This window comes from Gemmobacter caeni (assembly GCF_003054195.1).
Lineage (GTDB): Bacteria > Pseudomonadota > Alphaproteobacteria > Rhodobacterales > Rhodobacteraceae > Gemmobacter > Gemmobacter caeni.
Genome location: NZ_QBKP01000008.1, coordinates 55125 through 166198 on the forward strand (window position 1 = coordinate 55125; position 111074 = coordinate 166198).

The 111074-nt window shown below is 65.0% G+C and carries 109 protein-coding genes and 4 tRNA genes (2 of these 113 cut by a window edge); 66 read left to right on the forward strand and 47 right to left on the reverse strand.

Going from position 1 to position 111074, the window contains the following annotated elements; genetic code table 11:
• Positions 1 to 66: the end of an inositol 2-dehydrogenase gene (gene iolG / locus C8N34_RS13400; RefSeq protein WP_108129258.1), read on the forward strand. 936 nt of this gene lie to the left of the window's left edge; 66 of the gene's 1002 nt are visible here — the last part of the coding sequence; its start codon lies off the left edge, out of view; the stop codon is at positions 64 to 66.
• Between the two features lie 17 nt (positions 67 to 83).
• On the opposite strand, the gene C8N34_RS13405 is transcribed toward iolG, so the two are convergent.
• Positions 84 to 701 (reverse strand): hypothetical protein, encoded by a 618-nt coding sequence (locus C8N34_RS13405; protein ID WP_108129259.1) that lies wholly within the window; start codon positions 699 to 701, stop codon positions 84 to 86.
• Positions 702 to 812: 111 nt separating this feature from the next.
• On the opposite strand from C8N34_RS13405, the gene argE reads away from it, so the two are divergent.
• The 4 genes from argE to C8N34_RS13425 all read left to right on the forward strand — a co-directional run bounded on the left by argE (position 813) and on the right by C8N34_RS13425 (position 5661).
• Positions 813 to 1991 carry an acetylornithine deacetylase gene (argE, locus tag C8N34_RS13410; protein ID WP_277878237.1) on the forward strand — a complete coding sequence of 393 codons (1179 nt, stop codon included), beginning with the start codon at positions 813 to 815 and terminating at the stop codon, positions 1989 to 1991.
• A 42-nt stretch (positions 1992 to 2033) separates the two neighbouring features.
• The gene (mnmH, locus tag C8N34_RS13415) at positions 2034 to 3083 is read left to right on the forward strand and encodes a tRNA 2-selenouridine(34) synthase MnmH (protein WP_108129261.1); all 1050 of its coding nucleotides are present in this window, start codon (positions 2034 to 2036) and stop codon (positions 3081 to 3083) included.
• 134 nt (positions 3084 to 3217) lie between these two features.
• A complete protein-coding gene (locus C8N34_RS13420; RefSeq protein ID WP_108129262.1) occupies positions 3218 to 4591 on the forward strand; it encodes an L-serine ammonia-lyase in 1374 nt (457 codons plus the stop codon).
• A gap of 143 nt (positions 4592 to 4734) precedes the next feature.
• Positions 4735 to 5661 carry a DMT family transporter gene (locus tag C8N34_RS13425; protein WP_229825647.1) on the forward strand — a complete coding sequence of 309 codons (927 nt, stop codon included), beginning with the start codon at positions 4735 to 4737 and terminating at the stop codon, positions 5659 to 5661.
• Positions 5662 to 5703: 42 nt separating this feature from the next.
• Here the strand turns inward: C8N34_RS13425 and meaB are convergent, their stop codons facing one another.
• Positions 5704 to 6678 (reverse strand): methylmalonyl Co-A mutase-associated GTPase MeaB, encoded by a 975-nt coding sequence (meaB, locus tag C8N34_RS13430; RefSeq protein ID WP_108129263.1) that lies wholly within the window; start codon positions 6676 to 6678, stop codon positions 5704 to 5706.
• A gap of 181 nt (positions 6679 to 6859) precedes the next feature.
• Here meaB and C8N34_RS13435 point away from each other — a divergent pair, with 181 nt between their 5' ends.
• From C8N34_RS13435 to C8N34_RS13475, 9 genes are all read left to right on the forward strand, one after another.
• On the forward strand, positions 6860 to 7588 hold the full coding sequence (locus C8N34_RS13435; RefSeq protein ID WP_242013809.1) for a DUF3108 domain-containing protein: 729 nt from the start codon (positions 6860 to 6862) through the stop codon (positions 7586 to 7588).
• Positions 7589 to 7725: 137 nt separating this feature from the next.
• Positions 7726 to 10053, forward strand: a complete 2328-nt coding sequence (locus C8N34_RS13440; protein ID WP_108129265.1) for a calcium-binding protein — start codon at positions 7726 to 7728, stop codon at positions 10051 to 10053.
• A 90-nt stretch (positions 10054 to 10143) separates the two neighbouring features.
• The gene (rpiA, locus tag C8N34_RS13445) at positions 10144 to 10932 is read left to right on the forward strand and encodes a ribose-5-phosphate isomerase RpiA (protein ID WP_108129266.1); all 789 of its coding nucleotides are present in this window, start codon (positions 10144 to 10146) and stop codon (positions 10930 to 10932) included.
• 1 nt (position 10933) lies between these two features.
• Positions 10934 to 12292 carry a glutathione-disulfide reductase gene (gene gor, locus C8N34_RS13450; protein ID WP_108129267.1) on the forward strand — a complete coding sequence of 453 codons (1359 nt, stop codon included), beginning with the start codon at positions 10934 to 10936 and terminating at the stop codon, positions 12290 to 12292.
• A gap of 103 nt (positions 12293 to 12395) precedes the next feature.
• Entirely contained in the window at positions 12396 to 13562 is a 1167-nt protein-coding gene (hflK, locus tag C8N34_RS13455; RefSeq protein WP_054302268.1) for an FtsH protease activity modulator HflK, read from the forward strand.
• Between the two features lies 1 nt (position 13563).
• Positions 13564 to 14439, forward strand: a complete 876-nt coding sequence (gene hflC / locus C8N34_RS13460; protein WP_054302267.1) for a protease modulator HflC — start codon at positions 13564 to 13566, stop codon at positions 14437 to 14439.
• Between the two features lie 5 nt (positions 14440 to 14444).
• Positions 14445 to 14654 (forward strand): DUF2065 family protein, encoded by a 210-nt coding sequence (locus C8N34_RS13465; protein ID WP_108129268.1) that lies wholly within the window; start codon positions 14445 to 14447, stop codon positions 14652 to 14654.
• A gap of 143 nt (positions 14655 to 14797) precedes the next feature.
• On the forward strand, positions 14798 to 16267 hold the full coding sequence (locus C8N34_RS13470) for a DegQ family serine endoprotease (protein WP_422387666.1): 1470 nt from the start codon (positions 14798 to 14800) through the stop codon (positions 16265 to 16267).
• Between the two features lie 128 nt (positions 16268 to 16395).
• Positions 16396 to 16803, forward strand: a complete 408-nt coding sequence (locus C8N34_RS13475; RefSeq protein WP_108129270.1) for an acyl-CoA thioesterase — start codon at positions 16396 to 16398, stop codon at positions 16801 to 16803.
• Here C8N34_RS13475 and C8N34_RS13480 read toward each other — a convergent pair.
• From C8N34_RS13480 to C8N34_RS13490, 3 genes are read right to left on the reverse strand one after another with little or no spacing between them, the layout of a single operon-like run.
• Entirely contained in the window at positions 16800 to 17345 is a 546-nt protein-coding gene (locus C8N34_RS13480; RefSeq protein ID WP_108129271.1) for a L,D-transpeptidase family protein, read from the reverse strand. The genes C8N34_RS13475 and C8N34_RS13480 overlap by 4 nt on opposite strands.
• 5 nt (positions 17346 to 17350) lie before the next feature.
• Positions 17351 to 17992 carry an HD domain-containing protein gene (locus C8N34_RS13485; RefSeq protein ID WP_054302262.1) on the reverse strand — a complete coding sequence of 214 codons (642 nt, stop codon included), beginning with the start codon at positions 17990 to 17992 and terminating at the stop codon, positions 17351 to 17353.
• Positions 17989 to 18558: a peptidoglycan-binding domain-containing protein gene (locus tag C8N34_RS13490; RefSeq protein ID WP_108129272.1), complete on the reverse strand. Its 570-nt coding sequence runs from the start codon at positions 18556 to 18558 to the stop codon at positions 17989 to 17991. Before C8N34_RS13490 ends, C8N34_RS13485 begins: the two co-directional genes overlap by 4 nt.
• A 158-nt stretch (positions 18559 to 18716) precedes the next feature.
• Between C8N34_RS13490 and C8N34_RS13495 the strand changes: the two genes are divergently transcribed.
• Positions 18717 to 19040 (forward strand): 2Fe-2S iron-sulfur cluster-binding protein, encoded by a 324-nt coding sequence (locus tag C8N34_RS13495; protein WP_054302260.1) that lies wholly within the window; start codon positions 18717 to 18719, stop codon positions 19038 to 19040.
• A 42-nt stretch (positions 19041 to 19082) separates the two neighbouring features.
• On the opposite strand, the gene C8N34_RS13500 is transcribed toward C8N34_RS13495, so the two are convergent.
• From C8N34_RS13500 to C8N34_RS13510, 3 genes are read right to left on the reverse strand one after another with little or no spacing between them, the layout of a single operon-like run.
• Positions 19083 to 19739, reverse strand: coding sequence for an SDR family NAD(P)-dependent oxidoreductase (locus C8N34_RS13500; protein ID WP_108129273.1), 657 nt, complete (start codon positions 19737 to 19739; stop codon positions 19083 to 19085).
• Positions 19739 to 20167 (reverse strand): DUF1178 family protein, encoded by a 429-nt coding sequence (locus C8N34_RS13505; RefSeq protein ID WP_108129274.1) that lies wholly within the window; start codon positions 20165 to 20167, stop codon positions 19739 to 19741. The genes C8N34_RS13500 and C8N34_RS13505 overlap by 1 nt, the downstream gene beginning before the upstream one ends.
• A 53-nt stretch (positions 20168 to 20220) precedes the next feature.
• Positions 20221 to 20697 carry an NUDIX hydrolase gene (locus C8N34_RS13510; RefSeq protein ID WP_229825642.1) on the reverse strand — a complete coding sequence of 159 codons (477 nt, stop codon included), beginning with the start codon at positions 20695 to 20697 and terminating at the stop codon, positions 20221 to 20223.
• A 273-nt stretch (positions 20698 to 20970) separates the two neighbouring features.
• Here C8N34_RS13510 and C8N34_RS13515 point away from each other — a divergent pair, with 273 nt between their 5' ends.
• Genes C8N34_RS13515 through thpR form a run of 3 tightly spaced genes read left to right on the forward strand, consistent with a single transcriptional unit; the run spans position 20971 to position 23259 of the window.
• Positions 20971 to 21510, forward strand: coding sequence for a glutathione peroxidase (locus C8N34_RS13515; RefSeq protein WP_161806002.1), 540 nt, complete (start codon positions 20971 to 20973; stop codon positions 21508 to 21510).
• A complete protein-coding gene (locus tag C8N34_RS13520) occupies positions 21507 to 22640 on the forward strand; it encodes an acetoin utilization protein AcuC (RefSeq protein ID WP_242013808.1) in 1134 nt (377 codons plus the stop codon). Before C8N34_RS13515 ends, C8N34_RS13520 begins: the two co-directional genes overlap by 4 nt.
• A 55-nt stretch (positions 22641 to 22695) precedes the next feature.
• Positions 22696 to 23259, forward strand: coding sequence for an RNA 2',3'-cyclic phosphodiesterase (thpR, locus tag C8N34_RS13525; protein ID WP_054302255.1), 564 nt, complete (start codon positions 22696 to 22698; stop codon positions 23257 to 23259).
• Here the strand turns inward: thpR and C8N34_RS13530 are convergent.
• Positions 23226 to 24467, reverse strand: a complete 1242-nt coding sequence (locus C8N34_RS13530) for a 3-deoxy-D-manno-octulosonic acid transferase (protein WP_108129276.1) — start codon at positions 24465 to 24467, stop codon at positions 23226 to 23228. The genes thpR and C8N34_RS13530 overlap by 34 nt on opposite strands.
• 172 nt (positions 24468 to 24639) lie before the next feature.
• Between C8N34_RS13530 and C8N34_RS13535 the strand changes: the two genes are divergently transcribed.
• From C8N34_RS13535 to C8N34_RS13545, 3 genes are all read left to right on the forward strand, one after another.
• On the forward strand, positions 24640 to 25677 hold the full coding sequence (locus tag C8N34_RS13535) for a cytochrome-c peroxidase (protein ID WP_108129277.1): 1038 nt from the start codon (positions 24640 to 24642) through the stop codon (positions 25675 to 25677).
• 134 nt (positions 25678 to 25811) lie between these two features.
• Positions 25812 to 26300 carry a hypothetical protein gene (locus C8N34_RS13540; RefSeq protein ID WP_108129278.1) on the forward strand — a complete coding sequence of 163 codons (489 nt, stop codon included), beginning with the start codon at positions 25812 to 25814 and terminating at the stop codon, positions 26298 to 26300.
• The gene (locus C8N34_RS13545; RefSeq protein WP_054302251.1) at positions 26284 to 26544 is read left to right on the forward strand and encodes a hypothetical protein; all 261 of its coding nucleotides are present in this window, start codon (positions 26284 to 26286) and stop codon (positions 26542 to 26544) included. Before C8N34_RS13540 ends, C8N34_RS13545 begins: the two co-directional genes overlap by 17 nt.
• On the opposite strand, the gene C8N34_RS13550 is transcribed toward C8N34_RS13545, so the two are convergent.
• The 7 genes from C8N34_RS13550 to C8N34_RS13580 form a co-directional block, all read right to left on the reverse strand.
• Positions 26526 to 27950, reverse strand: coding sequence for an amidase (locus C8N34_RS13550; protein ID WP_242013807.1), 1425 nt, complete (start codon positions 27948 to 27950; stop codon positions 26526 to 26528). The genes C8N34_RS13545 and C8N34_RS13550 overlap by 19 nt on opposite strands.
• Before the next feature lie 66 nt (positions 27951 to 28016).
• Positions 28017 to 29042 (reverse strand): ABC transporter substrate-binding protein, encoded by a 1026-nt coding sequence (locus C8N34_RS13555; protein WP_108129279.1) that lies wholly within the window; start codon positions 29040 to 29042, stop codon positions 28017 to 28019.
• A gap of 39 nt (positions 29043 to 29081) precedes the next feature.
• Positions 29082 to 29885, reverse strand: a complete 804-nt coding sequence (locus C8N34_RS13560; RefSeq protein WP_054302249.1) for an ABC transporter permease — start codon at positions 29883 to 29885, stop codon at positions 29082 to 29084.
• On the reverse strand, positions 29878 to 30786 hold the full coding sequence (locus C8N34_RS13565) for an ABC transporter permease (RefSeq protein WP_054302248.1): 909 nt from the start codon (positions 30784 to 30786) through the stop codon (positions 29878 to 29880). The genes C8N34_RS13560 and C8N34_RS13565 overlap by 8 nt, the downstream gene beginning before the upstream one ends.
• Positions 30787 to 30789: 3 nt before the next feature.
• Positions 30790 to 31854 (reverse strand): ABC transporter ATP-binding protein, encoded by a 1065-nt coding sequence (locus C8N34_RS13570; RefSeq protein ID WP_054302247.1) that lies wholly within the window; start codon positions 31852 to 31854, stop codon positions 30790 to 30792.
• A 71-nt stretch (positions 31855 to 31925) separates the two neighbouring features.
• Positions 31926 to 33377 (reverse strand): amidase, encoded by a 1452-nt coding sequence (locus C8N34_RS13575; RefSeq protein ID WP_108129280.1) that lies wholly within the window; start codon positions 33375 to 33377, stop codon positions 31926 to 31928.
• 87 nt (positions 33378 to 33464) lie between these two features.
• Positions 33465 to 33770 (reverse strand): DUF6476 family protein, encoded by a 306-nt coding sequence (locus C8N34_RS13580; RefSeq protein ID WP_054302245.1) that lies wholly within the window; start codon positions 33768 to 33770, stop codon positions 33465 to 33467.
• Between C8N34_RS13580 and C8N34_RS13585 the strand changes: the two genes are divergently transcribed.
• On the forward strand, positions 33769 to 34836 hold the full coding sequence (locus C8N34_RS13585) for an RluA family pseudouridine synthase (protein ID WP_054302244.1): 1068 nt from the start codon (positions 33769 to 33771) through the stop codon (positions 34834 to 34836). The genes C8N34_RS13580 and C8N34_RS13585 overlap by 2 nt on opposite strands.
• Positions 34837 to 34840: 4 nt before the next feature.
• On the opposite strand, the gene C8N34_RS13590 is transcribed toward C8N34_RS13585, so the two are convergent.
• The 3 genes from C8N34_RS13590 to hisA all read right to left on the reverse strand — a co-directional run bounded on the left by C8N34_RS13590 (position 34841) and on the right by hisA (position 36731).
• Positions 34841 to 35152 (reverse strand): phosphoribosyl-ATP diphosphatase, encoded by a 312-nt coding sequence (locus C8N34_RS13590; protein WP_054302243.1) that lies wholly within the window; start codon positions 35150 to 35152, stop codon positions 34841 to 34843.
• A complete protein-coding gene (gene hisF, locus C8N34_RS13595) occupies positions 35149 to 35910 on the reverse strand; it encodes an imidazole glycerol phosphate synthase subunit HisF (RefSeq protein ID WP_108129281.1) in 762 nt (253 codons plus the stop codon). Before hisF ends, C8N34_RS13590 begins: the two co-directional genes overlap by 4 nt.
• A gap of 101 nt (positions 35911 to 36011) precedes the next feature.
• A complete protein-coding gene (hisA, locus tag C8N34_RS13600; RefSeq protein ID WP_108129282.1) occupies positions 36012 to 36731 on the reverse strand; it encodes a 1-(5-phosphoribosyl)-5-[(5-phosphoribosylamino)methylideneamino]imidazole-4-carboxamide isomerase in 720 nt (239 codons plus the stop codon).
• Positions 36732 to 36879: 148 nt separating this feature from the next.
• On the opposite strand from hisA, the gene C8N34_RS13605 reads away from it, so the two are divergent.
• Entirely contained in the window at positions 36880 to 37263 is a 384-nt protein-coding gene (locus tag C8N34_RS13605) for a DUF2147 domain-containing protein (protein ID WP_054302240.1), read from the forward strand.
• A 64-nt stretch (positions 37264 to 37327) separates the two neighbouring features.
• Positions 37328 to 38179, forward strand: coding sequence for a DMT family transporter (locus tag C8N34_RS13610; protein ID WP_108129408.1), 852 nt, complete (start codon positions 37328 to 37330; stop codon positions 38177 to 38179).
• Here the strand turns inward: C8N34_RS13610 and C8N34_RS13615 are convergent.
• The 5 genes from C8N34_RS13615 to C8N34_RS13635 all read right to left on the reverse strand — a co-directional run bounded on the left by C8N34_RS13615 (position 38176) and on the right by C8N34_RS13635 (position 40709).
• A complete protein-coding gene (locus C8N34_RS13615) occupies positions 38176 to 39090 on the reverse strand; it encodes a glutaminase (RefSeq protein WP_108129407.1) in 915 nt (304 codons plus the stop codon). The two genes, C8N34_RS13610 and C8N34_RS13615, sit on opposite strands and share 4 nt — an antisense overlap.
• Entirely contained in the window at positions 39087 to 39725 is a 639-nt protein-coding gene (gene hisH, locus C8N34_RS13620; RefSeq protein WP_108129283.1) for an imidazole glycerol phosphate synthase subunit HisH, read from the reverse strand. The genes C8N34_RS13615 and hisH overlap by 4 nt, the downstream gene beginning before the upstream one ends.
• Before the next feature lie 97 nt (positions 39726 to 39822).
• Positions 39823 to 40410, reverse strand: coding sequence for an imidazoleglycerol-phosphate dehydratase HisB (hisB, locus tag C8N34_RS13625; protein WP_054302237.1), 588 nt, complete (start codon positions 40408 to 40410; stop codon positions 39823 to 39825).
• Positions 40411 to 40541: 131 nt separating this feature from the next.
• Positions 40542 to 40616, reverse strand: a tRNA-Gly gene (locus C8N34_RS13630).
• 18 nt (positions 40617 to 40634) lie between these two features.
• Positions 40635 to 40709: transfer RNA gene (locus tag C8N34_RS13635), tRNA-Gly, on the reverse strand.
• Between the two features lie 213 nt (positions 40710 to 40922).
• Here C8N34_RS13635 and C8N34_RS13640 point away from each other — a divergent pair.
• Complete coding sequence (locus C8N34_RS13640) at positions 40923 to 41123, forward strand: CsbD family protein (RefSeq protein ID WP_054302236.1); 201 nt, start codon at positions 40923 to 40925, stop codon at positions 41121 to 41123.
• 63 nt (positions 41124 to 41186) lie between these two features.
• On the opposite strand, the gene C8N34_RS13645 is transcribed toward C8N34_RS13640, so the two are convergent.
• Entirely contained in the window at positions 41187 to 44627 is a 3441-nt protein-coding gene (locus C8N34_RS13645; RefSeq protein WP_054302235.1) for a pyruvate carboxylase, read from the reverse strand.
• A 219-nt stretch (positions 44628 to 44846) separates the two neighbouring features.
• On the opposite strand from C8N34_RS13645, the gene C8N34_RS13650 reads away from it, so the two are divergent.
• A complete protein-coding gene (locus tag C8N34_RS13650; RefSeq protein WP_054302283.1) occupies positions 44847 to 47267 on the forward strand; it encodes an ATP-dependent helicase in 2421 nt (806 codons plus the stop codon).
• Positions 47268 to 47336: 69 nt separating this feature from the next.
• On the opposite strand, the gene C8N34_RS13655 is transcribed toward C8N34_RS13650, so the two are convergent.
• Both C8N34_RS13655 and C8N34_RS13660 read right to left on the reverse strand, forming a co-directional pair.
• A complete protein-coding gene (locus tag C8N34_RS13655) occupies positions 47337 to 48482 on the reverse strand; it encodes a benzoate/H(+) symporter BenE family transporter (protein ID WP_108129284.1) in 1146 nt (381 codons plus the stop codon).
• A 557-nt stretch (positions 48483 to 49039) separates the two neighbouring features.
• Entirely contained in the window at positions 49040 to 49255 is a 216-nt protein-coding gene (locus tag C8N34_RS13660; protein ID WP_054302233.1) for a YjiS-like domain-containing protein, read from the reverse strand.
• A 266-nt stretch (positions 49256 to 49521) separates the two neighbouring features.
• Between C8N34_RS13660 and C8N34_RS13665 the strand changes: the two genes are divergently transcribed.
• The 9 genes from C8N34_RS13665 (at position 49522) to C8N34_RS13705 (ending at position 59753) form a co-directional block, all read left to right on the forward strand.
• Complete coding sequence (locus tag C8N34_RS13665; protein ID WP_108129285.1) at positions 49522 to 50598, forward strand: Mrp/NBP35 family ATP-binding protein; 1077 nt, start codon at positions 49522 to 49524, stop codon at positions 50596 to 50598.
• 800 nt (positions 50599 to 51398) lie between these two features.
• Positions 51399 to 51926 (forward strand): division/cell wall cluster transcriptional repressor MraZ, encoded by a 528-nt coding sequence (gene mraZ, locus C8N34_RS13670; RefSeq protein WP_054302231.1) that lies wholly within the window; start codon positions 51399 to 51401, stop codon positions 51924 to 51926.
• A 3-nt stretch (positions 51927 to 51929) separates the two neighbouring features.
• A complete protein-coding gene (gene rsmH / locus C8N34_RS13675; protein ID WP_108129286.1) occupies positions 51930 to 52910 on the forward strand; it encodes a 16S rRNA (cytosine(1402)-N(4))-methyltransferase RsmH in 981 nt (326 codons plus the stop codon).
• Positions 52910 to 53263: a cell division protein FtsL gene (gene ftsL / locus C8N34_RS13680; RefSeq protein ID WP_108129287.1), complete on the forward strand. Its 354-nt coding sequence runs from the start codon at positions 52910 to 52912 to the stop codon at positions 53261 to 53263. The genes rsmH and ftsL overlap by 1 nt, the downstream gene beginning before the upstream one ends.
• Positions 53260 to 55050, forward strand: coding sequence for a peptidoglycan D,D-transpeptidase FtsI family protein (locus C8N34_RS13685; protein ID WP_054302228.1), 1791 nt, complete (start codon positions 53260 to 53262; stop codon positions 55048 to 55050). Before ftsL ends, C8N34_RS13685 begins: the two co-directional genes overlap by 4 nt.
• Positions 55051 to 55065: 15 nt before the next feature.
• Positions 55066 to 56547 carry a UDP-N-acetylmuramoyl-L-alanyl-D-glutamate--2,6-diaminopimelate ligase gene (locus C8N34_RS13690; protein ID WP_108129288.1) on the forward strand — a complete coding sequence of 494 codons (1482 nt, stop codon included), beginning with the start codon at positions 55066 to 55068 and terminating at the stop codon, positions 56545 to 56547.
• Complete coding sequence (locus C8N34_RS13695) at positions 56547 to 57989, forward strand: UDP-N-acetylmuramoyl-tripeptide--D-alanyl-D-alanine ligase (protein WP_108129289.1); 1443 nt, start codon at positions 56547 to 56549, stop codon at positions 57987 to 57989. Before C8N34_RS13690 ends, C8N34_RS13695 begins: the two co-directional genes overlap by 1 nt.
• Positions 57989 to 59071 carry a phospho-N-acetylmuramoyl-pentapeptide-transferase gene (mraY, locus tag C8N34_RS13700; RefSeq protein ID WP_054302225.1) on the forward strand — a complete coding sequence of 361 codons (1083 nt, stop codon included), beginning with the start codon at positions 57989 to 57991 and terminating at the stop codon, positions 59069 to 59071. The genes C8N34_RS13695 and mraY overlap by 1 nt, the downstream gene beginning before the upstream one ends.
• Positions 59072 to 59075: 4 nt before the next feature.
• Positions 59076 to 59753, forward strand: a complete 678-nt coding sequence (locus C8N34_RS13705; RefSeq protein ID WP_108129290.1) for a DUF2161 family putative PD-(D/E)XK-type phosphodiesterase — start codon at positions 59076 to 59078, stop codon at positions 59751 to 59753.
• Between the two features lie 137 nt (positions 59754 to 59890).
• Here C8N34_RS13705 and murD read toward each other — a convergent pair whose 3' ends face one another.
• Entirely contained in the window at positions 59891 to 61297 is a 1407-nt protein-coding gene (gene murD, locus C8N34_RS13710; protein ID WP_108129409.1) for a UDP-N-acetylmuramoyl-L-alanine--D-glutamate ligase, read from the reverse strand.
• 235 nt (positions 61298 to 61532) lie between these two features.
• Between murD and C8N34_RS13715 the strand changes: the two genes are divergently transcribed.
• From C8N34_RS13715 to C8N34_RS13730, 4 genes are read left to right on the forward strand one after another with little or no spacing between them, the layout of a single operon-like run.
• On the forward strand, positions 61533 to 62699 hold the full coding sequence (locus C8N34_RS13715; RefSeq protein ID WP_054302222.1) for a peptidoglycan glycosyltransferase FtsW: 1167 nt from the start codon (positions 61533 to 61535) through the stop codon (positions 62697 to 62699).
• A gap of 1 nt (position 62700) precedes the next feature.
• Positions 62701 to 63798 carry a UDP-N-acetylglucosamine--N-acetylmuramyl-(pentapeptide) pyrophosphoryl-undecaprenol N-acetylglucosamine transferase gene (locus C8N34_RS13720; protein ID WP_108129291.1) on the forward strand — a complete coding sequence of 366 codons (1098 nt, stop codon included), beginning with the start codon at positions 62701 to 62703 and terminating at the stop codon, positions 63796 to 63798.
• Positions 63799 to 63801: 3 nt separating this feature from the next.
• Positions 63802 to 65214: a UDP-N-acetylmuramate--L-alanine ligase gene (murC, locus tag C8N34_RS13725; RefSeq protein ID WP_054302221.1), complete on the forward strand. Its 1413-nt coding sequence runs from the start codon at positions 63802 to 63804 to the stop codon at positions 65212 to 65214.
• Positions 65211 to 65456 carry a DUF2484 family protein gene (locus tag C8N34_RS13730; RefSeq protein ID WP_108129292.1) on the forward strand — a complete coding sequence of 82 codons (246 nt, stop codon included), beginning with the start codon at positions 65211 to 65213 and terminating at the stop codon, positions 65454 to 65456. Before murC ends, C8N34_RS13730 begins: the two co-directional genes overlap by 4 nt.
• On the opposite strand, the gene C8N34_RS13735 is transcribed toward C8N34_RS13730, so the two are convergent.
• The gene (locus C8N34_RS13735) at positions 65453 to 65929 is read right to left on the reverse strand and encodes an Lrp/AsnC family transcriptional regulator (protein WP_422387665.1); all 477 of its coding nucleotides are present in this window, start codon (positions 65927 to 65929) and stop codon (positions 65453 to 65455) included. The genes C8N34_RS13730 and C8N34_RS13735 overlap by 4 nt on opposite strands.
• Before the next feature lie 106 nt (positions 65930 to 66035).
• Here C8N34_RS13735 and putA point away from each other — a divergent pair, with 106 nt between their 5' ends.
• Positions 66036 to 69476, forward strand: a complete 3441-nt coding sequence (gene putA / locus C8N34_RS13740) for a bifunctional proline dehydrogenase/L-glutamate gamma-semialdehyde dehydrogenase PutA (protein ID WP_242013806.1) — start codon at positions 66036 to 66038, stop codon at positions 69474 to 69476.
• A gap of 48 nt (positions 69477 to 69524) precedes the next feature.
• Here putA and nanR read toward each other — a convergent pair whose 3' ends face one another.
• A complete protein-coding gene (gene nanR, locus C8N34_RS13745; protein ID WP_108129293.1) occupies positions 69525 to 70268 on the reverse strand; it encodes a transcriptional regulator NanR in 744 nt (247 codons plus the stop codon).
• 226 nt (positions 70269 to 70494) lie between these two features.
• Here nanR and oiaX point away from each other — a divergent pair, with 226 nt between their 5' ends.
• Positions 70495 to 71775 (forward strand): 3-oxo-isoapionate-4-phosphate decarboxylase OiaX, encoded by a 1281-nt coding sequence (gene oiaX, locus C8N34_RS13750; protein WP_108129294.1) that lies wholly within the window; start codon positions 70495 to 70497, stop codon positions 71773 to 71775.
• 3 nt (positions 71776 to 71778) lie between these two features.
• On the opposite strand, the gene C8N34_RS13755 is transcribed toward oiaX, so the two are convergent.
• Together C8N34_RS13755 and C8N34_RS13760 are read right to left on the reverse strand one after the other, a co-directional pair.
• Positions 71779 to 72951, reverse strand: a complete 1173-nt coding sequence (locus C8N34_RS13755; protein WP_158640702.1) for an MFS transporter — start codon at positions 72949 to 72951, stop codon at positions 71779 to 71781.
• A gap of 13 nt (positions 72952 to 72964) precedes the next feature.
• Positions 72965 to 74344 carry a four-carbon acid sugar kinase family protein gene (locus tag C8N34_RS13760; protein ID WP_108129296.1) on the reverse strand — a complete coding sequence of 460 codons (1380 nt, stop codon included), beginning with the start codon at positions 74342 to 74344 and terminating at the stop codon, positions 72965 to 72967.
• Between the two features lie 121 nt (positions 74345 to 74465).
• On the opposite strand from C8N34_RS13760, the gene C8N34_RS13765 reads away from it, so the two are divergent.
• The 4 genes from C8N34_RS13765 to C8N34_RS13780 all read left to right on the forward strand — a co-directional run bounded on the left by C8N34_RS13765 (position 74466) and on the right by C8N34_RS13780 (position 78195).
• Positions 74466 to 75293, forward strand: coding sequence for a phosphogluconate dehydrogenase C-terminal domain-containing protein (locus tag C8N34_RS13765; protein WP_108129297.1), 828 nt, complete (start codon positions 74466 to 74468; stop codon positions 75291 to 75293).
• 68 nt (positions 75294 to 75361) lie between these two features.
• On the forward strand, positions 75362 to 76336 hold the full coding sequence (locus C8N34_RS13770) for a TRAP transporter substrate-binding protein (RefSeq protein WP_108129298.1): 975 nt from the start codon (positions 75362 to 75364) through the stop codon (positions 76334 to 76336).
• Between the two features lie 87 nt (positions 76337 to 76423).
• Positions 76424 to 76924 carry a TRAP transporter small permease gene (locus C8N34_RS13775; RefSeq protein WP_108129299.1) on the forward strand — a complete coding sequence of 167 codons (501 nt, stop codon included), beginning with the start codon at positions 76424 to 76426 and terminating at the stop codon, positions 76922 to 76924.
• Positions 76921 to 78195: a TRAP transporter large permease gene (locus C8N34_RS13780; RefSeq protein ID WP_108129300.1), complete on the forward strand. Its 1275-nt coding sequence runs from the start codon at positions 76921 to 76923 to the stop codon at positions 78193 to 78195. The genes C8N34_RS13775 and C8N34_RS13780 overlap by 4 nt, the downstream gene beginning before the upstream one ends.
• 74 nt (positions 78196 to 78269) lie before the next feature.
• On the opposite strand, the gene hypE is transcribed toward C8N34_RS13780, so the two are convergent.
• The 12 genes from hypE to C8N34_RS13840 are packed head-to-tail and all read right to left on the reverse strand — an operon-like array spanning position 78270 to position 87220.
• Entirely contained in the window at positions 78270 to 79292 is a 1023-nt protein-coding gene (hypE, locus tag C8N34_RS13785; RefSeq protein WP_108129301.1) for a hydrogenase expression/formation protein HypE, read from the reverse strand.
• Entirely contained in the window at positions 79292 to 80425 is a 1134-nt protein-coding gene (hypD, locus tag C8N34_RS13790) for a hydrogenase formation protein HypD (RefSeq protein WP_054304689.1), read from the reverse strand. The genes hypE and hypD overlap by 1 nt, the downstream gene beginning before the upstream one ends.
• Positions 80422 to 80703, reverse strand: a complete 282-nt coding sequence (locus tag C8N34_RS13795; protein ID WP_054304688.1) for a HypC/HybG/HupF family hydrogenase formation chaperone — start codon at positions 80701 to 80703, stop codon at positions 80422 to 80424. The genes hypD and C8N34_RS13795 overlap by 4 nt, the downstream gene beginning before the upstream one ends.
• 3 nt (positions 80704 to 80706) lie before the next feature.
• On the reverse strand, positions 80707 to 82185 hold the full coding sequence (locus tag C8N34_RS13800; protein WP_054304687.1) for a sigma-54-dependent transcriptional regulator: 1479 nt from the start codon (positions 82183 to 82185) through the stop codon (positions 80707 to 80709).
• Positions 82182 to 83081, reverse strand: coding sequence for a hydrogenase nickel incorporation protein HypB (gene hypB, locus C8N34_RS13805; RefSeq protein ID WP_054304686.1), 900 nt, complete (start codon positions 83079 to 83081; stop codon positions 82182 to 82184). The genes C8N34_RS13800 and hypB overlap by 4 nt, the downstream gene beginning before the upstream one ends.
• Positions 83081 to 83422: a hydrogenase maturation nickel metallochaperone HypA gene (gene hypA / locus C8N34_RS13810; RefSeq protein ID WP_054304685.1), complete on the reverse strand. Its 342-nt coding sequence runs from the start codon at positions 83420 to 83422 to the stop codon at positions 83081 to 83083. The genes hypB and hypA overlap by 1 nt, the downstream gene beginning before the upstream one ends.
• Positions 83415 to 84266, reverse strand: coding sequence for a HupK protein (locus C8N34_RS13815; RefSeq protein ID WP_108129302.1), 852 nt, complete (start codon positions 84264 to 84266; stop codon positions 83415 to 83417). The genes hypA and C8N34_RS13815 overlap by 8 nt, the downstream gene beginning before the upstream one ends.
• Positions 84263 to 85030: a [NiFe]-hydrogenase assembly chaperone HybE gene (gene hybE / locus C8N34_RS13820; protein WP_108129303.1), complete on the reverse strand. Its 768-nt coding sequence runs from the start codon at positions 85028 to 85030 to the stop codon at positions 84263 to 84265. Before hybE ends, C8N34_RS13815 begins: the two co-directional genes overlap by 4 nt.
• Positions 85027 to 85860 carry a hydrogenase expression/formation protein gene (locus tag C8N34_RS13825; protein ID WP_108129304.1) on the reverse strand — a complete coding sequence of 278 codons (834 nt, stop codon included), beginning with the start codon at positions 85858 to 85860 and terminating at the stop codon, positions 85027 to 85029. The genes hybE and C8N34_RS13825 overlap by 4 nt, the downstream gene beginning before the upstream one ends.
• 7 nt (positions 85861 to 85867) lie before the next feature.
• A complete protein-coding gene (locus tag C8N34_RS13830; protein ID WP_108129305.1) occupies positions 85868 to 86287 on the reverse strand; it encodes a thioredoxin domain-containing protein in 420 nt (139 codons plus the stop codon).
• Positions 86288 to 86291: 4 nt separating this feature from the next.
• Positions 86292 to 86612 (reverse strand): HypC/HybG/HupF family hydrogenase formation chaperone, encoded by a 321-nt coding sequence (locus tag C8N34_RS13835; RefSeq protein WP_108129306.1) that lies wholly within the window; start codon positions 86610 to 86612, stop codon positions 86292 to 86294.
• Entirely contained in the window at positions 86612 to 87220 is a 609-nt protein-coding gene (locus C8N34_RS13840; protein ID WP_425320670.1) for a HyaD/HybD family hydrogenase maturation endopeptidase, read from the reverse strand. Before C8N34_RS13840 ends, C8N34_RS13835 begins: the two co-directional genes overlap by 1 nt.
• A gap of 292 nt (positions 87221 to 87512) precedes the next feature.
• Between C8N34_RS13840 and C8N34_RS13845 the strand changes: the two genes are divergently transcribed.
• The 8 genes from C8N34_RS13845 to cybH all read left to right on the forward strand — a co-directional run bounded on the left by C8N34_RS13845 (position 87513) and on the right by cybH (position 97945).
• A complete protein-coding gene (locus C8N34_RS13845) occupies positions 87513 to 88844 on the forward strand; it encodes a sensor histidine kinase (protein WP_108129308.1) in 1332 nt (443 codons plus the stop codon).
• Positions 88841 to 89827, forward strand: coding sequence for an NADH-quinone oxidoreductase subunit B family protein (locus tag C8N34_RS13850; RefSeq protein WP_108129309.1), 987 nt, complete (start codon positions 88841 to 88843; stop codon positions 89825 to 89827). Before C8N34_RS13845 ends, C8N34_RS13850 begins: the two co-directional genes overlap by 4 nt.
• Complete coding sequence (locus C8N34_RS13855) at positions 89824 to 91236, forward strand: nickel-dependent hydrogenase large subunit (protein WP_108129310.1); 1413 nt, start codon at positions 89824 to 89826, stop codon at positions 91234 to 91236. The genes C8N34_RS13850 and C8N34_RS13855 overlap by 4 nt, the downstream gene beginning before the upstream one ends.
• A 50-nt stretch (positions 91237 to 91286) precedes the next feature.
• Positions 91287 to 93527 (forward strand): carbamoyltransferase HypF, encoded by a 2241-nt coding sequence (gene hypF, locus C8N34_RS13860; protein WP_108129311.1) that lies wholly within the window; start codon positions 91287 to 91289, stop codon positions 93525 to 93527.
• 199 nt (positions 93528 to 93726) lie between these two features.
• A complete protein-coding gene (locus tag C8N34_RS13865; protein ID WP_054304675.1) occupies positions 93727 to 94812 on the forward strand; it encodes a hydrogenase small subunit in 1086 nt (361 codons plus the stop codon).
• Positions 94813 to 94815: 3 nt separating this feature from the next.
• Complete coding sequence (locus C8N34_RS13870) at positions 94816 to 96615, forward strand: nickel-dependent hydrogenase large subunit (RefSeq protein WP_054304674.1); 1800 nt, start codon at positions 94816 to 94818, stop codon at positions 96613 to 96615.
• Between the two features lie 13 nt (positions 96616 to 96628).
• Positions 96629 to 97201 carry a HupE/UreJ family protein gene (locus C8N34_RS13875; protein WP_054304673.1) on the forward strand — a complete coding sequence of 191 codons (573 nt, stop codon included), beginning with the start codon at positions 96629 to 96631 and terminating at the stop codon, positions 97199 to 97201.
• Between the two features lie 3 nt (positions 97202 to 97204).
• Positions 97205 to 97945, forward strand: coding sequence for a Ni/Fe-hydrogenase, b-type cytochrome subunit (gene cybH, locus C8N34_RS13880; protein WP_108129312.1), 741 nt, complete (start codon positions 97205 to 97207; stop codon positions 97943 to 97945).
• Between the two features lie 64 nt (positions 97946 to 98009).
• Here the strand turns inward: cybH and purN are convergent, their stop codons facing one another.
• Together purN and purM are read right to left on the reverse strand one after the other, a co-directional pair.
• Positions 98010 to 98600, reverse strand: coding sequence for a phosphoribosylglycinamide formyltransferase (gene purN / locus C8N34_RS13885; protein WP_108129313.1), 591 nt, complete (start codon positions 98598 to 98600; stop codon positions 98010 to 98012).
• The gene (purM, locus tag C8N34_RS13890; protein ID WP_054304698.1) at positions 98597 to 99643 is read right to left on the reverse strand and encodes a phosphoribosylformylglycinamidine cyclo-ligase; all 1047 of its coding nucleotides are present in this window, start codon (positions 99641 to 99643) and stop codon (positions 98597 to 98599) included. The genes purN and purM overlap by 4 nt, the downstream gene beginning before the upstream one ends.
• Before the next feature lie 130 nt (positions 99644 to 99773).
• Here purM and C8N34_RS13895 point away from each other — a divergent pair.
• Both C8N34_RS13895 and C8N34_RS13900 read left to right on the forward strand, forming a co-directional pair.
• Positions 99774 to 99849, forward strand: a tRNA-Ile gene (locus C8N34_RS13895).
• A gap of 152 nt (positions 99850 to 100001) precedes the next feature.
• Complete coding sequence (locus C8N34_RS13900) at positions 100002 to 101150, forward strand: tyrosine-type recombinase/integrase (protein WP_108129314.1); 1149 nt, start codon at positions 100002 to 100004, stop codon at positions 101148 to 101150.
• A 299-nt stretch (positions 101151 to 101449) separates the two neighbouring features.
• Here the strand turns inward: C8N34_RS13900 and C8N34_RS26380 are convergent.
• Positions 101450 to 101526: transfer RNA gene (locus C8N34_RS26380), tRNA-Gly, on the reverse strand.
• Between the two features lie 609 nt (positions 101527 to 102135).
• Here C8N34_RS26380 and C8N34_RS13905 point away from each other — a divergent pair.
• The 11 genes from C8N34_RS13905 to C8N34_RS13955 all read left to right on the forward strand — a co-directional run.
• Positions 102136 to 102306, forward strand: a complete 171-nt coding sequence (locus C8N34_RS13905; protein WP_199750684.1) for a helix-turn-helix transcriptional regulator — start codon at positions 102136 to 102138, stop codon at positions 102304 to 102306.
• A 3-nt stretch (positions 102307 to 102309) separates the two neighbouring features.
• Positions 102310 to 102945, forward strand: coding sequence for a hypothetical protein (locus C8N34_RS13910; protein ID WP_145693621.1), 636 nt, complete (start codon positions 102310 to 102312; stop codon positions 102943 to 102945).
• Entirely contained in the window at positions 102942 to 105131 is a 2190-nt protein-coding gene (locus C8N34_RS13915) for a terminase gpA endonuclease subunit (RefSeq protein ID WP_108129317.1), read from the forward strand. The genes C8N34_RS13910 and C8N34_RS13915 overlap by 4 nt, the downstream gene beginning before the upstream one ends.
• Before the next feature lie 120 nt (positions 105132 to 105251).
• Positions 105252 to 105482: a gpW family head-tail joining protein gene (gene gpW / locus C8N34_RS27305; protein WP_425320671.1), complete on the forward strand. Its 231-nt coding sequence runs from the start codon at positions 105252 to 105254 to the stop codon at positions 105480 to 105482.
• A gap of 3 nt (positions 105483 to 105485) precedes the next feature.
• Entirely contained in the window at positions 105486 to 107189 is a 1704-nt protein-coding gene (locus C8N34_RS13925; RefSeq protein ID WP_108129319.1) for a phage portal protein, read from the forward strand.
• Positions 107186 to 108514: a S49 family peptidase gene (locus C8N34_RS13930; RefSeq protein ID WP_108129320.1), complete on the forward strand. Its 1329-nt coding sequence runs from the start codon at positions 107186 to 107188 to the stop codon at positions 108512 to 108514. Before C8N34_RS13925 ends, C8N34_RS13930 begins: the two co-directional genes overlap by 4 nt.
• 12 nt (positions 108515 to 108526) lie before the next feature.
• Positions 108527 to 108943 (forward strand): head decoration protein, encoded by a 417-nt coding sequence (locus C8N34_RS13935; protein WP_108129321.1) that lies wholly within the window; start codon positions 108527 to 108529, stop codon positions 108941 to 108943.
• A 12-nt stretch (positions 108944 to 108955) separates the two neighbouring features.
• Complete coding sequence (locus C8N34_RS13940; protein WP_108129322.1) at positions 108956 to 110056, forward strand: major capsid protein; 1101 nt, start codon at positions 108956 to 108958, stop codon at positions 110054 to 110056.
• Positions 110057 to 110113: 57 nt separating this feature from the next.
• Positions 110114 to 110464 carry a hypothetical protein gene (locus C8N34_RS13945; RefSeq protein ID WP_108129323.1) on the forward strand — a complete coding sequence of 117 codons (351 nt, stop codon included), beginning with the start codon at positions 110114 to 110116 and terminating at the stop codon, positions 110462 to 110464.
• Complete coding sequence (locus C8N34_RS13950) at positions 110464 to 110874, forward strand: hypothetical protein (protein ID WP_108129324.1); 411 nt, start codon at positions 110464 to 110466, stop codon at positions 110872 to 110874. Before C8N34_RS13945 ends, C8N34_RS13950 begins: the two co-directional genes overlap by 1 nt.
• Positions 110874 to 111074, forward strand: partial view of a hypothetical protein gene (locus C8N34_RS13955; protein ID WP_108129325.1) — the beginning only. It continues 426 nt past the right edge of the window; only the first 201 of its 627 coding nucleotides appear in the window; it begins with the start codon at positions 110874 to 110876; its stop codon lies beyond the right edge, outside the window. Before C8N34_RS13950 ends, C8N34_RS13955 begins: the two co-directional genes overlap by 1 nt.

Below are 111074 nucleotides of genomic sequence, written 5' to 3' on the forward strand. Positions count from 1 at the left end.
CTGGCCGATGCGGCGCTGAAATCGGTGGCCGAGAAACGCACCGTTCTGGTCAGCGAAGTGATCTGATCCGGCAGGGGTGGGGGCTATTCGGTCAACAGCCAGTAGCCGCTCACCCCTTCGCCGAGGTTGCGCAAGGTCACGGTGACAAACCCGCTTTCGGGCAGGCTGACCGCACATGTGGCGGATATGCCGCTTTGCAGGCACAGCGGCCCCGCCTCTGTGCCGATCTCCAGCGACAGGCGACTGTCACCGTCGCCGATCACCCCGATCTCGGTCGGGGTGCCGCCATCCAGCGGCAGGCGATAGCTGTGCACCTCGCCCGTCCGCAGCATGGCCGCGCTTTGCCGCAGCGTAACCTTGGGCAGCAGGTCCGCCATCGCGGCGGTTTCCTGCAACAGGATGGCCAGTGTCTCGTCCGCCTCGACCGCGACACGGGCGAGTTCCATCAGTGCGGCCGGGTCGCGCGGCGCCGGGCGGCTGTCAGTACCGCCATCCTTGCCGCCCGTGGCCTCCGGCTTGCGATCAACCACCTGCATCTCGACCCCCGCGGCCAGCCGCGCTGCCGCGATCTGGCTGAGGCCATCCTGCGCCGCCTCGCCCAGATCGAACAGCCGGTAAGCGGTCACCATCTGGGCCACAGCATCGGCGGCGGCAGGTGTGGCCAGCAGGCTCAGCAGGGCAGGGGCAAGGAACAGGCGCATCGGAACCTCGGGAAAGCGACCCGCGCGACACTGCCAGCAAGCCCCGGCGAAGAAAAGCCCGAAGCGGCGCTTCGCTGATCCGGGCTTTCGCACCGCCGCCGGGCCGGTTATTTGTGCATACAAAATGAAAGGGAGCCCGCGATGCGTGACATCTTTGCCCGGCTGATGGGATTCGACACCACAAGCGCCAAGCCGAATATCGCGCTGATGCATTATGTGCGCGATCTGCTGGCGGGCGCGGGGATCGAGGCGACGCTGATCCCCGACGCGGGCGGCGGCAAGGCCAACCTCTTTGCCACGGTCGGGCCTGCGGGCATGGGCGGCGTGATGCTGTCGGGGCACACGGATGTCGTGCCGGTGGACGGGCAGGCCTGGACCAAGCCGCCTTTTCACCTGACCGAGGAGGACGGCCGTTTCTACGGTCGGGGCGCCGCGGATATGAAGGGTTTCTGCGCGCTGGCCATCGAGGCGATGCTGAAAGCGGCGCGACGCCCCCTGAAGGTGCCGCTGCATCTGGCGCTGTCCTATGACGAGGAAATCGGCTGCATGGGCGTGCGATCCATGGTCGAGATGCTGGCGCAGGCGCCGGTGAAGCCACGTTTCTGCATCGTGGGCGAGCCGACGGCGATGCAGGTGGCCACCGGCCACAAGGGCAAGGTGGCATTGCGCGCGACCTGCACGGGGCGCGAGGGGCATTCGGCGCTGGCACCGCTGGCGCTGAATGCCCTGCATCTGGCGGCAGATTTTCTGGGTGAGGTGCGCGCACTTCAGGCCCGCGTTGCGGCCAGCGGGTTGCGCGACGGTGATTATGACGTGCCTTATACCACGCTCCATGTCGGCAAGATGCAGGGCGGCGTGCAGGTCAATATCGTGCCCAACCGCGCCACGCTGGACTTCGAAATCCGCAGCCTTGCGGGCGACGACCCGGAAACGCTGATCGCCGAATTGCGCACGGGCGCCGAACGTATCGTGGCGCCCTTGCGAGCCGAGTTTCCCGAAGCTGCGATAACGGTGGAGCGGCTGTGGGATTATCCGGGCCTTGGCACGCCCTCCGATGCGGAGGTGGTGAATTTCGTCAAGGGCCTGACCGGGGCAAACGGCACGATCAAGGTGGCCTTCGGCACAGAAGGCGGGCTGTTCTCGCGCGATGTAGGGGTGCCGACAGTGATCTGCGGCCCTGGCTCGATGGCGCAGGGCCACAAGCCCGACGAGTTCGTTACGGTGGAACAGATGGAACGTGGGCAAGCGATGCTGGAGGCGCTGCTGGTGAGGCTGGAAACGGGTTTCTGACCCCCGTTGCGCCGTGCCCCGCGCAGCCCTAGTGTCGCGCCCATGGCCATTACGCTTTCTTCCCTGACCGATGTGGCGGCGCTCGGGTTCGATACGATCATCGACGTGCGCTCGCCTGCCGAATGGGCCGAGGATCACATCCCCGGCGCCATCAGCCTGCCGGTGCTGAGCAATGAGGAACGCGCCATCGTCGGCACGATCTACAAGCAGGAAAGCCCGTTCAGGGCGCGCAGGATCGGCGGCGCGCTGGTGGCGCGCAATGCCGCGGCGCATCTGGAAGGCCCGCTGGCCGACAAGGATGGCGGCTGGCGTCCGCTGGTCTATTGCTGGCGCGGCGGCATGCGGTCAGGCTCTTTCGCCACCATCCTCAAAAGCGTGGGCTGGCGGGCGGATGTGGTGGAGGGCGGCTATCGCAGCTGGCGGCGGCTGGTGGTGGAACAGGTCTATGACCGCCCGGTCGCCAGCCCGGTGGTGCTGCTCGACGGCAATACCGGGTCTGCCAAGACCGAGCTTCTGGCGCTGCTGAAGACGCGGGGCGCGCAGGTGATCGACCTTGAAGGGCTGGCGCGGCATCGCGGCTCGCTGTTCGGCGCCATGCCGGGCGGGCAGCCTTCGCAGAAGGCTTTCGAGGGCGCGCTGGCGCTGGAACTCGCGCGGCTCGACCCTGCGCGCCCGGTGCTGGTGGAGGCCGAAAGCGCCAAAGTCGGTCAATGCCGCCTGCCACCGCGCCTGTGGCGTGCCATGGTGGCAGCCCCCCGGATCGAGATCGCGGCACCGCGCGCCGAACGCGCCGCCTATCTGGCCCGCGCCTATGCCGACCTGAGTGCCGATCCGGCGCGGCTGTCCGCCACGCTGGCGCTGCTGCGGCCGCTGCACGCGGCCGAGCGCGTTGAAAGCTGGCAGGAACTGGCCGCGACCGGCGCGCATGAGGCGCTGGCCCACAGCCTGATGGCACACCATTACGATCCGCGCTATGCCAAGCACCGCGCCCGTATGGAGGTGCCGCGCCAGGTGGTGGAGGCCGAAAGCCTCCGCCCCGGGGCGCTGCCCGATCTGGCCGGGGCGATCCTCGCCCGGCTGGGCACCTTCTGACCCCCACCCCGTCAGGTTTGCAATGCAACCTGTCGCATTTCCGCTCGCCATTGCCTGCCGCCGTGGCATGCTGGCGCGAACAGGGAGACGCAGATGACACCGATGACTTTGCTCCGTATGCGGGCGGCCGACTGATGTTCCTTTCGGTTTTCGACATGTTCAAGGTCGGCATCGGGCCGTCCTCCTCGCATACGATGGGGCCGATGGTCGCTGCCGCGCGGTTCTTGCAAACCCTGCGTAACAGCCCGTTCCATGCCCATGGGCTGCGCGCCTCGCTGCATGGCTCGCTGGCCTTCACAGGCGTCGGTCACGCGACCGACCGTGCCACCATTCTTGGCCTCGCCGGGTTTGAACCCGCCAGCTACGACCATGACAAGGCCGAGGCCACGCTGGCCGCAATCCATGAGACGCGGACCATCTCGCCTCCCGGTCTTGGCACGCTGGTCTTTGACCCGAAAACCGACATGGTGTTTGACTACGGCCCCTCGCTGCCCGGCCATGCCAATGGTATGATCCTGCGCGCGACCGATGCGCAGGGCGATGTGATCCTTGAGGAAACCTATTATTCCATCGGCGGCGGCTTCGTGCTGACCGCTGCGGAACTGACGGCGGGCGAGGCGGCAAAACCGAAGGCAAGCTGCCCTTACCCGTTCGAAAGTGCCGCGCAGATGCTGGAAATGGCGCGCGAGTCGGGCCTCAGCATCGCGCAGATGAAGATGAAGAACGAACTTTGCTTCCGCAGCGAGGCCGAGATCAGGGCTGGCATCGCCCGGCTGTGGGAGGTGATGAACAACTGCATCACCCGCGGCATGGCGGGCGAGGGCATCCTGCCCGGCGGTCTGAAGGTGCGCCGCCGGGCCAAGGGGATCCATGAGGCGCTGGAGGCCGAACGCGGTCTGAACATGACCGCGCCGCATACGATCAACGACTGGATGTCGCTTTATGCCATGGCGGTGAACGAGGAAAACGCCGCTGGTGGTCAGGTGGTGACCGCGCCGACCAACGGGGCGGCCGGCGTGCTGCCCGCCGTGTTGCGCTATTACCTTGACCATGTGCCGGGGGCGACCACGTCGAAGATCCCTGATTTCCTGCTGACGGCTTCGGCCATCGGGGGCTTGTGCAAGCATAATGCCAGCATCTCGGGGGCCGAATGCGGCTGTCAGGCCGAGGTCGGCAGTGCCGCGGCCATGGCGGCGGCGGGGCTTTGCGCCGTGATGGGCGGAACGCCGGAACAGGTGGAAAACGCTGCTGAAATTGCGCTGGAGCATCACCTCGGCATGACCTGCGACCCGGTGAAGGGGCTGGTGCAGGTGCCTTGCATCGAACGGAACGGGCTGGGCGCGATCAAGGCGGTTTCTGCCGCGAGCCTGTCCCTGCGCGGCGATGGCCAGCATCTTGTCAGCCTTGACGTCTGTATCGAGACCATGCGCCAGACCGGCCATGACATGCACGAGAAATACAAGGAAACCTCGCTGGGCGGTCTGGCCGTCAACGTGCCGAACTGCTGATCCCCGCACCGCTGCCGGGGCCGGGCGCAAATTTCTTGCGCAAGAAATTTGCAAATTCGTTTGGAACGAATTTGCCGCGCCTGACCCCTGCGGTGGTCGCTTCCGGCTTGGACCTGCCTGCCGGGCCGGGCTAGACAGGGACCATGACACAAGATCGTATCCTCCCCGGCGTTCTGCTGATGATCGCCTTCTGTGTGCTTGCGCCGCTTCTGGATGTGGCCTCGAAACTGGCGACCGCGACCATCCCGGTGGGGCAGGTGACGCTGGCCCGTTTCGTCGTGCAGGGGGCCCTGATGCTGCCCATCGCACTCGCCCTTGGCAGTGCCTGGCGGATGAGCGCACGGATGGCGGGGCTGGTCATGCTGCGCGCGCTGTTTCTGGTGCTCTCTACCTATTGCTTCATCGCGGCCATTGCGATCATGCCGATTGCCGATGCGCTGGCCATCGTCTTTGTGGAGCCGTTCATCCTGCTGTTCCTTGGCCGTTTGCTGTTCGGCGATGAGGTCGGGCCGCGCCGTATCGCGGCCTCGGTCGTGGGGTTTGGCGGCGCGCTGCTGGTGATCCAGCCTGCCTTCGCCACCTTCGGCGCGGTCACGCTTTATCCGCTGGGTACGGCGTTTCTGTTCGCCTTTTACATGCTGGTGACCAGGGCGATGTCGACGGGGATGCACCCGGTCGCGATGCAGCTTCATACCTCGCTGGCGGGGATCGTCCTGTGCCTGCCGGTGATCCTCTGGGCCGAGGGGACGGGCATCGCCGGCCTTGATCCGGTCTGGCCCGAGGGGCTGGCATGGCTCTGGCTCTTCGGGGTCGGCTTCTGGGCCGGGGTCAGCCATATGTGCATGACCTATGCGCTGAAATTCGCGCCTTCGGCTACGCTGGCGCCGCTGCACTATTTTGAAATCGTGGTGGCGGTGGCGCTGGGCTATCTGGTGTTCGGCGATTTCCCGAATGCGATGACCTGGGCGGGGATCGTGGTCATCACCGGATCGGGGCTTTATGTCATCTGGCGCGAGCGGCTGGGGGCCAAGGCCCGCGCCACCCGCAGCCTGACGGATGCGAGCTTCTAGGCGGGTTAGAGTGCCAATCCTGCGGACGCCAGCCTTGCAGGATCAGGCGCCGAGTTGCCCCAGCAGTTCCGCCGCCGCCTCGTCCGGGGTGCGGCGGCCTTCGGCGACCTGCGCACCCAGCGCGTGCAAAACGCCGCGCATCGGTTCGCGGGTCAGGCGGGCAAGGAGGCCCTGACGCACCTCTTCCTCGAACCAGTGGCGGGCCTGTGCGGCGCGGCGGCTGTCCCAATGGCCATGGTCGCGGCGCCATGCGGCCAGGGTCTGCATCTCCTCCCAGGCCTGCGCCAGCCCATTTTCCTCCAGCGCCGAAACGGTCAGCGCCTTGGGAAAGCCCTCGGGGTCCTGCGGGCGGCGGCGCAACAGGCGCAGGGCGCCTGCGTAATCGGCCTGCGTCCGCATCGCGGCGGGTTTCAGGTCGCCATCGGCCTTGTTCACGAGGATGAGGTCCGCCATTTCCATGATGCCGCGCTTGACGCCCTGCAATTCGTCGCCCCCCGCCGGGGCGAGCAGCAGAAGAAACAGGTCGCACATCTCGGCCACCATGGTTTCGGACTGTCCGACACCGACGGTTTCGATCAGCACCACGTCATAGCCCGCGGCCTCGCACAGGGCGACGGCCTCGCGGGTGCGGCGCGCGACGCCGCCAAGGTGGGTCTGGCTGGGGGAGGGGCGGATGAAGGCCATGGGATCGCGGCTCAGCCGTTCCATCCGGGTCTTGTCGCCAAGGATCGACCCGCCTGAGCGGGCAGAGGACGGATCGACCGCCAGAACCGCGACGCGCAAGCCTTGCGCGGTCAGGAAACAGCCGAAACTTTCGATGAAGGTCGATTTGCCGACGCCGGGCGTGCCCGACAGCCCGATGCGCAGCGCCTGCCGTCCGGCACGGGCGACCTCGGCCACCAGCGCGCGGGCCTGCGCGCGGTGATCCTCGCGCGCGCTTTCCACCAGTGTGATGGCACGGGCAAGGGTGCGGCGGTCGCCGGATTTCACGGCTTCGGCAAGAATTGTTACATCCATCGTCTGTTCCGGGCGTCTGAAGGCGATCAGGGGCGGTCGGGGCGCCGGTCTCGGCAAGGAGGGGCCGATCACGGGCTTGTCGGGATGTAATGCCCGTTTGATCCGATATATTCCAGTGCCGAAGGCGACGGATTGGCGGCGGCAGCCGCCCCGGCGCCGTGCGCAGGAATGGAGTGGTAGGGTGAAAGCAGGAATTTCGCGGGCGCTGTGCGCCGGGCTCATGGCCGCCGCTGTGATGGCGGCCCCGGCACGGGCTGAGCAGGCGCAGTTCGACTTCGTGTTGAAAGGCATTACCGCAGGCAGCCTGACCTGGAGCGGTGAGGGCCTGCCCGGTGGCGGCTATGCGGTGGCGGGGCGGTTGCAGACCACCGGCCTCGCGGCGCTGCTGAAGAAGGTGCGCTATGACGCGAAATCGCGTGGCCGCATCACCGCCAAGGGCAGCTATCAGCCGCAATCCTATACCGAGGATGCTGATACCGGACGGCGCCAGTCGCAGGTTGTGATGACCTGGGCCAGCGGTATCCCGACCATCAAGACCTACAACCCGCCGCGCAATCCGCGCCCCTATGACATCGACCCGGCGGCGCAGAAGGGGTCTGTCGATCCGCTGACGGCGATGTTCGCCACGCTGCGCGATGTTAAGGCGGGCGAGGAATGCCGCGTCAGCGTCAACATGTTTGACGGGCGCCGCGCCAGCCGGCTGAGCCTTTCGGCCCCGAAAGCCAATGGCGACAAGGTGACCTGCGCGGGCGAATACCGCCGTGTCGCCGGTTTCTCGCCGGAGGATATGGCAGAAAAGACCCGTTTCCCCTTTACCCTGACCTATGAACCGGCGGGTAACGGGATGATGCGGGTCGTGGAGGTGGCGACAGACACGCTTTACGGCAAGGCCCGTCTGGTGCGCCGCTGATCCCCCGTTCAGGGGAGGCGGCGGGATTTTCCGTCCCGCCGCCACTCCGAATCACGCTACCCTCGGGTCGTTGATGCCCGGATCGCATTTTGGGTCGGGCCAAAGTCATTTGACCAGACAGCCTGCGGGGGCATGCAATGGTGTTGATCAGGGGAACTTCCGGCAACGACAATCTTGGTGATAGCGATCCCGATTATACCCGTCGGGAAACGGCAAACCGGATCGAAGGGCTGGCGGGTAACGACACGCTGGAAAACAGCAGCGACAACGATACGATCTTCGGCGGCGCCGGCGACGATGTGATCACGCGCAGCATCTTCGGCGAGACCGAGGAATTCAATTTCACCGCCGAGAATTACACGGGGCCCTATACCGAGAAAATCATTCCAGCGGGCACGGACATCATCAATGCAGGCTCTGGCAACGACGCCATTCAGGCCAGCGGCGGCAATGACAGTTACGTCGGCGGGTCGGGTTATGACCTGCTGGATTACAGCTCGTGGTCTATCGGGTCCGGCACGGGCGTGGTCTATTACATGGCACGCCGTATCACCACCTCGTTTCCGAAAGGCGTGACTGTCGACCTCGGGCTGGGGCTGGCCACGTTTGACGGCGGCACGGTGAAGGTGGAGCATTACAGCTCCTCTACCGGGCATGTATATGGTTCGGGCACCGCCTCGGGTGTCGGGCGGTTTTCGCACAGCCTCGTGGGGTTTGAGGCGGTTATCGGCTCGATCTATGCTGACCGCCTGACCGGAACTGACCGCAAGGATGTAACAGAGTTTTTCGATACCGGCGGCGGCACGGGGCCGGGCAACGACCGGATCAACGGTGGCAAGGGCCAGGACATCGCCAGCTTCGCCACCAATTATAACGGTGTGGTCGCCGACCTTTCGGCCCGCAAGGCCGAGATCAACCTGAAGGTCTATGAGGACGGCAGCCAGAGCGGCGGGGGTACAACGATCCTGATCGGGATCGAGGGGCTCTATGGCTCAACCGCCGCAGACGTGCTGCGGGGCGACGGGCGTGCCAATACCTTCAACGGCCGTGCAGGCGATGACACGATCGAGGGCGGCGGCGGGGTCGATACCGTCGTCTATAACATGGATGTCTTGCCAAATGCAGGGCGTGCGCTGGGTCTGAGCTTCCGTCCGGTCACAGGGGTGAACGTCGATCTGGACGACGGCAGCGCCACCGATGAATGGGGCAATACCGACAGCCTGAGCGGGGTCGAGAATGTTCAGGGCAGCCATAATGACGATACCCTGGCCGGGGACGATGGTCGCAACAGGCTGGAAGGGCTTGGCGGGGCAGACGTCATCTATGGTGGCGCCGGGCTGGACGCGCTTTATGGCGGGGCTGGTGCCGACAGTGTGGAAGGCGGGGCCGAGGGCGACAAGATCTGGGGCGGCGCCGATGACGACGATCTGTCGGGCGATGCCGGCGATGATCTGCTCGACGGCGAGGACGGCAATGACCGGCTGGATGGCGGGGCTGACAATGACCGCCTGCGTGGTCACGCGGGGGACGATACGCTGCTGGGCGGGAAGGGCGAGGATACGCTGGAGGGTGGCGACGACAATGACAGCCTTGATGGCTCAAAGGGCGATGACACGCTGGAAGGCGGCGCCGGGGCCGATACGCTCATCGGTGGGGCGGGCGACGACAGCCTGACCGGGGGCGATGGCGCTGATGTGGTCAAGGCGGGTGGCGGAAGTGACCGCATTGTCGCGGGTGACGGGGCTGACAGCTATGATGGCGGCAGCGGCAAGGATTACCTCAATACTGCGGAGGCGACGGGCGGGCTGCGGCTTGACCTGGGTGCAGGGACGCTCAGCGCTAAGGGGCTGGGGGCCAATACGCTGAAAGCCATCGAGAATGTCTTTGGCACCGATTTTGCGGATCGTATGGTGGGCGATGCCAAGGGCAACCGCCTTTATGGCTTCGACAGGAAAGACCTGATCGACGGCGGGGGCGGCAATGATACGCTGCTGGGCGGCGCCGGGCATGACAAGATCGAGGGCGGTGCGGGGAACGACCGGATCGACGGTGATGCCGAATTTGAAACCACCGGCAAGTCGGTCGGCACCGGGCGCGATACGCTGTTCGGGGACGAGGGCGACGATCTCATCCTCGGGGGCGGTGGCGCGGACAACCTGTTCGGTGGTGCCGGGGCCGATACGCTGAACGGCGGCGACGGCAATGATATCCTGAACGGCGGCGGCGGCGCGGATCTGTTCATCTTCTCGAAGGGGCGCGACACGATCCGCAACTTCAATCTGAAAGAGGATGTGATCGACGTCGCGGGCGGCGACAGCCTTGCCCGCTTCCGCAATCTGGAGGATCTGGGGGCGGCGGTCTCTGAAAGCCGGGGCAATCTGACGATCACTGTCGGGGGCAGCAGCCTGACCCTGCAGGGCATCAGTTTCGAGCAGCTGAAGCCGCATAACTTCGACTTCCTGTGACCGGGCCGTGATCGGGGCGGCGGCGATGGCCTCTCGCACTATGGGCGGTAACATCCTATAAGGCTGCGCAGCAAAAGCCGAGGAGTTGCCATGCCCGCCGATCTTTCGCCCATCGACAAGGCCAAGTTCGTCGCCGCCAAACGCGCGGTGGATTATGTGGAATCGGGCATGAAGCTGGGCCTTGGCACCGGCTCCACCGCTGCATGGATGGTGCGCTGTCTGGCAGAACGCATCCGCGAGGAGGGGCTGAAGGTCAAGGGCGTGCCAACCTCCAGCCGCACCGCCGAACTGGCCCGCAGCCTCGGCGTGCCGGTTGTGTCGCTGGATGATGCGAAATGGCTGGATCTCACCATTGACGGCGCCGATGAAATCGACAGCCAGCTGAACCTTATCAAGGGCGGCGGCGCGGCGCTGTTGCAGGAAAAGATCGTGGCGACGGCCAGCGACCAGATGATCGTCATTGCTGATGCCGCGAAAGAGGTGGCGCAGCTTGGCGCCTTCCCGCTGCCGGTCGAGGTGATCCCCTTCGGATGGCAGACCACCAAGGCGCTGATCGAGGAAACGCTGGTCAGCCTTGATGTGCTGAGCCGCGACTGCACTTTGCGCATGAATGGCGACGCGCCTCTGGTGACGGACGAGGCGAATTACATCGTTGACCTGCATCTGAAACGCATCGGCAATCCGCGTCAGCTTTCGCTGGTGCTGAACCAGATCCCGGGTGTGGTGGAAAACGGGCTGTTCATCGACATCTGCGATATCGTGGTGGTGGGCCATGGCGACGGCCGTGTGACGGTGCGTGACATCAACTCGGGCGAGGTCGAGGACGGCCATATTGATCTGGCGCCGAGCGACAACATCTTCACCGATGCGGACGACTGAGATGGCATACGACTACGATCTGTTCGTTATCGGTGGCGGTTCTGGTGGCGTGCGCGCGGCGCGGATCGCCGCCTCCGAAGGCGGGGCCAAGGTCGCGCTGGCCGAAGAATATCGCATGGGCGGCACCTGTGTCATTCGTGGCTGCGTGCCCAAGAAGCTGATGGTCTATGCCAGTGAATATCCGGGCCTGATCGAGGATGCCCGCGCCTACGGCTGGAAGGTCGAGGCGGGCGCCTTCAACTGGGGCCATTTCCGCGTGCAGCTTGAGGCAGAGCTGAACCGGCTGGAGGCGGCCTATCGGGGCGGCCTGACCGGCGCGGGGGTGCAAATCTTCGACCAGCGTGCCACGGTGGTTGATGCGCATACGGTAGAACTGGCCGAGGGCCAGCGTCTCACCGCGAAACATATCCTGATCGCCACCGGCGGGCGTCCCTTCGTGCCGGATGTGCCCGGCGCCGAACTGGCCGTTACCTCGAACGAGATGTTCCGTCTGGAAAAGCTGCCCAAGCGGGCGCTGGTGGTGGGCGGCGGCTTTATTGCGTCAGAGTTTGCCTGCATCCTCAACGGTCTGGGCGTCAATGTCTGCCAGTATTATCGCGGGGCGCAAATTCTGCGCGGCTTCGATGACGAGGCGCGGGGTCATGTGGCAACCGCCATGCAGGCGTCAGGTGTCACCATCCATTGCGGCACTGATGTGCTGCGGCTGGAGAAGACGCATGGCGGCATCCGCGCTGTGGCAACGGATGGCACCGAGCGCGAATTCGATCTGGTGCTTTATGCCACTGGCCGCAAACCTAATACCTCCGGTCTGGGGCTGGAGACTCTGGGCGTCGAACTGGGTCGCAATGGCGAGGTGAAGGTGGATGACTGGAGCCAGAGTTCCGTGCCCTCGATCTATGCTGTTGGCGATGTCACCAACCGGATCAACCTGACCCCGGTCGCGATCCGCGAGGGCCATGCCTTTGCGGATACGGTGTTCGGGGGCAAACCGCGCAAGGCAGATCACGAACTGGTCGCCTCTGCCGTCTTTACCCAGCCGGAGCTTGGCACTGTCGGGATGACCGAAGAGGCGGCCCGCGATCAGGAGCCGGTCGAGGTCTATGCGGCCAGCTTCCGTCCGATGCAGTCGCTGTTCGCAGGGCGGCAGGACCGCGTGCTGATGAAGCTGGTGGTCAGCCAGTCCAGCCGCAAGGTGCTCGGCTGCCATATCGTCGGCCCCGGCGCGGGCGAGATGATCCAGCTTGCCGCCATCGCGGTGAAAATGGGGGCGACGAAGGAAGATTTCGACCGTACCGTGGCCGTGCATCCGACCATTTCCGAGGAATTGGTGACGATGCGCAATCCGGTGCGCCGGGGGTAGGGCGCCAGTCTGCGACCAAAGCTCTCAACCGCGGGGATTCAGGGTTGATTTTCACGCCGGAATGACCAGTTAGCTGGAAACGAAAACAGTTAGGGAAAAGTCGATGTCGAATGGAGGACCGTGGGGCGGTGGCGGCGGTGGAGGCGGTGACGACCGCGACGGCCGCGACAACGGGCGTGGCGGGCCGCGCAGGCCCGGAAACGATGGACCCCAGATTCCCGAGATCGACGAGATCGTGAAAAAGGGACAGGAACAGCTTCGCGTGCTGATGGGGGGGCGTGGGCGCCCCGGCGGTTCGGGTGGCGGCGGTGGCAATGGCGGCTCACCCGTTGGGCCGATCCTGTCGAAGCCCGGCATCGCGCTGGCCGCGCTGGTGCTGGCGGGCCTGTGGTCTTATGCCTCGTTCTATACAGTGAAGCCCGAGGAACGCTCGGTTGAACTGTTTCTGGGCAAGTTCAGCGCGGTGGGGAACCCCGGCCTGAACTTCGCGCCCTGGCCCTTTGTCACCGCCGAAGTGGTGCAGGTGACCGGCGAACGGACGACCGATATCGGCACTGGCCGCAACGGCGAGATGGATGGCGGGCTGATGCTGACCCGTGACCAGAACATCGTGGACATTGACTTCCAGGTGGTCTGGAACGTGTCGAACCCGGCCGACTATCTGTTCAATCTGGCGGACCCCGCCGATACGATCCGCGCGGTTTCGGCCTCGGCCATGCGCGACATCATTGCCAGGTCCGAACTGATCCCGGTGCTGAACACCGGCCGTGGCCCGATTGCCGCCGAGCTGCGTGAGGCGGTGCAGAACACGCTTAACAGCTATCAGGCCGGCATCAATGTCGTGCGGGTGAACTTCAACCGCGCCGATCCGCCGGATGAGGTGCGCGATGCCTTCCGTGAGGTGCAGGCCGCGCAGCAGGAACGCGACCGGCTGGAGAAAGAGGCCGATGCCTATGCCAACCGCGTGACCGCGGGTGCACGGGGGGAAGCCGCGCGCATCACCCAGGACGCCGAGGCCTATCGCGCCCAGGTGACCAACGCCGCAGAGGGCGAGGCGAGCCGCTTCGGCGCCGTCTATCAGGAATATGTCAAGGCGCCGGATGTGACGCGCAAGCGGATGTATCTGGAAACCATGGAAAATGTTCTTGGTGGCATGAACAAGGTCATTCTGGACGAGAAGGATCAGGGCAGTTCGGGCGTCGTGCCGTATCTGCCGCTGAACGAACTGGTCCGTCCGGCCGAACAGCCCAAGCCGCAGGGGAGCAACTGACATGTCGAAAGCCCCCTTCTTCCTTGGCGCCGCTTTCATCGCCGTCGTCACCGGCCTGTCCTCGATCTTCATCGTCGATGAGCGCGATCAGGTGCTGATCCTGCAATTCGGTCAGGTCAAGCAAGAGGTGACCGAGCCGGGCCTGGGCTTCAAACTGCCGTTCATTCAGGACGTCGTCAGCTATGAGGACCGGATTCTGGGTCTGCAAACGCAGCCGCTGGAGGTCACGCTCAGCGACAACCGTCGCCTGATTGTCGATGCCTTCGCCCGCTGGCGCATCGACAACCTGATCGACTTCCGCGAGGCCGTCGGCCCCGGTGGTGTCGAGGCGGCGCAGGCACGGCTTGGCCCGGTGGTTTCCGCCGCGATCCGCGAGGTTCTGGGCTCGGTGCCGCTGAATGCCGTGACCTCGAACGACCGGACAGCGCTGATGAACCGCATCCGCGATATCGCCAAGCGCGAGGCGCAGAGCCTCGGTGTCGAGGTGATCGACCTGCGGCTGACCCGCACGGACCTGCCGGATCAGAACCTTGCCGCGACCTTCGCCCGGATGCGGGCCGAACGGCAGCGTGAGGCGGCAGACGAGATCGCGCGTGGTAACGAGGCCGCAAGCCGCGTACGCGCCGCCGCTGACCGCAGTGTGGTCGAGGTGACCTCGGACGCACGACGCCAGGCCGAGGTGATCCGTGGTGAGGCCGATGCCAAGCGGAACGCAATCTATGCCGAGGCTTTCGGGCGCGACCCGGAGTTCTTTGCCTTCACCCGCTCGCTGACTGCCTATGAACGGGCGCTGAAATCTGGAAATTCGTCGATCGTGCTGACGCCCGACAGCGAATTCTTCGATTACCTGCGGGATGCGCAGGGCAGGCAGCAGTAACGGGCATGGCGCTGATCCTCTGGCTGATCGGCGCTGCCTGCGTGATCGAGGGGCTGGTGCTTGCGCTGGCCCCTTCGCGTATTCCGCAGCTTCTGGCGCTGATTGCGGCGATGACCGTGTCACAGCGCCGCATGGCGGGTCTGGCGGCGCTGGCAGCAGGTGTGGCGCTGCTGTGGCTGGCCCGCAGCCTCGGCTTCGGGCCTTCCTCCGGCTGAAGCCGGCGGGTTGAAACAGTATCTCACACCCAGTTGACGCGGCGCGACTTGGTTTGCATTGCGTCGAAACCGGCTTACTGTTGTCTATAGCGCCATACCCGGACAGGTTCCGGGACGGAACTTGCAACCGAAAGGAGAGAGCGGTGCAATCCAGAGCCATTTCCATGGAAATCGCATCGGCCCCGCCCCGCGTCGGCTTGATCCGCCTGGCGGGCGCGATACTTCTGGGCCTCGCGGTGGCCATGGGGCCGATCACGCGCGCCGAAGCGCGCGGCGCCCCCGAAAGCTTTGCCGATCTGGCGCAACAGATCAGCCCTGCGGTGGTGAACATCACCACTTCTGCCGTGGTCGAAACCTCGACCGAGGACATGCCGCAACTGCCCGACGGCTCGCCCTTCAAGGATTTCTTCGACCAGTTCCAGAACCCGAACGGCGAGCCGCGCCGGTCCGAGGCGCTGGGTTCGGGCTTCGTGATTTCCGAGGACGGTTATATCGTCACCAATAACCACGTCATCGAAGGCGCCGACCAGATCGAGATCGAGTTCTTCTCGGGGGACCGTCTGCCCGCGAAACTGGTGGGAACCGACCCCAAGACCGATATCGCGCTGCTGAAAGTGGAAAGCGACAAGCCGCTGCCCTTCGTCAACTTCGGTGACAGCGATCTGATGCGCGTGGGCGATTGGGTGGTGGCCATGGGCAACCCGCTGGGTCAGGGCTTCTCGGTTTCGGCGGGCATCGTTTCGGCCCGGAACCGTGCGCTGACCGGCACCTATGACGATTATCTGCAAACCGATGCCGCCATCAACAAAGGCAACTCGGGTGGCCCTCTGTTCAACATGGACGGGCAGGTGATCGGCGTGAATACCGCGATCCTGTCGCCCAACGGCGGCTCCATCGGCATCGGCTTCTCGATGGCGTCGAATGTGGTCAACAAGGTCGTGGATCAGCTGCGCCAGTTCGGTGAAACCCGCCGTGGCTGGCTGGGCGTGCGCATTCAGGACGTAACCCCGGACGTGGCCGAGGCGATGGGCCTTGCCAAGGGTTCCAAGGGGGCGCTGGTCACGGATGTGCCGGATGGCCCGGCCAAGGATGGCGGCATTCTGGCGGGCGACGTGATCGTCAGCTTCGCGGGCAATGAAATCCGGGATGTGCGTGATCTGACTCGTCGTGTGGCCGATGCCCCGGTTGGCGAGGCGGTAAAGGTTCTGGTTCTGCGCGAAGGCAAGTCCGAAACGCTGAGCGTGACGCTGGGCCGCCGGGAAGATGCCGAGAAGGTTGAAAACACCGCTGCCAAGAAAGGCGACACCGCGCCCGCCCGGCAAGAGCTTCTGGGTCTGACCCTGTCGCCGGTGACCGAGGAACTGGCGGCGCAGATGAACCTGCCCGACGGCACCGAAGGCCTGGTGGTCACCAAGGTCGACGGCACGTCGGAAGCCTTCACCAAGGGCCTGCGCGAAGGCGATCTGGTCACCGAGGCTGGCCAGCAGAAGGTCAGCCGTATCGAGGATCTGAAAGACCGCCTGACGGAAGCCAAGGATGCGGGCCGCAAATCCATCCTGCTGCTGATCCGCCGCGATGGAGACCCGCGTTTCGTGGCACTGTCGGTCGAGTAAGCGAGGCGCAAATACAGGAAAGGGCGGCGGGGCAACCCGCCGCCCTTTTTGTTTGTCCGGAGCGCAGCCGGGGCTTCCCCCCTGTGCCGCATCGCGGCATTCTTGCCTTGTAAACAGGAGCCGCCGCCATGCCAGACACAACTGCAACCCCGCCCGACCACGAGCCGGTGATCCGCACTATTGCCATGCCCGCCGATACGAACCCGGCGGGTGACATCTTTGGCGGCTGGCTGATGGCGCAGATGGACCTTGCCGCAGGCAACCTTGCCGCCCGTATCGCCCGTGGCCGGTCGGTCACCATCGCGGTGGAAGGGATGACCTTCCTCAAGCCAGTGAAGGTGGGGGATGTGGTTTCGATCTACGCCGATCTGGAAAGCACCGGCCGCAGTTCCATGCGCATCCATGTCGAGGCCTGGCGCCGCCATCGCTATGACACCGAAAACATCAAGGTGACCGATGCGACCTTCACCTTTGTCGCCATCGACGAAACCGGCCACTCCCGGCCAATCCCGAAAGAGCAGCTGTCGCAGGGCTAGGGGCGGATCTCGATGGGTGTGCCATCGGGGACCAGGGCCCAGATCTCATGCATCTCGGCATTGGTGACGCCGATGCAGCCATCGGTCCAGTCACGCAGCCGGTGCAGCGGTGCAAGCCAGCCCCAGCCGTTCGGCAGGCCGTGGATCATGATATTACCACCGGGGTCCTGGCCTGCGGCATGGGCCGCCGCGCGGTCGCTGGCGTCGGGATAGGAAATGTGCAGGCTCAGATAGGCCGAGGACCGGGGGTTGCGCCAGTCGATGACATAGCGGCCCTCGGGCGTGCGCTCGTCGCCTTCGTGACGCTTGTGGCCGTCATCTGCCGCCGCGCCCAGCACGATGGCATAGCTGCGCAGCAACCTTTCGCCCTGCCAAAGCTCCATCTTCCGGTCGGCCTTGTCCACTCGGATCAGATCGGCCTGTTCTGCCGGGGCAGCCATAACCGGCGGATCACCGGGCGCAAGGCGCGCCATGGCCTTGGTATAAACCCAGGCGCCGGGCAGGGCGACGATAAGCGCCGCAAGGATCAACCGCCGCTGCATCCGGTTCAGCCGATCTCGCGCAGCAGGCGTGACCGGAAGGACATGAGCCAGTCGGCGCCTTCCTCGGCCATGCGGCGGCCCTCGGTGGTCTGCATGGCGTGCACCAGCGGCAGCAGCTTTACCTCGATATGGTCCAGCGCGAAGGCCCGGTCATCCAGCGGGCGGTGGCTGGCCAAAGGGTCGTCGGCATCGAACAGCGCGCCGCCCATCGCACCTGCGACATAGAACATCCGGGCTATCCCCAGCGCGCCCAGCGCCTCCAGCCGGTCGGCATCCTGAAGGATGCGCGCCTCTGTCGTTTCGGGTGGGATGGCGGCGGAAAAGCTGTGGGCCGCGATGGCATGTTCGACAGCGGGCAGTTTTTCCGCCGGAAACCCCTGTGTTGCCAGCCAGTCGACCGCCGCGCGTGCGGAAAGGCGCGACGCCTGTGCCCGTTCGGGGTGGTTCTTCGGCAGATTGACCAGATCGTGAAAGAAGGCGGCGGCCAGCAGAACCTCGGTATCGGCGCCGCCCTCGGCCAGTGCGATGGTCTGGCAGTTGCGCCAGACCCGGCGCAGGTGGCCCAGATCATGCGCGCCATCGCTCTGGTCCTGCCAGCGGCGCAGCACTTCAGCCTCGTAGGCAGCCTGTCTTTGGGTCAGGGTCATTGTATCTCGTCCAGATCTGTTGTGACGATCCCCAGCGCCCGCGCCGCGCGCAGGGACAGCGTGGGGCTGTCAAGGCCCAGCGGCTCCTGAAAGCGACGGATCGATTCCGCCGTGGCGGCATCCATCGTGCCGCTGACCGGCGCCATGTAATAGCCCCGCGCCTTCAGCGCCCGTTGAAGCGTTGCCACGAAAGCCACGGTCATCTGGTCGGGGCAGGGGGTGCGGAAATGTACCGCTTCGCGTTCCTTCACCACACGCTGATGCGCCTCGCTGCTGTAGACCGGCGGGGCGATCAGGTTTCCGGCGGCATCGCGCTGCGCTTCGGTCACCAGCACCTGTTCGGTCACCGTCTCGAACACGGCGGGGGTGACATCGGCGGCCCAGCATTCACCGGGGCCACCCTTGGGCAGCGGGTCAAAGGGCGAGGGCGGGCGGATCACGTCTGCGGCCAGATCGGCGGTCGCCGGGCCCTGCGTTCCGGTGCCGGGCTGGCAGCCTGCCAGAGCGATCAGCGCAAGGAAAAGGGCGACCGGCGCGGGGCGCAGGAGGGCGCGGGATCGGATCATCGGGTCTCTGTTGCTGCTCGTTCTGCCTTCAGGCCGGGGCAGAGTAACGGCAAAATCCGTGCGGCGAAAGGGGGGCAAGACCTGTCGCCGCCGGGCTGGAAGCCCGCGCCGATTTCGCCTATGTCTTTGCCGCAACCTGTGAACAAAGGCCCGGCGAAATGGCGAAGATCACCTATGTGGAGCATAACGGAACCCAGCATGTCATCGAGGTCGCGACCGGCCTGACGGTGATGGAAGGCGCGCGCGACAATGGCGTGCCGGGGATCGAGGCCGATTGTGGCGGCGCTTGTGCCTGTTCCACCTGCCACGTCTATGTCGCGACGGAATGGGTGGACCGCCTGCCCAAGAAGGACGCGATGGAAGAGGATATGCTGGATTTCGCGTGGCAGCCCGATCCGGTACGCTCGCGTCTGACCTGCCAGCTGAAGGTCAGCGATGCGCTGGACGGTCTGGTGGTCAATCTGCCGGAGAAACAGATCTGATCTGACGGCAGGCCCGGTCCGTCAGGGCCGGGTCGGCCGGGGTCAGAACGGATGGGCACGGCCGTCCCAGGTTTCAAACCTGCCGGTCGTGGCAACGTCCAGCGCGTCCAGCCGGTCCAGAATGCCTTCGGCGGCGGCCTCGGGCGTGATTTCGGCGCCACTTCCGCCCATGTCGGTCTGCACCCAGCCGGGATGCAGGATCGAGACGGCAATGCCTTCGGGTGCCAGATCGGTGGCGAGATTGCGCCCGAGATTCAACACCGCCGCCTTGGAGGCCCGATAGGCATAGCTGCCGCCCGGCGCACGCTGGGTAGAGCCCATCTGCGATGACAGGATGACGATGCGCCCGCGACTGGCCCGCAACAGGGGCAGCACGGCCTGCACCGTCAGAAAGACGCCTGTGACGTTGGTGGCAAAGCTTTCGGCCCAAAGCTCCGGCGCATAGCCATCCTCCAGCCGCTGCCCGCGATCCAGCAGCACCCCTGCATTGCAGATCACCGCATCCAGCGGACCCAGCTGCGCGGCGAGGGCTGTCTGCGACGCCGGATCGGTCACATCCAGCCGCTCCCAGCGGATTGCAGGCGTCTCGGGCGGGGTGCCGCGGGTCGTGCCGGTCACCTGCCAGCCCCGCGCATCCGCAGTGGTGGCCAGCGCGCGGCCGATGCCACGCCCGGCGCCGGTGATCAGGAGATGCTGCATCAGTTGGCCTTTCGTACGGGCAGGAAGGGCAGCGGCGCGACGGGCACGCCTTCCTCGATCAGCTTGCGCGCTTCGTCAGGCCGGGCCTCGCCATGGATTGCGCGTTCGGGGCTGTCGCCCGCATGCATGCGCCGTGCCTCGGAAACGAAGTTCATCCCGACATATTCGGAGTTTGCCTCGACTTCGCGGCGCAGCGCCGCCAGCGCGGTTTCAATTTCAGAGGCAGGCGCTTTCAGATCGGGCCGGGCCGCTGGCTCCGCCGCTTTGGCTGCGACTGCCGGGGCCATCAGTGCCTTCTCCACCCGGTTGCCACCGCAAAGCGCACAGCTCACCAGCCCGCGGGCCTTCAGATCGTCGAAAGCAGTGGCCGAGGCGAACCAGCTTTCAAAATCATGTCCTTCGGCGCAGTGCAGCGAATAGCGGATCATGGCCTTTTCCGGGGTTGGGTATCTGTCACAGATGGCCCGCCCGGCGACGGAAATCAAGCACCGCCAGCGGTCTTGCCCGGAAACACCGCCCGGCTGTCAAGGTTGGCCAGCAGGGCCTGCAACTCGGGCTCGGCCACCTTGCGGGCCGCCTTGCGGGGGCGGAACCACTTGCGGCGGCGCTGTTTTTCCTCGGGGAAGCTGCCAGCAAGGGCCGACACCTGCAGCGGGTAGACTGCCACGACACAGGGGACCGTCTGGCGTTTCGGCCCCTCGCCGCGCCCCAGCCCCTTGTCGTAGGAATAAAGCCCCAGACAATGCGTATCCGCCTGACCTTCCACCCCCGCTTCCTCCCACGCCTCGCGGGCGGCAGAGGCTTCGGGGCTGAGCCCGTCAATCGGCCAGCCCTTCGGGATCACCCAGCGCCCGGTATCGCGACTGGTGATCAACAGCACCTCGATCCCTTCACGACCGGCGCGCCAGCACAGCGCACCGTATTGTGTGCGGGTATCCGCCGGTTCGGGGGGCGGCATCTCGGGCCTCATTTCAATCGTCACGTCATTGCCTGCCTGTTACGGCCCGCTACACAAGAACGGGTATGTTCCTTTGCGGGATTCTCTGTATCTTGGGTCTGTCTGAACCCTGATTATGGAACATAGGTTCGACTGACGGCAAGACCAACCTCTGCTACGGGAGATCCTTCTTGCGGGAACCGGAAGCCAGGTTCAGCGTTGCTTGCGGGGGGCCGCAAACTGGCCATTGCCCGTAACGGCCCCGCGCTGAAGGCGGCCGGAAAGGAACAGGGGATGAAACGCATTCACCGTCGCATGCTGATCGGCGCCGCCCTTGCGGTTGCCGGTTTTGGACCTGCCCTTGCTGCCGCTGCTCCGGCTTTCCGCTTTGATGGCATTGACGGCGGCACGCTGGATACATCGGACTGGCGTGGGCGTCCTGTTCTTGTGGTCAATACTGCCTCCCTTTGTGGGTTCACGCCGCAATATGATGCCCTGCAAGCCTTGCAGGATCGTTACGGCCCGCGCGGGCTGGTGGTTCTGGCGGTGCCTTCCGACGATTTTGCGCAGGAGCTGAAAGACGACGCGGCGGTCAAGGAGTTTTGTGCGCTGACCTTCGATCTGACCCTGCCGATGACCCGCATTACCCATGTGCGCGGGGCGGGGGCGCATCCGTTCTATCGCTGGATGGCAGAGGAGCATGGCTTCACCCCCGGCTGGAATTTCAACAAGGTGCTGCTGGGGCCGGATGGCCTGCCGCGCGGTACCTGGGGCGCGCCGGTTACCCCGCTGTCGGCTGCGATTACCGGGGCGGTGGAGGCTGTCCTGCCGTGACATCCGCGCCGGTCGGGCCGCTGTTTCTGGGCTCCGAAATCTATCGTGGTTCCTCCTATGGCGGGCTGCATCCGTTGCGCGTGCCGCGTGTGCCGGTGGTCATGGATCTGTGCCGCGCACTGGGATGGCTGACGCCGCAGGCCTATCGCACCAGCCCGCGCGCCAAACCCGCCGCACTGACGCTGCTGCACGATCCGGGTTATCTGGAGGCGCTGGTACAGGCCGAAAGCCTGACCCGCGCCGGGCAGCCGCTGCCCGATGACTGGCGCCCGCGCTTCGGTCTCGGCACGCTGACCAACCCCTGTTATCCCGAAATGTTCCGGCGTCCCGCGACCGGGGCGGGAGCGATGCTCTGGGCGGCGGAAACCCTGGCAGCGGTGCCATCCGGCGTGATCCATGTGCCGGGCGCGGGCACGCATCATGGCCTTGCCGGGCGGGCTGCGGGCTTTTGCTATCTGAACGATGTGGCTCTGGGGGTGGCGGCGCTGCGCCGGGCGGGTCTGGCGCGTGTGGCCTATGTCGATCTGGACGCGCATCATGGCGACGGGGTGGAGGCGGCCTTTGCCGGTCAGCCGGAGATCCTGCTGATTTCCGTGCATGAGGAAAACCGCTGGCCCTTCACGGGGCGGCTGGAGGATGATGCTGGTGGCAATGCCTTCAACCTGCCGGTGCCGCGCGGTTTTCACGATGACGAACTGGCGCTGGTGATGGACCGGCTGGTGTTGCCCCGTGTGGCGGCGCACCGGCCCGAGGCCATCGTGCTGCAATGCGGGGTGGACGGTCTGGCCGAAGACCCGCTGGCGCGGCTCGCCTTGTCGAACCGGGCCTATCTGGCGGCGGTTTCGGCGTTGCAGCCGCTGGCGCCCCGGCTGATTGTCACTGGCGGCGGAGGCTACAATCCGTGGACGGTGGGGCGGGCCTGGGCTGCGATCTGGGGGCTTTTGTCGGGGCAGGAGATGCCCGACCGCCTGCCGCCCGGCGCCGAGGCGGTGTTGCGTGCTCTGGGCTGGAACGGCGGCGCGCGCGCCTTGCCGTCAGAACAGATCTACGCCACGCTGCTCGACCCGCCGCGCGGCGGCCCGGTCCGGCCTCAGATCCGTGACCGGCTGGCCGTGCTGGCGCGGCGCTGACGGTTGCAGCGCCGCGCAGGTCGCGGCAGCATGGGCCGAACCCGCAGGAGGCCGCATGACGATCCGTGCTTTCATCGCCATCGGACTTCCCGAAGGTATCCGCCGCGACCTGGCCATGCTACAGGCCCTGTTGCCCTTGCCCCGGCGGCTGGAGCCGGAGGATTTTCACCTGACGCTGGCCTTTCTGGGCGACCACCCCGAGCCGGTGCTGGAGGCGCTGCATGACGGGCTGTCGGGACTTGCGGCGGCTCAGTTCAGCCTGACGCTGGAAGGGGCAGGGCTGTTTGGCGGAGTGCGGCCGCGCGTGATCTGGGCGGGTGTGGCGGAGAGCGGGTCGCTGCGGCACCTGCAGGCGCGTGTGGCGCGGGTGGCGGTGCAGGCGGGCATTCCGGTCGCGACACAGGGGTTCAACCCGCATGTGACGCTGGGCCGGGCCGGGGCGCTGGAGCCGGATCAGCGCGCCCGGCTGGAAGCGGCGGTGGCGGCCGCTCATGGTTTTCGCGCCGGGCCCTGGCAGGTCGAGGCCATCGGCCTTTACGCCTCATACCCGGCACGCAAGGGCGCGCGCTATGATCTTCTGGCGGATTACCCGCTGACGGAACGCGCGTCGGGGAGGTGATTCAGAACTGCGCCCAGCAGCGCGGCTGCGGCATCCTCGCCGGTCAGCAGATCGGCGGCGCGGGCGGCCAGACGCGCCTGTGCTGCCGCATTGCAGCCGGTAAGGGCGCTGGCCAGACTGGTCTCGTCGGTGGCAATCGCGCCGCCACCGCTGTCGAGCGAGGCGAAAACCTCTGTGAAGTTATGCACCGAGGGCCCGTGCAGGATGGCCGAGCCATGGGCCGCAGGCTCAAACGGCGTATGTCCTCCCCTGGCGGCGAAACTGCCGCCGATCACTGTGGCCCCAGCCATCGCATACCAGTTCGGCATCTCGCCCAGCGTATCGGCCAGGTAGACCGCCACCTCCGGCCCCGGCGTCTCGCCTGCCGAGCGTGTGGCATAGGGCAGCCCGCCCGCCGCGATCAGCGTCGCGATGGCGGCGCTGCGGCGTGGGTGGCGCGGGGCGAGGATCAGCAGATCAAAAGTGGCCCGCGCGGTCGCAAAGGCCGCCAGCACCACGGCCTCTTCCCCTTCGTGGGTGGAAGCCGCCAGCAGGATGCGTGCGCGCGGATGCGGCGGAGAGAAGGGGAGGGTGACGGGCGGGGCTGCCGCCGCGCGTGCCTTCAGCATCAGCCGGGGACCGAGGCTGCTGGCGGGCAGGCCAAGCGTGACCAGCCGCGCCTCTGAAGCCGCATCCTGTGCCGAGGCCAGCGTCACCCCGCCCAGAACAGCCCGCAGGATGCCCGGCGCCCGGCGCCCCCAGCGCAGGGCCGAGCGTTCGGACATCCGCGCGCCCAGAAGGATCACCGGGCCGCGTCCGGCCATGCGGGCAATCCGTTCAGGCCAGAGTTCGTTTTCCAGCAGGATCAGCGTGCGCGGTTGCCAGCCTGCAATGAAACGACCGACCGCACCGGGAGTGTCAAAGGGGGCCAGACGGGCTGCCAACCCCGGCAGGTTCCAGCCTGCCACCATCGCCCGCGCGGTTCCGGTATTGCAGGTCACCACCATGCGCAGCCCTGGCCGGGCCGCGATGACCCGCTCCACCAGCCAGCGGGCCGAGGCAAGCTCGCCGTTCGAGGCGCCATGCAGCCACAGGTCCACCGGCTGTCCGCCCAGCCCCATCCGTTCGGCCAGCGCCCCGGCGCCGGTGCGCCGGGTCAGTCGCTGCCACAGTGCCACGCCCAGCAAGGCCGGGAACAGAAACCGCAGGATCAGGCGATAAAGCCACATTCACGCACCACAGGAAGGTCTGCCCCGTGCTTAGGCGGGACAGGCGCGGCTGGCAAGCGCGGGAAGTTCTATCTGAGATACTAGAATTAGAATTGATCTAACTCAAAGTCGGCAGCGACCAGACAGGGCAGTCTGGGCCCGGACGCGCTGCAAGAGACGAGGAGAGACCGGGATGCGCAAGCTGACCATCCTGCTACTGGCCACCACGCTCATGACAGGGGCGGCGCAGGCCGATGCCCTGCGCGACGCCGCACTGGAGGCGTTCAGGCCCTTGCCCTCCACCATTCCGGCGGTGAAGGACAATCCGGTGACGCCGGACAAGATCGCGCTTGGAAAGTCGCTGTTCTTCGATCCGCGACTGTCAGCCTCGGGCGTGTTCTCCTGCTATTCGTGCCACAATCTTGCGACGGGCGGTGACGATAATATGGAGACTTCAGTCGGTCATGGCTGGCAGAAGGGGCCGCGCAACGCGCCGACCGCACTCAATGCCGTGCTGAACGAGGCGCAGTTCTGGGATGGCCGCGCGGATGATCTTAAGGCCCAGGCCAAGGGGCCGGTGCAGGCCGGGGTGGAAATGGCGAACACGCCCGAAAATGTGGTGGTGACGCTGAAATCCATGCCCGCCTATGCCGAGGCCTTCGCCACCGCCTTTCCCGGCGAGGCCGATCCTGTGACATTTGACAACATGGCCAGAGCGATCGAGGCGTTCGAGGCGACACTGATCACCCCCGCACCCTTCGACGCTTGGCTGAATGGCGATGACAACGCCTTGTCGACGGAGGCGCGGGCCGGGTTGCAGCTGTTCATGGACAAGGGCTGTTCGTCCTGCCACTCGGGCGTCAATATCGGCGGCCATGGCTATTACCCCTTCGGTCTGGTCGAAAAGCCCGGCGCCGATGTGCTGCCTGTCGGTGACAAGGGGCGCTTCGCCGTGACCGAGACAGCGGACGACGAATATGTCTTCCGTGCTGCGCCTTTGCGCAACATTGCGCTGACCGCGCCCTATTTCCATTCCGGCAAGGTCTGGGATCTGGATGTCGCGGTGGAAATCATGGCCGAAAGCCAGCTGGGCGAGGCGCTGAAGCCCGAGGAAACCGCACGGCTTGTGGCCTTCCTCGACAGCCTGACAGGCACACTCCCGCAGATCACCGTGCCTGTACTGCCGCCGGAAACCGGCGCGACCCCGCGTCCGACACAGGATATCCGCTGATCCCCAGTCAGCGGTCCGGGCGCCGCCCACAGGCGCCCCACTGCCCCCGCCCCGCAAACGGGTGGGGATTTTTTTCTATCCCCTGCGGCGTGCTTTTGGCAGGATGCGCGCGATTGTTCTGTCGAGGTTTCCCCATGCGCCTGTTCTCTGCCCTGTTGCTGTGTCTGCCTGCCGCCGTCCAGGCCGAAACCTCTGGCCCGCTGGTGGGCTGCGAGGTCGGCGAGACCGTCACTGTTCCGGGCTTCAGCGGGCCGGGTACGATTACGCAGGACATGGGCGCGATCTGCATGATCACCATGGGAGATTGCAACATGACCGCCGCCCCGCCCGATGCACTGTTGCGGCTGGCCGACACCGGCGGCGCGGGTGGCATGCTGACGCCGGGTGCCTATGCCTGCTCTGATCCGGGTGGCGTGGCTGACCCCTTCCCGCTGGAGATCCTCGAAGGCGGTAAACTGCGCGACCACTATGGTGCCGAAAGCATCTGGACCCGGCGGGGCGAGGGGGTGTTCGAGGTCACGCAAGGCACCATGAACGGCGTGACGGGGCGGGTGGAGGGCACGGGCTTTGTGCTGGGCGGTTCGAGCCTGTTCACCGAGATGACCTGTGTTCCGCAGGCTTGATCTCGCCTTCCTGCTGCTGGCGACACCTGCGCAGGCGCTGCCGGTTTGCGAGCCGGGCGCGCTGGTCACCGTGCCGGACCGTCAGGCCTTGGCAGTCGTGACAGGCGACGAAGAAGGCTTGTGCCGCCTGCGTTTTGACAGCGGGGACGAGGCCTTGCGCCATCCGGCTCTGCTGCTGGCTACGCCGGCTGGCGACAGCCCGCCCGAACCTGTCGCGCTGCCGGATCAAACTACCGGCGGCTGACGCCCTGGCCAGTCGGTCGCGCGGTGATATTGCTGGCCGATGGCCAGCACCTTCGCATCTGCCCCGGTCGGACCAAATATCTGCATCCCCATCGGCAGACCCTGCGGCCCGAATCCGCAGGGCACGGCCAGCGATGGCAGGCCGATCAGGCTGACGGGCACCACCACCTCCATCCATCGGTGATAGGTGTCCATCTTCCGCCCCGCGATGTCCTGCGGCCAGCGCCAGTCAGCGGGGAAGGGCCAGACCTGCGCGGTGGGCATCACCAGCGCGTCATACTGCCGGAACAGTCTGGCTGCGCGGGCATACCAGCGTGAACGGATGACGCTCGCCTCATGCACCTCGGCGGCGGTGACGCGCAGACCCTGTTCGATCTCCCATTGCGTCTCGGGCTTGAGCTGGTCCCATTTCGCCGGATCGTCGCGCATTGCGCCTTTGGCTCCGGCATTCAGGAAGGCGCGCAGCGTCAGCCAGGCCTGCCACAGCTTTTCGGCCGGGAAGGGCGGGGCGACGGGCTCGATCCGCGCGCCCTGATCCTCCAGCACCCGCAATCCGGCCTGACACAGGTCCAGAATCCCCGGCTCGCAACCATAGGCGCCGCCCCAGTCGCCCAGCCAGCCGATGCGCAGCCCTCGGAGGTCGATCTCCAGCCGGTCTGCATAGGGTTCCACTGCGCGGCCGAACGGTACTTCGGGGTTCTCGCCTGCCAGCACGCCCAGCAGCCGTGCCACATCCTCGACCGTGCGGCCCATCGGCCCCTCTGTCGCCATCGTCGCCATGAACGTGTCGCCCACCGCATCGGAAGGCACCAGACCCCAGGTCGGGCGGAACCCATAGATGTTGCAGAAGGCGGCCGGATTGCGCAGCGAACCCATCATGTCACTGCCATCCGCCACCGTCACCAGCCGCGCCGCCAGCGCCGCCGCCGCCCCGCCCGATGACCCGCCCGCCGTGCGCGAAAGGTCATAGGGATTGCGCGTGACGCCAAAGACCGGGTTGAAGGAATGGCTGCCGTGGCCCCATTCCGGCGTATTGGTCTTGCCGGTGAAAATCGCCCCGGCGGCCCGCAGCCGTGCCGCCACCAGATCATCAGCCCCCGGCACAAAACCGGCAAACAGCGGCGAGCCGTAAGTGCTGCGCAGCCCCTTCACCGCCACAAGATCCTTCACCGCGTGGGGCATCCCGTGTAGCCAGCCGCGCGGTGCCATCTCATCCGCTGCCCGCGCCTCGGCCATCAGCACATCGGGATCGCGTGCTGATACCACGGCATTCACCGCCCCGTTCACCGCCGCCATGCGGTCAAGATGCGCCGCCATCACCTCAGACGGCTTCACCTCGCGCGCGGCAATCAGCCGCGACAGGTCCGAAGCGCTCAACCCGGAAAGCTCCACGCTTTCCTCCTTCATCTGTTCATAAATATCCTCGCGGGTGCGGGGGGAGACAGCCCCCCGCCCCGACCTCAGAGCCCGCGTTTACTTCTGAAGCTCGGTCCAGATCGCGGTCATGTATTCCTGCGCCTTGGGCGAACAGGTCGGCAGGAAGTGGCCCGACGCCTGAAACTCTTCGGGGGTCACCACTTCCGGCGCGGTCTTCATGTCCTCGGGCATGAATTCCTCGGAACCCGTGATGCCATTGGCGTAGCGGGCAAAGGCCGACAGCATGGCCGCATTTTCCGGCAGCATGATGAAGTCGATGAACTTGTAGGCTTCCTCGACATTCTTGGCGTCAGCCAGCAGACCGACCGAATCCATGAACAGTGGGTAGCCTTCCTTCGGATAGCCGTATTTCACCGCCGGATTGGCCAGACGCGCCCGCATGGTCGAGCCGTTCCAGTTCACACTGGCGGCCCAGTCGTTGTTCGACAGCTTTTCGGTTGCGCCGTAATCCATGCTCAGCCAGTCGGGCTTGGCGGCCAGCAGCGCATCACGCGCCTTTTTCAGTACCTCGGTATCTTCTGTGCAGGGTTCGCCCCCGACATACCAGATCGCGAGGTTCACCACGTCGTTCATCTCGGGGACGACGTTGATCTTGCCCTTCAGCTCTTCCGGCACGTCCAGAAAGACGGCAGAGGTGTTGATGTCACCGCCATAGACCGAGGTATTCACGGCGATGCCGGTCGAGCCCCATTGCCACGGCACAGTATATTTGCGGCCCTTGTCCCAGGCCACGTCGATCCACTGCGGCGCGATATTGCCAAAATGCGGCAATTTGGAACGGTCGAGTTCGGTCAGCAGGCCTTTTTCCACCCAGATCGGAACATAGTTGGCCGAAGGCACCACAAGGTCAAAGCCATGCCCGCCTGCCTCGACCTTGGCGAGCGCGGTGTCGTTGCTGTCGTAGTCGGTGACGGTGACCTTGATGCCGGTCTCTTTCTCGAATTTCTCCAGCAGCTCGGGGCTGGTGTAATTGCCCCAGTTGAAGAGTTGCAATTCGCCCGCAGCATGGCCGAGGCTGGTGCTGGCCAGCAGCAGGGCGCTGGCACCAAGCAGTTTCTTCATATCTTCTCTCCTTGTTGGTGGTGGCTAGGGTTCGGGGCTTCAGCCCTTCTTGCGGGTCAGCAGAAAGAACGCGGTCAGAAGAACCACGGTCAGCGCAAGCAGACCTGTGGAGATTGCATTGACTTCGGGCGTGATGGCGCGGCGCATCTGGCCCAGCATGTAGGTGGGCAGCGTATCCTGCCCGCCCGCCTTGACGAATTCGGTGATGACCACATCGTCAAGGCTGATGACGAAGGCCAGCATCGCGCCCGCGATGATTCCCGGAAACAGCAGGGGCAGGGTGACAAAGCGGAAGGTCTGCCAGTCCGAGGCGTAAAGATCGGCGGCGGCAGTTTCGAGGCTGAGGTCCATCCCTTCCAGCCGGGCGCGGATCGGCAGATAGGCAAAGGGAATGCAGAAGGCCGTATGGGCCAGGATCAGATAGCCGAGGCCCTGATAGCCGGTCGCCTGCTTGATGACCCCGAAGAAGATCAGCAAGGCAACGGCGGTCACGATTTCCGGCACCATCAGCGGCTGGTTGATCATCACATAGATGAAGGTCTGCCCCCGAAAGGCCGGGCGGCGGGTGGTGCCAAGCGCGGCCATGGTGGCCACGCTGGTGGCGATGGCCGAGGCCGAGACCGCGATGATCAGCGAGCGCAGCGTCGCAGATTTCACCGCCTCGTTGGCCCAGGCCTTCGCGAACCAGTGGAACGAGATACCTTCCCACACCGCGATGCTTTGCCCTGCGTTGAAGGCATAGATCACCAGCGTGAAGATCGGCAGGTAAAGCACGACAAAGGCGGCGACGGCGATGGTGGCAAAGCCCGGAATGCGGGTGGCTGAAAAGTTGCGGTCAGCCATGCGGGTTGCTCCCTTTCGTCGCAGCGCGCACATAGACCAGCAGCGCTACCATGACGATCATCAGAAGCGCCATTGACAGTGCCGCACCCAGCGGCCAGTTGCGGCCCTGGCCGAACTGCAGTTCGATGAAGTTGCCGATCATCATGTTCTTGCCGCCGCCCAGCACGCGCGGCGTCACATAGGCCCCCAGCGAGGGCACGAAGACGAGGATCGAGCCCGCCACGATCCCCGGTTTGACGATGGGCAGGATCACCCGGCGCAGCACGGCCATGCGGCTGGCATAAAGATCATAGCCCGCCTCCAGCAGCTTCATGTCGAAACGGTCGATCGCCGCAAACAGCGGCAGCACCATCAGCGGCAGATAGACATAGGCCATGCCCACCAGCACCGCGAAATCGGTGTTGATCATGCGGATTGGAGCATCAATCAGCCCGGCCTTGGTCAGCACGGTGTTGACGATACCTTCGTTGCGCAGAACCTCGTTGATCGCGAAGGTGCGGATCAGCAGGTTGGTCCAGAACGGAATGGTTATGAGAAACAGCCACATGGCCCGCGCTTTCGGCGCCCTTGTGGCGATGAACCATGCCGTCGGAAAGCCCACGACGAAGGTGATGATCGTGGTCAGCAGCGACAGTTTGACCGAGCGCCAGAAGATCGTCAGATGCGCGTCGGCGAGCTTCAGTGACCCGTCGAAGATATCGCGGGAATAAAGGATGCCGCGCCAGCCATCAAGGCTGAAGCCCCATTCCACATTGCCGTATTTGCCCGGCAGCAGGAAGGAATAGACCAGCACGATCAGCAGCGGCCCGGCGGCGGCAAGGAACAGCAGCAGCAGCGCCGGTGTCGAAAGTGCCCAGGCGCGGCGGGTCTGGCGGGAACGGGCCTCGCTTTCCATGCTCATGGCTCAGTCCCCCAGGATCTGAAGCGCGCCATCGGTGAAGCGCAGGCCCACCGCCTCGCCCTTCGTCAGGGCGCTGTCGCCGGTCGCGCCGCTTTGCAGGCGGGCCACCACCTCGGTGCCGTCGCGCAACGCCAGATGCACATGGGTGTCGGTGCCGAAATAGACCCAGCCGGTGATGGTGGCGGGCAGGCTGCCCGGTTCGCCCGCAGGCACCAGCCGCACCTGTTCGGGGCGGACGGCCAAAGTGGCGGGGCCGGTCTTGCCGCCGGTGCTCAGCGCCAGCACATCACCGCTGCCCAGCACCGCCCCGGTGGCACCCAGCACGGCGGGCAGGAAATTCGTCTCGCCGATGAAGCTGGCGACGAAGCGGTTGACCGGCGTCGTATAAATCTCGCGCGGGGCGCCCACCTGTTGCAGCTTGCCTGCGCTCATCACCCCGATGCGGTCGCTCATGGTCAGGGCTTCTTCCTGATCGTGGGTGACGAAGACGAAGGTGATGCCGGTTTCGGTTTGCAGGCGCTTGAGTTCGACCTGCATTTCCTTGCGCAGCTTCAGGTCCAGCGCCGAAAGCGGTTCATCCAGCAGCAGAACCTTCGGCGTGGGCGCCAGCGCGCGGGCCAGTGCGACGCGTTGTTGCTGCCCACCCGAAAGCTGCGAGGTCTTACGTCCGGCCATCGGCTCCAGCTTCACCAGCGCCAGCATGCGTTCGACCGTCCGGTCAACCTCGGCCCTGGGGCGGCCCAGCATCTGAAGCCCGAAGGCCACGTTCTGCGCCACCGTCAGATGCGGGAACAGCGCATAGCTTTGGAACACCGTATTCACCGGGCGGCGGTTCGGGGGCAGGGCGGTGATGTCCTGCCCGTCCAGCAGGATCTGCCCCGAAGTCGGGGTTTCGAACCCCGCGATCAGCCGCAACAACGTGGTTTTGCCACAGCCCGAGGGGCCAAGCAGGGTGAAGAACTCACCCTTTCGGATCTGGATGGAAACGTCGTCCAGCGCCCTGACCGCCACATCGCCCTGCCCGAACGCCTTGACCGCGTTGCGGGCCTCGATTGCATATTCCGTCACTGGCGGACCCCCCGTTGCCGATTCCGTCGTGAGTTTTGATCATATTTTCCGGGTTATCCCCGTGGCGCAAGCTATTTTGCCCGCAGTTTGGGCTTTCTTCCTGTCCAGGGGGCGGCTTTTTCGACTTCTGCACACAAAGCAATCAGTTCTTCATCCGCGCCAAAGCGGGCAGCGAGGTGGATGCCGACCGGCAATCCCCCCTTTGTCATACCCAAGGGGACGGAGACGGCGGGCTGGCCCGAAGCGTTGAACACCGCGCAGAATGGGGAATAGTCGAAGATGCCGCCGGGGCCGGTGCGGTAGCCCACATAATCCTCAGTTGTATGCGCAAAGCGGCCAACCCTGGCGGGCGGTTCTGCCAGCGTGGCCGACAGGATGATGTCATATCCCGGTCCGGTTTCGGGGTCGAAGACCGCTGCCATCTGCCGCCCGAAGGCGTGAATCTGGCCCACCGCCTCCAGATAGCGGGTGGGGTGCAGCGTTTCGGCATGGGCCACCGAGCCGCGTCCGACGCCCTCGACCAGATCGGGGGTCAGGGGGCGGCCTTTCAGCGCCTTGGCGATGCCCAATGCGGTGCCGACGCCCACGATATCGGTCCAGGCGCGCATCATCATCGGCACATCGGCAGCGGGCAGGCCCGGCGTCACCTCATGGCCAAGGCTTTCCAGCAGGCGTGCGGCGGCCAGCACGGCCTCGCGCACCTCGGGGTGAATCGCAGTGCCGGTAAAGGTGGTGTCGACCAGCATCACCCGCAACCGGCGCGGCGGGCGGCTGATCGCATCGGCATGGCTGCGTGCCAGCGGTGGCGCGTGATAGGGCGCACCAAGGTCCGGCCCGGTGCAGGCGTCCAGCATCAGGGCCGTGTCGCGCACCGAATGGGTCAAGAAACCGTCAATCGCCATGCCGGCCCAGCCCTCACCCACATAGGGGCCATCGGGCAGCCGCGCCCGCGTCGGCTTGAACCCGAACAGCCCGCAGGAGGAGGCGGGAATGCGCACCGATCCACCGCCGTCCGACCCATGCGCGAAAGGCACGATCCCGGCCGCCACCGCCGCCCCGGCCCCTCCGGATGATCCGCCCGATGTATGGTCAGGGTTCCACGGGTTCCGCGTCGGTCCGCCATAGACGGCGGATTCGGTCGCCGCGCCCACACCGCCCTCGGGACTGGTAGTGCGGCCCCAGATTACTACGCCTGTCGCGCGGATTCGGGTATAGATCGCGCTGTCGCGATCATAGCGTGTATCGGCCAGCAGGCGCGAGCCGTTGTGCGAGGGAAACTCCACCGCCTCGCAGCCCAGATCCTTCAGAAGGAACGGCACGCCGGTGAAGGGACCACGCGGCAGCCCCCCGGTGATATGGCGTTCCGCCACCTCGATCTGCGGCAGAACCACGGCATTGAGCTTTGGGTTCAGCGCCGCCGAAGCGGCGACCGAGGCATCCAGCAATTCCTGCGGGCTGACCTCGCCCCGCGCCACCAGCGCGGCCAGATCGGTGGCATCCTGTGCGCCAAAGGTTTCCAGCATGTCGACTCCCCATCGTTTTTCATCATGCTGGACCGGCGACAGCCTGCGGGGCAATGCCCCCGGCGACGTGCCTACGTCGGTTTTGCCTTAGCGGCGGATCGTGATTTCCTGTCTCAGCGCCCCGTCGGGCGCAAAGACGAACATCCGCCCGTCGGTGGTGACGACGCCGATCCAGCCGGGTCCCCGGGTGATGGCCTCGGGTTTCGCGCCTGCGGGCAGGGCGAGGCTGGCCGGAAAGTCGGCCACCGGGGTCACGCCCAGCGGCAGGCGGGTGACAAGCAGGCCCACGATGGTTATGACGCCGAGGATCAGGGTAACGGTCAGCGCCGTCACCAGCCATTTCAGCCAGCGCAGGCTGGGCGGCAGTTCCAGCTTATCCGAGGTATCATCCATGTCCCGGCCCCTTGAAGATGACGATGACGCGCCCGAAGGCGGGCTGCTGCGTGTGGTGATCGGGGAAAACCCGCCTGACCGACTGGATAAGGCACTGGCGCGCGAGGTGCCAGAGGAAGCCGCCCTGTCGCGCTCGCGTCTGATGAAGATGATCGCGGCGGGCGATGTCATGCGCGACGGTGTGGCGGTGACCGATCCCAAGACGAAGGTGGCCGAGGGCGAGGCCTATGACCTTGCGGTGGGCCATGTGGCCGAGGCGGATACTCTGGCCGAGGACATCCCGCTGGAGGTCATCTGGGAAGATGCCGACCTGATCGTGATCAACAAACCAGTGGGGATGGTGGTCCACCCCGCGCCGGGGTCTTACAGCGGCACGCTGGTCAATGCGTTGCTGCATCATTGCGGTGACACGCTGTCGGGCGTGGGGGGCGAGCGCCGTCCCGGTATCGTGCACCGGATCGACAAGGATACCTCGGGTCTGCTGGTTGTCGCCAAAAGCGACCGGGCGCATCACGGGCTGGCCGCGCAGTTTGAAAAGCATACGGTGAACCGCCATTACCTCGCCGTGGTCAATGGCGCGCCTTCCGCCGCCGATCCGCGCCTGCGCGGGATGCGGGGCGTAAGCTTCGAATCCGGCGGCATCCTGAAGATTGCCACCCATCTGGCCCGTCACCGCACCGACCGGCAGCGGCAGGCAGTGGTGTGGAACGAGGGCCGCCATGCGGTGACCCGCGTGCGGGTGCTGGAAGCCTATGGCACGCCCGAAGTGGCGAGTTTGGTGGAATGCTGGCTGGAAACCGGGCGGACCCATCAGATCCGCGTGCATATGGCCCATGCCGGGCATGGCCTCATCGGCGACCAGACCTATGGCGGCAAGCGCCGGGTGGCGGCCAAGGCGGTGGGCGAGGCGGCGGCTGATCTGGCCAATGCCTTCCCGCGTCAGGCGCTGCATGCGGCGACGCTGGGCTTCATCCATCCGGTGACGGGCGAGGAATTGCAGTTCGAGGCGCCGCTGCCCGAGGATATGGCTGCATTGGTTACGGCGCTGCGCGGGGCTGGGGCGTAAGCCCTTACCCGCGCGCGGCCTTCTCGGCGAGGCCCGAAGTGCCTTCGCGCCGCGCGAGTTCTGCCTCCACATCCGCCAGCGTCACGTCGCGGGCGGCGAGCATCACCAGCAGGTGATACAGCACATCCGCCGCCTCGGCGGTCAGCCTGGCGCGGTCACCCTTCACCGCCTCGATGATCGCTTCTACCGCCTCCTCGCCGAATTTCTCGGCGCATTTCTCGGGGCCTTTGGCAAGAAGCTTCGCCGTCCACGAGCTTTCGGGGTCGGCCCCCTTGCGGGAGAGGATGGTGGCGGCAAGATCGTGCAGCGTGCTCATGTCAGCCTCACCGGGATACCGGCGGCGGCCATATGGGCCTTGGCCTCGCCAATGGTATATTCGCCGAAGTGGAAGATCGAGGCAGCCAGCACCGCGCTGGCGCCGCCTTTGGTGACGCCCTCGACCAGATGGTCCAAGTTGCCGACGCCGCCCGAGGCGATGACCGGCACGTTCACCGCATCGGCGATGGCGCGGGTCAGCGGCAGGTTGTAGCCGCCCTTGGTGCCGTCGCGGTCCATCGAGGTCAGCAGGATCTCGCCCGCGCCCTTCGCCTCGACCGTGCGGGCAAATTCCACCGCGTCGATGCCGGTGGGTTTGCGCCCGCCATGAGTGAAGATCTCCCACCGGCCCGGCTCGACGGTCTTGGCGTCGATGGCGACGACGATGCACTGGCTGCCGAAACGATCTGCCGCTTCGGCCACCACGTCGGGGTTGGCCACGGCGGCGGAGTTGAATGACACCTTGTCGGCCCCCGCCAGCAGAAGCGCCCGCACATCGGCATGGCTGCGCACGCCGCCGCCTACGGTCAGCGGGATGAAGCATTGCTCGGCCGTGCGGGTGACCAGATCGAACATCGTGCCGCGATTTTCATGCGTGGCGTGGATGTCGAGGAAACAAAGCTCGTCCGCCCCCGCCGCATCATAGGCGCGCGCGGCCTCGACCGGGTCGCCTGCGTCGATCAGGTTGACGAAATTCACGCCTTTCACCACGCGGCCATCGGCCACGTCGAGGCAGGGGATGATGCGGGTTTTCAGCATGGCCGGACCTTAGCGCGGGGCGGGAGATGTGGGAAGGGGGGCTGTCTGCCCCCCTCGGCCTGCGGCCTCACCCCCCGAGGATATTTTCGGACAGAAAATCATCAGGCTTTCAGGGCAAGGAGGGCGGTGGCGAGGTCGATGGCGCCATCATAAAGCGCGCGGCCCGAGATGGCGCCGGCGATGACGCCGGTGTCGCGCAGCGCGATCAGGTCTTCCATGCGCGAGACGCCGCCCGAGGCGATGACGGGAATGGTGACAGCACGCGCGAGGGCTTCGGTCGCTTCGATATTCGGGCCCTGCATGGCGCCGTCGCGGTCGATGTCGGTGTAGATGATGGCGGCGACACCGGCGTCTTCAAAGCTGCGGGCGAGGTCGGTTGCCTGGACGTCAGTCTCTTCAGCCCAGCCTTTGGTGGCGACAAAACCCTTGCGCGCGTCGATGCCGACCGCAACCTTGCCGGGGAAGGCGCGCGCGGCCTCGCGCACCAGCGCCGGATTTTCCACCGCCACGGTGCCGAGGATGACGCGCGACAGGCCCTTTTCCAGCCACATGCCGATGGTTGCCATATCGCGGATGCCGCCGCCGAGCTGTGCGGGCACGGTGCAGCGGGCGAGGATCGCCTCCACCGCCGCGGCATTGACCGGCTGACCGGCGAAGGCGCCGTTCAGATCGACGAGGTGGAGCCATTCGCAGCCCGAGGCCTCGAACTTCGCGGCCTGTGCGGCCGGATCGTCGCCGAACACCGTCGCTGCCGACATCTCGCCGCGCAGGAGGCGCACGCACTGGCCATCTTTCAGGTCGATCGCGGGATAGAGGATCATGGCGGGCTCCGTATGCGGGATGCGGGTCGCGCGCGGTTTGGCATGCGGGCGACGTGACGGCAAGGGCGAAGCGGGGGCCGTAGCGTCACGCTTGCGGGAATCGTGGTGCCGGGCCGATGATCGCGGCATCGAAGGGGAGGAGGAACCCATGCGGACTTATCTTTTGGCGGCGGCCCTTGTCGGGCTGGCCGGTGCGGCATCCGCCGATCCGGTGGAAGGGGTGTGGCAGACGCAGGTGGATGACGGGGCCTATGCCCATGTTACCATCGCGCCTTGTGGCAATGCCTTCTGCGGCAAGATCAGCCGGACCTTCAAGGATGGCGCTGAATACAAATCCGAGAATATCGGCAAGAAGATCGTCATCGACATGGTGCCGGTCGGTGGCGGCAAATACGAGGGCCAGGTCTGGCGGCCGTCGAACAACAAGGTCTATTCGGGCAAGATGAATGTCTCGGGCAATGCGATGAAGCTGGCCGGATGCGTGGCGGGCGGGCTTCTGTGCAAGTCGCAGGACTGGAAGCGCGTGAAATGAGCAGGAACCGGGTCGCCCCTTGCGGCCCGGTGCTGCGACATCGGGCCAGACCATGGAGTTTGGCATGAAATCCGATGACTGGGCCCGCCTGATTGCGCTTTCGGTGCTGTGGGGCGGGTCTTTCTTCTTTGTCGAAATCGCGCTGACCGGGCTGCCGCCGTTTTCGGTGGTCTGGGGCCGGGTGGCGCTGGGCGCGCTGGCGCTGGCGGTGATGCTCCGCGGGCGGTTGCCGCGGGGCTGGGCGGTGTGGCGGGCGCTGGCCGTCATGGGCTTTCTGAACAATGTGGTGCCCTTTTGCCTGTTCGCCTTCGCGCAGGGCGAGATCAGCGGCGCGCTGGCCGCCATCCTGAACGCCACGACCCCGCTGTGGGGTGTCGTGGTCGCCCATTTGGCCGGGGCCGAGCCGCTGACGGCGCGGCGGCTCGGCGGCGTGGCGGCGGGGATTGCGGGGGTGGCGGTGATGGCCGGGGGCGGTGCGGGGGCGCTGCCTGCGATGATCGCCTGTCTGGCGGCGGCGCTGAGCTACGCCTTCGCCGGGCTTTGGGGGCGGCGGTTCCGCGAGATGGGTGTGCCGCCCTTGCAGGCAGCCTTCGGGCAGGTGACGGCGGCGACGGTGATCCTGTTGCCGGTCTGGCTGGCAGTCGATGCGCCCTGGCGGCTGGCGATGCCGCCCGCGCAGGTCTGGGCGGCGGTGGCGGGGATCGGGGTTCTGTCTACCGCGCTGGCCTATGCGCTCTATTTCCGGCTGCTGGTGACGGCCGGGGCGGTGAACCTGATGCTGGTGACCTTCCTCATTCCGGTCAGCGCGGCAGCGTTGGGGGCGCTGGTGCTGGGCACGCGGCTGGGTCCGCAGCATTTCGCCGGATTCGCGCTGATCGCGCTGGGGCTTTGGGCGGTGGCGAAGCGGCCCGCCTAGCCGAAGACCGACCAGCCGGTCGCGCGCGCCAGCCGCTCCACCGCCAGCGTGCCAAGCTGCGAATTTCCTTGCGTGTTCAGCCCCGGAGACCAGACGGCGATCGAGGCGCGGCCGGGTGCCACCACCAGAATCCCGCCGCCCACACCGGATTTGCCGGGCAGGCCCACGCGATAGGCGAATTCGCCTGAGCCGTCGTAATGGCCGCAGGTCATCATCAGCGCGTTGATGCGCCGGGTGCGGCCGGGCGCCAGCATGCGCGGCAGGTCCGGCGCGCCGATCAGGAAGCGTCCGGCGAGGGCAAGCTGCCGTGCAGACATCTCGATGGCGCATTGGTGGAAATAGGTGCCGCAGGTCAGTTCTGGCGCATGCAGCAGATTGCCATGTGCCGCCATGAAATGCGCGAGTGCAAGGTTGCGATGCCCGGTCGCCTGTTCCGAGGCCGCCACGGCCTTGTTGATGTGGATGTCGTCCTCGCCCGCCGCCTCGCGCAGAAAGCGCAGAATTTCGCCCAGCAATTCCCGCGGCTTGTGCCCGGCGAGGATCGCATCGGTCACGACAATGGCGCCCGCGTTGATGAAGGGATTGCGCGGGATGCCGCGTTCATATTCCAACTGGACCATGGAATTGAAGGCGAGCCCCGAAGGCTCGCGCCCGACCCGTGTCCAGAGCTGATCGCCCAGCCGCCCCAGCGCGATGGCAAGGGTGAAGACCTTGCTGACCGACTGGATGGAAAAGGGCGTGTCGGCTTCGCCGGTGGTGAAGGTCTGCCCGTCGGCGGTGCAGACGGCCATGGCGAAGTGGCGGTCCGAGATGCGGGCAAGCTCGGGGATGTAATCGGCGACGCGGCCCCGGTCAGGGGCCGCCGCCATTTCGGCGCCGATCCGGTCGAGGATGGCGCCCAGATCGCTCATGGCGCCCAACGCAGGAAGTTGCCGATGATGCGCAGACCCACGGCCTGCGATTTCTCGGGGTGGAACTGGGTGCCGACCATGGTGCCCGCGCCGATGATGGCGGTGATGTCGCCCGCGTAGTCGACATGCGCCAGCCGTTCCGCCAGGTTGGCCACGCGGAAGGCGTAGCTGTGCACGAAATACGCATGATCGCCGGTGGCGATACCATCGAGCACCGGATGCGGATGGTCGATCACCAGATCGTTCCAGCCCATATGCGGCACTTTCAGATGCGGGTCGGCGGGGGTGATGCGGGTGACCTCGCCGCCGATCCAGTCGAAACCCGGGGTGTCTTCGTATTCGCGGCCCCAGGTCGCCATCATCTGCATGCCGACGCAGATGCCCATGAAGGGACGACCCTTCACGCGCACGGCTTCGGCAATGGCCTCGAAGAGGCCGCCATGATCGCCCAACGCGCGGCGGCAGGCCGGGAAGGCGCCATCCCCCGGCAGGACGATCCGGTCGGCCCGGGCGACGTCCTCGGGGCGCGATGTCACGATGACCTCGCCCGCGCCGGTTTCCGCCGCCATACGCTGAAACGCCTTTTCGGCGGAATGCAGGTTGCCGCTGTCGTAATCGACGAGGACGGTGAGCATGGCGCTTCCTTTCCGGCTGTGGCGCGGGCGGAGGCGGCGGGAGCCTCCGGCGGGGATATTTAGGAACAGATGAAAGCCGAACTCCGGTGAGGCGGGGTTACAGCTTTCCCTTGGTCGAAGGGATTTCGTCGGCCTTGCGCGGATCGGTCTCCACCGCCATGCGCAGGGCGCGGGCCACGGCCTTGAAGGCGGCCTCGGCGATGTGGTGGCTGTTCACGCCGTGGCGCATGTCGATGTGCAGGGTGATGCCGCCATGCGTGGCGAGCGCCTGAAAGAATTCGCGCACCAGTTCGGTATCGAATGTGCCGATCTTCTGGCTGGGGAAGGTGACATTCCAGACGAGGAAGGGGCGGCCGGAGAGATCCAGCGCGCAATGCACCTGCGCGTCATCCATCGGCAGGCTGCATTCGCCATAGCGGCGGATGCCCTTCTTGTCGCCCAGTGCCTGCACCAGCGCCTGACCCAGCGCGATGCCGGTATCCTCAACCGTGTGGTGGTCATCGATATGCAGGTCGCCCCTGGCGCGCAGGGTCATGTCGATCAGCGAATGGCGCGAAAGCTGATCCATCATGTGATCGAAGAACCCGACACCCGACTGCATGTCGTAGCGGCCCGTCCCGTCGAGGTTGATGGACAGCGCGATCTCGGTTTCCGAGGTGCTGCGGGTGACTTCGGCCTTACGCATGGGGCTCTCCGGCATTTGCTTCGGGGGCCTTATAGGACGGGGGCGGGCATGGGGGAAGGGATTCCGGGCCGGGCAGGACGGCTGGGTGTGGAAAACGAAAAAGGCCGCCCGAAGGCGGCCCGTTTTTCGATTGGAGCGGGCGATGAGATTCGAACTCACGACCCTAACCTTGGCAAGGTTATGCTCTACCCCTGAGCTACGCCCGCGCAACAATCGGTCCGAACTGGAGCGGGCGATGAGATTCGAACTCACGACCCTAACCTTGGCAAGGTTATGCTCTACCCCTGAGCTACGCCCGCGCTGCCGGTTCGGTGGAGGCGGATTTAGTCCGGGGGCGCGGAGGGCGCAAGGGGAAAAACGCGGGGGTCAGAAAAATTTCTGCGCGGGCAGCGGGGTGGCGATCCGGTGCCCGCGTATCGGCGCGTCGGCGGGAACCGGATGCGGCGGCTTGCCGTTGTACAGGCACAGCGACGGTAGATGACCTGCCGTACGAAACCCGAAAGGAATGCACCATGAACAGCGATCAGATTGCCGGCAAATGGAAGCAACTGAAGGGCGAGGCCAAGATCATGTGGGGCAAGCTCACCGATGACGAGCTGGACCGCATCGAGGGCCACAAGGACAAGCTCGCCGGGCTTGTGCAGGAGCGCTATGGGCGCTCGAAGGAAGAGGCCGAGAAGGAAGTGAACCGCTTCTTCGATGACAGGGCCTGACACCGGGCCTGATCTGGCCACAGCACGGCCGGAACGGAAAAGGGGGCCTTTCGGCCCCCTTTGTCATTCCAGTTCGATCAGCAGATCCTTGGCGTCGATCTGACTGCCAGGCGTGACGTGGATCGCCTTCACGGTGGCCTCGCGGTCGGCGTGCAGGCCGGTTTCCATCTTCATCGCCTCGATGGTGAGCAGCAGATCACCCGCCCGGACCTTCTGGCCCGGCGTGACGGCAACCGAGGCGATGGAGCCGGGCATCGGCGCACCGATGTGGTTGGCATTAGCGGAATCCGCCTTGGGTTTGGCGGCGGTCTTCGCCTTCACCGCGCGGTTCGGCACCCGGATCACGCGGGGCTGGCCGTTCAGTTCGAAGAACACCTTCGCCTCGCCATCCTCGCCAGTTTCGCCCACGGCTTGCAGGCGGATTTCCAGCGTCTTGCCGGGGTCGATCTCGGCGGTGATCTCGTCTCCGGGTTGCATGCCGTAGAAGAACGTCTGGGTCGGCAGGGTGCGGACCGGGCCGTAAAGCCGGTGGCGGCCCATGTAATCCAGAAAGACCTTCGGATACATCAGATAGCCGTTCAGATCCTCGTCATCGACGGTGAAGCCGTTCAGTTCGGCCGAAAGTTTCGCCCGCGTTTCTTCCAGATCCACGGGCGCCATACCAAGGCCGGGACGCGCGGTCTGCGGCTTTTCGCCCTTCAGAACCTTCTTCTGGATACCCGCAGGCCAGCCGCCATGCGGTTGGCCCAGATTACCCTTCATCATGTCCACGACCGAATCGGGGAACGCCACATCAACGGCCGGGTCTTCGACCTGACCGCGCGACAGGCCCTGTGCCACCATCATCAGCGCCATGTCGCCAACGACCTTTGACGAGGGCGTGACCTTCACGATATCACCGAACATCTGGTTGGCATCAGCATAGGCCTGCGCCACCTCGGGCCAGCGTTCCTCCAGCCCGAGGCTGCGAGCCTGTGCCTTGAGGTTGGTGAACTGCCCGCCGGGCATTTCGTGCAGGTACACCTCGGATGCGGGCGAGGCGAGGCCGCTTTCGAAGGCAGCATATTGCGCGCGCACATGCTCCCAGTAGTTCGAGATGTCGCGGATCGCGCCGATGTCCAGCCCGGTGTCGCGTTCGGTATGGCGTAGCGCCTCGACGATGGACCCGAGGCAGGGCTGCGAGGTGCCGCCCGAGAAGGCGTCCATCGCCGCATCCACCGCATCCACGCCCGCATCGCAGGCGGCGAGGATGGTCGCCGCCGCCGCGCCGCTGGTGTCGTGGGTGTGGAAGTGGATCGGCAGACCGACCTCCTGCTTCAGTGTCTTGACGAGAACGCGGGCGGCAGCGGGCTTCAAAAGACCCGCCATATCCTTCAGGCCCAGCACATGCGCGCCTGCGGCCTTCAGTTCCTTCGCCATGCCGACATAGTATTTCAGGTCATATTTGGCGCGCGCCGGGTCCAGCAGATCGCCGGTATAGCAGATCGTGCCTTCGCAGACCTTGTTCGCCTCGATCACCGCATCCATGGCGACGCGCATGTTTTCGACCCAGTTCAGGCTGTCGAACACGCGGAACACATCCACCCCGGTCTCGGCGGCCTGCCTGACGAAGGCCTGCACCACATTGTCGGGATAGTTGGTGTAGCCCACGCCGTTGGAGGCGCGCAGCAGCATCTGCGTCATCAGGTTGGGCATGGCGGCGCGCAGGTCACGCAGGCGCTGCCACGGGCATTCCTGGAGGAACCGGTAAGCCACGTCGAAGGTGGCGCCGCCCCAGCATTCCACGCTGAACAACTGCGGCAGGTTGGCGGCATAGCTGGGTGCCACGCGGATCATGTCGATGGAGCGCATGCGGGTGGCCAGCAGGCTCTGGTGCCCGTCGCGCATGGTGGTGTCGGTGATCAGCACCTTGGTCTGGGCGCGCATCCAGTCCGCCACGGCCTGCGGGCCCTTTTGTTCCAGCAGGTTGCGGGTGCCCATCGCGGGCTCCGTGCGCGGGGCGGGGGCCTTCGGCGTTTTCACTTCAGCCGCCGGTTTCGGGCGTCCGGCGGTTTCGGGATGCCCGTTCACCGTGATGTCGGCGATATAGGTCAGGATCTTGGTCGCCCGGTCACGGCGTTTGCGGAACTGGAACAGATCCGGCGTTGTGTCGATGAATTTCGTCGTGTAGGTGTCGTTCAGGAACACCGGGTGTTTCAGCAGGTTGATGACGAATTCGATATTCGTGCTGACGCCCCGGATACGGAACTCGCGCAGCGCACGATCCATCCGGTGAATCGCCTTGTCGGGCGTCTGCGCATGCGCCGTCACCTTCACCAGCAGCGAATCGTAATAGCGCGTCACGACCGAGCCGGAATAGGCGGTGCCACCGTCCAGACGGATACCGTTGCCGGTGGCGCTGCGGTAGGCGGTGATCCGGCCATAATCGGGGATGAAGTTGTTCTGCGGGTCTTCGGTGGTCACCCGGCATTGCAGGGCATGGCCGTTCAGCCGCACGCCGTCCTGGCTGGTCACGCCGGTGGCTTCCGCCAGCGTCTTGCCCTCGGCGATCAGGATCTGCGCCTGTACGATGTCGATGCCCGTGACCTCTTCGGTGACGGTGTGTTCCACCTGCACGCGGGGGTTCACCTCGATGAAGTAGAACTTGCCCTCGTCCATATCCATCAGGAATTCGACGGTGCCGGCGCATTCGTAATTCACATGGGCGCAGATCTTGCGGCCGAGTTCGCAGATCTCGGCGCGCTGCTCATCGTTGAGATACGGCGCGGGCGCGCGTTCGACGACCTTCTGGTTGCGGCGCTGCACGGTGCAGTCACGTTCGTAGAGGTGGTAGATCTCGCCATGCTTGTCGCCAAGGATCTGCACCTCGACGTGGCGGGCGCGCTGGATCATCTTTTCCAGATAGCCCTCGCCATTGCCAAAGGCGGCCTCCGCCTCGCGGCGGCCCTCCAGGACCTTGGCCTCCAGTTCCTCGGCGTTCAGGATCGGCCGCATGCCGCGCCCGCCGCCGCCCCAGGAGGCTTTGAGCATCAGCGGAAAGCCGATCTCTGCCGCCTCGGCGCGGATCGCGTCAAAGTCGTTGCCCAGAACCTCGGTCGCAGGGATGACCGGCACACCAGCTGCCACGGCCACGCGCCGGGCACTGGCCTTGTCGCCAAGCGCCCGCATGGTTTCGGCGCGCGGGCCGATGAAGGTGATGCCATTGGCTTCGCAGGCTTCGACGAAATCGGGGTTTTCCGACAGAAGCCCGTAGCCGGGATGGATGGCATCCGCGCCCGCAAGCTTGGCCACGCGGATAATTTCCGGGATGCTCAGGTAGGCGCCCACCGGCGACATGCCCTGACCGATCAGATAGGCCTCATCGGCCTTGAAGCGGTGCAGAGACAGCTTGTCCTCTTCGGCATAGACGGCGACCGTCTTCTTGCCCATCTCGTTCGCGGCGCGCATCACGCGAATAGCGATTTCGCCTCGGTTGGCGATCAGGATCTTGCGAAATTCGGTCATCTGTTCCTCCCCGAAGCTCTGCACGGCGCGGTCACTTTAGGGGTGCTGCGATGCAGCGCAAGGGCAGGAACCGACGTCAATGCAAAGTTTTGCGAAATATTCAGGAGGGCTTTGCAATTGCAAACTTCGGGGCTTAAAGATTCTGGAATATGCAGAATTGGCGGAACATTGGTGGAACACAGGCTTCCCAAGGCCGACCTGCACGTCTATCTTGCGGATATGAGCGGATATGATGATTCAGAGGCTTTCGAAGCCGCCATTCCCCTGTCGCAGCGTGCCATGGCAGCGCGGCCCGCACCCTATCTGGACGATCTGAACCCTGCACAGCGCGCCGCCGTGCTGGCGGTGGATGGCCCTGTCCTGATGCTGGCCGGGGCGGGAACTGGCAAAACCAAGGCGCTGACCTCGCGTATCGTGCATCTGCTGGCCACCGGCAAGGCGCGGCCGAATGAGATTCTGGCCGTGACCTTCACCAACAAGGCTGCGCGCGAGATGAAAGACCGCGTGGGCCGGATGCTGGGGCAGGTGGAGGGCATGCCCTGGATGGGCACTTTCCATTCCGTCAGCGTGAAGATCCTGCGCCGCCATGCCGAACTGGTGGGGCTGAAATCCAACTTCACCATTCTGGATACGGACGACCAGCTTCGCCTGCTCAAGCAATTGATCGTCGCGGCAAATCTGGACGAAAAGCGCTGGCCCGCGCGGCAGCTGGCCGGGTTGATCGACCATTGGAAGAACCGCGCCTGGACGCCGGAAAAGGTGCCCTCGTCCGAAGCCGCCGGGTTCAACAACCGCGGGACCGAGCTTTATGATCAGTATCAGGCGCGCCTGCGCAGCCTGAATGCCTGCGATTTCGGCGATCTGCTGCTGCATTGCGTCACCATCTTTCAGGCCCATGCCGACATCCTGACGCAGTACCAGCGCTGGTTCCGCTATATCCTTGTCGACGAATATCAGGATACCAACGTCGCGCAGTATCTGTGGCTGCGCCTGCTGGCCCAGGGTCATCGCAACATCTGCTGCGTGGGCGATGACGACCAGTCGATCTACGGTTGGCGCGGCGCCGAGGTGGGCAATATCCTGCGGTTTGAAAAGGATTTTCCGGGCGCGCAGGTGATCCGCCTGGAACAGAACTACCGCTCCACCGAACATATTCTCGCCGCCGCCTCGGGTGTGATCGCCTCCAATGCCGGGCGTCTGGGCAAGACACTCTGGACCGAGGCAGAGGGCGGCGAAAAACTGCGCCTCATCGGCCATTGGGACGGGGAGGAAGAGGCGCGCTGGATCGGCGACGAGATCGAGGCGCTGCAACGCGGCACACGCGGGCTCGGGCCTTTCGGGCTGAACGATCAGGCGATTCTCGTCCGCGCCAGCCACCAGATGCGTGCCTTCGAGGATCGTTTCCTCACCATCGGGCTGCCCTATCGCGTCATTGGCGGCCCGCGATTCTATGAACGGCTCGAAATTCGCGACGCCATGGCCTATTTCCGGCTCGCCGTCAGCCCCGACGACGATCTGGCGTTCGAGCGGGTGGTGAACACCCCCAAACGCGGCCTTGGCGACAAGGCGCAGCAGGAAATCCAGCGGGCGGCCCGCGAAAATGGTGTCAGCCTGCTGGAAGGCGCGCGCGAGTTGCTGGCGCGGGGCGGGATCGGCGGCAAGGGCGCCGGGCAGTTGCGTGCCTTCGTCGATGGGGTGGACCGCTGGCACGACACCGTGGTCAACAGCCGCCCCGAGGTTGCAGATGCGGTGCTGGAGCCGCTGCTGCCCGAAACGGCGCCCGCGCGCGATCATTCGCATGTCCGGCTGGCCGAGGTGATTCTTGAAGAATCCGGCTATGTTTCGATGTGGCAGAACGACAAGACGCCCGAGGCACCGGGTCGTCTGGAAAACCTCAAGGAACTGGTGAAGGCGCTGGAACAGTTCGACAGCCTGCAAGGCTTTCTCGAACACGTCGCGCTGATCATGGATAATGAAACTGAAGAGGCGGCCGAGAAGGTCACCATCATGACGCTGCATGCCGCCAAGGGGCTGGAGTTCCCGGTGGTCTATCTGCCCGGATGGGAGGACGGGTTGTTCCCAAGCCAGCGCAGCATGGATGAAAGCGGCCAGAAGGGGCTGGAGGAGGAGCGCCGTCTGGCTTACGTCGGGATCACCCGCGCCGAACGGCTCTGCACCGTCAGCTTTGCCGCCAATCGCAGGGTCTATGGCCAGTGGCAAAGCCAGTTGCCTTCGCGTTTCATCGACGAACTGCCCGGCGCCCATGTCGAGGTGCTGACCCCGCCCGGCCTTTACGGCGGCGGCTTCGGCGCGGCGGCACCCGCCTTCGGTGGCTCGCGGATCGAGGAGCGCGCGACGCGGGCCGATGTCTACAATTCGCCGGGCTGGAAGCGCCTGCAGGATCGCGCGGGTCAGCGCCCGATGTCGCAGCCGCGCGAAAGCCGAAACATGACCATCGACCTTCAGGCAGTTTCGGCCTACGCCCTGCAAGACCGTGTATTCCATCAGAAATTCGGTTACGGCACCGTCATCGGCATAGAGGGCGACAAGCTGGAGGTCGCATTCGACAAGGCTGGCACCAAGAAGGTGGTCGCGGGCTTTATCTCGCCCGCGCACGAGGCTGGCGACCTGCCGTTCTGATGCCTTTCATCCTGGCCTGAATATCCTCAGGGGGGGGGAGGCCGCAGGCCAAGGGGGCACGAGCGCCCCCTAGCGCGGTTTCAGCCGCTCCAGCGCATGAAAGGCCAGCCCTGCCATCAGCCCCCAGAAGGCAGCGCCGATCCCCAGCACCGCCGCACCCGAAGCGGTGACCGCCAGCGTGATCGCGGCGGCGAAGCGGGTTTCGGGCGGTGTGAAGGCATGCGTCGCCGCGCCCATGAGCGGCCCCAGCAACGCCAGCGCCACGATGGCGGTGATCAGCTCGGTCGGCAGTGCCGACAGCAGCGACAGAATCGGCTGGGTCAGCAGTCCCAGCAGCACCCAGAACCCGGCATAGACCAGCCCGACAATCCAGCGGCGATTGCGGTCAGGATGCACGTCGTCGCCCAGACAGATTGCGGCGGTGATTGCGGCCATGGAAATCGTATGCGCGCCAAACAGCCCGATCACGGCGGAGATCCCGCCCGTTGTCACCAGCCCCGCGCGCACCGGCGGCTCGTATCCGGCGGCACGCAGCGTGGCAAAGCCAGGCAGGTTCTGCGAGGCCATCGTGACCAGGTAGAGCGGCAGGCCAAGCCCGATCAAGGTGCCGGGATCGAAGGCGGGGGCGATGAAGGTCAGGCTCGGCAGGGGCAGGCTCAGCGCGGGCAGGCTAGCGATGCCGCTGATGAAGGCCGCACCGATGCCCAGAATCAGCGCCACCAGCACCGCAAGCGCCGGATTGCGCAGCCGCACCAGCGCGAAGACGGCGATCACCGGCAAGACCAGCACAGGCACCGCCTGCGCCGCCGCCGGCAGCTTCATGCAAAAGGGCAGCAGCACGCCCGCCAGCATCCCGCCGGCAATGCCGTCGGGGATGCGCTGCGCCAGCCGGCCAAGCGGCTGGATCAACCCGGTTGCCAGCACCAGAAGCCCGGCCAGCACGAAGGCCCCCGCTGCCTGCGCCATGCCGATGCCCTCGGTCGCGGCGATCAGCGCGGCGCCGGGGGTGGACCAGGCCAGCACGACGGGGATGCGATTCGACCAGCTCAGCCAGGCGGAGCCGACAGCCTTGCCAATGCAGATGGCCAGCACCCAGCTTGCGGTTTGTGCGGGCGTAGCACCAAGTGCCGCCGCGGCCGCCAGAACCAGCGCGATGGTAGAGCCATAGCCAACCAGCGCGGCGACAAGGGCGGCGGAAAAGACGGAAATCGGCAAGGGCGCATCCTCTGGCTGCAATCCGCCGGACCATGAGCGCGGGCGCGGGGCGATGCAAGAGGGCGCAGGGAGGTGGGGCCCGAAAACGGAAACGGCGACACCCAGGGAGGAGGAGGGGTGTCGCCGTCCGTTTTCAACATCCGCCCAGGGAGGAGGAGGGGCGGCTGCTATGGTTGCGACACCCCAGGGAGGAGGAGGGGGCGCCGCATTTTCCATGGCCCAGGGAGGAGGAGGGGCCAGGAACCTGTTGGGCCTTTCGGCCCGAAAGAGTTGCGACAACCCCAGGGAGGAGGAGGGGGCTGTCGCCGATCCCACGGCCAAGGGAGGAGGAGGGGCCAGGGAACCGTTCCGGGCATGTAAGGCCCGTATGGCTTGCGGCAATCCCAGGGAGGAGAGGGGATCGCCGCTCTTGCGACTGGCCCAGGGAGGAGGAGGGGCCGCGCAAACTCTGGAAGCCGTGGCTTCCGGTAGAGAGATGCGGCGACATCTAGGGAGGAGGAGCGATGTCGCCGCTTTTGCATCAGGTTCCGGGAGGAGGTGGAACCCGGCAAAGAAACTTATTTGCCGTAGGCAGCTTCCTGCGCCAGACGGGTGATCATCGAGCGATGGATGCCCAGATCGGCCAGTTCACGGCCCGACAGGGCGTTCAGCTCGCGCAGGGTCTGGCGATAGATCGCCCGCCGCGCCTGCATCTTGCGGAACCCGTCCACCAGACCCATGATGCGGTCGGCAACGCTGATATGTGCGACGCGGGTGGTGTTTACATAAGCCATTTCAGTCAGCCTCAAGTCTCGGTTTAGCGCTCACATCTTCGGGTCTGTCGATCCGTCTTCTGCGCTGTTGAAGCCAAGATGGGGCAAATGCTGCAACTGCACAATCCCGCTTCGCCGCATTGCAGCTATGCGGCTTCCGCATGGCTGACGCGAGGAAAATCTTGATCATTTCCAAGCGCATCGCCAGTTTTTTGAGCAAATGGTAAACGGGTCTTGCACTTTGACGTAACGTGAACAAGGCTCTGCGCGCAAGACAGGAGGTCCGCATGGCGGTTACACGCGAAGAGGTTCAGGCCGTTCTGGCGCGGGTTGCGCTGCCCGGTGGCGGCGATCTGCTGAGCCGGGATTTGATTCGGGCGCTGCGGGTCGATGGCGACAGCGTGGCCTTCGTGATCGAGGCGCCCAGCCCGGCCGAGGCGCAGGCGCTGGCGCCGGTGCAGGCCGCTGCCGAAGCGGCGCTGCGGGCGCTGCCGGGTCTGCGCAATGTTCAGGTCGTGATGACGGCCCATGGCCCCGCAGCCAAGGCGGCCCCGCCGCAGGGGCTCAAGATCGGTGGCCATGCCGCGCCGCATCAGGGCGGGCCGAAGCGGGTCAGCGGGATTGACCGGATCGTGGCCATCGGATCGGGCAAAGGGGGCGTCGGGAAATCCACCGTCTCGTCGAACCTCGCGGTGGCGCTGGCCCGGCAGGGCCGACGGGTTGGTCTGCTGGATGCCGATATATATGGCCCCAGCCAGCCGCGCATGATGGGGGTGAACAAGCGCCCCGCCAGCCCTGACGGCAAAACCATCATCCCGCTTCAGGCGCATGGTGTCACCGTCATGTCCATCGGCTTCATGCTGAAAGAGGACGAGGCGGTGATTTGGCGTGGCCCGATGCTGATGGGGGCGCTGCAACAGTTGATCGAGCAGGTCGCCTGGGGCGATCTGGATATCCTGCTGATCGACCTGCCGCCTGGAACGGGGGATATCCAGCTGACGCTGAGCCAGCGTTTCGCGCTGACCGGAGCGGTCGTGGTCTCTACCCCGCAGGATGTGGCGATGCTGGATGCGCGCAAGGCGCTTGACATGTTCGGCAAGCTGAAAGTGTCGGTGCTGGGTCTGATCGAGAACATGTCCACCTATGTCTGCCCCAATTGCGGGCATGAGGCGCATCTGTTCGGTCATGGCGGCGTGGCGACCGAGGCGGCAAAACTCGGCGTGCCCTTCCTTGGCGAATTGCCGCTTGATCTGGACACGCGGCTGGCGGGAGATGCGGGCAGGCCGATCGCCGCCGGGCAGGGGTCGATGGCCGAGGCCTATGCCCGGCTTGCCCGCCGCCTGATCGACGGCGGCATGGCCTGAGCGCTTTCCCATGTGATCCCGAACGCCCGCCTTTTGGCGGGCGTTTTCGTTTTCGCGGGCTGAGCGGGATTTTCCGGGCCAGCATGGCAGGGCACGGGCGGGAAAGCATGGGGCTGCCGGGAAATCATGGGAATGGTCCTCCTGAAATCATGGAATCCCATGGGATCGAACCGGGACTCACGCGGAATCGCGCATGCTCACGAATCACTGAGGCGTGATTCATCCCCGAGTCGGGGGTGAATGGGGCGATTCCGGGGATGAAATGTGCCTTTCGGGTCATTTGTGGCGGTGCCATGCGATCCCATGAGGCGGAAGATCCCTGTGCGTGGCGAAAAAAACACGCCGCTATATCTAGTGGGCGCTTGTTGCAGGTTTCGCCACAATTAGCCGAAAATCCGCGCTCTTTCCTACCAGATACTGTGCGGCAAGGCGCGCCGTCTCAACATCTTCCGGCTGCATCCCGAAAAATCCCATTGATTACCATGTAGTCCCATGGCATCCCTTGGCTATCGAATGACGGCGGAAATGAAAAAGCACGGGGCAGCAAGACCCCAAAGGCGAAAAGCAGGTTTCATACAGGCACCTCCGTCATTCGACCATACGACCGGCGCGCGGGCGAGCAGACATCTCCCCCAGGTGGCGCGTGCAGCCGGGCCGACCCAGCGATGGGACAGACGGCGGATCGGGCAGTGGCAGCCGCCCGATCCGCCGCTTTCGTTTCTGGGTCTCGACTTTGAATCATGCCGGAGAGGGGATTCCGGCGCAACGAAAATAACAGGACCGGGCAGGGACAGCAGACCGTGTCGGAAAGCTTCAGAGGCGAGTTCAACCAGAAGGTTGACGGAAAGGCGCGGGTCTCGATCCCTGCATCGTTCCGGCGTGTCCTCGAAGCAGGTGATCCTTCCTTCGATGGCAGCCGCCCGAAATTCGTTCTGGTCTATGGCCGCCCCGGCGCGGAATTCATCGAAGGTTACACGATGGCGCAGATGGCGCGGCTTGAAGCCCGCATCCGGCGCATGCAGATCGGCTCCAAGCCCCGCCGCGCGCTGGAGCGTAACTTCATCACCCTCTCGCAGCAGGTTGAAATCGACGACGATGGCCGGATCGTGCTGCCGCCCAAGGCGCGCGACAAGATCGGTCTGGATGCCGATATGCTGAAGGATGGCGCGGAGGCGACCTTTGCGGGCACGCTGGATACCTTCCAGATCTGGCGCCGCGATTCCTACGATGCGCTGAATGCCGCGGCCGAGGAAGACGACGATCTGGACGATCTGATCCCTGAGGGCGCCGACATGCTAGCGCTGCTGTCCGACGAGCCGGAGGAATAGCCGGTGGAGACGCGCGCACCGCATATCCCGGTGCTTCTGCGGCCGCTGCTGGATGCCTGCGCCCCGGTTTCGGGCCGCTGGCTGGATGGCACGTTCGGGGCAGGGGGCTACACGCGCGGTCTGCTGGCCGCCGGGGCCGATCATGTGACGGGGGTCGACCGTGACCCGCTGGCGCTGCAAATGGCCGCTGCCTGGGCCGGTGACTATGGTGACCGGCTGAGCCTCGTGGCCGGAAATTTCTCGCAACTGGATGAATATGCACAGGATCTGGACGGCATCGTGCTGGATCTGGGTGTGTCTTCCATGCAGCTTGATCAGGCCGAGCGCGGCTTTTCCTTCCAGAAGGATGGCCCGCTGGACATGCGGATGAGCCAGGATGGCCTCTCTGCCGCCGATCTGGTGAACGAGGCGGATGAGGCAGTGCTGGCCGACATCCTTTATCATTACGGCGAGGAACGCGCCTCGCGTCGCATCGCGCGCGCCATCAGCGAGGCGCGCAAGGTCGAACCGATCACCCGCACCCTGCAACTGGCCGAAATCGTCGCGCGCTGCCTGCCGCGCCCGAAACCGGGACAAAGCCATCCCGCGACGCGCAGCTTTCAGGCCATCCGCATCGCGGTGAATGCTGAGTTCGACTCGCTGGCCGAGGGGCTGGCGGCGGCGGAACGCGCGCTGCGCCCCGGCGGGCTGCTGGCCGTGGTCACCTTCCACAGCCTTGAGGACCGGATCGTGAAACGGTTCTTCCAGAGCCGCAGCACGGAATCGCAGGGCAACCGCTATGCCCCTGCTGCGCAGACCCTGACACCCAGCTTCGCCATGGTGACCCGCAAGGCGGTGGGGCCGGATGATGTGGAACTGGCGGAAAATCCGCGCGCGCGCTCAGCCCGGCTGCGGGTCGGTCGCCGGACCGCGGCGGCCGCGCACCGGCTTGACCCCGCGGCGATGGATGTGCCGCTGCTGCCCCGCAAAGGAGGACGCCGCTGATGCGTGCCCTTGTCTATCTGCTGACCTTCGCGGCTGTCATCGGGCTGGGTTTCTGGGCCTACAAGGAAAACTACGCAACGCAACAGGCACTGAAGGATGTATCGCGGCTGAACTCGGAAATCGCGGACCTGCGCGAAGCGCTGTCAATCCAGCGTGCCGAATGGGCCTATCTGAACCGCCCCGACCGGCTGCGCGAATTGTCGACCATCAACTTCGACCGGCTGCGCCTTCTGCCGATGGAGCCGGAGCAATTCGGCCTTGCCAGTGAAGTGGCCTATCCGGCGCCCGTTGTGTCGCTGCCCGATGTGAATGCGCCCGTCGATATCTCCGGCGAACAGGAGCAGAACCCATGACCCGCACGCCGCTGCGCCCTCTGGCCCGCATCCTTTCCGCCCGTGCCGCCGGGGAAAACCCCGACAGTATCGAACGCGAGAACCTGCGCGCCCGGCACGAGGTCATGCGTGAGAAATCGCGCAAGCGCTCCGAGGGGCGTTTGCTGATTCTGGGCCTGTCGTTCTTCATGGCGTTCACGGTGGTCGGCGCCCGCATGGGCCTGCTGGCGGCGTCCGAACCGATGGAGCCACGTTCAGCCGCACCCGGCGCCGCGATTCTGGCGCAGCGGGCGGATATTACCGACCGCAATGGCCGGGTGATGGCGACCAATCTGGTAACGCATGCGCTTTATGCTCAGCCCAAGGACATGGTGGACCCGGAACGCGTGGCGCGCGAACTGGCGGTCATCTTCCCCGATCTGAAGGAAGAAGACCTGCACCGCCGCCTGACCGATGGTCGCAGCTTCCTGTGGATCAAGAAAAAGCTCAGCCCCGAACAGATGCAGAAAGTGCACGAGATCGGCGATCCGGGCCTGCTGTTCGGCCCGCGCGAGATGCGGCTTTATCCCAACGGGCGGTTGGCCGCGCATGTGCTGGGCGGCGCGTCCTTCGGCACCGAGGGGGTGAACAGCGCCGAGGTGATCGGGACGGCGGGGCTGGAGAAATTCCTCGACGACCGGCTGCGCGATCCGGCGCAGACGGCAGAGCCGTTGCAACTGTCGCTGGATCTCACGCTGCAATCGGCGGTGACCGAGGTTCTGGACACCGGCATGAAGATGATGAACGCCAAGGGTGCTGCCGCCGTGCTGATGGATGTGCGCACGGGCGAAATCCTCAGCCTCGTCTCGCTGCCCGATTTCGACCCGAACGACCGCCCGAATCCGCTGGTGAAGGGCGATCCGGGCGACAGCCCCCTGTTCAACCGGGCGGTGCAGGGCGTCTACGAGCTTGGCTCTACCTTCAAGATTTTCGCGGTGGCTCAGGCGCTTGAGCTGGGTCTGGTGAAGCCCGACACGCTGGTCGACGCCAATGCGCCGATGGTGTGGGGCAAGTTCCGTATCAAGGAATTCCGTAACCACAACTATGGGCCTTATCTCTCGGTGGCCGATGTCATCGCCAAATCGTCGAACGTCGGCACGGCGCATGTGGCGCTGATGGTGGGGGGGCTGAAACAGCAGGCGTTCCTCAAGACGCTGGGCTTCTTCGAGCCGACCCCGATCGAGATGGTCGAGGCGAAAAGCTCGCGTCCGCTGGTGCAGAAGAACTGGTCCGATATCGTGACGATCACGGTCTCCTACGGGCATGGCCTGTCCGCCAGCCCGATGCATCTTGCCGCCGCCTATTCCGCCATTGCCAATGGTGGAGTCGCGGTGCCGCCGACGCTGCTGCGGCGCAAGACCGTGCCGGAAGGCACGCGCGTGATGTCGGAACGGGTGGCGCGGCAGGCGGTCGACATGCTGGCAGGCGTGGTCGAACACGGCACCGCCTCTTATGCCAAGCTGGAGGGCTATGCAATTGCCGGCAAGACCGGCACGGCCGACAAGCCGAAGCCCACCGGCGGCTATTACAAGGACAAGGTGATCAACACCTTTGCCAGCATGTTCCCGGCGGACAATCCGCGCTATGTGCTGATCGTGACGCTGGACGAGCCGGTGGATACCTCCGGCTCCGAGCCACGCCGCACCGCCGGTTATACCGCCGTGCCGGTGGCAGCCGAGGTGGTGCGTCGCGTCGCACCGCTTCTGGGCATCAGGCCGAAGATTGAACTCCCCCCGGCGAATGCGCTAACAGCCGTCGTCCATAACTGAGACGAGGGCTGTCCCATGACAGAGCGCAGGGCGACACTGGCGGAACTGGGCTTGACCGCCAAGGGCGGGCAGGAGGCGCGGGTGACCGGGCTTGCGGTGGACAGCCGGGCGGTGAAGCCCGGCTTTCTGTTCGCGGCCCTGCCGGGCAGCCGGATGCACGGGGCGGAGTTTGTGGAATACGCGTTGCGCATGGGGGCGGCGGCTGTGCTGACCGATGCCGAGGGCGCGCGGATCGCGGCGCCTGCGCTGGCCGGGGCGAAAGTGGCGCTGGTGGTGGTGGCCGATCCGCGTCAGGCGCTGGCACTGGCGGCGGCGCTGTGGTTCTGCGCGCAGCCGGAAACCATGGTGGCGGTGACCGGCACCAACGGCAAAACCTCGGTCGCGACCTTCACCCGGCAGATCTGGATGGCCCTGGGCCATGCCGCCATCAACATCGGCACCACCGGGGTTGAAGGCGCCTGGGCCGCGCCCTCTGCCCATACCACGCCGGACCCGATTACGCTGCATTCCATGCTGGCTGCGGCGGCGGAAGCAGGTGTGACCCATGCCGCGATGGAAGCATCGAGCCACGGGCTTGACCAGTTCCGCATGGATGGCGTGCGGCTGAAGGCCGGGGGCTTTACCAATTTCACGCAGGACCATCTGGATTATCACGGCACGTTCGACGCCTATTTCGCCGCCAAGGCCGGGTTGTTCGACCGGGTGCTGCCGCCCGATGCGACGGCGGTGATCAACATGAATGACGCCCGCGGCGCCGATATGGCGGCCATTGCGGAGGCCAAGGGCCAGCGGCTCCTGACTGTGGGGCATGATGCCGGATGCGATCTGTGCATCGCCGGGCAGCGGTTCGATGCGACCGGGCAGGATGTGCGCTATCTCTGGCAGGGTCAGCCGCATCAGATCCGCCTGAACCTCATCGGCGGTTTCCAGGCCGAGAATGTGGCGCTGGCCGCCGGTCTGGTGATCGGTGCGGGTGAGGCGCCGGGCGATGTGTTCCGCGTGCTGCCGCACCTGACCGGCGTGCGCGGGCGGATGCAGCTTGCGGCCACGCGGGCCAATGGCGCTTCGGTTTTCGTCGACTACGCCCATACGCCCGATGCGCTGGCGACTGCGCTGAAGGCATTGCGTCCGCATGTCATGGGACGGCTGATCGTTGTTTTCGGTGCCGGCGGCGACCGCGACCGGGGCAAGCGCCCGCTGATGGGTGCTGCGGCGCGCGAGGCGGCAGATGTTCTTTTTGTGACAGACGACAACCCCAGAAGCGAGGAGCCGGCGGATATTCGTGCAGCAATTCTGCAAGCCTGCCCGGAGGCGAACGAGGTCGGTGACCGCGCCGAAGCCATCCTGCGCGGCGTCGATGCGCTTCAACCGGGTGACGCCCTGCTGATCGCGGGGAAGGGGCACGAGACAGGCCAGGTCATCAAGGGTGACGTCTATCCTTTCGATGATGTCGAACAGGCGTCGATCGCCGTCGCCGCGCTGGACGGGATGATCTGATGGCCGCGCTCTGGACCTCTGCTGACGCCATTGCCGCCACCGGGGGCAGCTCGCCCTGCGACTGGGCGGCGAATGGTGTTTCCATCGACACCCGCAGCCTTCAGCCGGGTGATCTGTTCGTGGCGCTGAAGGACGTGCGCGACGGCCATGATTTCGTGGCGCAGGCTTTGGCGCAGGGGGCGGCTGCCGCGCTGGTCAGCCGCATCCCTGACGGGGTGGCGCCGGATGCGCCGCTGCTGCTGGTCCCCGATGTGCTGAAGGGGCTGGAGGCGCTGGGCCGTGCCGCCCGCGCGCGGACGGCGGCGAAGGTTGTGGGCATCACCGGCTCGGTCGGCAAGACCTCCACCAAGGAAATGCTGCGGGCCACGCTGACCGGGCAGGGGCGCGTGCATGCCGCCGAAGCCAGCTACAACAATCACTGGGGCGTGCCGCTGACACTGGCGCGGATGCCCGCAGACACAGATTTTGCCATTATCGAGATCGGGATGAACCACCCCGGCGAAATCGCGCCTCTGGCACGGATGGCCGATCTGGACGTGGCCGTGATCACCACCGTCGCGCCGGCCCATCTGTTTGCCTTCGACGGGCTGGACGGGATCGCGCAGGAAAAGGCCGCGATCCTTGACGGGTTGCGCCCCGGAGGTATCGCGATCCTGCCTGCGGGCCTGAGCGTGTCGGACATTCTCATGTCCAGGGCTGCCGAAACCGGCGCCCGTGCCATCACCTTCGCGGAAACGGCTGCCGACTGGCGGATTGACCGTGCCGACTGGGGCGCGGAGGCCAGCGCCGTGCAGGCCATCACCCCCGCCGGTCCGCGCCTGTTCCGCGTGCAATCGCCGGGGCGCCATTTTGCCGTCAATGCGCTGGCCGTTCTGGCTGCCGCCGAGGCGCTGGGCGCCGATCCCGCATTGTCGGCGCAGGGCCTTGGCCGCTGGTTGCCCCCGGCAGGCCGGGGCCAGCGCGAGCGTATCACCACCGATCCGGTCGCCGATGAAGGGTTCGACCTGATCGATGACGCCTTCAACGCCAACCCGGCCTCGATGGCCGCCAGCCTTGATGTGCTGTCGATCCTGCGCCCCGAGGATAATGTGGGCCGCATCCGTCAGGGCCGCCGCGTCGCCATTCTGGGCGACATGCTGGAACTTGGCCCGACCGAGCTGGCCCTGCATGCCGAAATCGCCAGCCACCCGGCTCTGGCGAGCCTTACCACCGTTCATTGCGTCGGCCCGCGCATGAAGGCGCTGCATGCGGTGCTGCCGCAGGCATTGCGCGGCGAATGCGTTGAAACGGCAGCCGAACTGCTGCCGCGCCTGCGCGCGCTGGTTGATGCCGGTGACATCGTGCTGGTGAAAGGCTCCAAAGGCATCAAGGTCAGCCTGCTGGTCGAGGCGCTGCGCAAACTGGGGCAGCCGCGCCCCCAAGACGACAAGGGAACAGAGTAATGCTGTATCTTCTCACCGAGTTTTCGGACGGGGGCGACCTGTTCAACCTGTTCCGCTACATCACCTTCCGCGCGGGCGCGGCCTTTGCCACGGCGCTGATCTTCGGCTTCCTGTTCGGCCGTCCGCTGATCAACCTGTTGCGACGCAAGCAGGGCAAGGGCCAGCCGATCCGGGATGATGGCCCGGCCTCGCATTTCTCCAAGGCGGGCACGCCGACGATGGGGGGCTTGCTGATCCTGTCGGCGCTGATGGTTTCGACCCTGCTCTGGGCGCGGCTTGACAACCCCTATGTCTGGATCGTGCTTCTGGTGACGCTGGGCTTTGGCCTGATCGGCTTTGCCGACGATTATGCTAAGGTTACCAAGCAGAACACCAAGGGCGTCTCGGGCCGCGTGCGCATGGCGCTGGGTCTGCTGATCGCCGCGCTGGCCGCTTATGCCGCCGCGCGCTTCCACCCGGAGGCGCTGACCAATCAGCTTGCGCTGCCGCTGTTCAAGAACGCGCTTCTGAACCTTGGCTGGTTCTTTGTGCCCTTCGGCATGATCGTGATTGTCGGCGCCGCCAATGCGGTGAACCTGACCGATGGTCTGGACGGCCTTGCCATCATGCCGGTGATGATCGCGGGTGGTGCGCTCGGCGTCATTTCCTACGTCGTCGGCAACTTCAACTTTACCGAATATCTGGGCGTCCACTTCGTGCCGGGCACCGGGGAGCTGCTGATCTTTGCCGCCGCGCTGATCGGCGGAGGGTTGGGTTTCCTGTGGTACAATGCGCCGCCGGCGGCGGTGTTCATGGGCGATACCGGCAGCCTCGCGCTGGGTGGCGCCCTGGGCGCGATTGCTGTCTGCACCAAGCACGAGATCGTGCTGGCCATCGTCGGCGGACTCTTCGTGGTCGAGGCGCTGAGCGTTATCATCCAGGTGCTTTACTTCAAACGCACCGGGCGACGGGTGTTCCTGATGGCGCCGATTCACCACCATTTCGAAAAGAAGGGCTGGGCTGAGCCGCAGATCGTGATCAGGTTCTGGATCATCTCGCTGATCCTCGCGCTGATCGGTCTGGCCACGCTGAAGGTGCGCTGATCCGGTGGCGGCACGCAAGCGCGAGGCCGAGCTGTATCCGGCGCTGAAGCTCTGGCTGGAAGGGCAGGGCTATGAGGTGAAGGCCGAAGTTGGCCATTGCGATATCCTTGCCCGCCGGGGCGAGGAGGCGCCGGTGGTGGTGGAGATGAAGACCGGCTTCACGATGTCTCTGGTGCTGCAAGGCGTGCGACGGCTGAGCCTTTTTGACACCGTTTATCTCGCCGTGCCCGCGCCCGGTCCGCGTGGCTGGCCCGCGCGTTACCGCGACATCCTCGCCCTCTGCCGCCGCCTCGGTCTTGGTCTTCTGGCGGTAGAGCAGATCGGCAAGGTGCAGGCCCATCTCGACCCCGGCCCCTACCGTCCCCGGCCACAGAAGCAACGCGCCGGTCGGTTGTTGCGCGAATTCGACCGACGGGTAGGCGACCCCAATACCGGCGGCACGCCGGGCGGGGCGCGGATGACCGCCTATCGGCAGGATGCCCTGCGCCTTGCCCGCGCGCTGGCGACCGGCCCCGCCGCGCCGAAAGCGCTCGCCACCGCCACCGGCGTTGCCCGCGCGGGCGAGATGCTGCGGGCCGATCACTATGGCTGGTTCGAACGCGCCGCGCGCGGGATCTATGGGCTGACCCCGAAAGGTGCCGCCGCGCTGGAGGACCATGCCGGGGCGCTGGCGGATCTCTAGCAAGGTCAGGGGCGCTGCCCCTCCGGGCCTGCGGCCCGTTCACCCCGGGATATTTATTGCCAAGATGAACGCCCTTGCCATTCATCTTGGTCCAAATATCCCGGGGGAGCGCCAAGGGCGCGGGGGCAGAGCCCCCCTTACGACAGCAGCGCCTGGACCTGAGCGGTGAAATCCTCGCCGCGTTTTTCGAAGTTCGGATACTGGTCAAAGCTGGCGGCAGCGGGGGCAAGCAGCACCACATCGCCCGGCTCGGCCTCTTCTGCCGCGCGGGCGACGGCGCGGGCCATCGTCTCGCAGATCTCATGCGGGGTGTTGCCGATCTGTAGCGCGAAGTCGCGGGCCGAATGGCCGATCAGATAGGCTTTCATCACCGATCCGAGGAAGGGCTCCAGCGCCGCGATGCCGCCATCCTTGCCCATGCCTCCGGCGATCCAGCGGATCTTCGGAAAAGCCTGAAGCGCTTTTGCGGCACTGTCGACATTGGTGGCTTTGCTGTCATTCACGAAGCGGACGCCATTCCTTTCGCCGACCAGCTGGCTGCGATGCGGCAGGCCGCCGAAGGATTGCAGCGCCTGTTCAATCAGCTTGGGTGCGAGCCCCAGCGCACGGCAGGCGGCATAGGCGGCGCAGGCATTCTGGTGGTTATGGGCACCGGGCAGCCCCGAAATCTCGCGCAAGTCGATGGAGGCCATCTGCTTGCCGCGCCGCCATTCGGCAAGGAAACCCTTGCGGGCAAAGACCGACCAGCCAAAGCCTTCGAGCTTCGTGCCGGAGGAGACGCGGATCACCCGGTCATCCTCTGGTCCCTGCGCCATCTGGTTGGCAAGGAAACGCCCCTCGGTCTCATCCACGCCCACGATGCAGCGATCCGGGCCGCCTTCCGCGAACAACCGGCGTTTGGCGGCGAAATAGCCGCCCATGCCGTTGTGACGGTCCAGATGATCGGGCGAGAGGTTGGTGAACACCGCCACATCGGGCGTCAAGGCGCGGGCAAGATCAGTCTGGTAGCTGGACAGTTCCAGAACGATGACCTCGCCATCCTGCGGCGGGTCGATGTCCAGCACGCCGCGGCCGATATTGCCCGCCATCTGCGTCGGCCGGCCGGCGACTTGCAGGATATGGTGGATCAGCGCCGTGGTGGTGGATTTGCCGTTCGATCCGGTAACGCAGACGACGCGCGGGGCAGTATCGAACTTCGCCCAGTCGGCTGCACCGAGGCTTTGGAAGAACAGGCCGATGTCATTGTCGACCGGCACGCCAAGGTCGAGCGCGCGGGCGATCACTTTGTTCGGCTGCGGGTAAAGATGCGGGATGCCGGGCGACGTGATCAGGCAGGCCACGCCATCAAAGGCGCCCTGTTTCATCAGATCGGTGCATGCAAAGCCCTCGGCCTCGGCCTCGGCCTTGGCGCGCGCTTCTGGGCTGTCGTCCCACAGCACGGGCTCGGCCCCGCCTGCCTTCAGCGCGCGCGCGGTGGCAAGGCCGGATCGCCCCAGCCCCAGAACCGCCACCTTGCGACCCGCATAACCCTGAACCGGAATCATCCCGCACCCCGCCGTCATTTCGGCGCGCAGAATGGGCGAGGGGGGCGGCGCCTGCAAGCACTGGAATGGCCAGGCGGGTGCGTCTTTTCCGGCGTCCCGCGCACGGCAGCGTGATGCCGGGACAGCCCCATCTTGCATGCAATTCCACTGGCCTTGCGGGCGGAATCCCGTTAGGCTGATCCTCAAGCCGGGCAAACCGGCAGCTTTAGGCAAGCAGGCAAATCAGGCGGTTCCCATGACTGAGATGGTCTATGGTTCGATGCCCGTACGGGTCACCGAGCCGGTTCTCCCCCGTTGGTGGCGAACGCTCGACAAATGGACATTGGCGGCGGTGCTGATCCTGTTCGGCATCGGCATCCTGCTGGGGCTGGCTGCCTCTGTCCCCCTGGCGACGCGTAACGGGCTGGACCCGTTCCATTATGTGCAGCGGCAGGCGTTCTTTGGCGCGCTGGCGCTGGTGGCCATGCTGGGCACCTCGATGCTGCCGCCCGAGATGGTACGGCGGCTGGGGATCATCGGTTTTGCGCTGTCCTTCGTGGCGCTGGCGCTGCTGCCGGTCTTCGGCACCGATTTTGGCAAAGGCGCCGTGCGCTGGTTCTCGCTGGGCTTCGCTTCGTTCCAGCCCTCTGAGTTTCTGAAGCCGGGGTTCATCATCGTCACCGCCTGGCTGATGGCTGCCAGTCAGGAACTGAACGGCCCGCCGGGCAAGAGCATTTCCTTCGCCATTACCCTGCTGGTCGTGGGCTTTCTGGCGACCCAGCCCGACTTCGGTCAATCCATGCTGGTGCTGTTCGGCTGGGGTGTGGTCTATTTCGTGGCCGGGGCGCCGTTTCTGCTGATCTCGGTCGTCATCGCGCTCATCGCAGGCGGCGGGGTGGTCGCTTATGGCGCATCCGAGCACTTCGCCCGCCGGATCGACGGCTTTCTTGCCGCTGACATCGACCCGCGCTCGCAGTTGGGCTACGCGACCAACGCCATTCAGGAAGGCGGCTTCTTCGGCGTGGGGGTCGGTGGCGGTCAGGTGAAATGGACGCTGCCGGATGCCCATACCGATTTCATCATCGCTGTCGCGGCCGAGGAATATGGCCTGCTGCTGGTGCTGTGCATCCTTGCGCTTTATGGCACGGTCGTCGTGCGGTCGATGTTCCGCCTGATGAAAGAGCGTGATCCCTTCGTGCGGCTGGCCGGCGCCGGTTTGGCCTGCATCTTCGGCGTGCAGGCGATGATCAACATGGGCGTGGCGGTGCGTCTGCTGCCTGCCAAGGGCATGACGCTGCCGTTCGTCAGCTACGGTGGATCATCCGTCATCGCGGCGGGCATCACAGTCGGCATGTTGCTGGCGCTGACCCGGACCCGCCCGCAGAACGAGCTGCACGATCTGCTGTTCCGTCGGGGGCGCTGATATGGCAGGGCAGGCGCCACTTCTGCTGATCGCGGCCGGGGGCACCGGGGGGCATATGTTCCCCGCGCAGGCCCTGGCCGAGGCGATGATCGCGCGGGGCTGGCGGGTGAAGCTTTCGACCGATGCGCGCGGCGCCCGCTATGCTGGCGGCTTCCCGGCCGAGGTGGTGGTGGAGCAGGTAGCATCGGCCACCTTCGCGCGTGGCGGGTTGGCGGCGAAGGCACTGGTGCCCTTCCGCATCGCGGGGGGGATCGGCGCGGCGGTGCTGGCGCTGCTGCGCGACCGGCCTGAGGTCGTAGTGGGCTTCGGTGGCTATCCGTCGATACCGGCGCTGGCGGCGGCCACGCTGCTGCGGTTGCCGCGGATGATCCACGAACAGAATGGTGTGCTGGGCCGCGTCAATCAGGTCTTTGCCCGGCGGGTGAACCTTGTCGCCTGCGGCACCTGGCCCACAGCCCTGCCCGACGGGGTGGAGGGCATTCATACGGGCAATCCGGTGCGGCAGTCGGTGCTGGATCGCGCCGGTGCTCCCTATATTCCGCCCGGGGACTATCCGATGAGCCTTGTGGCCATTGGCGGCAGCCAGGGCGCGCGCATCCTGTCGGATGTGGTGCCCGCCGCCATTGCGGCCCTGCCGGAATCGGTGCTGCGCAATCTGCGGGTCGCCCATCAGGCCCGGGCCGAGGATATGGAGCGGGTGGCCGCAACCTATGAAGCGGCCGGGATCATGGCCGAGGTCGAACCCTTCTTCACCGACATTCCGCGCCGGCTGTCCGAGGCGCAATTGGTGGTATCGCGCTCGGGTGCTTCATCCATCGCCGATATCTCGGTGATCGGGCGGCCCTCCATCCTGATCCCTTTTGCCGCGGCCACCGCAGACCACCAGACCGCCAATGCGCGGGGGCTGGTTTCCGCCGAGGCAGCTATACTTATCCCTGAATCCGCCCTTGACCCCGCCACCCTGACCGCGCAAATGGCCGCCGTGCTGACGCAGCCGCAGGCGGCCGGGCGTATGGCCGCCAATGCCCTTGCGCAGGGCCGACCCGACGCCACCGAACGGCTGGTCGACCTGGTTCTGCGCCTTGCCCGGAAAGAGTGACCCATGAACGCGACCAAACTGCCCCTTGAACTGGGGCCCATCCACTTTATCGGCATCGGCGGCATCGGCATGTCGGGTATTGCCGAGGTGCTGATGACGCTGGGCTACCGCGTGCAGGGATCGGATGCGAAGGCCTCGAAAATCACCGACCGGCTGGTTGGCCTTGGCGCACGTTTCTTCGAAGGTCAGCGGGCCGAGAACATCGGCGATGAGGTCGGGGTGGTGGTGATCTCTTCCGCCATCAAGCCCGGCAATCCCGAGCTGGAAGAAGCCCGCCGCCGCAAGCTGCCGGTGGTTCGCCGGGCCGAGATGCTGGCCGAGCTGATGCGGATGCGGTCGAACATTGCCGTGGCAGGCACGCATGGCAAGACCACGACCACGACCATGGTGGCAACACTGCTGGACAAGGGCGGCTTTGACCCGACCGTCATCAATGGCGGCGTGATCCATGCCTATGGCTCCAACGCCCGCGCGGGCGCCGGGGAATGGATGGTGGTCGAGGCCGATGAAAGCGACGGCAGCTTCAACCGCCTGCCCGCGACCATCGCCATCGTCACCAATATCGACCCCGAGCATATGGAGCACTGGGGCAGCTTCGATGCGCTGCGCAAGGGCTTCCTCGACTTTGTGTCGAACATCCCCTTCTATGGCCTGGCAGTCTGCTGTACCGATCACCCCGAGGTGCAGGCGCTGGTGGGCCGTGTCACTGACCGCCGGGTGGTGACTTTTGGCTTCAACGCGCAGGCGGATGTGCGCGCGGTGAACCTGAAGTTCGATAACGGCAAAGCCTTCTTCGATATCCTGCTTCAGAATGAAGGCGAAGGTTCGAAAATCGAAGGCTGCACCCTGCCCATGCCGGGCGATCACAACGTCTCGAACGCGCTTTCCGCTGTCGCCGTGGCCCGCCATCTGGGGATGAAGAAGGATGAGATCCGCGAGGCGCTGGCCAATTTCGCGGGCGTCAACCGCCGCTTCACCCGCGTGGGCGAAGTGAATGGCGTGACCATCATCGACGATTACGGCCACCACCCGGTCGAGATTGCCGCCGTGCTGCGTGCCGCGCGTCAGGCGACGAAGGGCCGGGTCATCGCCGTGCATCAGCCGCACCGTTTCTCGCGCCTGTCCTCGCTGTTCGATGATTTCTGCACCTGTTTCAACGAAGCCGATGTGGTGGCGATTGCCGAGGTCTATGCTGCGGGGGAAGAGCCCATCCCCGGCGCCAGCCGCGACGATCTGGTCTCCGGCCTGATCGCCCATGGCCACCGCCACGCCCGTGCGCTGATCGACGAATCCGATCTGGCGCGGCTGGTGCGCGAACAGGCGCGGCCGGGTGACATGGTGGTCTGCCTCGGTGCGGGCACCATTTCGGCCTGGGCGAATGCGCTGCCGACCCGCCTGGCGGAGCGCGCGGCATGAGCGTTTCGCTGGCCCTTGCCTGTATCTGGGTGGTGCTGGCCTCGGCCGTGGCCATGGGGCCGCGCCGGTTCCACTGGCCTGCCGCGCTGATGCTGGCGGCCAGCGGCATTCCCCTGCTGGGGTGGGTCACCTGGGAAAACGGCGCCTACTGGGGCCTTGGTTGCCTGATCGGCGGCGCCTCGATCCTGCGCTGGCCGCTGATCCATGTGGCGCGGCGCATCGCCGGGCGCGCCACGCCTTAGACCAGTTCTTTTACCGCCTCCATCGCGACATAGGTGGAGGTCGCCGCGACATGGGGCAGGGCGCTGATCCGTTCCGCCAGAACGCGGCGGTAATCCTGAATATCCGCCGTCCGCACCTTCAGCAGATAATCGAAACGCGACGCGATCATGTGGCACTGCTCCACCTCGGGGATCAGCCGCACCGCCTTGTTGAAGGCTTGCAGTGCCATTTCGCGTGTATCCGACAGCCGCACTTCGACAAAGGCGACATGGGCAAGGCCCATGGCGATCGGGTCCAGCATGGCGCGGTAGCCCGCGATGACGCCGCCTTCCTCCAGTCGTTTCAGCCGCGTCTGCGTCGGGCTTTTCGACAGGCCGATGCGGCGGGCAAGCTCGGTGGCGGTGATCCGGCCTTCCGCCGCCAGAACCCGCAGAATCGCCTTGTCGTAGGAATCCAGCTCCATCAGCGCGTTTGACATCGAAAGACCTTTCATCTTCGGGCGATCCGCCTGCATGTCGCCATATCATCGGGAAAATCGCCTGCGCAATCCACTGTATTCTTCCAGGAACTGACAGCGGATTTCCACGAGGTTTCCCCATATGCCGCGCGACATGGCCGATAGCTGGAGCATCATCGACACCCAAAGCCTGCGCGACGAGGCGGCGCTTCTGCGCAACCTGATCGCCGAGGCTGGGCTGTCGCCCGAGGATCGTGCGCGCATCACTGCCGCCGGGGCCGATCTGGTGCGCCGCATCCGCGCCAGCGTGAAGCCGGGGCTGATGGAGGTGTTTCTGGCCGAATATGGCCTGTCCACCGACGAGGGCATCGCGCTGATGTGTCTGGCCGAGGCGCTGCTGCGCGTGCCGGATGCCGAAACGATGGATGCGCTGATCGAGGACAAGATCGCGCCGTCGGACTGGGGCCGCCATCTGGGCCATTCGGCATCGAGCCTCGTCAATGCCTCGACCTGGGCGCTGATGCTGACCGGCAAGGTTCTGGATGACCGAGAGCCGGGCGTCGTGGGCCATCTGCGCGCTGCTATGAAACGGCTGGGCGAGCCGGTGATCCGCACTGCCGTGGGCCGCGCGATGAAGGAAATGGGCCGCCAGTTCGTGCTGGGCGAAACCATCGAAGGCGCGATGAAGCGTGCGCGCGAACTGGAGGCCAGGGGCTATACCTACAGCTATGACATGCTGGGCGAGGCTGCGCGCACCGAGGCCGATGCCCGTCGTTACCACCTGTCTTATTCCAAGGCGATCACTGCCATCGCCGCCGCCGCGACGACCGGCGATATCCGCAGCAACCCCGGCATCTCGGTCAAGCTGTCGGCACTGCATCCGCGTTACGAGGTGGCCAAGCGCGAGCGGGTGATGGAAGAACTGGTGCCGCGCGTCCGTGCGCTGGCGGGGCTGGCGAAATCGGCGGGCCTTGGCTTCAACATCGACGCGGAAGAGGCGGATCGGCTTGCCCTTTCGCTGCAAGTGATCGAGGAAGTTCTGAAAGATCCGGCCTTGCGCGGCTGGGACGGGTTCGGCGTGGTGGTGCAGGCCTACGGGCGTCGCGCCGGTGCGGTGATCGACTGGCTTTATGCGCTGGCGACGAAGCTTGACCGCCGCATCATGGTGCGGCTGGTGAAAGGCGCCTATTGGGATGCCGAGGTGAAGCGCGCGCAGGTCATGGGCCTTGACAGCTTCCCGGTGTTCACGCGCAAGCAGGCGACCGATGTCAGCTATATCTCCAACGCCCGCAAGCTTCTGGGCATGACAGACCGGATCTATCCGCAATTCGCTACCCATAACGCGCATACGGTGGCGGCGATCCTCGACATGGCGACCGATCCGCGTGCCTTCGAGTTCCAGCGCCTGCATGGCATGGGCGAGCGGCTGCACGATCTGGTGCTGACCGACCGGGGCACCCGTTGCCGCATCTATGCACCAGTGGGCGCGCATCGTGATCTGCTGGCCTATCTGGTGCGGCGCCTGCTGGAAAACGGCGCCAATTCGTCCTTTGTGAACCAGATCGTGAACGAGGACGTGACGCCCGAAACCGTGGCGGCTTGTCCGCTGAGCTTCATGGAAACGGTTGATCCGGTTGCCAATCCGGCCATCACCACCGGCCCGCGTCTGTTTGGCGCGCGGCAGAACTCCAAAGGCTGGGATCTGACCGATACCGCGCATCTGGCGGCGATCGAGGCGGCGCGTGCGCCGCATCTGACCGCGATCTTCGACGCCCGTCCGCGCATCGCCGGGCCAGTGGCGGGCGGGCAGCGGCTGGATGTGGTGAACCCGGCGACGGGCGAACATGTCGGCAATCTGATCCCCGCCGCGCAGCCGGATGCTGAAATGGCGCTGGCCGGCGCGCGGGTCTGGGATGCCACCGCGTCCGAACGGGCCGAGGTGCTGCGTCGCGCCGCCGATCTGTATGAGGCCGAATTTGGCGCCATCTTCGCCCTTCTGGCGCGCGAGGCGGGCAAGAGCCTGCCCGACGCCGTGGCCGAATTGCGCGAGGCGGTGGATTTCCTTCGCTATTACGCCGATCAGGGGCAGGCGCTGACGGCCGCGCCGCGTGGTGTCTTCACCTGCATCAGCCCGTGGAACTTCCCGCTGGCCATCTTCACCGGTCAGATCGCCGCCGCACTGGTGGCCGGGAATGCGGTGCTGGCGAAACCGGCGGAGCAGACGCCGCTGATTGCCACACTGGCGGTGGATCTGCTGCACAAGGCGGGGGTGCCGCAAACCGCGCTGCAACTGCTCCCGGGCGACGGTCGGGTGGGGGCAATGCTGACCTCGGACCCGCGCGTCAATGGCGTGGCCTTCACCGGCTCGACCGAAACCGCGCTGATCATCCGCCGCGCCATGGCCGCCAATCTGGACCCCGCCGCGCCGCTGATTGCCGAGACCGGCGGGCTGAATGCAATGGTCGTCGATTCCACCGCCCTGCCGGAACAGGCGGTGCGCGACATCCTCGCGTCCTCCTTCCAGTCGGCCGGGCAACGCTGTTCGGCGTTGCGCTGCCTTTATGTGCAGGAGGATGTGGCCGAAAACCTGCTGGAAATGCTGTTCGGCGCGATGGATGAACTGCGTCCGGGCAATCCCTGGCATCTGGCGACCGATGTTGGCCCGGTGATCGACGCCGAGGCGCGTGACGCTATCGCGGCCTATGTCGATACGGCCCGTGCCGGGGGGCGGGTGCTGAAGGAAATGACCGTGCCGAACGCCGGCACCTTCATCGCCCCGGCGGTGATCCGCGTCTCCGGCATCGAACAGATGGAGCGCGAGATCTTTGGCCCGATCCTGCATGTCGCCACATTCCGCGCCGCTGATCTGGACAAGGTGATCGGCGCGGTGAATGCCACGGGCTATGGCCTGACCTTCGGCCTGCATACCCGGATCGACGACCGGGTGCAGCGCGTGGTCGACCGGCTGCATGTCGGCAACATCTACGTCAACCGCAACCAGATCGGCGCCGTGGTTGGCAGCCAGCCCTTCGGGGGCGAGGGGCTTTCGGGCACCGGGCCGAAGGCGGGTGGCCCGGACTATCTGGCGCGCTTCACCGCACAACCCGCGCCTGAGGTTGATCCCGGCGCCGCCGGAACTGCGACTGAGGCCGAGGTGAGCCGCGCGCTGAAAGCCGTGCAGGGTCTGGATGAGGTGATGCAGGTGCATGACCTGCCGGGTCCGACCGGCGAGAGCAACCGGCTGTCGGCGCATCGTCGTGCACCGCTGCTGTGCATGGGCCCCGGTGCAGCCGCCGCGCTGGCGCAGGCCGAGGCGGTGCGTCGTCTTGGCGGCGCCGCGGTCGAGGCGGCGGGGCTTGACCCGCAGGCCCTGACCCGGCTTGACGGATTCTCGGGCGTGCTGTGCTGGGGCGAGGGCGCGCGCGCCTGTGCCGAGGCGCTGGCCGCCCGCAAGGGGCCGATCCTGCCGCTGATCGGTGGCCTGCCCGATGCCGCGCATGTGGCGCTGGAGCGCCATGTCTGCATCGACACCACGGCTTCGGGCGGTAATGCACAACTGTTGGCCGAGGTTTCCGGGGCCTGACCCGAAATCGTGCTGATACCCTGATCCGGGCGCCCCTGCGGCGTCCGGTCAGCTTTCGTAGCGATACATTTCGCTCGACCTGTCCAGATGGCGGCGCATGGCATTTACCGCACCCTCCGGGTCTTTCTGGCCGATGAGGGTCAGGATCTCTTCATGCTCCGCCAGGGTCTTGTGCTCGTTTCCTGACCAGTGCAGCAGCGCGGTGTAATAGCGCAGCAGCCAGCGCAGCATCGACGCCGAGACGGCAGCCATGATCGGGTTGCGCGTGGTTTCCGCAATGCGGGCGTGAAAGCGCAGATCGGCTTCGATGAACTGGCGCGGGTCATCCAGATGGCCACGCTGGTCATCCAGGATACGGCGAAGATCGAACAAATCCTGTTCGGTCGCCCGCAAGGCAGCTAACCGCACCATGCCCATTTCGAACATGCGACGCGCCTCCTTGAGGTTTTCCAGCTGATCGGGGGCAGAAGACAGCAGGATCTGCGCCACCTCGTCCACCCGGTCCAGAACGCTGTCAGGCGACAGGGCGTTCACCCGGCTGCGGCCGCCGTGGGAAATGGTGATCAGCCCCATGGTCTGCATGGATTGCAGCGCCTCGCGCACCGCGGGGCGGCCAACGCCGAAGCGCTGCATCAGATCGCGCTCTGACGGCATGGGGTCGCCGGGCCGCAGATCGCCCGAGGTGATCATGGCGCGCAGCCGGTCAAACACCTCGTCCGACAGCTTGCGCCGGACAATCTTGTCCTCCCCGGCAGGGGCGGCCGTCCGGGGGGTATCGCTGGTCGGGGGCATGGGGTGTCTCGTTTCTGCGGGGTGAAATTGTATGATGAGGTGATCATATGCAATATCCGCCCCGCTCGCAACCAGAGCGGTAGCCGTGCGCTGCGTGAGCAAGGTACTGGAAATTCGCAGAAATTACAGTCCGCTGTGCTTTCGTCTGGCGGATGTGGCCGGATAGAAAGTCATTGCTGTCATGTGGTATAATGAGTATACCATAAGGGTAGAGAAGGAGGACGGCATGACCGGAAAGCGCGACGACAGCACCATTCGCGTCACCTATCGGCTGGAAATTCCGGCCCTGCCGGGGGCGAGCCTTGAGAAGATGGCGGAAAAGATCGCCTCCGACCAATCGACCGGCACTTTTACCGAACTTCCGGGCGAGACCGAGGAAGTGCGTGCGCGTTGCGCTGCCCGCGTGGTCGCGGTGCAGCCGCTGGAAAGCACCGATCAGCCCGGCTTCCCGCGCCCCGAAGACCCGCCCGGAACCCATTACCTGCGTGGCGATGTCACCATCGCCTTCCCGCTGGAGGCCGTGGGCACCGATATCGCCGCGCTGATGACGATTACCGTCGGCGGTGTCTATTCGGCGCGCGGGCTTTCCGGGGTCCGGGTGATGGATTTCGACCTGCCGTCTGCATGGGCATGCCATCCGGGGCCGCAGTTCGGCATTGCCGGATCGCGCCGGCTGATGGATGTGGCGCAAGGGCCGATGATCGCCTCGATCATCAAGCCGTCGCTGGGCCTGACGCCTGCTGACACCGCACAGGTGGTGCGGGAACTCTGTGAGGCCGGGGTCGATTTCATCAAGGATGATGAAAAGCTGATGTCGCCCGGCTATTCGCCGCTGGCCGACCGTGTGGCTGCCATCATGCCGGTGATCGAGGATCATCAGCAGAAGACCGGCAAGCGCGTGCTTTATGCCTTTGGCATTTCCTCGGCCGACCCGGATGTGATGATGCGCAATCACGATCTGGTTCATGCGGCGGGCGGCGCGGCGGCGGTGGTCAATATCAACTCGGTCGGTTATGGCGGCATGAGTTTCCTGCGCAAACGCTCGGCCCTTTGCCTGCATGCGCATCGCAACGGCTGGGACATCCTGACCCGGAATCCCGCGCTGGGGATGGAATTTCGCGCCTATCAGAAGATTTGGCGCCTGTTGGGGGTGGATCAGTTTCAGGTCAACGGTATCGCCGCGAAATACTGGGAACCTGACGACAGTTTCGTGCGCAGCTTTGGCGATTGCCTGACGCCGATCTTTTCCGAGGCCGATTGTGCGTTGCCAGTGGTCTGTTCCGGCCAATGGGGCGGGCAGGCGCCCGAGACCTTCCGCCGGACCGGCGGTCGGCTGGATCTGATGTATCTGGGGGGCGGCGGCATCCATGGGCACCCGATGGGGGCTCGTGCCGGGGTCACGGCGATCCGTCAGGCGTGGGAGGCGGCAGAGGCAGGGATCGCGCTGGCCGACTACGCCGGGACCCGCCCCGAACTTGCGGCTTCGCTGGCGAGGTTTGCGCGCTGAGGTTCAGGGCCCCGACCTGCCAAGACGCGGTGCAAGGGGCAGGGCGGCCAGGCAGCCCAGCAGGGTGACGGCCAGCAGAAGGGTCGTCACCGGCACCAGACCGGCCCGCTGGGCCACTGCCCCCGCCAGCAGCACGACCGACGCGGTCACACCGTAGGTGATTGCAGCGTAAAGCGAGGCAAGGCGGCCCTGTGTGGCGGCGCCGGTGCCTTGGGTCAGCAGGATCAGCGACAGCCGGTAGGCCCCGCCTGCGCCTGCACCAATCAGCACAAAGCCTGCGAGGCCGGGCAGATCCTGCCCGGTTGCCGCTGCGATCAGGATAGCGGCCAGACCAAGCGCAATCGACAGCAGGCCCGAGAGCTGCGGCCAAAGCTGCGCCATGCGGGGGCTTGCAAGCTGCACGATCAGGCTGGCCAGCAGCAGCAGCGGAATCCCAAGCGCCTGCACCAACGGCATGCCATGATCCGCGAAATAGCTGGGCAGGAACACGATGGCCGAACTCAGCGCGGACCAAGTGAGACAGCCGGTCAGCAGCGGGCGCCAGTTCACGCGCAGGATCGGGGAAACCGGGTCGAGGTTTGCCGTGCCGGTATGGATGCTCTGCCGGTTCAGCGCACGCCGCCGCATCAGCAGCAGGGCCAGCGGCAGGCTCAGCGCGATGCAGGCAAGGGCGTGGATGTGAAAGCTGAGCGTGATGGCGCGCGTGCCCGTCAGTTGCAGCACCAGTTCCGAAGCCGAGGTGCCAAGGATCGCCCCGGCCAGATTGCCGGTGGCCGACAGTGCCCGTCCGCCTGCGCCGATGGCTGCAACCACAACCGCTGCCGCCGCGCCGGTGCCAAGCCCGCCTGACAGTCCCTGAAGCGCGCGCCCGGCCAGAATACCCGGCGCCTGTCCGGTGCCCAGCAACAGATCTGCCGCGCAGGCCAGACCGAGTGACAGCACCAGCATCAGGGGCGCGCGGCTTGCGATGGCGGGGCTCGCCGCCACGAACAGCACCGCGACCAGCGCCCCGACATAAGAGATATAGGTCAGTGTCATGGTCAGGGGCGAGAAGCCCAGAACCTCGCGGTAGACCGGCAGCAGGGGCGTGGGGGTATTGGTTCCCGCCAGCAGCAGGATGAAGGCGCCACCGCCCAGCAGGGCCTGCAGCTTCTGGCCCGGGGGCGTCGCTTGCATGATTTTGGCCCTCTTATCGCGGCCCGCCACCATCGCGGACCCAGCCGAAGAAATCTTCTGCCCCCATCTGCCCGCCCTTCAGCGCGATTTCCAGCCCGTCATGCTGGGATGTGCCATAGCCCTGGCAGATCGCCGCCCCCGGAATGGTGGGCGCGCGGGCCTCCAGCGCCTGCAACCCCAGCCGACGCATCCCGAAGCCCGAGGTGTCGCCGCCCGAGATCACCGCCCGGCGCAGGCCCGATCCGCGCAGGATGCCATCAAGGATGCGGCCAAGCGCATCGCCGATGCGGGCATTGGCTTCGGTCATTGACAGGGACACGCCGGAAAGAGCTGCGCGGAAATCCGTGACCGCCGGGTCGTCAGGGCCGCGCGCCGAATGAACCAGCGGGCTGGCCCCGCGTGCGGCAGCGGCACAGCCTTCGGCGATCACGCGGGCAATCTGCGCCTCTGCCTCTGCCTCCGGTCCACAGACGCAGGCGGCGGGGAAGGACAGCAGTTCAAAACCTTGCGCCGCTGCGTGATCCAGTTGCCGCGCTGTGGTGGGGGAAACAGAACCGGAAACCGCCGCGATGGCGGAAACCTTTGCCAGCCCCGGCACCGGGGCGGGGCTGGTGATGAGGCCGCTGGCAATCCAGTGCCGGACCAGCGCATACTCGATACCCTGACTGCCGACGGCAAACCCCAGCCGGTCGCGGTTCTCCCAGATCAGTCGCCCGGCGGCGGCCTCCGAATCAGGGGCCATCGCGTCGATGGACAGAACCCGTGCGCCGGTGGCGAGCGCGCGCTCCAGCGCGGTCTGCGGGTCATCGGCCAGCATCTCGAGGTCGATCAGCGCCGCAGGCAGATCGGTCTGCGCCGCCAGATGGCGCAGCAGATCGGCTTCGGCCATCGGGGTGACCGGATGTCGTGCCATTACCGGGTGCCGGTCCAGCCGGAACACCCCGTCCAGCGTGCCCGCGAACAGGTGGCCGAACGCCTGATACCGGCGCATCTGTGGCGCGGCGGTCAGCATGGGCACGGCTGCCGCCGGGCGCACCGACAGCCCGACCCCGATCGCCGCCCCGATCGAGCCGGTCTCGGGCGAAGAATCGAAGGTGGAGCAGGCCTTGTAATGCAGGATCGGCGCACCCAGACGATGAAGCCAGCCCAACGGCGCGGGCAGGTTTTCCTGCATCCATTCCGGGCTTTCCGTTCGCGAGGTCGAGGCGATGCCGATGGCGCGCGCATGCGGAAAGCGGCGTAGTAGCGCTTCTGACGGGATGTCGGAAAACAGCACGGCAGGTACGCCCGCGAAGGCCAGCACCTCCATCACCGCAGCCGAGCCGGTGAAATCGTCGCCATACCAGGTCAGCCAGGGTGCCTGTTGCGCGGTGTCCAGCACGTCTTCCGACATCGGTTTCCTCCCTTGCCGCGGGGTGTGCCGGCTGGCGACAGCGGCTATTGACTTAATCGTCATATTATTATCTCATCATACCAGTTATGCAAGATGCGCTTGGCGCAGCGGGAGGAACATCATGACGACAGTTGCCTTGTTCGGGGCGGGCGGAAAAATGGGCATCCGTCTGGGCCGCAATCTGGCCAGGACCGATTTCGAGGTGCGCAGCGTCGAGGTTTCGGACATCGGCAAAGACCGCCTGCGCTCTGAGATCGGGGCCGAGGCGGTGGCGCCGGAGGTGGCGATCAAAGGCGCCGATGTGGTGATCCTGGCGGTGCCGGATACGGTGATCGGCAAGGTGGCGAAGGATCTGGTGCCGCAGCTTGACCCCGGCACCATGGTCGTGGTGCTGGACGCGGCGGCGCCCTTCGCGGGCGATCTGCCGGAACGCGCCGACATCACCTATTTCGTGACCCACCCCTGCCATCCGGTCATTTTCAACTACGGCAAGACCGATGCTGAACTGCATGACCATTTCGGTGGCATCGCCGCGCCGCAGGGCGTGGTCAATGCGCTGATGCAGGGGCCGGAAGAACATTATGCGCTGGGCGATTCCATCGCGCGCGCCATCTATGCGCCGGTCAACCGCACCCATCGCTGCACGGTCGAACAGATGGCCTATCTGGAGCCGGGCCTGTCGGAAACCGTCTGTGCCTCGCTGCTGGTTGTAATGCGTCAGGCGATGGACGAGGTGGTCAAGACCGGCGTCTCGCAGGAGTGTGCCCGCGACTTCCTGCTGGGCCATATGAACATCCTCGGCGCGGTGATCTTCGACGAGGTGCAGGGCGTGTTCTCGGACGCCTGCAACAAGGCCATCGAATTCGGTATTCCGGTGCTGATGAAAGATGACTGGAAGCGCGTGTTCGAGCCGGAGGAAATTCTGGCCAGCGTGAAGCGCATCACCTGAACCCATTCCGGGCAGGGGCGCGAGGGGCGCCCCGCCGCAATCAACGGTCATTCCAGGGAGGAACCACCATGACCCGACTGACGACGCTTGCCGTGCTGCTGGCCGGTGCCTCGGCCTTTGCGCTGCCGGTAACCGCCAAGACCTTCAATCTCGCTTTCACCCCGCCGCTGGAAAGCCATTACGGCGACGCGGGCAAGGCGTTCAAGACGAAGATCGAGGAGCTTTCGGGCGGCGATATCGAAATCGCGCTGAAACCCGCAGGCGCGCTGGGCGGCGAGCGGGACGTGATCGAAGGCCTGCAAATCGGCACGGTCGAACTGACCATCTCGTCCACGGGGCCGATCGGGAATTTCGTGCCGCAGGTCTATGCGCTGGATTTCCCGTTCCTGTTCAAGGACTACGCTTCGGCCCATGCCGTGCTGGACGGCGAGATCGGGCAGGAAATCCTTGCCGATTTCGAACCCGCAGGTCTGGTGGGACTGGCCTGGGCCGAAAACGGCTTTCGCCACATCACCGATTCCAAGCATCCGATCCGCACCCCGGATGATCTGAAGGGCATCAAGCTGCGCACGATGGAAAACGAGGTGCATATCGCTGCCTTCAAGGCGCTGGGTGCCGCGCCGACCCCGATGAGCTGGACCGAGGTTCTGACCTCCCTGCAACAGGGCACCATCGACGGGCAGGAAAACCCGGTGCCGATCATCACTGCGAATAACATGTGGGAAATCCAGAAATATGCCTCGCTGACCGGGCATGTCTATTCCCCGGCGGCCGTGGTGATTTCCAAGATCACCTGGGACGAGCTGTCGCCCGAAGAGCAGGGCTGGATGAAAGAGGCCGCGAAGGCCGCGGCCGAAGCCTCGCGCGCGACCGTGGCGAAGAACGAGACCGCCGGTGTCGAGAAGATGATCGCCAATGGCATGGAGGTCGTGACCGACATCGACAAGGCGGCGTTTGCCGCTGCGGTGCAGCCGGTCTATGACGAATATGCGCCGAAATATTCGCCCGAGCTGATCCAGCGCATTCGCGACGCGCAAAAGTAAACCGATGGCCGGCGCATTTCCCTGATGCGCCGGCGCACGGTTCGGGGGGAGGGCGGCGCAGGCCGCCGCGCATTCTCGGGAGGAGGAATGTTGAAAGCTTTGACGTCTGCGGGCGAGGCTGCCGTGCGCCTGACCCATAATGCCGCAGCCCTGCTGCTGGCTATTGCCACACTTCTTGTCTTTGTTCAGGTCGTTACCCGCTTCGTCCTGGGCGATGCCGCCGTCTGGTCCGAACTGGTGGCGCGCGGCGCGATCATCTGGTCGACCTTCCTTGTCGCGGGGGCGGCATTCCGGGCCGGGACCATGATTCCGATTGATTTCATCCGTTCGCTGCTGCCCGCACCGATCCAGCTTTGGGTCGTCCGGCTGGTCACGCTGCTGACGCTGATCTTTCTGGGTGTTCTGGTTTGGTATGGCATCCTCATGGCCGGACGGGCGCAGAGCCAGCGGGTCGCGATGCTGGATGTGTCGATGGCGGTCTTTTACGCGGCCATCCCGTTCGGTGCCCTTTGCGCCATTCCAGGTGTCCTGCTGCGGCACCGCGATGCCGAGCGCGGCTCCCTGCATGACGAGGAGATCCACGAATGAACCTTGGTCTTGCCGCGTTCCTGATCCTGTTCTTCGCCCTTTCGGTGCCCGTCGCGGTGTCGATCGGTCTTGCCTCGATCTTCTCGATCCACTTCTTCTCGAACATGCCACTTCTTGTGGTGCCGCAGAAGATGTTCACCGGACTGGACAGCTTTCCGCTGATGGCGGTGCCGTTTTTCATTCTTGCAGGCGTGATCATGACGCATGGTGGCATCTCGGCCCGGCTGGTCGATTTCGTCAAGGCGCTGGTCGGCGGCGTGCAGGGCGGGCTGGCGAGCTCCTGCGTGCTGACCTGCATGATTTTCGCCGCGATTTCCGGCTCGTCGGTGGCGACGACCTTCGCGGTCGGCTCCATCCTGATCCCGGCAATGGTGCGACATCACTATCCGGTGCCGATGGCTGCCTCCATCCAGGCATCCTCAGCGGAGCTCGGGGTGATCATCCCGCCTTCGGTACCGCTGATCCTTTATGCGGTTTCGACCGAAACCTCGGTGACGCGGCTGTTCCTCGCCGGTCTGCTGCCGGGCCTTCTGGTGGCGGCGGGGCTGGTGATCATGGTCCAGGTCTGGTGCCGCCTCAAGGGGTATGGCCGCGAGGATGGCGACAGCCGCGCGCCTCTGGGGCAGGCCACGCGCCGCGCCTTCGGGGCCCTGATGATGCCGGTCATCATTATCGGCGGCATCTACGGCGGGGTCTTCACCCCGACCGAGGCCGCCGCAGTTTCGGTGATCTATGCTTTGGTCCTGTCGATGTTCGTCTATCGTGAGATCGGGCTGGCCGAACTGCCTGCCCTGTTCCGCGATGCGGCCCGATCTTCGGGGGCGGTCATGTTCATCATCGCCGCTGCCTCGCTGTTCAGCTTCCTGATCAGCCGCTCGGGCCTTCCCGCCGCGGTGGGTGACTGGGCGCAGGGAACGTTCTCGTCGGACATCACCTTCCTGCTGGGCATCAACCTGCTGTTGTTCGTGGTCGGCATGTTCATCGAAACCTCGGCGGCCATTCTGGTTCTGGCCCCGATCCTGACGCCAGTCGCGCTGAGCTTCGGTATCGATCCCGTGCATTTCGGTATCGTCATCGTGGTGAACCTCGCGCTTGGCATGTTCACGCCGCCGCTGGGGGTGAACCTGTTCGCCGCCGCGCAGGTGGCGAAAATCCCGGTGCAGCGCATGTTCGGCAGCCTTCTGTGGCCGATCCTTGTGGTGATCGCGGCGCTGATGGTGATTACCTATGTGCCTCTGCTGTCTATCGGGTTTGCCAATTGGGCGATATGAGCGCGCCTGTAGCAAGGTAAAGGAAAAGGGGCGCCTCGGGCGCCCCTTTTGCGGAAGCGGAGGACAGATGAGGATCAGCAGATCCTCGGCAGTTGTTCCCCCACCAGCATGTCGACGATCCGCGCGCCGCCGAAGGCCGTGCGCAAGGTCACGCGCCCGGCCTGTCCCTGGCTGGCGCGGCCGATCACGGTGCTGTCGCGCCCTTCGGGCAGGGAGCGCAGGGCCGCCAGCGCCGCCGTGGCCTCGGCCTCGGGACAGAACAGGACCAGCCGTCCCTCGTTCGCCAGATACAGCGGGTCCAGCCCGAGGATCTCGCAAACGCCGACCACCTCGGGGCGCAGGGGCAGGGCGGTTTCCTGTATCTCGACGGCAAGCCCCGCCTCCGCCGCCATTTCATTCAGCGCCGAAGCCAGCCCGCCGCGCGTGCAGTCACGGGCGGCGGAAATCCCCGGTGCGGCGGCGAGGGCGGCCTGCATCAGATGGCCGAGCCCGGCGCAATCGCTTGCCAGATCGGTGGACAGCGCCAGATCGCCACGCGCGGCAAGGATGGCGGCGCCGTGATCGCCCAGCACACCGTTGACAATGACCACATCGCCCGGACGAATGCGCGCGGCCCCTATATCGCGGCCGGGCGGGATAACGCCCACCCCGGCGGTGGTGATGAACACGCCGTCTGCCTTGCCGCGCTCCACCACCTTGGTGTCGCCGGTCACGATCCGCACCCCGGCCTTGTCCGCCTCGGCGGCCATGGTGGCCACGATCCGGCGCAACAGCGCGATTTCGCAGCCTTCCTCGATGATGAAAGCCGCCGAAAGCCAGAGCGGCCTCGCGCCTCCCACCGCCAGATCATTGACCGTGCCGCAGACCGCCAGCTTGCCGATGTCACCGCCCGGAAATTCCAGCGGCGTGACGACGAAACTGTCGGTGGTGAAAGCCAGCCGCGCGCCGGGTTCCTGCAAGGCTGTCCCGGTCAGCCGGGCCTGATCCTCGGAGCCGGGCGGCTGAAAGACCGAGGTAAACACCTCGTCAATCAGGTCGCGCATGGCCCGACCGCCGCCGCCATGGGCCATGGTCACATGGGTGTCGCGCAGGGCCATTATTCTGCTGCCCTGATACCGGAATATTGCCAGTAGGCGGCACAGGCCCCTTCGGACGAGACCATCAGGGCGCCCAGAGGCATTTCCGGGGAGCAGCCGGTGCCGAATTGCGGGCATTGCGGCGGTTTCATCTTGCCGGTCATCACCGCACCGCAGCAACAGCCCTCGATCTCCGGCACATTGCGGCTGGAGGCGGCATAGCCGATACCGAATTTCTCTTCCGCGTCGAAGGCGGCATATTTCGCCCGGATCCGCAGGCCCGAGGCGTCGATCTCGCCCAGACCGCGCCATTCGAAGCTGGGCCGCCGTTCATAGACATCGGCGATCGCTGCCAGAGATACCGGATTGCCGTGTTCCGGCACCACCCGCGCATACTGGTTTTCAATCGCAGCACGGCCTTCGGCGATCTGGGTCAGCACCATGAGAACCGATTGCAGCAGGTCCGTCGGCTCGAACCCTGCGACGACCAGCGGCTTGCCATAGTCGCGGGCAATGAAATCATAGGGATGGACGCCAATGACCATCGAGACATGCCCCGGCCCGATGAAACCGTCGAGCGTCATGTCCGCATCGTCCAGCAAGGCGCGGATCGGCTCCGGCACGGTGATATGGTTGCAGAAGACGCTGAAATTCGTCAGCCCCTCGCGCGCGGCCTGCTGGATCGACAGCGCGGTCGAAGGCGTCGTTGTCTCGAACCCGAGCCCGAAGAACACCACCTCGCGCCCCGGATTCCGCCGCGCCAGTTCCAGCGCATCAAGGGGGCTATAGACCATGCGGATATCCGCCCCGGCGGATTTCGCCTGCATCAGCGACTTGCGATGCCCCGGCACGCGCATGGCATCGCCGAATGTGGTGAAGATGACACCGGGACGTTCGGCAATCTCAACACATTCATCGACACGCGCCATCGGCAGCACGCAGACAGGGCAGCCGGGGCCATGGATGAACTCGATCCCGTCATGGATCAGCTTGTCCAGCCCGTAGCGGAAAATCGAATGGGTGTGGCCACCGCAGATTTCCATGATGTGTACGGGCCGGTCACGGCTGGCGCCGATGCGGTCGGCCATGCGGGCAATGGCGGAAAGCAGAGCACGGGCTGCCACCGGATCGCGGAATTCAGAGGCGAATTTCATGCCAGCGCCTCCGCCGAAGAGGCCATCTGTTCCAGCGTTTCCTGCGCCTCGCCCAGATCCTGAAGCGCCTGCAAGGTTTTCGCGGCCTCCTCCTCGTCGATCAGGGCCATGGCGAAGCCGACATGGATCAGCGCCCATTGCCCGACCAGCGCCTCAAGGTCATTGCCAGCGACCGGCGCGACATTCACCTCGCGCCGCACGCCCGAAACCTCGGCCATCGCCATCAGACGATCCGCATGCGTGATCGCGACGATCCGCCCAGGAATGCCAAGACACATCGTTCAGTCCTCCTCTTCCTCATGCACGCGGCCCGACGGGTCGGAAATGCCATAGCGGTCCAGCTTGGCCCGCAGGCCGACGCGCGAAAGCCCCAGCTCCACCGCAGCGCGGCTCTTGTTCCAGCGGTGGCGGGTCAGCGTTTCGCGCAGGATGCGCATTTCGATCAGTTCCACCCGATCCTTCAGCGTGCCGTCCGCCATCAGCGCGGCATCGGCGCTGCGGTCGGAGCCAAGATCCGAGGGGGCTGCCTGAAGGATCGCGCGGCTGATGAGTTCAGCCCCCAGCATCGGGCCCTGTGCGAAGATCAGCATGCGTGTGACCTCGTTGTGCAGTTCCTTGAGATTTCCGGGCCAGTCCCAGTTTTCCAGAAACTCCAGCGCATCGGGGGAAAAGCCGTGTGCGGCCTTGCCGTGGCGGGCGGAAAGGTCATCCAGAAACGCCTGTGCGAGGATCGCCACGTCACCGCGCCGCGCCCGCAGCGGCGGGATCACCAGTTCCGCCACCGCAAGCGCATAGTAAAGGTCAGCCCGGAAGGCGCCGTCCGCCACCCGGCGCAACAGATCCGCCCCGGCGCCCAGCAACAGCCGCAGATTGGCAGTCTGCACTTCCTGACCACCGACAGGGGTGAAGCTCCCCTCATCCAGCAGTCGCCACAGCGCCAGTTGCAGGCCGGGCGAGGCATGTTCGACCCCCTCGATGAACAGGGTGCCCCGGTCGCATTTCTGGGCCAGCCCGATCTTGTTGACGCCGCCGGGCAGGATACCCCGCTTGGCACCGAAAAGTTCGATCAGGGCCAGTTCCTCGGTCAATCCGGCAAGGTTCAGGGCATGGAACGGCCGGTCCGAACGGAGCGAGGAAAAATGCATGGCGCGCGCCAGCCGCGCCCGCCCGGTTCCCGGCTCGCCGGTCAGCAGGACGGGCACGTCGAAACTGGCGAAATGCCGGGCCGCCGCCAGCACGCCCTTCATCGGGCTTTGCGGGCTGTGAAGGATGGTTTCAAATCCCAGACCCTCACGCAGGGCCAGACGGCGCTTTTCCAGTTTGGTTTGCGCGGACGAGGCCAGAAAGCGCATCTCCAGCGCCATCCGCTCGTTCTCGCGGGCAAGCTGGAACAGATGCGCCCCGTTGCGCGCCGCCATCAGAAGCTGGTCCGGATGCCACGGCTTTGTCAGGAACTGGTGAATTCCTGCATCATTGATCGCGCTCGCCATCGCGCCCGGATCGGTGTAGCCGGTGATGAGCATGCGGACGGTATCGGGCCAGCGTTCGCGCAATTCGGTCAGCAGGGCGACCCCGGTCTTGCCTGGCATCCGCTGATCGCAGATGACCACCTGCACCCATTCCTCTTCCATCCGCTGCACGGCTTCATCGGCGCTGCCAGCGGCGATGCAATCGAATTCGTCCTCCAGCGCCATGCGCATCGAGGATAGCGAATGTGGCTCGTCGTCGATCAGCAGGACGGTCGGGCGTGGGCTGGTCATGCAGCTTTCTCCGCCAGACGCGCCCGCAGCCAGCCAAGCCATTCCGCCATGCCTGCGCCGGTGCGGGCAGACAGGGCGATGATTTCGATATTCGGGTTCACCCGCCGCAGGTTGGCGGTATAGGCGGCCAGATCAACGTCGCAATGCGGCGCAAGATCCAGCTTGTTGAGGATCGCAAGACGCGCGGCACTGAACATATCAGGGTATTTCAGCGGCTTATCCTCGCCCTCGGTCACCGAAAGGATGGCGACCTTGGCATCTTCGCCGAGATCGAAGCCTGCGGGGCAAACCAGATTTCCGACATTTTCGATAAACAGGAATGACCCGGCGGCGGGGCGCAGCGCGTCGATGGCGGTGCCGACCATATGCGCATCCAGATGGCAGCCCTTGCCGGTGTTGATCTGAAGCGCCCGCGCGCCGGTAGCCCGGATCCTGTCGGCGTCGTTCGAGGTCTGCTGATCCCCCTCGATCACGGCCAGAGGGGCGTCTCCCAGTGCCTCGATGGTCTTGCACAGCAGCGTGGTTTTGCCCGAGCCGGGCGAGGAGACGAGATTGAGCGCCAGAACCCGAAGCGCGTCGAGCACCCGCCGGTTCGAGGCGGCAAAGGCATCGTTCTTGGCAAGGATCGAGGTTTCCACCTCGATCAGCCGCGCCTGCGTCAGCCCCGGAACCGACACCCCGGCCGGGCCGGTGCCGTAATGATGATGGCCTGCTGCCAGGGACGGTGCGGACGCGCGGTCGGCGGTGGCCTGGATATGGGGAAAGGGCAGGGCGGGGGCTGCGGGCCGGAAGACCGGGCCATGCGAATGCGCAAGGCCCAGCCGGTGCGCCTCGTCATGGCTCATTTCCCTGCCATCGACGGTCACCGTGTCACCACATCCGCAAACCGTACACATCACAGCACCTCCATATTCCTGATCCGCATTTCATCGCCACCCTCGGGGATCAGCCGTCCGCCATCGCACAGCGGGCAGGGGGCGAGCCTGTCGGCAATCTCGACCAGCTTCATGCAGTCATAGCAAAGCGCCTGCCCCGGCAAGTCAATGATCTCCAGCCGGGCCCCTTCGGCCGGGCTGCCCTTCATCACCACGTCAAAGGCGAATGCCAGCGCGGGCTTTTCGACCCCGGCAAAGCGGCCGATTTCCAGCCGCAGAAGGGTGACGCGCGAAAAACCATGGGCGCGGGCCTGATCTTCCACGATGGAGCGGATGCCTTCGACAAGGCTCATCTCATGCATCCTGCGGCTCCTCGATCAGCACCGGCACGCAGGGATCATGCAGCGCAATGATGCGCGGCGCGAGATGGCGTTGGTCTGCGGGCAGGCGACCCAGCGCCTGTAGCAGCGCGCCACCGGGGGCGAGCAGATGGTCGGTCGGGGTGCGCCGGGCGATGCCGGTCACGCGACCCTCGCACGAGTTCAGCCGCAGGCCGTAGGCGCCGCGCGCGGCAGGAACACAGGCAAGGCCCTCGGCCGCGACCGGCGCAGGCAGCCGGTCGGCCAGCGCGGCCTCCAGATCGGCCAGCAAGCCGACGAAGCGCCAGAGCGGCCCGCGTCCGTAGCGGCTTTCAACGGCGCGCAGGGTGGGGGCACCTGCCTGCCGACCGGCGGCAGAATTCTCATATGCGCCTTCGGCCAGCGGATGCGGCGGCGGCGGCAAGGGGGCGGTGCAGGCGATGCCCGGGGCGAATTCCTGCGTGATCCGGCAGGCCAGCGGTGTCAGCGGGCTGTCCCAGCGGCACAGATCCCCGTCGGCAGGCAGTCCGTTCCGGCCCAGCAACTCTGCCGGATCTGCGGGCAGGGCGGGCGCTGTCAGCCCGAAGGCCCTTGGAAGGATCACCGTCAGACGGATCACATGATCCCTGATGATTTCGGTCCGCAGATCGCCCGTCGCCGGAAGACCCAGCGCCAGCTGCGCCGCAAGGCCCTGCGCCACCCGGCACAGGTTGAACAACCGGGGCAGAAGTTCGGCCACTTCGGGCACGGGCCTGCCCAGAACCATCGTCTCGACCGGCAGCCGCTGGCCGGTGCGAAGCGCGGGTCCGTCCGGCCCAAAGCCCAAGAGGACCGAAGCCAGCGTCATCCGCCCAGCCCCCCGGTGATGAGCCTCCGGCGCGACGGCCCTTCTGCCGCTGGCAGGCTGTCTACGGGCGGCGCCAGTTCTGCCTCGCGCCGCGCGCGGATATCTGCGGCCCGGTCGGTTTCGGCGCGGTTTTCCGGGCGGAACAGCTCGGCCATCACCGCGCGCGCAACATCCACCGCCTGAAGCTGGCTGGTGAAATCGCCCATGGGCGAAAACAGCGAGCAGGCCAGATAGGGGCCGGTCATTTCACGGGCGTTATGGATGAATTCATATTCGCCTGACGGGAAGACCAGCACCTCCTTGCCGGTTGCGGGCAGCAACGGGTAATCCGCCGGGGGCAGGAACACGAGGTTCATGAACCACGGGGCAACCAGCACACCCAGAAAGCCGCCCTCATATGGCTGAAACTCAACCGCCTGCACATGCAGCGCATGGTTCACCATCGGAACATCGCGCATCTTGCCGTTAAAGACTTCTGTGAAATCGGCGACCAGCGCCTGAGTGCGTCGCTCCATCTCTGCCAGAACCGGGGCCGAGGCGGCGCCGGGGTCTTCGCGCACCAGAAACTGGGCTTTCGGGGCAGAACAACCGGGGCAGGACCAGTCCTCCGGCAGATCGACAAAGGCGGTGCCGGGCATCACCTGCCGCGTATCGTCGCCTTCCGCCGGATCATAGGGGGTCCAGCAGATCTTGCATTCCATGATCGCAAGCGGGCTGATCTTGTCGGTCGCGCCCAGATAGCTGCCCTCGAACCCCGGCGTCATCGGATCGCCTCGATCACGTCGCGGATGCGCAGGGCGCTGTCACGCAGGTCTTCATCGGCCGCCAATGCGACCTCGGGCATCCCGGTCACCTCGAAAGTGTCGAGGATCAGCGTGTCCATCGAATTGAAGAACTGCACCTTCCAGACGGAGGGCATGGCGGTGGCTGTAACCCGGCAATTGCCATAGCCGCGCGACAGCACGGTAACGGCGCCTTCGCCCGTTGCCTCGGCCAGCCAGTCAAGATCCTCGGGTGTATGCGGCAACAGGGAAAGGTTGATCACATGCGCCATCGCTCCGGCCTTGTGGCTGCGCGACTTTTCCACCAGCTCGGTCAGGATCGCAGGGGCGTTGGCGAGGCCCGGCCCCTTCCGCGCGAGGCTTCCGATGGCAGGCCGGTGTGGCATATGGGCCCGCGTCAGTGCCAGAGCGGGCACGGGGGCCACCTCGACCAGATCCATCCCGGCGGCCAGACACATCCAGACCCCGGCAAAGACGCTTTCCTGCACCATGACCGCAGGCAGGCCGCGGATCTTCATGGAAACTTCGCCCTGACCCAGCGCATCAGCCATGACCTTGCGCGCTCCGGGCGAAAGGCTGGCCAGATCGAAACTGACCGGCGCCGCGCCCTGCGCCACCAGTTCGCAGGCGGCGGCCATTTCGGCCAGCATGGCCAGCGCATCGGCCATGGCCTGCTGGTCCTCGGCCTCGGGAATATGCGGCGCATAGGTGCGCATCCCCGAGGGCATGGCCATGTATTGCAGTTCGCCATCCGGGTCGGGCTGCGATCCGGGTCCGAAACCGGCGGGGGGAAGGGTGAAGGGGCTGACCATCGGAACCTCAGGCGGGTTGAAGGGACAGGATATGGGTGATGCGCCCGAGATAGTCGGACCAGTCACGGACCTTCTCGATGGCACCCAGAAAGCCGGATTCGCGGAAGAACAGCAGCCCCGGCGTCTTCAGGGCGCGATACTGTTCCCGCAAGGCGGTTTCGATGGCCTCATCGACAACCGCGCAATCAAAGGCATTCTGGAAGGCAAGCCGCAGCTCGGGCAGGATCACCGCCGCATCCGCCGTTTCCAGATTCCGGCGCGGATCGCCCGGAATGAACAGGCAGTGCTGGCCGGGGCGTGCCAGAAAGCCGGTGACATCCTCTGCCGAGGCGAGGCGGGGATACAGGAACTCCGTCTCCAGCCGGGCAATCAGCGGGTGAAGACCGCTGGACGGGGGCAGATCCTGTAGCGGGGCATGGTCTTGCATGGTGTCAGCCTGTGCTGCGGCCCGCATCCTGCGCGGCCTGAAGATGGGGAGGAAGCCGGGGCAGGCGGTTTTCAAGATCGGCGAAGGCATCGCCCGGGTCCTGGCCCTGCATGAGTGCCGCAAGCCCGGCCAGGGCGGCGCGGATCTTCTGCGCCTCGTCCTCGGGCAGAAGGGCATGGGCGGTGCCCAGAAAGTTCAGCACCCAGTCGCCCGGTCGCGCCTCGGGCAGCAGGGACAGGTCGACCAGCGCGGGCCGCTCGCCGTCCAGCGCATGCCCTGCGATGCCGTCGATTGCGACCAGAAGGACCGGAATGCCCACGCACATCAGGCGACACCGGGAAAGAAACGGGCATCGCCCGTGCGGCAGGCCTCGTCTTCAGAGGGGCGGCCCGCCTCATAAGCGTCGCGGCGGATCGAGGGATCGGCCAGCAGGTTGCTTTTGGTGCGGCCCGGCCCGACCGCGACGCCCCATTCGGCCAGGATCACGCGCGCCATGGCCAGCGCTTCGGGGATGCGTGCCGCGACCAGCGGGCGCAGGCCCCCGCCGTAATCCTCCAGCTCGACCGGCTGGCAGCCGATCAGCGCCATTTCCGGCGGGCGGCATCCCGTCAGGGCCGCCGTGGCGATGACATCCTGAAAGCCGGTCTGGTGCAGGCTCATCTTCTTTGCGCCCATGAAGGCGGGCACTTCATCATTGCGCACCAGTTTCATCGTGCCGGGTGGCAGCCCGTAGTCGATCGCGTCAAACACCAGCAGCGCGTCGACATTTTCAAGAAACGGCAGCAGATACAGCCCCTGCGTGCCACCGTCGAGCAGTTGCACATTCTCCGGCAGGGCGTGGCTGTCGGCCATTTCCTCGACGCAGCGGACACCGAACCCCTCGTCAGCCCACAGAACATTGCCGATCCCGAGGATCAGAATTCGTTTCGGCACCGGCGTCCCCTCCCTGGTGGCTGGTCGAATGGTTTGCATTCCTCCGTCCAAGTGAAAGCATGGCTTTCCGCCTGCCGTGATCAGGAATTTGCCGATAGCCGGGATTTTCTGCAAAGCCTTGAGGCTTAAGTATAAAATGCGGTCTCGGTATGCATCTGTCTACCGAGAATCGAAAAATAATTGTCCGATTTTCTAACTTTGTGGAAGTTAACTTTCCAAATAACCATGGCGACGGCCCGGCAGGACAAGATTCCGGCTTTGCCAGAACCCGCCACCGGCCTAGGATCAGGGCATGACCGCGACGCACGAATCCAGCGACCCCGCCCAGCCGGTGCCCTTCAGCGATGATGCCTGGGGCGAGGTGCTGTCGGCCATGGACCGCACCTATGCCGATCTGGTGGATTATCAGGAGCGGCTGGAGCGTCAGAATGCCGAATTGCAGGAAATGCGCACTTTCCTGAATGCAATCCTGTCCTCCGTCTCGGATGTGCTGATCGTTGCGGGGCGTGGCGGTCAGGTGGAGCAGGTCAGCCGGTCGGTCACGCTGCTGACTGGCGGGCAGGAAAGCCAGGTCGTGACCATGGCGCTGCCCGATATGTTCACCGAAGGGCAGCGGCCGCTGCTGGCGGTCATCCTGCAAAGCGTGCGCGAACAGCGGCGCAGCGCCAGTCTTGAATGCGATCTGCTGACACCTGGCGGGGTGGAGCCTTTGGAACTGTCGGTTGCGCCCCGCCTGGACGACCGGGGCCGGGTGGATGGCTATGTGCTGACCGGACGCCCGCTGGGCGCGCTGCGCAAGGCCTATGCCGAGCTTTCGGCCAGTCTCGACGCGCTCAAGACGGCACAGGCCTTTCTGGTGCGCAACGAAAAGCTCGCCTCTCTGGGGCGGCTTCTGGCCGGGGTGGCGCACGAGCTGAATAACCCGATCAGTTTCGTCTATGCCAATACCCATGCGCTTGAACGCTATGCGGGCAAGTTCGAAACCTATTTCACCAGGGTGCAGGATGGGGCCAGCCGCGAGGAGCTGATCGCGTTGCGTCAGGATCTGCGGCTGGACCGCGAAGTGCAGAATCTGCGCATGGCCATCAGCGGTGCGCGCGATGGTGCGGAACGCGTGCGCGACATCGTGGAGGATCTGCGCCGCCTGTCCTCGGACGGGGCGGGCGAAATGGTTGTATTCGATCTGGCCGAAACCGCGCGGGTCGCTGCGGAATGGGTCATGCGGGGCATGAGCCAGTCGGTCACGCTGGACAGCACAGCGCTGGGCCGGACGATGGTTCTCGGGCGGCCCGGCCATATCCAGCAGGTCGTGATGAACCTGATCCAGAATGCTGTCGACGCGCTGGAAGGCGTGGCCGGCGCGAGGATCAGTCTTTCCGTCCGCACCGAGGCAGGGCAGGCGGTGCTGATCGTGGCCGACAATGGGCCGGGTGTGCCCGAGGCGGTGCGGGCTGCGATCTTCGATCCGTTCTTCACCACCAAGGCGGTGGGGCGGGGTACGGGGCTTGGCCTGTCGATCAGCCACAAGATCGCGGAAGAGCATGGCGGCCTTCTGGCGTTGATGGACGAGGCAGAGGGCGCGGCTTTCCGGCTGGAATTGCCACTGGCAGAGGGGGCCGGATGAAAACGCTTCTATGGCTTCAGGCGGCGGGCTGCGGTGGCTGCACGATGTCCCTGCTCTGCGCCGAAAGCCCGGATGTGATCGAAACGCTTGAGGATGCGGGCATCCGTCTGTTGTGGCATCCGGCGCTTTCGTTGGAAACCGGCGCCGAGGTGCTGACCCTGCTGAATGCAATCACCGAGGGCAGGCAGGTGCTTGATATCCTGTGCGTCGAGGGCGCGATTGCACGGGGGCCGGCAGGCACCGGGCGGTTTCAGATGCTGGCTGGCACCGGGCACAGCCTCATGCACTGGGTCGAAAGGCTGGCGCCGCGCGCGGCCCATGTCGTCGCCGTCGGATCTTGTGCAGCCTTTGGCGGCGTGACGGCGGCGGGGGGCAACCCCTCGGATGCGGTCGGCCTGCAATATGACGGTGGTCACTCCGGTGGCCTGTTCGCCCCGGACTGGCGGGCGGGGGGCGGTGATCCTGTCATCAATATCGCGGGCTGCCCGACGCATCCGGGCTGGGTGACCGAAACCCTGATGTTGCTGGCGGCAGGCGAGGAGATCGCACTGGACGGTTTTTCCCGGCCGCGCTTTTACGCGGATCATCTGGTTCACCACGGCTGTCCGAAGAACGAGTTCTACGAATACAAGGCCAGTGCGCGGGAACTGTCGGAGATCGGCTGCATGATGGAAAATCTGGGCTGTATCGGCACGCAGGCGGTGGGCGATTGCAATATCCGCCCCTGGAACGGCGAAGGGTCCTGCACGCGGGGCGGCTACCCCTGTATCAACTGCACCGCGCCGCGCTTCGAAGACCCTGCCCATGCCTTTGTCGAGACACCCAAGGTCGCGGGCATCCCGGTCGGCCTGCCGACCGATATGCCGAAAGCCTGGTTCATGGCGCTTGCCTCGCTGTCGAAGGCGGCGACACCGGAACGCATCGGCCAGAACGCCAAGGCGGATCGCGTGCTGGTGCCGCCGACGCTGAGGCGGCCGAAATGATGCGCCTGGTGGTCGGCCCCTTCAACCGGGTCGAGGGGGATCTGGAAGTTGCCCTGACCGTCGAGGACGGGCATGTGCGGCGGGCCGAGGTCAATGCCCCGCTGTATCGCGGCTTTGAACAGATGCTGCTGGGGCGCGACCCGCGCGATGCGCTTGTGATCACGCCGCGCATCTGTGGCATCTGCTCGATCAGCCAGTCGGCCGCTGCGGCGCAGGCTCTGGCCGGTGCGATGGGGCTGGAGCCGACACCGCAGGGTGCGGCCATGGCGGCGCTGATCCATGCGGCGGAGAACGTGGCGGATCATCTGACGCATTTTCACCTGTTCTTCATGCCCGATTTCGCGCGCCCGGATTACGCAACCCGCCCCTGGCATCGTCGCGCAGTGGAGCGGTTCACCGCGATGGAAGGCGGTGCGCAGCGGCGTGCGGTGCAGGCGCGGGCCGAGCTTTTGCATGTCATGGGCCTTCTGGCAGGGAAATGGCCGCATACGCTCGCCATCCAGCCCGGCGGGGTCACGCGGGCACCCGGCCTGCGCGAAAAGGCCCGGCTTGGCGCGACGCTGCGTGCCTTCCGCCGCTATCTGGAGGAGGTTCTGTTCGGCGGGTCGCTGGAGGAATTTGCCGCGCTCGACACGCCTGATGCGCTGATGCGCTGGGGGCGGGGCGATGTCGGGCTGTTTCTTGAAATCGCGGCGGACCTTGATCTGCTGACGCTGGGTCGGGGCAGCGGGCGCTATCTGTCTTTCGGGGCCTATCGCCAGGCAGAAGGCCCGGTCTTTGCCGCCGGGGTTTGGGACGGGGTGGCGCGGCAGCTTGATCCTGCGGCGGTCACCGAGGATCTGAGCCACGCCTGGATGGCGGGCGGGGCGCAGCACCCGTTTGAAGGCGTGACGGTGCCGGACGAAAGCATGTCGGCCCCGGCCTACAGCTGGTGCAAGGCCCCGCGTTTGCAGGGCCGGGGGTATGAGGTGGGCGCGCTGGCGCGTCAGGTGGTCGACGGCCATCCGCTTGCACTTGCGCTCGTGGGCGGCGGGGTGCTGGCACGCGTGGCCGGGCGGCTTCTGGAGCTGGCACGCAGCCAGCCGGTGATGGAGGGGCTGGTCGCCGGGATCGTGCCGGGAGAAGCCTTCATGGTGCAGGGCCATCTGCCAAGGTCGGGCCGCGGCGCCGGGCTGGTCGAGGCAGCGCGGGGTGCGCTGGGTCACTGGCTGCGCATCGAGGGGGGCAAGATCGCCGGATACCAGATCATCGCCCCGACCACCTGGAATTTCAGCCCGCGTGACAGCGCCGGTGTGCCCGGCCCGCTGGAGGCGGCGCTGGAAGGGGTGGCGGTGGAAGGGCCGGGGGCGCTGTCCGTGCAGCATGTGGTACGCAGCTTCGACCCCTGCATGGTCTGCACGGTTCACTAGGCCCAGGCCGCGCCAGCCAGGCGTGGATGCAGGCGGGGAGGGCAGGCAATATGAACGCTGTGGTCATACGGGTACGCGGGCAGGTGCAGGGCGTTGGCTTCAGGCCCTTCGTCTGGCAACTCGCGCAGGAATTTGGTCTGACCGGCCGTGTCTGGAATGACGCCGAAGGCGTGGGGATCGAGGCGGCGGGGCCGGGGCTGGATGGATTCGTAGCGGCGCTGACCGCGCGGGCGCCGAAACTGGCGCGCGTCGACGCGGTGGAGGTGGCGACGTTCGGCGGTGCCCTGCCGCCGGGGTTTGAAATCGCGGAAAGCCGGGGCAGGGGCGCGGAAACCCGCGTGACGCCGGATGCAGCGACCTGCGCCGCCTGTGCCACGGAAATTCGCGGGACGGGCCGCAGGCAGGGATATGCCTTCACCAATTGCACGCATTGCGGTCCGCGTTTCACCATTCTGAACGGGCTGCCCTATGATCGGGCGCAGACGACGATGGCGGCCTTTCCAATGTGTCCGGATTGCGCTGCGGAATACCGCGACCCTGCTGACCGGCGCTTCCATGCTCAGCCGGTTGCCTGCCCTGCCTGCGGCCCCCGGCTCTGGCTGGAGGTGGCGGGGCAGGATATGCCGGGCGACGCGGTCGCGCTGGCGGCAGATCTGTTGCGGGCGGGGGCGGTGTTGGCGATCAAGGGGCTTGGGGGCTTCCATCTGGCCTGCGACGCGGCAAATCCGGTGGCGGTGGCGACCCTTCGGCACCGCAAGTACCGGCCGTCGAAACCGCTGGCGCTGATGGCGCAGGAGGCGGCGCTGCAAGGTGTGGTGGTTCTGTCTGGGGCGGATCTGGCGCTGCTCCGTGACCCGGCGGCGCCCATCGTTCTGGCGCCGTCGCGCCAGATCCTGCCCGAGGTCGTGGCGCCGGGCATGGCCGAGCTTGGCGTGATGCTGCCCTATACCCCGCAGCACCATCTGCTGAGCGATGCTTTCGGCGGCGTTCTGGTGATGACGAGCGGCAACCTGTCCGGCGAGCCGCAGGTGACCGGCAATGCCGAGGCGCGCGAGAAGCTGTCGGGGTTCGCCGATGCCTTCCTCCTGCATGACCGCGAGATCGCGCGGCGGCTGGATGACAGTGTCGAACGCAGCACGCCGCCAATGGTGCTGCGCCGGGCGCGGGGGCGGGCGCCCGGAACGCTGGCCCTGCCGCCGGGATTTGAGGCTGCGCCGCAGGTGCTGGCGCTGGGCGGGCAGATGAAGGGTGCCATCTGCCTGACGAAGAACGGACAGGCGCTGCCGGGGCATCACCTGGGCGATCTGGATGACGCGCTTTGTGCCGATGAATTCGGAAAGGCGGTGGCCGATTACCGGGCGCTGTTCGATCATCGCCCCGAACTGGTCGCCGTCGATGCCCATCCCGGTTATCGCGCGACCCAGGCCGGGAAAGCCATGGGCCTTCCGGTGACGGAGGTCTGGCATCACCACGCTCATATGGCCGCCTGTCTGGCCGAGAACGGCTGGCCGCTGGAGGGGGGAAATGTGGCGGCGATTGTCCTTGATGGCACCGGCCTCGGCCCTGACGGAACGCTCTGGGGAGGTGAGGTGCTGTTTGGCGATTACCGTGGGTTCGAACGCAGGTTCTGGCTGAAACCCGCCCCGCTGATCGGGGGCGACAAAGCGGCGCGCGAACCCTGGCGCAATGCACTGGTGCGACTCGATCAGGCGGGGCTGCCCGACTGGGCGGATGCGTTGTTTCCGGGTCGTCCGCGCGATCTGGCGAGGCAGGCGGCGGCCAGGGGAATCAACGCGCCGATGTCCTCCAGCGCGGGGCGGCTGTTCGATGCGGTGGCGGCCTGTCTGGACATTTGCGCGGAGGGGCAAAGCTACGAGGGCGAGGCCGCGATGCGGCTGGAGGCGCTGACACGTCATGCGCCGGATCAGGGTTGCGGGTATGAACTGACCCTGCACGGGACCGAATTCGACCCGGCTCCGCTCTGGCCCGCAATGCGCGATGACCTGCGGCACGGCCTGCCGACCGAGGTGATAGCTGAACGGTTTCACGCCGGGCTGGGGCAGGCATTCGCCGGTGCCGCGCGTCAGCTGGTCGAAAGCGGCGCGGCGCAGGCGGTGGTGCTGTCGGGGGGGTGCTTCCAGAACACGCGCCTGCTGTCGGCGGTGGAGGCGGGGCTGCGTGGGTTGCCGGTGCTGAGCCATCGCCTCACGCCCGCCAATGACGGCGGGCTGGCGCTGGGGCAGGCGGTTGTCGCGGCGGCGCGGAGCTTGGGCGGTGCGGAAAGCCGCTGACCGCCTGTCCGGGCAAGTGATTAGCCCGCGACCGGCGCGGCCTAGCCATATCTGCATCAACTATATGAAATAAAATAAGATTACTTCCGGCATACTGGTGCACACTTTCATTTTGTGCGGCCGGTCAGGGCCTGTTTTCCTGTGCAGCGGGAGCCTGCGCCATTTGGCCGTGGGGTGGAACGATGAAGGGAGGCCAGCCTTGAGCCAGATCGAAACCTTCTATGAGGTGATGCGCAAACAGGGGATCACCCGGCGCAGCTTCATGAAATATTGCGCGCTGACCGCCAGCGCGCTGGGCCTTGGCCCGGCCTTCGTGCCGAAGATCGCACATGCGATGGAAACCAAGCCGCGCACGCCGGTCATCTGGGTGAACGGGCTGGAGTGCACCTGCTGTTCGGAAAGCTTCATCCGGGGGGCGCATCCGCTGGCCAAGGATGTGGTGCTGTCGATGATCTCGCTCGACTATTCCCACACTCTGATGGCTGCCGCCGGGCATCATGCCGAAGCCGCGCTGCAAGAGACCATCGACAAATACAAGGGCAATTACATCCTCGCGGTCGAGGGCAATCCGCCGCTGAACGAGGATGGCATGTTCTGCATCGTCGGCGGCAAACCCTTTGTCGAGCAACTGAAACATGCCGCCGAACACGCCAAGGCCGTGATCAGCTGGGGCGCCTGCGCATCTTACGGCTGTGTGCAGGCGGCGGCGCCGAACCCGACGCGCGCGACGCCGGTGCACAAGGTCATCACCGACAAGCCGATCATCAAGGTGCCCGGCTGCCCGCCCATCGCCGAGGTGATGACCGGCGTGATCACCTACATGCTGACCTTCGACCGCCTGCCCGAACTGGACCGTCAGGGCCGCCCGGCAATGTTCTACGGGCAGCGAATCCATGACAAATGCTATCGCCGCCCGCATTTCGACGCAGGCCAGTTCGTCGAGCACTGGGACGACGAGAATGCGCGCAAGGGCTATTGCCTTTACAAGATGGGCTGCAAGGGGCCGACCACCTATAACGCCTGTTCCACCGTGCGCTGGAACGAGGGCGTCAGCTTCCCGATCCAGTCGGGCCATGGCTGCATCGGCTGTTCCGAGGACGGATTCTGGGATCAGGGCTCTTTCTATGACCGGCTGACCAACATCAAACAATTCGGCATCGAAGCCAATGCCGATAAGGTGGGCATGACCGCTGCCGGTGTGGTGGGCGGTGCCGTTGCGGTGCATGCCGCCATATCCGCGCTGAAGCGGGCCCAGAAGAAGAACCAAGAGAAAGTGGAGGGTTAAGCCATGGGAGTGACGACGCCGAATGGCTTCACCCTTGATACGGCAGGGCAGCGCGTGGTGGTCGATCCGGTGTGCCGGATCGAGGGCCACATGCGCTGCGAGGTGAACGTGGACGAGAACAACATGATCCGCAACGCCGTCTCGACCGGGACGATGTGGCGCGGGCTGGAGGTCATTCTGAAGGGTCGTGACCCGCGGGATGCCTGGGCCTTCACCGAACGGATCTGCGGGGTCTGCACAGGCACGCATGCGCTGACCTCGGTGCGCGCGGTCGAGGATGCGCTGGGGATCACCATTCCCGACAATGCCAACTCGATCCGCAACATCATGCAGCTGAACCTGCAAATCCATGACCATGTCGTGCACTTCTATCACCTGCATGCTCTGGACTGGGTGAACCCGGTCAACGCGCTGAAGGCCGATCCCAAGGCGACCAGCGAATTGCAGCAGATGGTGTCGCCCAACCACCCGCTGTCCTCGCCCGGTTATTTCCGCGATGTGCAGAACCGTCTGAAATCCTTTGTGGAATCCGGGCAACTCGGGATCTTCAAAAATGGCTACTGGGATAACCCGGCCTATCTTTTGCCGCCCGAAGCCGATCTGATGGCGACCACGCATTATCTGGAAGCGCTGGATCTGCAAAAGGAGATCGTGAAAATCCACACGATCTTCGGCGGCAAGAACCCGCATCCGAACTGGCTGGTGGGGGGGGTGCCCTGTCCGATCAACGTGCATTCCACCGGCGCGGTGGGCGCGATCAACATGGAGCGCCTGAACCTCGTTTCGTCGATCATCGACAAATGCATCGAATTCAACCGCAACGTCTATCTGCCCGATGTCGTCGCCATCGGCGGCTTCTACAAGAGCTGGCTCTATGGCGGCGGCCTGTCGGGAAAATCCGTGCTGGCCTATGGCGACATTCCCGAAAATGCCAATGATTTCAGCCCCGGCCAGCTTTATCTGCCGCGCGGCGCGATCATCAACGGCAACCTGAACGAAGTGCAGGATGTCGACCAGCGCGACCCGGAGCAGATCCAGGAATATGTCGACCATTCCTGGTACGAATATGCGGGCGCCGAACCGGGCAAGGGCCTGCATCCCTGGGATGGCATCACCAGCCCGAAGTTCGAGCTCGGGCCCAATGCCAAGGGCAGCAAGACCAATATCGAACAGCTTGACGAGGGCGGGAAATACAGCTGGATCAAGGCGCCGCGCTGGAAGGGGCATGCGATGGAGGTGGGGCCGCTGGCCCGCTATGTCGTGGGCTATGCCAAGGGACATGAGGATATCCGGAACCAGGTGGACGGGTTGTTGCGGACGATGGACCTGCCGCTGAATGCGATCTTTTCGACCCTGGGACGCACGGCGGCACGGGCGCTGGAATCCGAATATTGCGGCCGTCTTCAGAAGCATTTCTTCGACAAGCTGGTCGCCAATATCAAGGCCGGAGATGAAAGCACCGCCAATATCGCCAAATGGGACCCCTCGACCTGGCCGAAAGAGGCGAAGGGCGTGGGCGCGACAGAGGCGCCGCGCGGGGCGCTGGGCCACTGGATCAAGATCAAGGATGGCCGCATCGAAAACTATCAATGCGTTGTGCCAACCACCTGGAACGGCTCGCCACGGGACGTGGCAGGCAACATCGGTGCTTTTGAGGCCAGCCTGATGGATACCAAGGTCGAACGCCCCGAAGAGCCGGTCGAAATCCTGCGCACGCTGCACAGCTTTGACCCATGTCTGGCCTGCTCGACCCATGTCATGTCGCCCGATGGTCAGGAGCTGGCCAGGGTCAAGGTTCGCTGAGGGAGGAAAAGCGATGAAGAAACTGACACTTGCCGGTCTGCTTGCTCTGCTGGCCGCCCCGGCGATGGCCCATACCGGGCATGGCGCGACCGATGGGTTCCTGCACGGTTTCCTGCATCCGCTGAGTGGGGCCGATCACCTTCTGGCGATGCTTGCCGTGGGCCTGTGGTCGGGCTTCGTGCTGCCGCGCCGGGTCTGGATGGGCGCGCTCACCTTCATGACCGCGATGACGGCAGGGGCGGCGGTGGCCTGGGCCGGGTTTTCGCTGCCGCTGCTGGAAAGCTGGATCACGCTGTCCGTGCTGGCTTTCGGTCTCATCACGCTGTTCAGCCGCCGCGGACAGGCAGAGGGCATCACGCAGGCCACGCTGACGGCAATCGGCCTGTTTGCATTCTGTCACGGTCAGGCTCATGCCATCGAGGCGCTGGGCGATGTGCCCACCTATCTTGGCGGTTTCCTGCTGGCGACGGCCCTGCTGCATCTGGCAGGGATCGGGCTGGCCCGTGGCCTGGCGGAACGCAGTATGGCGCAGCGGCTGATGGGCGCGGGGATTGCGGCTTCCGGTCTTTACCTTCTGGTGGGCTGAGCCATGGCAAGCCCTTCCTCCAACATCGCGGCACATGATGTCGCGCCCGAGGATATGGCGACGGTCAGTCGCCAGACCTCGATCTATGTCTACGAGGCGCCGGTGCGGATCTGGCACTGGGTCAATGCGGCGGCCATTCTGGTGCTTTGCGTGACGGGGTATTTCATCGGTCGGCCACCGCCCTCCATGCAGATCGGCGAAGCGGTGGAGCAGTTTGTCTTCGGCTATATCCGTTTCGCCCATTTCGCCGCCGGAATGGTGCTGACGGTCGGTTTTCTGGGCCGTGCCTACTGGGCCATTGTCGGCAACCATCATGCCCGGCAGCTGTTCTATGTGCCGGTCTGGCGCGGGCATTTCTGGAAAGAGGTCTGGTTCGAGATCCAGTGGTATCTGTTCCTCGCGAAAGAGCCGAAGAAATATGTGGGTCACAACCCGCTCGCGCAACTGGCGATGTTTTTCTTCCTGACGCTGGGGGGCAGCTTCATGATCGTGACCGGCCTCGCCCTTTACGCCGAAGGCGCGCAGGAGGGCAGCCTGACGCATCTGCTGTTCGGATGGGTGCATGGTCTGGTCTGGAACACCCAGCGCCTGCACACGCTGCATCATCTGGGCATGTGGTGGATCGTCATTTTCATGATCGTCCACATCTATGTCGCGATCCGCGAGGACATCATGAGCCGCCAGTCCATCGTCTCGACGATGATCTCCGGGCACCGCACCTTCAAGGATGACCGGCCGGACTGACGGTGGGAGCGTGTCGCGCGGGCAGGGGCCGGGGGGAAACCTTCGGCCCCTGGCTGTTCGGTGCTCAGGGCAGGAGGACGGGCGTCCGGTCCCCGCCAGCGTAGCGGCGCAGCACGGCGGGATAAAGCCGGTGTTCCTGCACCAGCACCCGCGCCGCAAGGCTGTCGGCGCTGTCTCCCGGCATCACCGGCACCCGCGCCTGACCCAGCACCGGGCCATCGTCCAGCACCGCAGTCACCTCATGCACTGTGCAACCGGCCTCGGCATCGCCCGCATCCAGTGCACGCTGATGCGTGTGCAGCCCCGGATATTTCGGCAGCAGCGAGGGGTGGATGTTCAGCATCCGCCCTTCGAACCGGCTGACGAAAGCCGGGGTCAGCACCCGCATGAAGCCCGCGAGGCACAGGATATCCGGCTCCGCCGCCTCGATATGTTTCAGAAGTTCGGCCTCGAAGCCCGCGCGGTCCTTGCCGAAGGGGCGGTGATCCACCGCCGCCGTCGCAATCCCGGACGCCGCGGCCTTCGCCAGCCCGCCCGCGCCCGGATCGTTCGACGCGACCAGCACCGCGCGCGCCGGATGATCGCCGGTCATCGAATGGACCAGCGCCACCATGTTGGAGCCACCCCCGGAAATCAGGATGGCGACGCGCTTCACAGCAGGCGGCCCTTGTAGATCACGCCCTCGCCCGCCACCACACGGCCCATGCGGCAGACAGTCTCGCCCTCGGCGCGCAGCAGCGCCTCGATCTCGTCGGCGCGGTCGGCGGCAACCGCCAGCATCATGCCGATGCCGCAGTTGAAGGTCTTGAGCAGCTCCGGCTCGCTCATCCCCGCCGTTTCCGCCAGCCAGCGGAACACCGGTGGCAGGGTCCATGCACCAAGGTCGATCTCGCAGGCGAGGCCCTCGGGCAGCACGCGGGGCGGGTTTTCGGTCAGGCCGCCGCCGGTGATATGCGCCAGCGCATGCACGCCGCCCGCCCGCACCGCCTTCAGCGCCTGTTTCACATAAAGCCGCGTCGGCGCCAGCAGCGCCGCGCCCAGCGTGCCCTCGCTGAAGGGCGAGGCCGCATCCCAGCCCAGACCCGACAGTTCCACCACCTTGCGCACGAAGCTGTAGCCGTTGGAATGAACCCCGTTGGAACCCAGCCCCAACAGCACGTCGCCCTCGGCCACGGCCTTCGGCAGATCCTCGCCGCGTTCCATCGCGCCGACCGCGAAACCGGCGAGGTCGAAATCGCCCTTGTGATACATGCCCGGCATTTCGGCCGTCTCGCCACCGATCAGCGCGCAGCCCGACTGAACGCAGCCCTCTGCAATGCCCTCGACGATGCGGGCGGCCTGATCCACGTCCAGCTTGCCGGTGGCAAAGTAATCAAGGAAGAACAACGGCTCGGCGCCTTGGCAGACCAGATCGTTGACACACATCGCCACGAGGTCGATCCCGATCGTATCGACATTGCCGGTGTCGATGGCGATGCGCAGCTTGGTGCCCACACCATCGGTGGCGCCGACGAGGATCGGATCGCTGTAGCCTGCCGCCTTCAGATCGAACAACGCACCAAAGCCGCCCAGCCCCGAAACGGTGCCCGAACGGTTGGTCCGCTTCGCCGCCGGCTTGATGCGCTCGACCAGCGCATTGCCCGCGTCGATGTCCACACCGGCGTCGGCATAGGTCAGTCCGTTCTTCTGCGTGGTCATGGCGGGCCCCTCGTCACGGCGATTCATCCGGCCCTGCGCTTACCGCAAGGCGGCCAGCGGGGCCAGAGGAAACCGCCCGCCGCCCGCAGGCTTGACCCCCTGTCGCCTTGTGCTAAACGCAGGTCAGGCCGGGCCTGTAGCTCAATGGTCAGAGCAGGGCGCTCATAACGCCTTGGTTGGGGGTTCGAGTCCCTCCGGGCCTACCATTCGCCTTTTTCATGCGTCCAGAGCCGTCCGAGACACCGGCTTAGACGCATGAAAACAAGGCATTTTGATAGATGATCTTTTTCATTTGTCCCTATGCGTCCAGATGCCTGTTGGTATAATCGTTGGTATCAGACAGCGAGACGATACCAACATGACTTTGACCGACAACGCCTGCAAGAACGCCAAGCCTTCGGATGCGGCCAGAAAGATGTCGGATGGGGGCGGTCTTTACCTGTTTGTTACCCCGAGCGGTTCGAAATTATGGAGGATGAACTACCGCTTCGAGGGGAAGCAGAAGACCCTATCCTTCGGCGCTTACCCGGCAGTAGGGCTCAAGGATGCCAGGGCGCACAGGGACAAGGCCAAGAGCGTTCTGGCTTCCGGTCGAGATCCTGCCGCGCAGACCGCAACTGAGGATAGCTTCGAGGCAGTTGCGCGAGAATGGCATCGCAGCAACGAAACCAAGTGGGTGCCGCAACATTCAGCACGGGTTCTGAGCAGACTGGTGCAGGATGTTTTTCCAGAGATCGGCGGGACGCGGGTTTCGGAGATCACTCCGTCCCATGTGCTTGCTGTTCTGAGAAAGGTAGAAGGTCGCGGTGTGCGGGACACGCCTCGCCGGCTGCGACAGTCGATCAGCTCGGTGTTCCGGTACGCGGTGGCATCGGGTCTGACGCAGCTGGACCCGGCAGCGAGCATTCACGACGCACTGAAAGCGCGGCCGAAAACAAAACACAGGGCGGCGCTGAAGCCAGAGGAATTGCCGGAATTTTTCGCCAGACTGGCAAAATATGCCGGCAACCCGGTGACTGCCAAGGCGATCTATTTCACGATGCTGACCATGACCCGCACCGCGGAAGTTCGCTTCGCCACCTGGGCAGAATTTCAGGGGGACACATGGAGGATTCCGGCCGAGCGGATGAAGATGGGGAAAGAGCACCTTGTCCCACTTTCACCTCAGGCGCAGGCAGTTCTGGCCACGCTGGACAGATCGACGGAATGGGTGTTTCCGGGTGTCCGCGGAAGCATGTCCGAAAACACGATGATCTATGCGCTTTACCGGATGGGATACCACAGCAGGGTCACTGTTCACGGCATGCGGTCTCTGGCCTCGACCATGATGAACGAAAGTGGCTTGTGGCGGGCGGATGCGATCGAGCGCCAGCTTGCTCATACCCCGAAGAACGAAGTGCGTGCCGCCTATAATGCTGCGCTATACTGGTCTGAACGGTGCCGGATGATGAACTGGTGGGGAGACTGGATCGAGCAGCAAAAGATGCTCGGTGAAATGTTGGGGTGAGCGCGGGCCACATTTCAGGGGTTCCAAAGGTGCCCGTGGAAGTCAGCATCCCGCTTTCACTTCACCACTCAGGGGCCGCGCTCAGGAGGATGCATCTGCCGCGACTTGCTAAGCCGGTCACGCGGCGATCCTTGGTGTAAACCGGCGTCCTTTTGATGCACCCGCCAGAAAGCGGTGCCGCTATTTCCCGGCTGCCAGGTCGGCATGGATCGGCCACGACCATCGTTGGCGCACTGCTCCCATGCTGAGTGGGCCGTAGCCCTGATGCAACCCTATCGGGCCATCGTGCAAGGTGAGCGCGGGCCGGATAGGATTTGAACCTATATAAGCTACACATCGGAATTACGCCCCGTAACCAAAATTCGGCACCGGACTCCGCGCTCACGAGGTCACAGATTTACCGGGTTTCCCCGGAAACATGGCAGGTGGCCACCTTACTCACTGTCTAACAATGCCGAGGTGCGACCCCGATGCCGGATGTGAGAACCATGTCAATCTGTGACCGCGTGAAAGCGGTTGCGGGTTGGGTGTATTGCGGCTCCCGCCTTCCGCTTGTTCCGACACCCTCGGCATGACCCATAACCGGCATCCAGGTCAACATTTCTCCTATCACCTTTCGGCAAGAGGCCGGTAGAAACACAAGTTGAGCGTGGGCCGTTCGCACGGACTTGAACCGCTGTCACCCGCTTTCACGCTGGTAGGCTTTACCCACAGCACTCGTTGCCGAACCACGCTCAGGAGGATGCTGAAAGGCCCTTTTGGTTTCACCCGCTCGCTCATCCTTGAGGAGTCTTGCTCTACGGGTCACTCATTCAGCATCCGCCAGAAAGCGGTTGCGCGGTTATCGAGACGCGCCCCTCGGGGTCGGTTGTGAATTTGAATACCACCTCGCATCCACAAATCAATATTGGCGTGATTCGTGTTGCTTTGCAAGTTAAAAGTGATAATCTGAATCCATCAAGTCACCGCCATGACGAGGGGAAGCATGTTTTTGAGAATCGGAGAAGTGATCAAGCGTACCGGGCTCGCCCGCAGCACGATCTATCAGATGGCAAGGGAGGGGAGGTTCCCGCCGCCGCGCCGCATTTCCTATCGCGTATCGGCGTGGGTCGAAGGCGAGATCGTCGCCTGGCAAGAAAAGTTCGTGAAGGGTTGATCCGTGACTGATGATCTGGACGCACTTCTCGGGCCTCCGTCGCCTCGACCTGAGCCTGAGCCCCATCCATCCATGTTCCGCAAGCCGGTTGGGGTGACCTTTCTCGCTCAGGTCGTCGGCAAACAGCCCTACCAGATCGAGAAGCGCCTGGCGAAGTGTCCGGTCAAGGAATGGGATCGCCGTGGTGCGAAGTCGCACCCGAAGTATGATTTCGTCGAGGCGATGGGCTACCTGATCAATCCCAAAATCGACATCGAGGATTGGCTGTCATCGAAAAATGCAGCCAGCCTCCCGCCGTACATCAACAAGATGTTCTGGGATTCTGCCATGCAGCGCATCCGTGTGATGAACGCTGCCGGTGACCTTTGGCATACCGAAGATGTTCTCGTCGTGATGGGAAGAGTCGCCCTTCTTATCAAGGAAGAAGCGAAAAACTGGATCGAGGATCTTCCTGAAAAGGATCAGTTGAGCAACGAGCAGTATGAATTTCTGCTGGGGGCTGTCGACCGGCTGATTTCTTCAGTTCGCAACCGTCTGATTGACCTTCCCAAGGAGGGTCTGACGCGGGCGAGCATGTCCGACACCATCATTTCCGAACTCGAAGCAAGCGGCGAGATGCCGTCGCAAGAGGACGAATGACAGCCAGGACCATTAAGGCCCCATCCGTAAGAGACCTGGCTGAGGCGGCCAGGTATCATGGGATCGAAGAGATTGCGGCAAAAGCATTCGACATGATGCAGCCGGCAGAGCGGCTGACAGTGGCGCAATGCGCACAAGAATACATGTTTTTCGGATCAGGGTCCGGGCACAAGACCCGATGGTCGCCGCTCAAGACCCCATATCTGATCGAACCGATGAACATGCTGACGAGCCTGGACCATCAGGGCATGATTTTCGTTGGCCCGGCCCGAACCGGCAAAACGGCAATGTCTCTGGGGTGGATGGCGCATACGGTCATCACCGATCCGGCAGACATGCTTTACGTTCAGATGGACCGGGAAAATGCTCGCAAGTTTTCCAACGGGGATCTGCAACGTTTTCTCGTGGCGTCGGATGAGGTGCGCAAGCGCCAGCTCACCAAGCGTCAGATGGATAACACCTTCGACAAGACGTTTGAGTCGGGGATGCGGTTTCTGCTGACCTACCCGACTGCCTCCAACCTGTCGAACATCACCGTCGGCCGGGTCTGGCTGATCGACTATGAACGCATGGACGATGATGTTGGCGGCGAAGGCACGCCCTACGACATGGCGGCGAAGCGGACGCAAACCTTCGGGCGCCGCGGGATGACCGTAGCCGAGGCGTCCCCGAACCCGAACAAGGAAATCACCGATCCGAAGTGGGCACCCCAATCCCCACATCAGGCCCCGCCGATCAAAGGCATTTTCGAACTCTACAATCGTGGTGATCGCCGCAGGTTCTATTGGTTTTGCCCGAAGTGCGGATCTCCGTTCGAGCCGGATTTCAAACACCTCGTCGGTTACGAGGACGCTCGCGACATGCTTGAGGCGCGGGAGAAAACCTACATGCGGTGTCCGGTCAGAGGTTGTCCGATCGAGCCGAAATACAAAGACGCCATGAACATGAAGGGTGTCTGGGTGCCCGACTGGGCGCGCGTCGATGCAGATGGCGTCATCTCCCCTATTCGCGAAGACGGTTACATCGCTCGATCAAACATCGCCTCCTTCTGGTTGAAGGGACCGGCCGCAGGTTACGTCACATGGGGCGAACTTGCTGCAAAATACCTCACCGCGACGAAGGCGCTCGAAGAGACCGGAGACGACGGGCCGCTGCGCACCACGATCACCGTGGATCAGGGGAGTTATTACATCCCGGCCTCGCGTCTGTCCGAACGATCCCCGGAACAGCTGAAAGAAAAGGCAGAAGACTGGGGGTCGACCGAGGAAGAACCGACAATCCCACCATGGGTGCGGTTCCTCGTTGCCACCATCGACGTGCAGAAAACCTGCTTCGTGGTTCAGATCAACGGCTATACCTCATCTGGAGATCTTGTCGTCATCGACGGCTTCAAACTGCGCTTGTCGGATCGACGCAACGCAGACGGAGACAGGTTGCCGATGGACCCAGCCGCCTATGGTGAGGACTGGGATATTCTGGTGCGCGAGGTGATGCGGAAAACCTACGCGCTGTCCGACGGTAGCGGTCGCCGCATGGCGATCCGGGCAACAGGATGCGACTCCGGTGGCGCGGAGGGGGTGACAACGCACGCCTATAATTTGTGGCGCCGTCTCAAGCAGACAGAGGACGGGCTTCATCGTCGCTTCATTCTGGTGAAAGGTGAGCCGAGCAAGACGGCCCCGAGAGCCCGCGCGACGTGGCCGGATTCCTCTCGCAAGGACAAGTATGCCGTTGCGCGCGGGGATGTGCCGGTCCTTCTGCTCAATTCCAACCTCGTAAAGGATCTGGTCAGCGGGATGTTGGCGCGCACCGTGGGCCAGGAGGATCAAAACGAGATAGGTGTCAGTGGCAGGGTTCGTTTCCCGACATGGATGCAGCCGTGGTTCTACAATCAGATGACCACGGAAATTCGCACCGAGAAAGGCTGGGAGAATCCCCGTCGCCGTCGAAATGAAGCGTGGGACTTGAGCTGTTACGCCATGGGTATCGTGGTGCGGCCTATCGAGAGGGAGGCGCCGTGGGTGCATTTCGGTATCGAACGCATCGACTGGACCAATCCTCCGACATGGGCGGCCGAGTGGGATGACAACGATTTCATCGTCAACCCGGAAGCCGATGAAAGTACGGTCGCAGAGAAGCAGAAATCCAAACCGAGCTTCGCTGATCTAGCTTCACGACTGGCCTGATGCTGCGGTTCGCTCTTTCATTCTTGCTTTGATAAAAGTCACTTTATTAGTGATAATCAAGTTATTATTGCAAGAAGTTGTGCATTCGTGTATCCGTATATGGACAAATTTCCTGTACGGATGAGCAACTTGACCCTGACCGCAGCACAGAGACTCGTGGAGGCTGAGGCAGCGTATCATGCGCTGCTGACTGGCGGTCAGCCCGTGGAATGCCGTGACTCCAACGGTGAAAGTGTCAGGTACACTCCAGCCAATGCCAGCCGCCTGAAAGCGTACATCGCTGAAATCAAGGCTGAGATTGCCGGCATCCAAAGTCAGCTTCGTCGCCCCATCAGACCGATCTGGGGGTAAGCGATGAGCATTCAGGAAGAACTCAACGCATTGCTCGGCCCCGCCTCTCATCCTCCGGGCGAGGGCTATGCGGTCCACGCCCCGGCAACCGTGGCGGCGGTGGCCGGGGTGTCGGGCGGCGGTATTGCTCACGATGGTGCGAAAGCATTCAGTGAACTGGCGCTCTGGTCCCCGCCTCTGCGTTCGGTCAATGCTGACGTTCTGCCCGAGAAGGGCGTGCTCGATGCCAAGACCCGCGATCTGTTCCGCAACGATGCTTTTCTGTCCGGTGCAATGGTCACCCACAAGGACAGCATCGTTGGTGCGCGATTCATGCTGAATGCTCGCCCCGCGACGAAGATCCTCTGGGGTAAAGAGGATGACACCTGGGAAGAAGAGTTTCAGGAGGAAATCGAAACCCGCTTCGATCTGTGGGCTGAATCCCCCCATGGCTGGCCCGACGTGGGTAAGCGCAACACGCTCACTGCAACCGTGCGCCTCGGCGTCGGTGTTGATCTTGCCGGTGGCGAAGTTCTCGGTCTCGCGCGCTGGATGCCCAACGACGGCCGGCCCTATCGCACTGCATTTCAGATGATTGACCCGGATCGTCTTTCCGATCCGCTGACGCAGGCGTTCGTGTTTCCCAATCCGCGCCTGCGTCGCGGGATCGAGGTCGATGATTTCGGCGCACCCGTCGCGGCGTGGATCCGCAATTCGCATCCGTCTGATGGCCCGTTTCACGACTATTCGGACATGAAGCGGAACGACTGGACGCGGGTTCCGTGGAACCGCCCATGGGGGCGCCAGAACATTCTGCACATCTTCGAGCAGATGCGCCCCGAGCAGGCCCGTGGCATTTCCATCGCTTCTTCATCTCTCAACGAGATGAAGATGACCAAGCATTTCCGCAAAGCGCAGCTTCAGCGTGCGACCTTGGCGGCGTCCTATGCAATGGCACTGGAAGCTGAATTGCCTCAAGACACCACGCAGGCCCTTGGTGTCGGGTATGCCGCAGACGGCAACGCCACGACCCAGTGGATGCTCGACTATCTCGCTGCGGTGCAAGAGTATTCCGGTGGTGCGAAAAACCTGCACGTCGACGGTGTGCAGATCCCGATGCTGCCGCCAGGTTCCAAGCTGTCGGTTCAGAACACCGGGGCGACGGGGCCGAACGACGCCGAGTATGAAATCAGCCTGCTGCGGTATTCGGCTGCCGCGCTCGGTCTGCCGCTGGAAGAGTTCATCCACGATTTCAGACAGACAAACTATTCCTCGGTTCGCGCGGCGTTGGGGCGGATGTGGGTCTCGATGCAAGTGCGCAAGCGCATGGTTGCGGAGCGCATTGCCAACTTCATTTACCGCCTGTGGCTGGAAGAGGCGATCAATCGCAACGAGATCGAGAGCCTGAAGCGTCGCAACGTTCCTTCTTTCTACGAAGGTCTGAACGCCGAAGCCTATTCGGCTTGCGAATGGATCGGGTCCGGTCGGGGCACGATTGACCCGCTCAAGGAAACGCAGGCCGACATCCTGGCACTCAAAGCCGGAATTGAGACGAAGGAAGCGATCATCGCTCGCAGAAGCGGTGCCGATTACCGCCGTGTCGCGCGCCAGATCGCGCGTGAACGCAAGCTGGATGCCTACTTCGAAAATCCGAGCGTCTACGACGCCGACAGCAAGAACGTGCAAAACTCGCTGACGGCGAGTCCGCGTGATGGGGCCGCCGCATGAAGAACACGTCCATCCTTTCCCGCTTCCAGAACGAAGTTGCGATGTTGAACGCAACGCAACAGCCGTGGTTCGAGCATTGCGTTCATGCCGCGGCAGAATTTCTCGTGAAGATGGAGGAAGATCAGGGGTCCACGCAGGTTGCGGCCTCCGGTTTCTGGTATTCTGAGGATGACTGGCGGTCGGCATACCGTCCCTACGATGTGCAGGATGGCATTCTGCGTATCCCGGTGCGCGGCGTCATGCTCAACGGATATCCGTGGGCGACGCAGTGGGCGACCGGCTACGAGTACATCCTTGAAGCGATGAAACGCGGCATGGCTGATCCCGATGTGAAGGGGATCGCCCTCATCATCGACAGCCCCGGTGGCATGGTCAGCGGGAACTTCGATCTCGTTGACGACATCTTCGGGATGCGGGGAACCAAGCCCATCCGCGCCTATGCATCGGATTCGGCGTATTCAGCCGCTTACTCCATTGCCTCGGCTGCCGACACCATCACCGTGAGCCGTTCCGGTGGTGTGGGCTCCGTTGGTGTCGTGACCATGCACGTCGATATGTCGGCTGCGATGGAGAAGTACGGCTACAAGATTACCTTCATCTATCGCGGGAAGCACAAGACCGACGGCAACCCGTATGAGGCGCTGCCCGACGATGTGCGGGATCGCATTCAGGCGCGCATCGACAGCACCTATTCGGAGTTTGTGGGCATTGTCGCCCGCAACAGGGGTATGGACGAGGAGGCAGTCCGCAAGACGGAAGCCTTGACCTACTCGGCCCAGGAAGCACTCGACATCGGTTTTGCGGACAAGATCGGCCGCACCGACAGCGAGATCACGGCCTTTGCGGCCACCTTCAATCAAAGAAAGGACGAAGCGATGGCCGATAATAACGAGGCCCAAACCATCACCACCGAGGATGTGAACAAGGCGCGCGCCGAAGGTGCAACCGCCGAACGCACCCGGATTTCGGCAATCCTTGGCTCCGACGAAGCCAAGAAGCGTCCGACGATTGCGATGAAATTCGCGCTGAACGAGAAGTTCGCCTCGCTCGACGCCGCCGCGGTCAACGAGATGCTGGGCAGCCTGCCGGAAGAAAAGCAGGAACAGCCCGCGCAAGAGAAACCGCAAGCCGCCACGACCACGGCCGGGGCCGGCGTGCAGGGCGCCATTTTCGACGCTGCGATGGCGGCGACCCAGCCCGGTCACGTTTCGACCGACGGCAAGGCCACCGAGGGCGGCACCAAGACCGAAGCCGATCAGGCTGCCGAAGACCGTGCGCTGCGTCAGGCTGCCGGCCTGGCGGGCTTCAACGACAACACCAAGTAACAGGAGGCTTTCATGGCCAACGTCACCCCTCCCTATGCCGACCCTGGCCGGGCCTCGTTCGAGGAACTGGACACCTACCTGCAGAATTTTCTGCTGGCTGGTTCCCATCCCGAACTGAAGCCCGCGTTCTCCGCTCCGATTCCGAACAGCGTCAATTACGCGCAGTTCACGGTGGTCGGCAAGAACAGCTCGGGTCAACTGATCCCGGCCACCTGGGACGCAACCACCCCGGTCAAGGCGATCGGCGTTCTGGTTCATGCCGTCGCGCTTGGCGCCTCGGGGAGCGCCAACGGTTCGTTCTGGTATTCGGGCTGCTTCAACATGGACTCGCTCGTCTGGGATGCGTCGTTCGACACTGAGGCGAAGAAACTGGCGGCCTTCGAAGGTTCGCCCACCCCCACCACCATCATCGTCGCCAAGCGCGGCTAAACGGAGGCGACTATGCCCGCTGATTCCCAAAACTACGAACTCTGGGACACCAATCGGTTCCTCGGCGTCTGGCGCGACGTGAAGCCGGATCCGCTGTACTGGACCGACTGGTTCCAGAACGAACTTCTGTCGGAAGACGAATACATCGACTTCGAGAAGATGCCTCTGGAAGGCCGGAAACTGATGCCGTTCGCCATGCCGCTGACCCGCGGCGGCGCCATCTACGAAGATTCCGGCAAGGCATTCCGGTTCAAACCGGCCTATGTGAAAGCGGAAGACCAGATTGATCCGCTGATGCCGCTGACCCGTCGCGTCGGGATCGACTCGAACGCGTCGCAGATGATGCCGAAACTGTCGCCGCCGCAGCGCCTCGACCTGATCCGCATGGCGATCACAGGTTCGCATTTTCGTGCTCACCAACGCCGTCTGAATCAGATGGCCTGCGTTGTGCTGCGCGACGGCATGATCACGCTGAAGGGTCCGAACTACCCGGAAACGGTGGTCAACTTCGGTCGGGCTGCCAACCATACCATCACCCTCGGCGCCGGTTCGCGCTTCGGTGACTCCGGGGTCTCGATCCTGGACTTCTTCCAGTTGGTTATCGACCGGATGGCGACGGCAGAGTTCGGTGGTTTCCCGACGCGGGTTACCATGGGCGGCGGTGTCTGGAAGGTGATGCGCAAGGACGCGGAACTGAAAGATTTCCTCGACCTGAACCTGAAGCAGAACGATCGCGTGACGCTGGAGCGTGGTCTGACCAATGGTGAACCCGTCTACAAGGTTGGCGAGTTCATGGTCGGCGGCGCCAGCGGGCGCACCATCGAACTGTGGGTGGACGATTCCACCTATATCGACCCGAACACCAAGCTGGCGACCCGTTACATCGGCAACCACCAGATGCTGTTCAAGTCGACGCCGGATGCGGTCATGGGCTATCAGGCTTTCGGCCGCATCATCTCGCGCCGGGCGAACTGGGCTCCGATGCGTCTGTTCCCGCTGAACTGGCTGTCCAACCCCCCGGAAGAGACCGAGTACATCACGCACCAGAGTGCGCCGCTGATGGCTCCGCTGAATCCGAACGCGACGCTGCTCGCCAACGTGATCGCACCGTGATCGTGAACCGGGCGGCCTGAACTGGCCGCCCACTCCCAACATCAAGAGGAAACCGCCATGAAGCTCGGTTACACCATTCACGAAGTCCAGAAGGGCAAGGACACGATCATCGCTCCCGGCCGTGTGCATCCGTTCGATGATCAGGAGCATGACGATCTGGCTCGCCTCGGCGCCATTCGTGAGCCTTCGCGCGACGAGATTGCGCTGTACGAAGCACTGCTGCCGGCCGTCGAAGAAGAAGATCCGAAGAAGTCGCCGGAACGGGAACAGCTTGAAGCCAAGGCCACTGAGCTTGGCGTCAAGTTCCAGGCGAATACCGGCGACGCTGCTCTGTTGAAGCGCATCGAAGAAGCCGAAGCCAAGAAGGCTGCGACGACCGGCACCAATCCCGGCGACGATACGCTCTGATGGCAAGCTGGCGCGAACATAAGGCCAAGATGAAGCGGGATGCGCACACTGCGTTCCGCATTCCTGCGGTCTATCTTGTTCGCGCCGATGCCACCCCGGTTCCCTGCATGGTCAGGGTTCATTCCAAGGTAGCCCCGAACCAGAATGAGTTCACCTGGCCGGCCGCGCCGGGCTATCTTGAAATCGACCCTTACATCATCTTCGACGCTTCGGAAGTTCCGTCTCCGTCGCTGAAATCGCTCGTAGTTCTCAGCGCGACCGAGATCTATCGTATCGGTCCCAGCGAACCGCAGCGCGAAGGTTTTGTCAGATCAGATGCCAACAAGGTTGAGGTATCCGACTGCGCTTCGATCATTGCCGCGATCCCGAATGCCGACTCTGATCCGGCGTTCCTCGGAGTGCTGTTCTGATGGAGTTTGCTGTCGTTCTCGAAGCCTTTCCGACCACCGGCTACATTGCCGATCTTTCGCCGGATCAGGTTGCCACGGCAGCGCGCATGGCGCTGAACAAGATTGCAGATCGCACCCGGACGCGGGCAGATCGTGCCCTGCGTGAGCAAATCGCTTTTCCGGCAGCATTTCTCGGCCCCAGCGGAAAACGTCTGTGGGTG

Coding starts and splice junctions, on each gene's coding strand:
- C8N34_RS13405 (WP_108129259.1), bottom strand. CDS start 701: ATGCGCCTGTTCCTTGCCCCTGCCCTGCTGAGCCTGCTGGCCACACCT.
- mnmH (WP_108129261.1), top strand. CDS start 2,034: ATGGCCATTACGCTTTCTTCCCTGACCGATGTGGCGGCGCTCGGGTTC.
- C8N34_RS13420 (WP_108129262.1), top strand. CDS start 3,218: ATGTTCCTTTCGGTTTTCGACATGTTCAAGGTCGGCATCGGGCCGTCC.
- C8N34_RS13425 (WP_229825647.1), top strand. CDS start 4,735: ATGACACAAGATCGTATCCTCCCCGGCGTTCTGCTGATGATCGCCTTC.
- meaB (WP_108129263.1), bottom strand. CDS start 6,678: ATGGATGTAACAATTCTTGCCGAAGCCGTGAAATCCGGCGACCGCCGC.
- C8N34_RS13440 (WP_108129265.1), top strand. CDS start 7,726: ATGGTGTTGATCAGGGGAACTTCCGGCAACGACAATCTTGGTGATAGC.
- rpiA (WP_108129266.1), top strand. CDS start 10,144: ATGCCCGCCGATCTTTCGCCCATCGACAAGGCCAAGTTCGTCGCCGCC.
- gor (WP_108129267.1), top strand. CDS start 10,934: ATGGCATACGACTACGATCTGTTCGTTATCGGTGGCGGTTCTGGTGGC.
- hflK (WP_054302268.1), top strand. CDS start 12,396: ATGTCGAATGGAGGACCGTGGGGCGGTGGCGGCGGTGGAGGCGGTGAC.
- hflC (WP_054302267.1), top strand. CDS start 13,564: ATGTCGAAAGCCCCCTTCTTCCTTGGCGCCGCTTTCATCGCCGTCGTC.
- C8N34_RS13465 (WP_108129268.1), top strand. CDS start 14,445: ATGGCGCTGATCCTCTGGCTGATCGGCGCTGCCTGCGTGATCGAGGGG.
- C8N34_RS13475 (WP_108129270.1), top strand. CDS start 16,396: ATGCCAGACACAACTGCAACCCCGCCCGACCACGAGCCGGTGATCCGC.
- C8N34_RS13480 (WP_108129271.1), bottom strand. CDS start 17,345: ATGCAGCGGCGGTTGATCCTTGCGGCGCTTATCGTCGCCCTGCCCGGC.
- C8N34_RS13485 (WP_054302262.1), bottom strand. CDS start 17,992: ATGACCCTGACCCAAAGACAGGCTGCCTACGAGGCTGAAGTGCTGCGC.
- C8N34_RS13490 (WP_108129272.1), bottom strand. CDS start 18,558: ATGATCCGATCCCGCGCCCTCCTGCGCCCCGCGCCGGTCGCCCTTTTC.
- C8N34_RS13495 (WP_054302260.1), top strand. CDS start 18,717: ATGGCGAAGATCACCTATGTGGAGCATAACGGAACCCAGCATGTCATC.
- C8N34_RS13500 (WP_108129273.1), bottom strand. CDS start 19,739: ATGCAGCATCTCCTGATCACCGGCGCCGGGCGTGGCATCGGCCGCGCG.
- C8N34_RS13505 (WP_108129274.1), bottom strand. CDS start 20,167: ATGATCCGCTATTCGCTGCACTGCGCCGAAGGACATGATTTTGAAAGC.
- C8N34_RS13510 (WP_229825642.1), bottom strand. CDS start 20,697: ATGCCGCCCCCCGAACCGGCGGATACCCGCACACAATACGGTGCGCTG.
- C8N34_RS13515 (WP_161806002.1), top strand. CDS start 20,971: ATGAAACGCATTCACCGTCGCATGCTGATCGGCGCCGCCCTTGCGGTT.
- thpR (WP_054302255.1), top strand. CDS start 22,696: ATGACGATCCGTGCTTTCATCGCCATCGGACTTCCCGAAGGTATCCGC.
- C8N34_RS13530 (WP_108129276.1), bottom strand. CDS start 24,467: ATGTGGCTTTATCGCCTGATCCTGCGGTTTCTGTTCCCGGCCTTGCTG.
- C8N34_RS13535 (WP_108129277.1), top strand. CDS start 24,640: ATGCGCAAGCTGACCATCCTGCTACTGGCCACCACGCTCATGACAGGG.
- C8N34_RS13540 (WP_108129278.1), top strand. CDS start 25,812: ATGCGCCTGTTCTCTGCCCTGTTGCTGTGTCTGCCTGCCGCCGTCCAG.
- C8N34_RS13550 (WP_242013807.1), bottom strand. CDS start 27,950: ATGAAGGAGGAAAGCGTGGAGCTTTCCGGGTTGAGCGCTTCGGACCTG.
- C8N34_RS13555 (WP_108129279.1), bottom strand. CDS start 29,042: ATGAAGAAACTGCTTGGTGCCAGCGCCCTGCTGCTGGCCAGCACCAGC.
- C8N34_RS13560 (WP_054302249.1), bottom strand. CDS start 29,885: ATGGCTGACCGCAACTTTTCAGCCACCCGCATTCCGGGCTTTGCCACC.
- C8N34_RS13565 (WP_054302248.1), bottom strand. CDS start 30,786: ATGAGCATGGAAAGCGAGGCCCGTTCCCGCCAGACCCGCCGCGCCTGG.
- C8N34_RS13575 (WP_108129280.1), bottom strand. CDS start 33,377: ATGCTGGAAACCTTTGGCGCACAGGATGCCACCGATCTGGCCGCGCTG.
- C8N34_RS13585 (WP_054302244.1), top strand. CDS start 33,769: ATGTCCCGGCCCCTTGAAGATGACGATGACGCGCCCGAAGGCGGGCTG.
- C8N34_RS13580 (WP_054302245.1), bottom strand. CDS start 33,770: ATGGATGATACCTCGGATAAGCTGGAACTGCCGCCCAGCCTGCGCTGG.
- C8N34_RS13590 (WP_054302243.1), bottom strand. CDS start 35,152: ATGAGCACGCTGCACGATCTTGCCGCCACCATCCTCTCCCGCAAGGGG.
- hisF (WP_108129281.1), bottom strand. CDS start 35,910: ATGCTGAAAACCCGCATCATCCCCTGCCTCGACGTGGCCGATGGCCGC.
- hisA (WP_108129282.1), bottom strand. CDS start 36,731: ATGATCCTCTATCCCGCGATCGACCTGAAAGATGGCCAGTGCGTGCGC.
- C8N34_RS13605 (WP_054302240.1), top strand. CDS start 36,880: ATGCGGACTTATCTTTTGGCGGCGGCCCTTGTCGGGCTGGCCGGTGCG.
- C8N34_RS13610 (WP_108129408.1), top strand. CDS start 37,328: ATGAAATCCGATGACTGGGCCCGCCTGATTGCGCTTTCGGTGCTGTGG.
- C8N34_RS13615 (WP_108129407.1), bottom strand. CDS start 39,090: ATGAGCGATCTGGGCGCCATCCTCGACCGGATCGGCGCCGAAATGGCG.
- hisH (WP_108129283.1), bottom strand. CDS start 39,725: ATGCTCACCGTCCTCGTCGATTACGACAGCGGCAACCTGCATTCCGCC.
- hisB (WP_054302237.1), bottom strand. CDS start 40,410: ATGCGTAAGGCCGAAGTCACCCGCAGCACCTCGGAAACCGAGATCGCG.
- C8N34_RS13640 (WP_054302236.1), top strand. CDS start 40,923: ATGAACAGCGATCAGATTGCCGGCAAATGGAAGCAACTGAAGGGCGAG.
- C8N34_RS13645 (WP_054302235.1), bottom strand. CDS start 44,627: ATGACCGAATTTCGCAAGATCCTGATCGCCAACCGAGGCGAAATCGCT.
- C8N34_RS13650 (WP_054302283.1), top strand. CDS start 44,847: ATGAGCGGATATGATGATTCAGAGGCTTTCGAAGCCGCCATTCCCCTG.
- C8N34_RS13660 (WP_054302233.1), bottom strand. CDS start 49,255: ATGGCTTATGTAAACACCACCCGCGTCGCACATATCAGCGTTGCCGAC.
- C8N34_RS13665 (WP_108129285.1), top strand. CDS start 49,522: ATGGCGGTTACACGCGAAGAGGTTCAGGCCGTTCTGGCGCGGGTTGCG.
- ftsL (WP_108129287.1), top strand. CDS start 52,910: ATGCGTGCCCTTGTCTATCTGCTGACCTTCGCGGCTGTCATCGGGCTG.
- C8N34_RS13685 (WP_054302228.1), top strand. CDS start 53,260: ATGACCCGCACGCCGCTGCGCCCTCTGGCCCGCATCCTTTCCGCCCGT.
- C8N34_RS13690 (WP_108129288.1), top strand. CDS start 55,066: ATGACAGAGCGCAGGGCGACACTGGCGGAACTGGGCTTGACCGCCAAG.
- C8N34_RS13695 (WP_108129289.1), top strand. CDS start 56,547: ATGGCCGCGCTCTGGACCTCTGCTGACGCCATTGCCGCCACCGGGGGC.
- mraY (WP_054302225.1), top strand. CDS start 57,989: ATGCTGTATCTTCTCACCGAGTTTTCGGACGGGGGCGACCTGTTCAAC.
- murD (WP_108129409.1), bottom strand. CDS start 61,297: ATGATTCCGGTTCAGGGTTATGCGGGTCGCAAGGTGGCGGTTCTGGGG.
- C8N34_RS13715 (WP_054302222.1), top strand. CDS start 61,533: ATGACTGAGATGGTCTATGGTTCGATGCCCGTACGGGTCACCGAGCCG.
- C8N34_RS13720 (WP_108129291.1), top strand. CDS start 62,701: ATGGCAGGGCAGGCGCCACTTCTGCTGATCGCGGCCGGGGGCACCGGG.
- murC (WP_054302221.1), top strand. CDS start 63,802: ATGAACGCGACCAAACTGCCCCTTGAACTGGGGCCCATCCACTTTATC.
- C8N34_RS13730 (WP_108129292.1), top strand. CDS start 65,211: ATGAGCGTTTCGCTGGCCCTTGCCTGTATCTGGGTGGTGCTGGCCTCG.
- C8N34_RS13735 (WP_422387665.1), bottom strand. CDS start 65,929: ATGAAAGGTCTTTCGATGTCAAACGCGCTGATGGAGCTGGATTCCTAC.
- putA (WP_242013806.1), top strand. CDS start 66,036: ATGCCGCGCGACATGGCCGATAGCTGGAGCATCATCGACACCCAAAGC.
- nanR (WP_108129293.1), bottom strand. CDS start 70,268: ATGCCCCCGACCAGCGATACCCCCCGGACGGCCGCCCCTGCCGGGGAG.
- oiaX (WP_108129294.1), top strand. CDS start 70,495: ATGACCGGAAAGCGCGACGACAGCACCATTCGCGTCACCTATCGGCTG.
- C8N34_RS13755 (WP_158640702.1), bottom strand. CDS start 72,951: ATGCAAGCGACGCCCCCGGGCCAGAAGCTGCAGGCCCTGCTGGGCGGT.
- C8N34_RS13760 (WP_108129296.1), bottom strand. CDS start 74,344: ATGTCGGAAGACGTGCTGGACACCGCGCAACAGGCACCCTGGCTGACC.
- C8N34_RS13765 (WP_108129297.1), top strand. CDS start 74,466: ATGACGACAGTTGCCTTGTTCGGGGCGGGCGGAAAAATGGGCATCCGT.
- C8N34_RS13770 (WP_108129298.1), top strand. CDS start 75,362: ATGACCCGACTGACGACGCTTGCCGTGCTGCTGGCCGGTGCCTCGGCC.
- C8N34_RS13775 (WP_108129299.1), top strand. CDS start 76,424: ATGTTGAAAGCTTTGACGTCTGCGGGCGAGGCTGCCGTGCGCCTGACC.
- C8N34_RS13780 (WP_108129300.1), top strand. CDS start 76,921: ATGAACCTTGGTCTTGCCGCGTTCCTGATCCTGTTCTTCGCCCTTTCG.
- hypE (WP_108129301.1), bottom strand. CDS start 79,292: ATGGCCCTGCGCGACACCCATGTGACCATGGCCCATGGCGGCGGCGGT.
- hypD (WP_054304689.1), bottom strand. CDS start 80,425: ATGAAATTCGCCTCTGAATTCCGCGATCCGGTGGCAGCCCGTGCTCTG.
- C8N34_RS13795 (WP_054304688.1), bottom strand. CDS start 80,703: ATGTGTCTTGGCATTCCTGGGCGGATCGTCGCGATCACGCATGCGGAT.
- C8N34_RS13800 (WP_054304687.1), bottom strand. CDS start 82,185: ATGACCAGCCCACGCCCGACCGTCCTGCTGATCGACGACGAGCCACAT.
- hypB (WP_054304686.1), bottom strand. CDS start 83,081: ATGTGTACGGTTTGCGGATGTGGTGACACGGTGACCGTCGATGGCAGG.
- hypA (WP_054304685.1), bottom strand. CDS start 83,422: ATGCATGAGATGAGCCTTGTCGAAGGCATCCGCTCCATCGTGGAAGAT.
- C8N34_RS13815 (WP_108129302.1), bottom strand. CDS start 84,266: ATGACGCTGGCTTCGGTCCTCTTGGGCTTTGGGCCGGACGGACCCGCG.
- hybE (WP_108129303.1), bottom strand. CDS start 85,030: ATGACGCCGGGGTTCGAGGGCAGCTATCTGGGCGCGACCGACAAGATC.
- C8N34_RS13825 (WP_108129304.1), bottom strand. CDS start 85,860: ATGGTCAGCCCCTTCACCCTTCCCCCCGCCGGTTTCGGACCCGGATCG.
- C8N34_RS13830 (WP_108129305.1), bottom strand. CDS start 86,287: ATGCAAGACCATGCCCCGCTACAGGATCTGCCCCCGTCCAGCGGTCTT.
- C8N34_RS13835 (WP_108129306.1), bottom strand. CDS start 86,612: ATGTGCGTGGGCATTCCGGTCCTTCTGGTCGCAATCGACGGCATCGCA.
- C8N34_RS13845 (WP_108129308.1), top strand. CDS start 87,513: ATGACCGCGACGCACGAATCCAGCGACCCCGCCCAGCCGGTGCCCTTC.
- C8N34_RS13850 (WP_108129309.1), top strand. CDS start 88,841: ATGAAAACGCTTCTATGGCTTCAGGCGGCGGGCTGCGGTGGCTGCACG.
- C8N34_RS13855 (WP_108129310.1), top strand. CDS start 89,824: ATGATGCGCCTGGTGGTCGGCCCCTTCAACCGGGTCGAGGGGGATCTG.
- hypF (WP_108129311.1), top strand. CDS start 91,287: ATGAACGCTGTGGTCATACGGGTACGCGGGCAGGTGCAGGGCGTTGGC.
- C8N34_RS13870 (WP_054304674.1), top strand. CDS start 94,816: ATGGGAGTGACGACGCCGAATGGCTTCACCCTTGATACGGCAGGGCAG.
- C8N34_RS13875 (WP_054304673.1), top strand. CDS start 96,629: ATGAAGAAACTGACACTTGCCGGTCTGCTTGCTCTGCTGGCCGCCCCG.
- cybH (WP_108129312.1), top strand. CDS start 97,205: ATGGCAAGCCCTTCCTCCAACATCGCGGCACATGATGTCGCGCCCGAG.
- purM (WP_054304698.1), bottom strand. CDS start 99,643: ATGACCACGCAGAAGAACGGACTGACCTATGCCGACGCCGGTGTGGAC.
- C8N34_RS13900 (WP_108129314.1), top strand. CDS start 100,002: ATGACTTTGACCGACAACGCCTGCAAGAACGCCAAGCCTTCGGATGCG.
- C8N34_RS13905 (WP_199750684.1), top strand. CDS start 102,136: ATGTTTTTGAGAATCGGAGAAGTGATCAAGCGTACCGGGCTCGCCCGC.
- C8N34_RS13915 (WP_108129317.1), top strand. CDS start 102,942: ATGACAGCCAGGACCATTAAGGCCCCATCCGTAAGAGACCTGGCTGAG.
- gpW (WP_425320671.1), top strand. CDS start 105,252: ATGAGCAACTTGACCCTGACCGCAGCACAGAGACTCGTGGAGGCTGAG.
- C8N34_RS13925 (WP_108129319.1), top strand. CDS start 105,486: ATGAGCATTCAGGAAGAACTCAACGCATTGCTCGGCCCCGCCTCTCAT.
- C8N34_RS13930 (WP_108129320.1), top strand. CDS start 107,186: ATGAAGAACACGTCCATCCTTTCCCGCTTCCAGAACGAAGTTGCGATG.
- C8N34_RS13935 (WP_108129321.1), top strand. CDS start 108,527: ATGGCCAACGTCACCCCTCCCTATGCCGACCCTGGCCGGGCCTCGTTC.
- C8N34_RS13940 (WP_108129322.1), top strand. CDS start 108,956: ATGCCCGCTGATTCCCAAAACTACGAACTCTGGGACACCAATCGGTTC.
- C8N34_RS13945 (WP_108129323.1), top strand. CDS start 110,114: ATGAAGCTCGGTTACACCATTCACGAAGTCCAGAAGGGCAAGGACACG.
- C8N34_RS13950 (WP_108129324.1), top strand. CDS start 110,464: ATGGCAAGCTGGCGCGAACATAAGGCCAAGATGAAGCGGGATGCGCAC.